Genomic DNA, 115343 nt, shown 5'->3' with positions numbered 1-115343 from the left:
TCATCAACCACATCAAGGCCGGCAAGCTGCGCGCGCTGGCGGTCACCGCCGACCAGCGCTCGGCGCTGCTGCCTAACGTACCCACGCTGGCCGAAGCCGGCGTGCCCGGCATCCAGATGAATGCCTGGTACGGCGTCTACGCCCCGGCCGGCACGCCGCCCGCCACGCTGCAGAAGCTGAGCGCGGCGCTGGCCACCATACTCAAGGATCCCGACACCGTGCGCCGTCTCAATGATGTGGGCGCGTTGCCGGGCACGCTCACCGCCACCCAGTTCGATGCCTTCTCGCGCGCCGAATATGCGCGCTACGGCAAGCTGATCGCCGAACTCGGCGTCAAGCTGGACTGAACCCCTTTCCCTCAAGACTCCCATGACCCAACGACCCCGAATCGCCATGGTGCTCGGCGACCCCGCCGGCATCGGCCCCGAGCTGATCGCCAGGCTGCTGGCCGACCCTGCCACCGCGGCGCAGGCCGACATCCTGCTGATTGCCGACCGCGACGAATGGCGCCACGGCATGCAGGTGGCCGGCGTGGATATCGCGCTGCGCGAAACCGATTCGCTCGCGTTCGCTGGCGGCGATAGCGCCAGCGCCCCGCGCCTGTTCCACTGGCAGCTCGACGGCAAACCCGCCTACCGGCGCGGCGTGGCCAGCGCGGAAGGCGGCCGCTACAGCCTCGGCACCCTGGCCGTGGCGCTGGAGCTGGCGCAGGCTGGCAAGGCCGACGCCATCCTGTTCGGCCCGCTCAACAAAAGCTCGCTGCACGCCGCCGGCATGGGGCACAACGATGAGCTGCACTGGTTCGCCGAGAAGCTCGGCTACGACGGCGCTTTCTGCGAGTTCAATGTGCTCGACGGCCTGTGGACCTCCCGCGTGACGTCCCACGTTGCGCTCAAGGACGTGCCCGCCATGATCAACCGCGACAGCGTGGGCGCCGCCATCGACCTGATCGACCAGGCCCTGCGCAGGGCCGGCATGGCTCGCCCGCGCATTGCCGTGTGCGGCCTCAACCCGCACAACGGCGACAACGGCGCCTTCGGCCGCGAGGAGATCGACTTCATCGCACCGGCGGTCGCCGATGCGCGGGCACGCGGCGTGGCGGCGGATGGCCCCTTCCCCGCCGACACCATCTTCCTCAAGGTGCAGGGCAGCCCGGAGCAAAGGCAGTTCGATGCCATCGTCACGATGTATCACGACCAGGGCCAGATCGGCATCAAGCTGATGGGCTTCTCGCGCGGCGTCACCGTGCAGGGCGGCCTGCCCGTGCCGATCACCACGCCGGCCCACGGCACCGCTTTCGACATCACGCAGCAAGGCCGCGCCGACCTCGGCGCCACGCTGCAAGCCTTCCGCATCGCCTGCCAGATGGGCAGCCAGCGCGCAGCCCCCTGAACCTGCCGCCCGCCACCGGCCACTATCCAACGGAGACTATCTTGAAAATCACCAACGTCCGCGCCCGCGTCTTTGAATGGAAGGGCAAGACCGTGCCCCCGCAAGCGCACTTCTGCACCAATGCCACCGACATCCTGTTCGAGCGTGGCGACGCCATGGGCTCGTTCCGCTTCCACGGCTGGCTGGTGGTGGAAGTGGAAACCGATACCGGCCTGGTCGGCATCGGCAACTGCGCGCTCGCACCGCGCGTGGCCAAGGAAATCGTCGACCAGTACCTGGCCCCGATCGTGATCGGCCAGGACCCGTTCGACAACGAGTACCTGTGGCAGAAGATGTACCGCCGCACCCACGCCTGGGGCCGCAAGGGCATCGGCATGGCAGCAATTTCGGCGGTAGACATCGCGCTGTGGGACCTGATGGGCAAGGCGGTGGGCAAGCCGGTGTTCAAGCTGCTGGGCGGGCGCACCAAGGAAAAGATCTGGTGCTACGCCTCCAAGCTCTACAACAACGATGACCGCGACGCCTTCCTGGCCGAGGCGCAGAGCTATCTCGACCAGGGCTTCACCGCGATGAAGATGCGCTTCGGCTACGGTCCCAAGGACGGCCCCGCCGGCATGCGGAAGAACATCGAGCAGGTGCGCCTGCTGCGCGAACTGGTGGGCGACAGCGTCGACATCATGCTGGAATGCTATATGGGCTGGACGCTCGAATACGCGCGCCGCATGCTGCCGCGCCTGGCCGAATTCAATCCGCGCTGGCTGGAAGAACCGGTGATCGCCGACGACATCGAAGGCTATGCCGAGCTGAAGAAGATGAGCCCGTTCCCCATCTCCGGCGGCGAGCACGAATTCACCTCCTACGGTTTCAAGGACCTGCTGGAACGCCGCGCGGTGGACGTGATCCAGTACGACACCAACCGCGTGGGCGGCATCACCGCCGCGCAGAAGATCAATGCCATGGCGGAAGCCTGGTCGGTGCCCGTGATCCCGCATGCGGGCCAGATGCACAACTACCACCTCACCATGGCCTCGACCGCATCGCCGATGTCCGAGTACTTCCCGGTGCACGACGTGGAGGTGGGCAACGAGCTGTTCTACTACATCTTCAAGGGCGACCCGGCGCCGGACAAGGGGTACCTGCAGCTTGACGACAATCTGCCGGGGCTGGGGCTGACGCTCAACGAGGAGTACTTCGGGGAGTTCGAGATCATCGAATAAGAAGGCCGCAACGGCCCGCAACCCGCCTGGCTGTGCCGGTTGCGCTCTTAGAAGGGCGCAGCCGGCCGCTTGCGTTTCAGGTCCGGCCTCATCCCTTCACCCCCACCGCCTGCTGCAACGCGTGCACCAGCGTCAGCAGCGGCTCGCTGTGCTCCGTACGGCGCAGCCACATTGCCCCCACCGCCGGCAGGTCCCACGTCAACGTATGCGGCAAGACCGCGGCGCTGCCGCTGGCAGCCAGTTCGGCAGCCACCGCGCGCGGCACGATGGTGATGGCGCGCGGCTGGTTGCGCATCAGTGTGGCGATGGTCTTGATCGAATACGTCTCCACCATCGGCGTCGGTGGCACTGCGCCGGCGGTAGCGAACAACGTATTGATGGTGCGCCGGATCGGCGTATGCGAGGGCGGCAAAATCCAGTCCAGCGCGGCCAGGCGCGGCCAGTCCAGCTTGCCGCGCGCCAGCCGCGCCGCGGCGGCCACTGGCACCACCAGCGCGGGTTCCTCGCGGTAAAGCGGCGTCTGCACGATGTCGTCGCCCGGCGCGTAGAAGGACCGCGCGATCACGCAATCCAGTTCGTGCGCGCGCAGCGCCGCCACCAGTTCGTCCGTGGTGCCCTCGCGCACCAGCACCGCCACGCGCGGCTGCTGTTGCAAGCCGTGCGAGCAGGCTGCATCCAGTACCACAGGCGCCACATACGGAATCACGCCGATGCGCAGCCGCCCGTGCAGGCCGGCGCCGATCACCGCCAGTTCCCGCCCGAGCGCCTCCGTATCCGCCATCGCCAGCCGCGCATGCGCCAGCACGGCCGCGCCGGTCCCGGTAGGCTCCAGCCCGCGCCGCGAGCGCGCGAACAGCGGCACCATGAAGATCTCCTCGATCTCCCGCAGCGCCTTGGTCACGGCGGGCTGGGTCAGGTCCATCTCGGCCGCGACGCGCGACACCGAGCGCTGACGGTCCAGCGCCAGCAGCAGCGCCAGATGCTTGAGGCGCAGGCGGGAGATGAGGTTGTGCTGAAGTTTGTCGACTGGGGACGGCAATTGGAGTCCTGGACCTGATCGTCTAGCAAGACGTTGATTCTACTAGCGCCGCCACGACGCGCCCTGAACTTGCTAAGGCGGCCAATGGCGCGTCTAATGATCCGAGGCAGGCGATGGCAGTCAGGAGGGGTGATGCGCTGCACAAATTGCGGGTTCGCGAACCTCGCGCAGGCCAACTTCTGCGAGCAGTGCGGGGCCAGGCTTGCGCGGATCTGCCCGCGCTGTGGCGAGGAGTCCGGCCCTGCGGCGAAGTTCTGCCGCGGATGTGGCTCGCCCCTGGATGACGCCCCGTCAGCATCGCTTCCAGGACCTGCGACGGCCGCTTCGGCCCCTGTCCACTACACGCCGCCCCATCTGGCCGAGCGCATCCGGGCGGAGCAGGCAGCCATGGAAGCCAGGGGCGGAACGGCCGGCGAGCGCAAGACCATCACGGCGCTGTTCGCCGATATGGCTGGTTCGACGGCGTTGATCCAGGACCTGGACCCGGAAGAGGCGCGTCACCTGATCGACCCCGTGGTGACGCTGATGATGGATGCCGTGCACCACTATGAGGGCTACGTAGCCAAGTTCCTGGGAGACGGCATTCTCGCTCTGTTCGGCGCTCCCATTGCCCATGAGGATCATGCCCTGCGGGCTTTGTATGCGGCGCTGCGCATGCAGGAGGCAATGCGTCGCCACAGTGACCGGGTGCGTCTGGATCAGGGCATACCGCTTCAGATCCGCGTCGGAATCCACACGGGTGAGGTGTTGGTGCGCTCGATCCGCAAGGACGATCTGCACACGGACTACGATCCCGTGGGGCACACAATCCACATCGCCTCGCGCATGGAAGGCGTTGCCACACCGGCGTCCATCCTTGTCAGCGAGTCGACCCATAGGCTCGCCGAAGGGTATTTCGAATTCAAGCCGCTGGGGACGACCCACGTAAAAGGCGTCCGGGATCCGCTTGCGGTGTATGAGGTGCTGGGCCTCGGCGCATTGCGCACTCGCCTGCAAGTGGCGGCGCATCGCGGCCTGGCGCGCTTTGTGGGACGCCAGGCCGAAATGGAGGCGTTGCACAAGGTCCTGGAACTGGCCAAGGCGGGGCATGGGCAGGTCGCCGAGGTGATGGGAGAGGCCGGGGTAGGAAAATCGCGGCTGTTCCACGAGTTCAAGGCACGATCACAGCAAGGCTGCATGGTGCTGGAGACCTTCTCGGTTTCGCACGGCAAGGCCTTCGCCTATCTCCCGCTGATCGAGCTCCTGAGGAACTATTTTCAGATCACCCCGCAGGACAACGACCGAAGCTGCCGCGAGAAGGTCACGGGCAGACTGCTTACCCTCGACAGGACGCTGGAAGACCATTTGCCCTATTTGCTCTACCTGCTCGGCTCCGTCGAGCCCGGCTCGGCACTGCCGACCATGGACGCTGCCATCCGGCGGCAGCGCACGTTTGAAGCGGTTGCACGCCTGCTGGTCCGCGAAAGCCTCAACCAGCCTCTCGAGCTCCTGTTCGAAGACCTGCAATGGCTGGACAGCGAAACCGAGGCCTTCCTCAATATCCTCCTGGACTATGTGCCGGGTGCGAGGATCGCCCTGCTCGTCAACTACCGCCCGGAGTACTCCCATGACTGGAGCTCCCGGAGTTACTGCGTCCAGCTGCATCTTGAGCCGCTGGGCCCGGCCGAAGCCCAGGGGCTGCTCACCGCGCTGCTGGGCGAGGATCGCGCTCTCGCGCCGCTGAAACGGCTGATCCTGGACAAGACGGAAGGCAACCCGTTCTTTATGGAGGAAGTGGTCCAGACCCTGGTTGAGGAGCATGCCCTGGTTGGCCAGCCTGGCTGCTACCGCATCGAGAGAGCGCCGACTTCGCTGCATATCCCCACCACCGTCCAGGGCGTGCTCGCCGCCCGCATCGACCGGCTCCCCCTCGTCCAGAAGGAACTGCTGCAAAGCCTGGCCGTGATCGGCAAGGAGTTCCCATTGAGTCTCATCCGGCATGTCACTGCGCTGGCTGACGACGAATTGCGCCCGCTTCTGGCCGCCCTGCAGGCGGGCGATTTCATTTACGAACGACCTGTATTCCCGGAGGTGGAGTACGCCTTCAAGCACGCGCTCACCCAGGAAGTTGCCGGCAACTCGCTGCTTACCGAGCAGCGCAGCGCGCTGCACGAGCGCACCGCGGAGGCCATCGAGACACTGTTCCAGAGTCGGTTAAAGGACTACTGCAGCGAGCTGGCACATCATTACAGCCACAGCGGCAACATCCCGAAGGCAGTCAAGTACCTGCACTGCGCCGGCGAGCAGGCCCTGCAGCGTTCTGCCCAGATGGAAGCAATCCGTCACCTGGGCACGGCCGTGGAACTGCTCGAGCGGCTGCCCGACACGCCCGAGCGCGCACGCGAGGAACTCACACTGCTACTAACGCTAGGACCGGCCTTGATAGCCACGCGGGGTCAGGCCGCTCCCGAGGTGGAGGCAACTTACAGGCGCGCACTGGCATTGTGCGAACAGGGTGGGCAAACGCCCAGTTTCTTCTCGGCGCAGCTAGGACTGTGGGCGTTCTACCAATTGCGGGCGCAGTACACGGTTGCGCAGCCGCTTGGGGAACGGCTGCTTGCCATGGCTCTGGACACGCAGAAGCCTGGGCAGCTCGCGGAGGCGCATCGTGTACTCGGCGCCACCACGTTCCGCCTGGGCCAGCCCGGCGTGGCCCGCACCCATATGGAAGAGGTGCTGTCACTGCAACGGCCGGACCCGTCGGCATACGATTTTCTTCTGGGTTACGGGCGAGACCCGGCCGTACATGCCACAAGCACGCTGGGTTGGATCCTGTGGTACCTGGGCCTGCCGGATCTGGCTCGCACGCGCTGCCAGGACGCATTGGTTCTGGCCAGGAAGCGCCCCGACGCCTTTAACCTCGCGCTTTGCTTCGTCTTCGCAGCCGAAGTGCACCAATGTCGGCGTGAGGTGCAATTGACCCGCGAGTACGCAGAGGCCGCGATCGCGATCTCGGGCGAGGAGGGCTTTCCCATCTATCTGGCGTGGGGAACCGTTCTGCAAGGCTGGGCGCTGACGGAACAAGGCCGTTTGGAAGAGGGGATTGCCGAAATACACCAGGGCCTCGCCGCTTACGAGGCAACTGGCGCGGCACTGGGCAGGCCGAACTTTCTGGCCCTGCTCGCTGAAGCGCTTGGGAGAGCCGGGGACTTCCAGGCCGGGCTGGACGTGCTGGCCGAGGCGCTAGCCTTGACGCAAGACACGGGAGAGCTGCTTGACGAAGCGACGCTGCATCGGCTCAAGGGAGAGTTGATACTCCAATCCCGCGCACTCACTGGCCACGACGAAGCCGAGGCCTGCTTTCACAAGGCAATCGCCGTCGCCCGCGATCAGGGTTCCAGGTCACTGGAGCTGCAGGCCGCGCTGAGCCTTGCCCAGCTATGGCGAAGGCAGGGAAAGATGAGCGCCGCGCGCCAGACCCTTGCCCCGATCCATGGAACCTTCAGTGAGGGCTTCGACACGGCTGACTGGCAGCAAGCCAAGGCACTACTGGACGATCCGACCTGAAGCGATAGCGCTTCCCGGTTGCCCGGCCGTCATCCTCAAAGGAATTCCTTTTTGATGTCAATGCTAGAGCGCTGGCCAACATTGTCGTAGTTTTCCGTGATCCATGCCTCGGCCGCAGCCCTCCCCTTGTCACGCAGGAAGCAAAGGAAGTCCCAGTCGGCGTTGTACTTGCTCGACGCGCCGAGGGCGCTCATCGTCTCATCGGAACGGATGGAGTGGATCAGCATTTCCTTCATTTCGCTCCGATCAACCTTGCCTTGCTGGATGAGCGAAGTCACGAAGGCTATCGCGCGCATTTCTCGCATGAGCGACGAGTTGAAACTTACCTCATTGACGCGATTGAGGATGTCGGCGGCAGTGGTCGGCACGCCACGGCGTACGATCGGATTGATATGGACAATCACGACATCGCTTGTATTGCAGTGATAGATCAGCGGGAAAATTGCCGGGTTACCCACATAGCCGCCATCCCAAAAGTACTCGCCATCGATGGACACGGCCTGGAACAGGGTTGGCGGACAGGCCGAAGCCAGCACGCCCTCAATGCAAATGTCCTCGCTTGAAAAGATGCGTATCCTGCTAGTCTCGACATTGGTCGCACACAGATAAATCTGTATCGGGCAATGCTTGCGCAATGCCGCAAAATCGACCTGCTTCTCCAGCACGTCCCGGAGCGGATTCGAGTTATTGGGATTGAACTGGTATGGCGACAGGATACGAAGAACGATATCCGCCATCGCGTACAAGGGCGAGTGATTCAGCCCAAAGCTATGTGTCCCTTTCAGCCACGGCACCCAGCGCGCCGGGCTGTACCGCGCTGCCGATTGCGCGATCGCTAGCCAGAAATCGTGGAGCGCCTGGCGCGCCTGCCCGTGCCCGCCTTGCAGCAAGCCATGGGCGAGCACGGCGGCATTCATCGCCCCCGCGCTCGTTGCACTGACGCCTTCGATGGTAAATCTCTGATCCTCGAGCAGCCGGTCGAGGACTCCCCACGTGAACGCGCCGTGCATGCCGCCACCCTGCAATGCAAGTGCAATGGGCTTTTGTTCACCGTTATCGGTCTGCTTACGGAGATCCCCAGCCATCCTGAAGCTCCTTGGTGGTGCGCACGGGAGCGTGCCCGCCGGGTATCAACTTCCGTAGGCATTGCGCGAAGTATCGTAACCCGCGCTTCTCCAGGCGTTTGCTCGGCGGCTACCAGCGCAGCGCTAATGGATACCCGCCAAACAAGGCTTCCGGCAGTGCGTCGAATGACAGGGGCCGCTGTCCTGAGTGTAGTAAAGATGGGCATGGTCAACTTGGCGGCGCGGCAGATCGTGCCGCAGCTGGCGGACGAGGGGACCGGCTTAGCGTCGGAATCTGCATTCCAGCAGGATCGGGGGATTTTTATGCATAACCAATTTCTCATACAACAATAAGAAATACGCGACAAACGGTTATCCAATAACCCTATACTTCAAGGCAACCACCCCCTTCGGCTTGCGCTGCCTTCGCCGCCCTGCCCGGACCCCACGGAGCCTCCATGTTCACCACCCGCCCGGAAATAGTCGGTACCTTTGGCGTGGTCTCGTCCACCCACTGGCTGGCCTCGCAAACCGCCATGAGCGTGCTCGAGCGCGGCGGCAATGCCTTCGACGCGGCGGTGGCCGGCGGCTTTGTACTGCAGGTGGTGGAGCCGCACCTGAACGGCCCGGGCGGCGAAGTGCCGATCCTGCTGTGGAGCGAGCGCGAACGCGCGGTGCGCTCCGTCTGCGGCCAAGGTCCCGCGCCGGCACTGGCCGACCCGGCCGCCATGCGCGCCAGGGGGCTGGACCTGGTGCCCGGCATCGGCCTGCTGCCCGCCACCGTGCCTGGCGCCTTCGGCGCATGGCTCACCATGCTGCGCGACTACGGCACCTGGACGCTGGCGGATGTGCTGGCGCCCGCCATTGCCTATGCGCGCGACGGCTTCCCGCTGGTGCCGCGCATCTCGCAAGCCATCCTGGCGGTGCGCGAGTTGTTCCAGAACGAGTGGCACAGTTCGGCCAACGTCTGGCTGCCGGATGGCCGCGTGCCGCGCCCCGGCAGCCTGCATGCGACGCCTGGCGTAGCCCGGACCTATACGCGCATTGTGGAAACGGCCGAGGCCGCCGGCGGCACCCGCGAGCAGCAGATCGACGCCGCGCTGGATTGCTGGTACCGCGGCTTCGTCGCCAGGGAAATCGACAGCTTCTGTCGCACGCAGGCCGTGCGCGACACCACCGGCGAGCGCCACAAGGGCCTGCTCCGCCATGAAGACATGGCTGACTGGACGCCTACCGTGGAAGCACCCGCAACGCTGGATTTCGGCCGCTATACGGTGGCCAAGTGCGGCATCTGGAGCCAGGGCCCCGCCTTCCTGCAGCAGATCGGCATGCTGCGCCACGCCGACCTTGCCGCCCACGCGCCCACCTCGCCCGAGTTCGTCCACCGCATCGCCGAGGCGGCCAAGCTGGCCATGGCCGACCGCCTGGCGTGGTACGGCGATCCCCGCTTTGGCGACGCGCCGCTGGCCGGCCTGCTCGATCCCGCCTACCTGGCCGCGCGCGCGCGCCAGATTGGCGAGCGCGCCTCGCCCGACATCCTGCCCGGCATCGTCGGGGGCCGCACGCCCCGCCTGCCCGATCTCGGCGCGGCGGAACGCACGCTGCGGCAAGCCGATGTGCGCTTCGGCGTGGGCGAGCCCACTTTCGCGGCAATGCCCCCGGTAGCGGAGTGGGCCGAGCGCGAGATCTTTGTCGGCGACACCTGCCACATCGACGTGATCGACCGCCACGGCAATATGGTCGCCGCCACGCCGTCGGGCGGCTGGCTGTCGTCCAGCCCGGTGATTCCCGAGCTTGGCTTCGCGCTCAACACCCGCCTGCAGATGACCTGGCTCGAACCGGGCCTGCCCAATACGCTGGCGCCGGGCAAGCGCCCCTGCACCACGCTCTCGCCTTCGCTGGCACTGCGCGACGGCGAGCCCTACATGGTGTTCGGCACGCCCGGCGGCGACCAGCAGGACCAATGGTCCGTCGCCTTCTTCCTGCGCCACGCCGTGCACGGCATGAACCTGCAGGAAGCCATCGACGCGCCCGCCTGGCATATCGATCATTTTCCCGGGTCCTTCTGGCCACGCTCGGTGGTCCTCAACCGGCTCAGCGTGGAATCGCGGCTGCCTGAAGACACCATCGCGGCGCTGCGCGCGCGCGGGCATGAGGTGAAGGTGGGAGAGCCATGGTCGGAGGGCCGCATGTCCGCCTGCACCAGAGAGCGCGATGCGCAGGGCCGGCTGGTGCTGCGTGCCGGCGCCAATGCACGGGGCATGCAGGGATATGCGGTGGGGCGTTGAGAGCGTTGAGGGCCGTCGGAGCAGACCAGCGGTCCGGCAAGGCAAGCAGTAATCGAATCAAACCGGATCGCATCAGGCGGTTCGCATAGCAATCGGAGAAGGAAAGAGATGAAAACCGTTTTGAAGCGCTGCCTGCTGGGCCTTGCCACGTTCTCGCTGTTCTGCGCCGCCTCCGGGGCCGGCGCGGCCGATCCCTATCCGCAAAAGCCCATCACCCTGATCGTGCCGTGGGCCGCCGGCGGCTCCACCGACATCCTGGCACGCGTACTCTCCGAACACCTGACCCGCTCCCTCGGCCAGCCGGTAATTGTCGACAACAAGCCCGGCGCATCTGGCAACATCGGCTCGGCCATGGTCGCGCGCGCCAAGCCCGACGGCTACACCCTGCTGGTCGGCTCCATGAGCACGCACGCGATGAACCCCGCGCTGATGCCCAACATGCCGTTTCGCGGCGTGGAAGACTTCACGCCACTGGGCCTGCTCGCCTACGTGACCAACACCATGGTGGTCAACCCATCGGTGCCGGCGCACAACGTCAAGGAGCTGATCGCTTACGCGCGCGCCAATCCCGGCAAGCTCGCCTACGCGAGCGCCGGCCCCGGGTCCACCAACCACCTGAGCGCAGTACTGTTCGAGAAGATGGCCGGCGTGCAGATGCTGCACGTGCCGTACAAGGGCGGTGCGCCTGCCGTGGTCGATACCGTGGCCGGGCAGACGCAATTGCTGTTCTCCGCCGGCACGCAAACCCTGCCACACGTCAAAGCCAGCAAACTGCGCCTGCTCGCCGTGACCGAGAGCAAGCGCTCGCCGCTGCTGCCCAATGTGCCGACCGTGGCGGAAACCGTGCCTGGCTATGAGCTGTCCGTCTGGTACGGTGCCTTCGGCCCCGCTGGCATGCCGCCCGCTCTGGTGACGCGTCTGAACCAGGAGATCAACAGGATCATGTCGATGCCGGAAGTGAAGGAGAAGATGAACGCCATCGGCGTGGAAACCGCCACCTCCACGCCCCAGCAGTTCGGCGCCATCCTGCGCCGCGATGCCGACCGCTACGGCAAGCTGATCCACGACCTCGGCATCAAGGGGGAGTGAAGCTGTGACCGATCATGTTCCTGACCTTGCCGCCGCCCCCGCTCACGCTACTGTGTCGCTGCCTGCGCCACTGCTCGCCTCGCTGTGCGGCGCGCTGGCCCGCGCAACCAGCCCCGCCAGTGCCTTCGATGCGATTGGCAACGCCACCGCCGCACTGCTCGGCCCCGGCCTGCTCACCATCAATGCCTACCGGCGCGCCAGTTCGGAAGTGGTGCGGCTGTGGTCCTCGGACAAGGCCGCCTATCCCGTGGGCGGCAGCAAGCGCAAGGCCGATACGCCATGGACGCGATGGGTGCTGCATCAGGGCGAGGTCTTCGTGGGCGAAGGCGACGCCGCGCTTGAGGCGGTGTTCGACGACATCGCCGTCATCCGCGGCCTTGGCCTGTCGGCGGTAGTCAATGTGCCGGTGTGCGAGGACGGCCGCTGCGTGGGCACCTTTAACTTCCTCGCGGCGCGCGGCGCATGGACGGAGGGGGAAGTTGCGACTTTGCGGCTGCTGGCACAGATGGTCGCGCCGGCGCTTATCGCCGCCAGCCGGGTAGCACAGCCCGGGGCTTGAGGCGAGCGCGCAACGCGCCTGCCCCCTTAATTCAAAAATATTGAACAATCCATCCTGAGAAACCAAGTCATAGCCACCGATGGCTCTCCTATAGTTCGTTACATGAACGGCGCGCAGCAAACAAAGCAACGTTCTGGCAGATGCAACGAATAATCAATGAAATTCAACGAATTTTAAGAAACCGGAGAACATCATGACCAAGACCATCGCCCTCAAGCTTGCTTCCACCCTCGTGCTGTCGTTCGCCGCCATCGGCGCCGCCCACGCCGCGACCGCCAAGGACCTGCTCCCCGGCGACAAGTACGGCTATGCGTTCCGCACCACGGTGCCCGCCGACAAGTATGGCTACGACTTCCGCACCCACGACGCCTTTACCGACGGTGCCCGCAGCGGCAAGCTGGATACCTTCGCCGACGGCGCCCGCATCGCCGGCCTGGATCGCACGGGTGTCTCGGCCTCTCCGGCCCGCGGCTTCGATGCCTACACCGACGGCGCCCGCACCGGCAAGCTGGATACCTTCACCGAAGGCGCCCGCATCGCTGGCCTGGACCGCACCGGTGTCTCGGCCTTCCCGGCCCGCGCCTTCGATGCCTACACCGATGGCGCCCGCACCGGCAAGCTGGATACCTTCACCGACGGCGCCAACGCCTGATGCAGTACCCGCAGTTGGTATCCCGCCGCGGCACCATGTGACCTGGTGCCGCGGCATTGGATGCCGCCGCGCAAGAACACTCCCCTCCCCCCCTCCCCGCTTCGCCCCCACCACCACAATTCCATTTTCTGGAATTAAGAAATCCCGACTCCGCCATTCCGTGAATCAACGGCCGGGATCACAATGCGCGTTGCGCAACGCTGCCGCAGCGGCATGGCGCCCGGCCGGGCGGTCCACTCTCACCACACGAACCACTCCCCCGCCCTCACACACGCGGCAGCGCAGGAATGCGCAGGCACTGGCCCGCACGCCAGCCCTCTTCCCCGTTGCACCTTCCCCGCAAAAATACACATGAGAACAATCACGATCAACGGTGTGCCGCAAAAGATCGACCTGCCCGACGATGCTCCGCTGCTGTGGGCCGTGCGCGATCACATCGGCCTGACCGGCACCAAGTTCGGCTGCGGCATGGCGCTGTGCGGCGCCTGCACCATGCACATGGATGGACAGCCGATCCGCTCGTGCGTGACGCCGATCTCGGCCGTAGCGGGCAAGAAGATCACCACCATCGAAGGCTTGTCGGCCGACAAGATCGGGCAGGCCTTGCAGGCAGCCTGGGAGGAATTCGGCGTGCCGCAGTGCGGCTACTGCCAGGCCGGCCAGTTGATGTCGGCCACTGCGCTGCTGCACGCGAACCCGCACCCGAGCGAGGAAGACATCGACGGCGCCATGAGCGGCAACATCTGCCGCTGCGGCACCTATACGCGCATCCGCGCCGCCATCCAGCACGTCGCCAGATCGAACGTGGCCGCGAAACCGGTTGCCCAGCCAGCTGGCAAGAGGAGCGCAAAATGAGCGAACGAAACGTTCTCGCCGTGGCACAGGCCCAGCCGGACCACGCCGGCAGCCCGCAATCCGCCGGGCGCCGCCGCTGGCTCAAGGGCATGGGCGCCGTTGCCGGGCTCACGCTCACCGTGGGCCTGGACGGCATCGTGCTGGCGGCCGACGAACCCAAAAAATACGGCCGCGACGGCATGCCCGGCGGCGCGGTGGACAGCCCGCTGGTCTTCCTCTCCATCGGCGAGGACGGCAAGGTGAGCATCGTGTGCCACCGTTCGGAGATGGGACAGGGCGTGCGCACCAGCCTGCCGATGGTGGTGGCTGACGAACTCGAGGCCGACTGGGCGCAGGTGCTGGTGGTGCAGGCCCCGGGCGACGAGATCCGCTACGGCAACCAGAACACCGACGGCTCGCGCAGCGTGCGGCATTTCTTCGAGCCCATGCGGCGCGTCGGCGCCAGCGCCCGGACGATGCTGGAGGCCGCCGCCGCCGCGCGCTTGGGCGTGCCAGTGAACGAAGTGCAGGCCCGCAACCATGCCGTGGTCCACATGCCCAGCGGCAAGAGCCTCGGCTATGGCGCGCTGGCGAAGGACGCCTCGCGCCTGCCGGTACCCGCCCCCGCCAGCCTCAAGCTGAAGGATCCCGCCCAGTTCCGCTATATCGGCAAGAACAGCACGCGCAATATCGATGGTCACGCCATCGCCACGGGCCGCGCGCAGTACGGCATCGACGTGCGGCTGGACGGCATGCTCTACGCCGTGATCGCGCGCCCGCCGGTGTTCGGCGGCAAGCTGGCCAGCGTCGATGCCGCGCAGGCCATGAAAGTGCCCGGTGTGATCAAGGTGGTCGAACTGACCGGCAGCCCCGCGCCTGCGATGTTCCATCCGCTGGGCGGCGTGGCGGTGATCGCCAGCAATACCTGGTCGGCCATCAAGGGCCGCGAGGCGCTGAAACTGCGCTGGGACGATGGCCCCAATGCCAGCTACGAGTCTGGCGCGTTCCGGGCGACGATGGAAAAGGCCGCGAACCAGCCCGGCAAGGTGGTGCGGAACCAGGGCGACACCATGGCCGCGCTGGCCGGTCCCGGCAAGCGGATCACGGCGCAGTATTACCTGCCGCACATCGCGCACGCCACCATGGAGCCGCCGGTTGCCACCGCGCGCGTCGCCGGCGGCAAATGCGAGGTCTGGGCATCGGTGCAGGCGCCGCAGGCCACGCGTGAAACGGTCGCAGGGCATCTGGGCCTGAAGCCCGAGGACGTCACGGTGCACGTGACGCTGCTGGGCGGCGGATTTGGCCGCAAGTCCAAGCCGGACTTCGCCGCCGAGGCCGCGCTGCTGTCAAAGGCCATGGGTGGCAAGCCGGTCAAGGTGACCTGGACGCGCGACGACGACCTGCATCACGATTACTTCCACACCGTTTCGGTTGAGCACATGGAGGCGATGCTCGGCGCCGACGGCCGCGCGCAGGCCTGGCTGCACCGCACCGCCGCATCCACCATCACCTCCACCTTCGTGGCCGGCGCAAAGAACGAAGCCGCCTTCGAGCTCGGCATGTCCGCGGTGAACATGCCGTTCGACATCCCCAACGTGCGCGTGGAGAATCCGGAGGTGGAAGCGCACACCCGCATCGGCTGGTTCCGCTCGGTGTCCAATATCCCCCACGCGTTCGCGGTCCAGTCGTTCGCGGCGGAACTGGCCACGGCTGCGGGGCGCGATCATCGCGACTACCTGCTGGCGCTGCTGGGCCCGGACCGCCGCATCGACCCGACCCAGTTGTCCGACGCCTGGAACTACGGCGAATCGCCGCAGCAGTATCCGCTCGATACCGGCCGCCTGCGCGGCGTGATCGAACTGGCCACGCGCGAAGCCGGGTGGGGCAGGAAGCTGCCGAAGGGACACGGGCTGGGACTGGCAGTCTGCTACAGCTTCGTGACCTACGTAGCGGCGGTGATCGAGGTGGTGGTCGGCGACGATGGCGGCATCAGCATCCCCCGCATCGACATGGCGGTGGACTGCGGCGCGCAGGTCAACCCGGACCGCATCCGCTCGCAGGTGGAAGGCGCCTGCATCATGGGCATCAGCCTGGCCACCACGGGCGAGATCACCTTCAAGGACGGACGCGCCCAGCAGGACAACTTCCACCAGTACGAGGTCATGCGCGCGCCGTCGGCGCCGCGCCAGATCCACGTGCACCTGGTGCCGGGCAAGTTCGACGCACCGCTCGGCGGCGTCGGCGAACCGGCCGTGCCGACCATTGCACCCGCGCTGTGCAATGCGATCTTCGCGGCTACGGGCAAGCGCATCCGCGCGTTGCCGGTCCGGGACCAGTTGAAGGCCTGAGCCTGAGCGGCGGGGCATTGCAATCGGCGCAGCAGCCTGCCTGCAATGCCCTGCACTCAATCCGATATTCTGTCCTGTTCGACGTCGGGGCGGCTGCAGTCGCCCGGTCAAGATACAACGCCAGTCGAGTTCGACTGCAAACCGGTATCCCCGACCTGCGCGAACGTCTTCTGCAAACGCGGCTCCTCTAGCCAAAACCCAACGGCCATCCTGACGAAAGCGCGCACTGATAGAATCCCGCAAGATGAATTCGACCGTGTAGCTGAAACGATCTAGGTGCCGCAGCATCTGCCGTGGTGTGCCACTGCATTGGTGACTGGTCACGCTACCCCGCCGTAGCTTGGGCGCAAATCAACGGCTGAGGAGAAGGGACGATGGATCGAATGCAATTCTTGCGGATCACTCCCCGCATATCGATGCTGGAAACGCAGCGGGTAGGCCGTTCACAATGACGCGCAAGCGAACTGCAACGCCTGCCCCTCCGCCCGGCGAGGAGGTCAACGCCGAGGCGCTTGTCGGCGACATACGTCGCCTGATTTGCGAGGCCCGCACGGGGCTTGCCGTCACGGTCAACGCCGCGTTGACGATACTATATTGGCGCGTCGGCCAGCGCATCGGCTCGGAGGTGCTTCGCGGCGAGCGCGCCGGGTACGGCGAGCAGATCGTCGTTTCCCTGTCGCGGCAGTTGGAGGCGGAGCATGGTCGTGGCTTCAGCGCCAAGAATTTGCGGCACATGCTGCGCTTCGCTGAGGTTTTTCCGAGCGAGGACATTGTCTACGCACTGAGTAGACAATTGAGTTGGACCCACCTCCGCAGCCTGATTTACATTGATGACCCGCTAAAGCGCGAGTTCTACCTGCAGATGTGCCGCGATGAGGGGTGGAGCACCCGCACCCTGCAGGACCGCCTGGACTCGCTGCTGTTCGAGCGCACCGCGTTGTCTCGCAAGGCGGATGAGCTTTTAACCGAAGAACTCACGGCGCTGCGAGAAAGGGGCGAACTGACCCCCAGCCTGGTACTCAAAGACCCCTATGTCCTCGACTTCCTGGGCCTGCAGGATCGCTATCTGGAGCGCGACCTTGAGGATGCCATCCTGCGCGAGTTGGAGCACTTTTTACTCGAACTGGGTGCAGGCTTCACCTTTGTTGCCCGTCAGAAGCGGCTGCAGATCGACAACGACGATTTCTATATCGATCTGCTGTTCTACAATCGCCGCCTCAAGCGTCTGGTGGCAATCGAGCTGAAACTGGGTGAGTTCAAGGCCGCCGATAAGGGACAGATGGAACTCTACTTGCGCTGGCTCGCCAAGCACGAGCAAGAGCCTGGGGAAGCACCACCGCTAGGCATCATCCTCTGCACTGGCAAGAAACGCGAGCACATCGAACTGCTGGAACTGGATCAAACTGGCATTCATGTCGCCGAGTACTTGACCGAGCTTCCGCCCCGGCAACTGCTGGAGCAAAAGCTCCATGAAGCGGTCGCGCTATCGAAGGCGAGGCTAGAGAATCGCGCCGGCGACACCAGTGGAAGGCTGGAGGCGGATGCACAATGACCGGAACGCCGGGTTACTGATCGGACTCGTCGCTCAAGGAGAAACAGGCGACCGATCACAGCAACCACCACCATTTGGCAACAGTCGTCACAACGATCGCAAGTGTCGGTCCTGTGTGATTCACTTCGGCTGCCGCCCCCTCCCCTGCCTGCACCGCTCGATCAACCGCAGCACCGTGGGCGAGCGTTCGTTCTTGCGATGTACCACGGCAAGCTGCGACGTCACCTCGTTGCGCGCCAGCGGCTTGAATACCACGTCGGGCGGCGCGAACGCGCGCATCGAAGCCGGGATCAGCGCCACGCCGAACCCGGCCGCCACCATGCTGATGATGGTGGCCATCTGGCTCGACAATGCCTCCACGCGCGGCTGGAAGCCGGCATTGCCGCAGATGGCAAGGGTGATGGCGTAGAAGCCGGTGCCGTGTTCGGTGTGCGTGCAGATAAACGTCTCGTCGCGCAGCATGGCCACATCGATGCGCGCACGGCTTGCCAGCGCGTGCGTGGCATGCAGCGCGACCACGACCGCTTCCGCGGCGATATCGAACAAGGCCAGCCCCTCTGGCAAGGCTTGCAACGGCGGGCGGATAAAGCCGATATCGAGCGCGCCGCGCGCAACCGCGTCGAGCTGGGCCGGCATGTCCATCTCGCGCATGGCGAGCCGCACGGCCGGATAGTCCCGGCGGAAGCGATAGACAAGCCTCGGCAGCAAACCCGAGAGCGCGGCGGATGCCACGTAGCCAATGGACGCGCTGCCGACATCGCCACGGCTCGCGCTGGCGGTGGCCAGTTCGGCGTGCCGGACCTGCCGCAGGACGCCCAGCGCTTCCTCTTGGAAGACAGCGCCAACCTCCGTCAGCGCCAGCCGGCGCTTGCTGCGCGAAAGCAACGGCGCACCCGCCTCCTGCTCGATCCACCTGAACTGCTGGCTCAGCGCCGGCTGCGAAATGCCGAGGCGCTCCGCCGCGCGGCCAAAGTGCAGTTCCTCCGCCAGCGCGGCGAAGTATCGATAGTGTCGGAGTTCCAGGTTCATCGGGATGGCCAGTGCGCGCAATATAAGCCTAGCTTATCAATAATTAAGCCTCTTGTACTTGAACCTATCGATCCGGACGCCGCATGATGCATGGCTTGGCGGCGGCGAAGCCGCGGAACGGGAGCGTGTCGGGCATGGAATTGGTCAACAAACGGGTAGCAAGCTGCGGCGAGGCCATCGCCGATCTGCGCGACGGCGCCACCGTGATGGTGGGCGGCTTCGGCAGCGCCGGCCTGCCCGGCGGCCTGATCGCCGCGGTGCTGGCGCATGGCGCCAGGGATCTGATGGTGATCTCCAACAACGCCGGCTACGACGGCGAGGGCGTGGCGAGCCTGATCGAAGCCGGGCGCGTGCGCAAGCTGGTCTGCTCGTATCCGCTGACGGCCGGGGCCACGGCCTTTCGCGACGCCTACCGGCGCGGCGAAGTCGAGCTGGAACTGGTGGCCCAAGGCACGCTGGTGGAGCGCATCCGCTGCGCCGGGGCCGGGCTGGGCGGCTTTTACTGCCCCATCACCGCCGGGACCATTCTTGCCGAGGGCAAGGACACGCGCGAGATCAACGGCGTGCAGCACGTGCTGGAACTGCCGCTGCATGCGGATTTCGCGCTGATCCGCGCGCGCACCGCGGATCGCCTCGGCAACCTGGACTATCACCTGGCCGGGCGCAACTTCAATCCCGTGATGGCGACCGCCGCGCGCGTGGTGGTGGCGGAGGTCGACACGATGGTCGAGGCCGGCGCCATGAACCCCGAACATATCGTGACGCCGGGCATCTTTGTCCATCGCCTCGTCACCACCGACGGCCAATCCGCCAGGAGCGAACAATGATGCGATGGAACAGGGAGCAGATCGCCCGGCGCGCGGCGCAGGACATCCGCACGGGATCCTATGTCAACCTGGGCATCGGCCTGCCGACGCTGGTCGGGGACATGATCCCGCCGGAGCGGGAGGTCTTCCTGCATAGCGAGAACGGCATCCTGCATCTCGGGCCGCGCCCGCCGCCAGGCGAGGAAAACCCGGAACTGATCAACGCCAGCAAGCAGCCGGTGACGCTGCGCCCCGGCGCAGCGATCTTCGATTCCGCGCTGAGCTTTGCCATGATGCGCGGCGGCCATCTGGACCTGGCAATCCTGGGCGCCTATGAAGTGGCGGAAAACGGCGACCTGGCCAACTGGACCCGGGGCGATCCCAACACCCCGCCGGCCGTGGGCGGCGCGATGGAACTCGCCTTTGGCGCCCGCGAGGTCTGGGTGCTGATGGAACACACCACGCGCGACGGCCGCCCGCGCCTGCTGCGCCGCTGCACGCTGCCGTTGACCGCACGCGGCGTGGTCTGCCGCATCTATACCGACCTGGCGGTAATGCGCGTGACGCCCGACGGCTTGCGGGTGGAGGCAATGGCGGAAGGCATCACACTGGAAGCGCTGCAGGCGGTGACCGAGGCGCGCCTCCTGCCCTGACGCCCGTCAGCGGCCGGACACCACCCGCCCGATCCACGCGGCGAGGATGGCAATCACCTCCGCACGGTTGGTCTCGTTCAACGTCTCATGGCGTGCGCCGCCGAATACGTGGGACGACACATCGGTCTGCCCCGCCGCGCGATAGCGGCTGACCAGCGGCTCGAACCAGGCGAGGTGATTATTGACCGGATCACGGTCGCCGGTGAACAGGTAGATGGGCAGCCCCGGACGGATGCGGCGCAGCGTATCCGGCTCGGCCAGGCGCGCGCATTCGGCGAACATCGAGGCACGCGACGCCGGCGTGACGGTGAAACCGCACAGCGGATCGGCGATATACGCATCCACCTGTGCCGGGTCGCGGCTGAGCCAGTCGAAGGGCGTGCGGCTGTCCGGCACCCCGGCATTCATATCCTCGAGCTTGAAACCCGCCCGCGCCGCCTCCAGCATCAGGTCCACCGCGGTGGTGCCCGACAGCGCCGCGCCGGCGAGCAACTCGCTGTGCTCGGCCAGGTAGCACTGCGTGGCGAACGACCCCATGCTGTGGCCGAACAGGATCAGCGGCAGGCCGGGATGCTGCGCCCGCGAGTGCCGGCTGAGCACGGCCATGTCGTCCGCCAGTGCTGCAAAGCCACGCGGCCCGAAGTCACCAAGCTTATCCTGGGCGGCCGCATCGGCGCCATGCCCCCGGTGCTCGCTGGCATAGACCACGTAGCCCGCGCCCACCAGCGCTTCGGCCAGCGGCCGGTAGCGCAGCGCATGCTCGCCCATGCCATGCGCGATCTGCACCACGGCGCGCGGCGCCGCGCCTCCCTGCCAGCGATGGACCTCGATCTTGTGGTCGTCGTTGGAATCGAGACGGAAGTGGAAGTACGGTTCCGATGTCTGCATGCCAAGCCCTCGGTTAGCGCCGGCTTGTGTCGGGAGTGACGGTAGCGGCGCAACCATGGTACGCAAGAGTGCGTGGCGGGACTATCCGGGTTGGTCCTGTCGGCGGCGCCCAGCATGTGCCGGTGCGTCAACCCAGCCGCTTCACCACCGCGTCGGCAAATTGCAGCGTGGACGCCGAGCCCTTCAGGTCGCCGGTCCTGACCTGGTCCTCATTGAGCGCCAGGTCGATCGCCTTGCGCAGCCGCAACGCCAGGTCCTGCCGGCCTGCATGTTCGAGCATCAGGCCGGCGGCCAGCATCAGCGAAATCGGATTGGCGATGCCCTTGCCGGCGATATCGGGAGCCGAGCCGTGCACGGCCTCGAAAATGGCGGCGGTATCGCCGATATTGGCCCCCGGCGCCATGCCCAGCCCGCCCACCAGGCCGGCAATCTGGTCGGACAGGATATCGCCGAAGAGGTTGGTACAGAGCAGCATGTCGAACTGCCAGGGGTTGAGAACGAGCTGCATGGCGCAGGCATCGACGATGCGGTCGTCCATCTCCACGCGGCCCGCATAGTCCTGCGCCACCTCGCGCGCGGCTTCCAGGAAGATCCCGGTCAGTGCCTTGAGGATATTGGCCTTGTGCACCACGGTGATTTTCTTGCGCTGGTTCCTGACCGCGTACTCGAAGGCGAAGCGGGCGATGCGCCGGCAGGCGTCGCGCGTATTGGTGCCGGTGGAGACCGCCACGGCATGCGGGTCGTCGCCCACGGGGATGTAATAGTCGTGGGCCACGTAGAAGCCGCCCACGTTCTCGCGCACCAGCACCAGGTCGATGTTCTCGAAGCGTCCCGGCACCAGCGTGCGGGCGGGCCGCACATTGGCATAGAGATTGAAGGCTTCGCGCAGGCGCACGTTGACCGAACGGAAGCCGCCGCCGACGGGCGTGGTCAGCGGGCCTTTCAGCGCCAGGCCGGTACGGCGAATGCTGTCGAGGGTAGCCTCGGGCAACGGGTCGCCGCCCTGGGCGATGCCCGCCATGCCGGCCTGCTGTACGTCCCAGGAGAATGGCGCGCCCAGCGCGTCCAGCACCTTGACGGTGGCCTCCACCACTTCCGGCCCGATGCCGTCGCCGGGGATCAGGGTGGCGGGGATCTGATTGGCTGCTCGGATTTCCATATGCTTGTCCTTTGGAGGAATTGGGCGGCGCGCCGGCGGGGGAGCCGAGGCGGGCTTTCGCTCACAAGCATAGATTACGCCCGTGACAATCGGGCCCGACCGCGCATGAGCAGGCAATGACGGACCGGAACCAAGGACACGGCGTGGCAACGAACGCTTGCCGAAAGCCGGGATGAAGACATCCCGGCTGCGGCGCTCCCCTCAGGCGGCACGCTGCAGCGGCGATCTGCGGCTGGCGCCGAACAACGGCGCGGCGCGGTCGGCGGCCAGGCGGATGCGCTCGGCCAGCGCATCGCTGCTGACCTGGTGGTTCTGGAAATCGCCGGGGCTGCCATACACGCCGATCGGTAGCGTCAGCGCCTGCAGGAATCCGAACAAGGGCCGCAGCTGATGCTCCAGCACCAGCGCGTGCCGGTCGCTGCCACCCGTGGCCGCCAGCAGCACGGGCTTGCCGGCCAGCGCCTCCTGCCCCACCAGGTCGAACAGATGCTTGAAATGGCCGGGATAGGACCCGCGATAGACAGGCGCCGCCACCACCAGCAGGTCGGCGGACTCGATCGCAAGCAGCTCGTTTTCAATCTCCGGCGGCAGTTCGGCGCGCGTCAGCGCGGCGCCCAGTGGGCGGGCGATCTCGCCCAGGTTGACGATATGGCTGTGCAGCAGCAGCTTGCCATCGAGCTCGCCAAGCAACGCCCGCACCAACGCGAGCGTGCGCGAGGGCTGTTGCGTACTGCCGTTGACGGCGACCACTTTCAGCGGTGTAGCCATTGGAAAAACCTCCTGTCGATATCGATTGGTCCTGGATTCGCGCATTGCAATGCCTGCCCGGTGCCGCGCTTGCGACAGCGCCGTTGTCCGCAGGCTTTGTCCGTCTCAAGCGGTCGCTTACAAGTCCCTCACGATAGCGCAGCACAGCAAGCCGCCGAAGGACGAAATTCGTCTTTGCATAGATGCGTGGGGTGTATATGCGAATGCGAATCCCGACCGCCATCGCGTGCGCTGCGGCCCTCCCCCGCTTCGCGCCGGCTGTGCGGATTTCGCGTTTGCATATCCGGAATCACTCGCTCGCGAGCGCGAGGCGCAGGCCATGCCGGGATTGGTCTGGCCTGCCCGCGCTGGCACATGGCAAGGCAGGGAAGAGGCCGCGTCGACGCAGGGGGAGCTGAAACTGGAAGCAGCGGGGCAATCCCTGACTGCCGCGCCCGACGACGCCTACTGGCAGGCCCGTCCGCAGGCCGCCAGGCGCAGGGAGAGCCGGAATACCGCGCAGCAGGCGCTGACGGCCGCAGCATGATCGCCGCAGCCGCCCTGGAACTGGATACCGCCGCCGGCACGCTGCTGCTCTGCCGGCCGGACGGGCAACGCCAGTCGCTCCGTCACGCCGGGCAACCAGCCACACCGTTCTCGTACTACGGCGCCACCTTGGCTGCCTGGTACGCAGCGTAGAGCTTCTTGAACACAGGGCCGGGCTCGCCGCTGCCGATGGTCTTGCCGTCGATGGTCACCACCGCGAGGATCTCCTTGCTGGCCGACGTCAGCAGTACCTCCTCGGCAGCCATTACCTCGTCCTGCGAAATCCGGCGCGCTTCCAGCGAGATATCCAGCGCCGCGCACAACTCCTCCATCCAGCCGTAGCGGATGCCTTCCAGGATCAGGTTGTCCTTCGGCGGCGCCGAGACCCGGCCCTTGCCGACCACCCAGACATTCGACGCCGAGGCTTCGGTCAGCGCGCCGTCGCGGAACTGGATGGTCTCGGTGACACCATGCTCCGCCGCGTTCTGCGCCGCCAGCACATTGCCCAGCAGGGAGGTCGACTTGACCTGGCAGTGCAGCCAGCGCTTGTCCTCGGCCGTCACGCAGGCCACGCCCTTCTCGCGCATGTCCGCCGACGGCAGCGACATGGGGTTGGTCATGATCAGCACCGTCGGCGTCACCTCCTTGGGGAAGGCATGGGTGCGCCGTGCCACGCCGCGCGTGACCTGAATGTAGACCATCTGGTCGCTCAGGCCGTTGGCGCGCACCACGCGGTCGATCAGCGCCATCCACTCCGGCTCGGCGTGCGGGTTGGGAATGCCGATGGTTGCCAGGCTGCGCGCCAGGCGGGCCAGGTGCTGCTGCAGGCGGAAGGGCTTGGCGCCGTAGATGGGGACGACTTCATACACGCCGTCGCCAAAGATAAAACCGCGGTCCAGCACGGGGATGCGGGCTTCTGACAAAGGCGTGAGTTCGCCGTTGAGGTAGACGATTTCGTCGTTCATGTTGGGTAGCGCCAGGGTGGGGAGAGCGGTAAAGGGACGGAAGCGGAATCCGTCGGTTGACGCATTGTTCCATAAGCCCCGGCGGGCGCTTATGCAAAATCGGCATGAACTGCCCGAGGACGGCCCCGGGGGCCACCGGGTGATGCCTGTATCACTACGGGCAGTTGGCCATCCTTGAGCCCGCCGCAAGAATCATTTGCCTGTTACAGGGTTTTTGCAAAAGCGGCCCGTCCCGATAATCCATACATCATCCCGGCAACACCGCCGGGCGGCCCGGGCCCCAGGTCCATCCAGGGCCGGCCCCCTGTGGCCGCTTCTTGCCTGGCCAAACCGACGAGCGAGAGAAACCATGCTGTTCACCCCCTACACCTTCGGCCATATCACCACCCGCAACCGCATCGTGATGCCGCCCATGACCCGTTCGCGTGCCGCCGCCGGCGACGTGGCAACGGACCTGATGGCCGAGTATTACAGTCAGCGCGCCACTGCTGGCCTGATCATCTCGGAAGGCACGCAGATCAGCCGGCAAGGCCAGGGCTATGCCTGGACGCCTGGCATCTACAGCCCCGGACAGGTCACAGCATGGCGCAAGGTCACCGACGCAGTGCACGCCGCCGGCGGCAAGATCTTCGCGCAGCTCTGGCACGTCGGCCGCGTGTCGCATACCACGCTGCAGCCGGGTAACACCGCGCCAGTGTCGTCGTCGGCGCTGGTCGCCGAGGGCGTCAAGGTGTTTGTCGATGCCACCGGCCAGGGCCCGCAGGGCGGTGTCGGCGAGATGATCCAGCATTCCGCCCCGCGCGCGCTGAACATTGACGAGATCCCCGGCATCGTGGCCGACTACGCGCAAGCGGCGCGCAACGCGCTGGCAGCCGGCTTCGACGGGGTCGAACTGCATGGCGCCAATGGCTACCTGATCAACCAGTTCATCGACTCGCAGGCCAATACCCGCGGCGACGAATACGGCGGCTCGCTCGCCAACCGGTTGCGCTTCCTCAAGGAAGTCGCGCAAGCGGTGACCGACGTAGTCGGCAAGGACCGCATCGGCGTGCGCCTGGCGCCGCTCACCACGCTGCAAGGCGCGGTCGACGATACGCCCGAAGCGACTTACCTTGCCGCGGCACACGCGCTCGGCCAGATCGGCGTGGGCTATATCCATATCGCCGAAGCAGACTGGGAAGACGCACCCGTGATGCCAGCCACGTTCAAGGAAGCGCTGCGCGCCATCTATCCCGGCACGCTGGTCTACTCGGGCAACTACAGCAAGGCACGCGCGGAAGAAGCGCTCACTAAAGGCTGGGCCGACCTGATCGGCTTCGGGCGCCCGTTTATCGCCAACCCTGATCTGCCCTACCGGCTGCAGCACGATCTGCCGCTCAATGCCGGCGACCGCTCGAAGTATTTCGGCGGCGGTGCCGCGGGATACACCGATTACCCGAGATTTACGCCGCAGGGCGAGAGCGAAACCAAGGCCGCGGCCTGAGCCGCTGCCGGTGCGCTGCCGTGCTTTCATGAAACGGGCGATGAAGCGGCCCGCGCCGTGCAACTGGCGTCGGCAGCGTAGAAGGCGCCCGTGGATGTCAACAAAAGCGATATCGCCACCGGGCTGCCAAGCACCTGGCGGCACGGATCGGAGGCCAGACGTACAACGAAGCCAGCAAACACACCGGATTCGTACCATTTAGGACGTGTCCGATTTCATTGCCAGCATGCCGCCAGTAAACTGGCGGCATGCCTTCCGCTGCCGCCCCCCTTCCCTCCGACATCCACGCCCTGCAGGCGCTGAGGCGCGCGCGCGCCGGGTTGCTGCCCGAACGGGACGCTACGCTGCGGCAGCGCAATGCGGAGGTATCGCAGTCGATGCGCGCGCCGGCCCGCGAACCGCACTAATGCCCGTTGGACAATTCTATGAAGATTGCACTGCTCGCGGATCTGTCGCTTAAGGCCAGGATCATGGCAGAGGCCCTCTCCCGCGCCGGGGTGTATTGCCACACCTACCACGCAAGCCGCGAGTTCTTTCGCGGCATCGACCAGTCCGGTTACGATGTCCTGCTGGTTGACCACGAACTGGCCGACCTGCCCGCGGTTGAGGCTGTGTGCGCGCTGCGCAGCGCCGGGCGCTGCAAGGTGCCGGTGCTGGTGGTTTCCAACCGCCGTGACGAGGACTCGGTCGTCAATACCCTGCAAGCCGGGGCCGACGACTATATGATCCACCCCCTGCGCTTGCGCGAACTGGTGGCCCGCCTGCACGCGCTGCAGCGCCGCGCGGCCTCGCACCAGCAAGCCCCGAGCCCGGACATCACGGTCGGCCACTATTCACTGGATTGCCAGTCGCACCAGGCCGTGTTTCAGGGGCGCCGCATGCCCCTGACCCCCAAGGAGTTCGATCTTGCTTCGCTGCTGTTTTCCAGCGTCGGCCGCGTCTTGTCCCACGCCTACATCGAATGCGCGATCTGGGGCTATGCGCTGCCGCCGCGGTCGCGCGCGCTGGCCAGCCTGGTGTCGCGCCTGCGCGCGACCCTGGAGCTGCATCCCCGGAATGGCCTGGTCATCATGGTCGTGTATGGCCACGGTTATCGCCTGGATGAAACCGGTGCCAGGCGGCAACGGCCGAGCCCGCACATGATTGGCTGAGCGACGGCTGCCGCGCCGGCTTCGGTAACATCCCATCCGTGGCGCCCTCAATCCCAAACCGGCGCCAACCCCTCCGGACTAGTCAGCCTCCCGCCCCTCTCCAACCCGGCAATCCCTGCCATCTCTGCCTCCGACAAGCGCACATCAACGGCCCCCAGATTACTCTTCAGGTTAGCCCGCTTGGTCGAAGACGGAATCACCGCATAGCCAAGCCGCATGGCCCAGGCCAGCACCACCTGCGCAGGCGTGGCGCCGTGCCGCTGCGCGATCTCCCGGATCACCGGGTCCTGCAGCGCCTTGCCGTAGGCCAGCGTCATATACGACGTAATGTGAATGCCCTGGCTGCGCGCGAAGTCCGCGACCTTGCGGTTCTGCAGGAAGGGATGCAACTCGATCTGGTTGGTGGCGATCGCTCCGGCGCCAACGGCATCGATCGCCTGCCGCATCAGGTCGACGGTGAAGTTGGATACACCGATCTGACGGGTAAGCCCTTGCTCGCGGGCCTCGGCCAGCGCCGTCATGCATTCGGCGACCGGGACCGTGTTGTCCGGCGACGGCCAATGGATCAAGGTCAGGTCGACATGGTCGGTGCGCAGCCTGGCGAGACTCTCCTTCAGACTGGGCACCAGTCTGTCGCGTGAGAGATTCTCGACCCAGATCTTGGTCGTCACGAACAGGTCGGCACGGGCGACGCCGCTCTCGGCGATGGCCTGGCCGACTTCGGCCTCGTTGCCGTAGATCTGCGCGGTGTCGATCGCGCGGTAGCCAACGTCGAGGCCGTTGCGCACGGAATCGATGACAGTCTGGCCTTGCAGGCGGAAGGTACCGAGGCCAAGGGCGGGAATGGGCATTGTTGTTTCCTGATTCGGGGTTGTATCTGGCCGATGGGGCCATGGCTTGCCGCAACGCAAGCCTTGCTTGCCTTCACAGCGAACATGCCCCGAGTATCCGCGCTGCCCGCCGCGAGAAAAACCATGTCCCGCGCAGAAGATACTTGATTCCGGAGCAAGAATGGAGCGCGCGCTGCCTCCGCTATTGCCGCGCGGGCGGGAGATAGGGCTCCACCCGCGCCCCGTCCATGGCATAGCCGGCGTAGCCCATCATGGTGTCTGCCCGCTCGACCCGCATCGCGCCGCCGATCCACACGGTGTCCATGGTGCGCAGCCCCGGCAACGGCTTGTCCGTGCGGACGTGGATGACCTGGTTGGCGGGCGGCGGTGGCACGTGGATGCACGCGCCGAAGTACGGCACCAGCAAGAACTCGCGAATCGCCTCGCCTTCTGCGTCGAGCGAAACCACAAAACCGGCAAGACGTACCGCCGCGCCAGCCAGCGCGGGTTCAACGGGCGCGTTCTTCCAGTACTGCCGTGCCTTATACAGGGCAATCTGCGCGCGGGGATCGGCGTCGTCGAGCTCGTCGAGCTTCAGGCCCTTGAACGGCGCCAGCGGGTCCCAGCCCTTTGGCAGCAGATCTCGCCACGCTATCTCGCGGAAGGCGGGGTCAGGCGTGGAAGGCGCGACGGCAGGGCGCAACGCCTCGCCTACTGCATAGGCGGATGCGTGCGTGGCGGCGCTCGCAGTGACGCCGGACTCCGGCGCGGACAGCGGCCGGAAGAAATACGCCGCGCCTCCGCCGGCCAGCGCGATGACAGTGAGCGCAAGCAACGTGCGCCGGAAGCGGGCAGGCATTAGCGTCCTCGTCTTCATGTCGTCGGCATCAGCCCGTCGGCCAGGCTCAGGCGATAGGCGCGCCATCCAGGCAGCAGGCTCACGCAGAAGCCGGCGCCCACCGTGGCGGCCAGCAGCGGCCATTCGCCGGGCGTGGGCCAGGCTGCGGGCACCGTTACGCCGAAGGCGGATTGCAGGTAAGGGCCGGACACCGCCGCCAGCACCGTCACCAGCGCGAGGCCAAGGAGCGCGCCCGCCAGCATCACCACCAGCCCTTCCAGCGCCAGCATCGCCAACAGGTCGCCCGGCCGTGCGCCGACCGAGCGCAGGATGGCGAGTTCGCGCCGCCGCTCGCCCAGCGCGGCAAGAATGGACGACGCTAGCCCCGCTAGCCCGACCACCACCACCAGCCCCGACACCACCAGCAACGCGCGCTCGGCGACACCGGTCACGCGCCATAGCTCATCCAGCGCCACGCCCGGCAGCACCGCCATCAGCGGCTCATGCGGGTCTTCGGCAATCTCCCGCTGCACGGTGAAGACTTGCGACCTGAGCTTCAGTCCGACCAGCACGCCGGTCACGCTATGGGGCGTCAGGTCGAACTTGCGTACCTGCTCCGGGAGGATGGCAAGGCCCGGCAGCGGCATGCCGCCCTCCCAGCCAAGGTGGATGGCCTGCAGCGCTTCCAGCCCGATATGCGCGGTGCGGTCCACCGGCGTGCCGGTGCGCGCCAGGATGCCGCTCACGACGAAGGGCCTGTCCTCATGCCCGGCATGGCCTGCGTGCGCCGGCCCGTCGCCATCGCCATCCCCGTGGCTCAATACGATGCGGTCGCCCACGCGATAGCCCAGCCGGTTTGCCACCTCGGCGCCGAGCACGGCATCGAACAGCGCCGCGAACGGCTTGCCCTGCGCGAGGACCAGCGGTTGCCGGTCGCCGTAGCGGTAATGCACGTAGTAGCCGGGGGTGGTCGCCAGCACCGGGAAGCCGCGGTGCGAGTCGCCCAGCGAAAGCGGAATGGTCCACGCCACGGCCGGATGGCCTGCCAGCCGCCGGGCGCTGTCCCAGCTCATATTGTTGGTCGTGCCGCCAAGGTGGAACACGGTGTACAGCATCAACTGGACCGGGCTGGTGCGCGCGCCCACCACCAGGTCGGTGCCGGACACCGATTGCGCAAAACTCGCCCGTACCTGGTGCCGGATGCGCTCCACGCCCAGCAGCATGGCGGTGGACATGGCAATCGCCAGCAGCATCAGCAGCAGGTTGAAGCGGCGGTTCCATGCGCTGCGCGCGGCCATCGCGAGCATCAGCATCACGCCGGCCCCGCCGCATGCGGCGCATGGGCCGCCGGCAACAACAACCGCCGCTGGAAGCGCGTGGCCAGGCGTTCGTCATGGCTGACAAACACCAGGCTGGCGCCGGCAATTCCGCATTCCCGCTGCAGCAAGTCCATGAAAGCCTGCTGTCGCGGCGCGTCCAGCGCAGAAGTGGGTTCATCGGCAAGCACGAGGCGCGGCCGGCCGATCAGCGCTCGGGCCGCCGCCACGCGCTGCTGCTGGCCGACGGAAAGCCGGGTCACGGCACGCTGCCACAGCGCACGCGGCAGGTCGAGCTGCGCAAGCAGCGCATGCGCGGCGGCTTGCGGCGTCGCGCCCTGCGCCGCGCTGCGCTCGCGACGGCTGCGCGAGAAGCGGCACGGCAGCAGCACGTTGTCCACGACGGAAAGATAGGGCAGCAGGTTGAACTGCTGGAAGATGAGGCCGATATGGTCGGCCCGGAAGCGGTCGCGCCGCGGCGCGCTAAGCGCATCCGGCGCCGTGCCCAGCACGCGCAGGCTGCCCCGCTGGGGCGCCAGCACCCCGGCCAGCACCGACAGCAAGGTGCTCTTGCCGCTGCCGCTCTGGCCACAGACGAATACCTGCTCGCCCGCGTCCAGCCGGAACCGGTCGAGCCGCAGGCAAGGCGCGGCCTGCCCGGGCCATGTGAACGCGATGCCCCGCAGGTCGATGACGGGATCGCCGTTGGTGCCGTTCGCCGCGTTGATCAGGTCGATCCCGCTGGTATTGCTGGCCATCCGATGCCCTCCTCGCGCCGCCAGGCATAATGCAACAAAGTTGCATTATGCTGTCAGCCGGAGAAGGAAGGCAATAGCGCACGTGACGCCGGGCGATCGGATGCCACGTTGGCGAGCCCTTGCGCGGCATCAAACGGGAGCCATCCTGTGAATCCGTTCGGTACACTTATAGTCCCGTCGAGACCGCCCGGATCAATGCGCCCGCTCAAATGATCCGCGCCTCCGGCCAACGAATGCAGATACATCACTCCATGCTCAAGGAAACAGCGGAAGCCCGCCCCACACGCCGTTATGTGGAGAAACGCGACGCGATTCTCGACGCGGCTGCCCGCCTGTTCAACCGGAAGGGCTTGCGTGGCGCCACGCTCTCGGACGTTGCGCAGGAAGTCGGGCTCAGCACCAACAGCATCACCTACTACTACCGCAAGAAGGAAGACCTTGTGGTGGCCTGCCTGATGCGCACGATTGACGAGATGGCGGGCATCGCCGACGCCACGGCCGACGAGCCCGGCCCGGAGGCACGGGTGCGCCGGTTTATCGCGCTGTTCTTCGAGCGGCTGGCCAGGACGGCAACGGGAGAGCGCCCGGAGCTGATGAGCTTTCGCGAGATCCGCTCGCTGCCGGACACCCACGCGGACGTTGCCTTCGAGGCGTATACCGACATGTTCCGGCGTATCCGCAAGCTGCTGCGTGCGGAAGCACCGCGGAGCCCCGCGCAACGCAGCGCGCTCAGCGCGGCAGCGCACTTGCTGCTGTCGCTCACCAGCGGCGCGATGACATGGGTCGAGCGCTACGAACCGCAGGACTACCCGAAAGTCGCGGAAACGGTCGTGGATCTGCTGCTCAACGGCTTTGCGTCGCCTTCCTCGAAATGGGACGACACCACTCCCGCCTCGCCGCCGCTGCCGGTGATCGACACACCCGAGACAACTCAGGAAGCCTTCCTGCGCGCCGCTACCGAGTTACTCAACGAACTGGGCTATCGCGGCGCCTCCGCGGATCGCATTTCCGCGCGGCTGAATCTCACCAAGGGATCGTTCTATCACCACAATGAGAACAAGGACGACCTGATTTCCGCCTGCTTCGACCGCATGTTCGCGGTCATCCGGGATGCGCAGTCGAAGGTGGAGGAAGGGCCGGGCACGGGCTGGGACAAGTTGTGCGCGATCTCGCGTGCGCTGGTGAGCTATCAGTTCTCTAGCAAGGGGCCGCTGCTGCGGCTGACCATCTATGGGGCGCTGCCGGAGGAGATGCGCAAGGAGAAGATGTTGACGATGAGCCGGCTGTCTGCACGGTTTACGCGGTTTCTGGTGCAGGGGATGCAGGATGGGTCGATCCGGCCGATGGATCAGTCGATTGCTTCGTTGCAGGTGAATGGGATGATTAATGCGGCGGTGGAGTTGCAGCGGTGGGTGCCGGATGCTTCGGGGGGGAATGCTGGGGATTTGTTTATTCGGCCTTTATTTATGGGGTTGTTTTCTGGGGAGTGATGGGGGTTTCTATTTTTCGGTGTGTTTTTTGGGGGATGATGGCTTTATTTTGGTGGTGTTGGTTTTTGCACCCAAAAGCGTACGACATCCCCCTGCGGGGGATGTCGTATTCCTTTGGGTGCAATAACCAACACCGCCAAATTAAAATCAAACTCAAATCAAATTTAGAGAAAATTCAGACCAAAAAACAATACCCTACCCCTCCAAATGGCAAGCCACCATCTGCCCACCCCCCCTCTCCCTCAACACCGGATCCTCCACCCTACACCGCTCAGTAGCCTGCGCGCAGCGCGGATGAAACCTGCACCCCGACGGCGGATTCAACGGACTCGGCACCTCCCCTTTCAGCACAATCCGCTCCCGCCTTTCCTCTGCTTCGACACTGGCCACCGGCACGGCGGACAGCAACGCCCTGGTATAGGGATGCCGCGGATTCGCATATAGCTCGTCACGGCTGGCGATCTCCACAATGCGCCCGAGATACATCACGGCAATCCTGTCGCTGATGTGCCGCACCACCGCGAGATCGTGGGCAATAAAGACATAGGTCAACCCAAGCCGCCGCTGCAACTCCATGAACACATTGACCACCTGCGCCTGAATCGACACGTCCAGCGCGGAGACCGGCTCGTCGCAGACAATCAGGCTGGGCTCCACGGCCAAAGCGCGGGCAATGCCGATGCGCTGGCGCTGTCCCCCGGAAAACTCGTGCGGGTAGCGGTCCGCCATGTAGGGCAACAGCCCCACCATCTGCAACAGCTCCGCGATGCGCGCGCCATAACGCGCCTTGTCGCTCGCCATGCCATGCACCTCCAACGGCTCACCGATGATATCGCGCACCTTCATGCGCGGATTCAGCGATCCGAACGGGTCCTGGTAGACCATCTGCACGCTGCGCCGGAAGTTCTTTTCCTGCGCCTTGCTGAAGGTGGAGAAGTCGTCCCCGTCGAAGGCGATCCGTCCGCCGCTGGCGGCGAGCATCTTGATGATGGCCAGCCCGGTCGTGGATTTTCCGCAGCCGCTTTCACCAACGAGGCCGAGCGTCTCGCCACGCCTGAGCGTGAACGACACGCCGTCCACGGCCTTCACAGATCCCACTTGACGCTTGATGAAGAGGCCCTTGGTCACGGGGAAATGAACCTTGAGGTTCTCGACGCGCAGGATCTCGTCGCCAATCTCGCCATACCGGGGCGCGGCAGACGCCACCTGTGTCTCAGTCTGCATCATGGAGGAAGCATGCCTTGTAGTGGTTCGGGCGAACGGCGCGCAGCGCCGGGCGCGACAGGGCGCATTGATCGGAGGCGAGCTTGCAGCGCGGCATGAAGGCACAGCCGGGCGGCAGCGCGGTCAGGTCGGGCGGCTGGCCGTCGATCGGCACCAGCGGCTGACGGGTATCGCCGTCAATGCGCGGCACCGAGGCCATCAGGCCACGCGTGTACGGGTGCGACGGATGGCCATACAGCTCCCGCGCGCTCGCGGTCTCGACCATGCGCCCGCCGTACATCACGGCCACGCGATCGGCATAGCGCGCCACCACGCCCAGGTCGTGCGTGATCAGGATCAGCGCCGTGTCCGACTTGCTGGCGAGATCCTTCAGCAAGTCGAGAATCTGGGCCTGCACCGTGACGTCGAGCGCAGTGGTCGGCTCGTCGGCGATGATCAACTGCGGCTTGCAGGCCAGCGCCATGGCAATCATGGCGCGCTGGCGCATCCCGCCCGAGAACTGGTGCGGATAGGCGCCCAGCCGGCTTTCCGCTTCCGGGATCTGCACCTTGCCGAGCAGCTCGCCGGCAATGCCGAGCGCGGTCTTCCACGGCATGCCCTGATGCAGGTTCATCGGCTCGGCGATCTGCTTGCCCACGGTCAGCGCCGGATTCATCGAGGACATCGGCTCCTGGAAGATCATGGCGATGCGGTTGCCGCGAATCGCGCGCATGCGCGCCGGACTGAGCCGCAGCAGGTCTTGTCCGTCGAACAGGATCTCGCCCGATTCGATCCGCCCGGCCGGGCTGGGAATCAGCCCGAGGATCGACAGCGCGGTCACGCTTTTTCCCGAGCCGGATTCGCCGACGATAGCCAGCGTCTCGCCCGGCGCCACGTCGAACGAGACCTGGTCGACCGCCGTCACCACGCCGCGGTCTGTACGGAACCGCGTAGTCAGCTTGTTCACCTGCAGAATGGGCTGCGTCATGCGCCTCCTCCGAGCGGCAAAGTGGCAAAGTGGCAAAGTGGCCAATTGCCTGAATGACGGTATTGCGCGGGCCGGGCGCTCCGGCCCGCGCGTTCGCGTCACGGGTTCAGAATCCCATCTTCTTCTTCATGTCCTGGTCGATCCACATCCGCGCGTAGATCGGGCCGGGACGCACCGCGCCCGCACGCAGTTCGGCGTCGTAGTTCCTCACCCAGGGCCACCATGCGGTGTACTGGTAAGGGATCGGCAGCCAGATATACGGCGCATCCGCCAGCACGTCCCGCGTCAGCGCGCGCAATGCCTCCTGGCGGCGGCCGAGGTCGCGCATCTGGAAGGCTTCGTTCACGCGCTGCTCGTACTTCGGATCGCCCCACTGCGCAGCATTCCACACCTGGCCCTTCACGAAGCTCTTGCGGATCGTGGTGGTCGGGTTGGTATGCCCGTTGCTCATCAGGTAGCCGGGCGCATTGGTCTTGGTGGTCATGGCCGACAGGAAGGCGCCGTACTCCATCGGCTGGATCTCGATGCGCACGCCGACCTGTTCGAGATAGGCTCCGATCAGCGGCAGCAGCTCCAGGTGCTCGGGCTGGCAGGCGCATACCTGCACCTTGAACGTGAAGCCTTTCGCATAGCCCGCCTCCGCCAGCAGCTTGCGTGCCTTGTCCGGGTTGTAGGTGAACAGCTCCTTCACCTGTTCCGGCATGGCGCTCAGCGGTTCGAAGTAGCCTGCGTAATCCGGATGCTGCGGATAGGCGAACAGTTCGGCATTGCCGCCGTAGAACTGCTTGACGATCTCCTGCTTGTTGACCGCCATGTTCAGCGCGCGCCGCACCCGGACGTCGTTGAACGGCTTGGTGTCGACGCGCAGCGCCACGTACTGGCCATTGGTCGACAACCAGCGCGACCACTTGAGCGCCGGCGCGCTCTTCTTGAGTTCATCGACAGCGGTCCAGCGGACATACTCCAGCACGTCGAGCTTGCCGGTGCGCAGCATGGTGTTGCGGGTGGACTCGTCCTTGACCGTGCGCAGTACCACCTTGTCGACGAAGGGCAGCTTGTAGTCCTTGCCGCCGATCTTGTCGCTGTCCCAGTATTGCGCGTTCTTGGTATAGGTGCTGGAAGTGCCCTGCACGAAGTTGCTCAGCAGGAAGGGCCCGCTGCCGTTCACATTCTTCCAGTTGCCAGCGCCGGCGGCCGCCACTTCCTTGGGCATGATGCCGGAGTAGTAGCCCCAGCCAAAGCGGTAATCCCATTCGGCGTTGTATTCCTTGAAGCGGAATACCACGGTGTACTTGTCGGTCGCCTCGACCTTGGTGAGGTGGTCGTAGTAGGTCGGGATCTTCTTGGCGCTGCTGTTCATCCGGGTATAGCTGAAGACCACGTCGTCGGCCACCAGCTCGCGCTCTTCCATCACGCCGGCCTTGGCGGGAAACTTGACGCCCTTGCGCAGCCTGACTTCCAGCGTCAGCGGATCGACCCACTTCCAGCTCTCGGCAAGCTCGCCGCGGATCGCATCCTCCGGCAGCCAGGCGTCCGCCTGGAAGGCATATTTGCCGCCGTTGCGCCTGGACTTGGAAAGATCGGCCACGAAGAGCTGCTCGTAGACCTGCCCGGTATCGTAGTTCTGCTTCCAGTTCCAGTCTGCCAGGTCCCAGGACAAGGCCGAGATGGTCGGATACATCGAGCCGATTTCGAGATTGCCGCCGTATTTCGGCGCTTCGGCCTGCGCACTGGCCACGCCGGCGGACAGCGCCAGTGCCACGCCCGTTGCCACCGAGACTATTGTTCTTTTCAAACCGCGTCCCTCCATCGTTGTCTCCTAGTTGCGCCCGTCAAGTCGCGACGCAAGCGATGCGCCCGCGCCCCTGGATCCTCCCGGGCCGGCGTCATGGCGCCGGCCTCTGGTATCGCGTTACCGCGTGCCGCGCATGCGCGGATCGAGCAGGTCGCGCAGTGCGTCGCCATAGACGTTGATGGCATAGACGACCACGGTGAGGCAGATGCCGGGGGCCAGCGCCAGCCAGGGCCCCTGGAACATGAAGGTACGGCCGTTGCCGGAGAGCATGCCGCCCCAGGTCGGCGCCGGCGGCGGCACGCCGAGCCCGAGGAAGGACAGTCCGGACTCGGCCAGGATGGCCGTGCCCACGCGCGTGGTGAACAGCACGATGATGGGCGGCAGCACGTTGGGCAGGATATGGCGCCACAGGATGCGGCCGGTGGAAGCGCCCATGGACTGCGCGGCGTGGACGTACATGTTCTCGCGTACAGAGACCACCGCGCTGCGGATGATGCGCGATCCGCCGACGCCCAGCAACAGGCCAAGCGTGCCGATGATCTGCCAGCTGCCCGGGCCGAGCACGGACACCACCACGATCAGGATCACCAGGTCCGGAAAACTCATCCACGCATCCACCATGCGCTGCACGATCAGGTCGAACTTGCCGCCAAGGTAGCCCGACAGGATGCCGATCACCACCGACACCGCTGTGGCCAGCGTGGCGGCCGACAGCCCGATGATCACGGAAAGCTGCGCCCCGTACAGGCAGCGCGACAGCATGTCGCGCCCGAGGTTGTCGGTGCCGAAGGGATACGCCCACGACGGTGGCTGCAGCCGCTTCATCATGCTGATCTCGTTGACGCCATATGGCGCCAGCCAGTCGGCGAAGACGCCGCAGAACAGGAAGATCAGGCAGATCACCGCGCCGGCGGCGCCCAGCGGCTTCTCCCGGAAAAGGCGCTTCACCAGGGCAAGGGCAGCGACAGCCCAACCCGTGCCGGACATCTCCCGCGGCGGTTGCACCGCCTGGATTGCGGGGGCGTTTGCGATTGGACGGGCCATCAGCGATGCCTCACTTTCGGATCGAACAGCCCGTAGCTCAGGTCCACGAGCAGGTTGATAAGCATGACTGCCACGCCGACCACCAGGAACACACCGGTGATGACGGGATAGTCCCGCTGGTTGACCGCGTCCAGCAACAGCAATCCCATGCCCGGCAGCGCGAAAATCTGCTCGATCACCACCGCGCCGCCGATCAGCAGCGGCGCTTGCAGGCCGATAAGCGTCACCACCGGGATCAGCGCGTTGCGCAGCGCATGGCGCAGGATCACCAGGCGTTCGTTCAGTCCCTTGGCCCATGCCGTGCGGATGTAGTCCTGCCGCAGCACCTCCAGCATCATCGTGCGCGTCATCCGCATGGTGATGGCGGACAGCGCCATGCCGAGGATGATGGCGGGCACCAGCATGTTGCTGATGTGCTGGAGCGGATCTTCAAGGAAGGGGACGTAGCGTACCTCCGGCGACCAGCCCCACCACACCGAGGGAAACACCATGACCATCGTGCCCAGCCAGAAGCTCGGCACCGCGAGCATCAGGATGGAGAAGGAGCGCGCCACGTAGTCGGCCGCGGTGTCCTGCCGGATGGCCGACAGCACGCCGACGGGCAACGCTACCGACAGCGCCACGAACAAGGCCAGCGCGCCGAGCGAAAACGTCGCAGGCATGCGCGCCACCACCATCTTCAGCACCGGCTCGCCCTGCCACAGCGACTGGCCCAGGTCGCCGTGCAGCGCGATGCTGCCGACCCAGTGCAGGTACTGGCGCCACATCGGCTGGTCCAGCCCGAGCGCGCGGATCAGGTCGTCGCGGCTTTTTGCATCGGCGCTGATGTCGTTCTGGCTCAGCATCAGGTCAACCACATCGCCCGGCACCATGCGCACGATCACGAAGACGATCAGGCTGGCGAACAGCAGCGTCGGCAGCAGCGCCAGCAAGCGGCGCAGGATGTAGGCGCTCATAGCGTGGCGCCCGCTTCGAAGAAAGATACCGTAGATACGATAATTCTTGCCGCCCCGACCATAGCATCTCCTGTTCGGTGCTTCATGTGGCTGACCCGTGCCGCATGCCGGAATCGCTTTACGCTCAAATAAAGCGAACTACAACCAGAAATAGAGAATCCGCACGACGATTTTCCACCGGACTGCTGTTTATGCAGATAGCGTACTTAGCATACCCAGAGTTCTAATTCGTGACAACCGAACTCGCCCTTGAATGTCTAGTGGATTTACCTAGGGTCCGCGTTCGCGGCGCGCACGTTGTGCAATGCAAACCCGCCAGCGCAGGAGCGAGGGCGAGCGCAGGCCCCGCGCCTGCGCGCGGAAGACCTGCGAAACGGTTTCAGGATGGTGCGCTGCGGCGCTCAGTAGCCGCGCAGCGTGGCCCAGCGATGCGCGTGGAAGTTGGTATCGCCGAGCAGTGTTTGCGCGGCGCAAGCGCGCTTCATATAGAAGCCGATCTCGAACTCGTCGGTCATGCCGATGCCACCGTGCATCTGCACGCCTTCCTGCACCGCAAGCGTCGCCGTGCTGCCGGCCCGCGCCTTGGCGGCCGATACGAGGGCAACAGGCTGGGCGGGGCTTTCGTCGAGCAACTGCTGGCTGCGCAACACCGCCGAGCGCGTGATCTCGATTTCGCTGAACAGGTGGGCGGCGCGATGCTGCAGCGCCTGGAATTCACCGATGATCTTGCCGAACTGCCTGCGCTCCTTCAGGTACCGCAAGGTACGTTCGAACGCCTCGTCGGCAATGCCGACGAGTTCCGACGCCAGCGCGGCGCGCGCGATATCGAGGACCTGGTCGAGCATGGCCGCGCCGCCGCCCACCTGGCCGAGCACGGCGCCGGCGTCGACCCGAACATCCCGGAACCGAACCCGGGCCGCATTGCGGGCATCCGCCATCACGGTACGCTCGATGTCGATGCCATCGCTGCCACGCGGAACCAGGAAGAGCGTGATGCCATCCGGGTCGGCCGTGTCGCCACTAGTGCGGCCCACTACGATCAGCGTATCCGCGATATGCCCGTCGATGACGAACACCTTGGCGCCATTGAGCACGTAGCCACCGTCCTGCTGCGCCGCACGCAGCGCCTGCCGTTCCGGCCGGTGCGCCGCGCTCTCGTCGATCGCCAGTGCCGTCAGGTGCTTGCCGGCGGCGATGGCTGGCAACAGCTTCGCCTTTTGCGCTTCGCTGCCGCACCGTGAGATCAGCGATGCGCCAAGCAAGGCGGTGGAGAAGAATGGCGTGGGCGCCAGCGTGCGGCCAAGCGCTTCCATGAGGACGCCAGCCTCCACCACACCAAGCTCGCTGCCGCCATACTGCTCGGGGATCAGCACGCCGGCAAAGCCCAGTCCGGCGAAGTCCTTCCAGAGTTGGGTCGAGAAGCCGGTCTCGTCGCGCGTATCGCGCAGCTTGCGCAACATCGCGACCGGCGCGCTTTCGCGCAGGAATGCCAGGGCGCTGTCCCGCAGCATCTCCTGGGTCTGGTTCAATACGATGGCCATGGTCGTTTTCGAAGCGTGGCGTTCAGGCGGGGTCAGGCGCCGGGCAAGCCAAGCAGGCGCTTGGCAACAATATTGAGCTGCACTTCGCTCGTGCCGCCCTCGATCGAGTTGGCTTTGCTGCGCAGCCAGCCGCGCGCGGTGGCGCCATCCTGGCTGCGCTCGCTCTCCCATTCCAGCGCTTCGCTGCCGCCGATCGACATCAGCAGTTCATAGCGCCGCTTGTTGAGTTCGGCCCCGTAGTACTTCAGCACCGAGGAGAACGCCGCGATGCCCTCGCCTTGCCTGGCGAGGTCCACCGCCCGCTCGCCCGCCAGCCCGAAGGCCAACTCGTCGATCTCGAAGGTGGCGATCTGCGCGCGCAGCATCGGCGCATCGACCTCGCCGCGTTCGTTCTGGCCCAGCGTGTCGCGGGCAAGCCTGCCCATCGGCGGGCGCTGCCCGCGGCTGCCGATGGCGCTGATCATTTCGCGCTCGTGCGTCAACAGGTACTTGGCGATGGTCCAGCCGCCGTTCGGCTCGCCGACCAGGTTGCCGCGCGGCACCACGACATCATCGAAAAAGGTCTCGCAGAATGGCGACTTGCCCGAGATCAGCACGATCGGGCGCGTCGACACGCCCGGCGTCTCCATGTCGAACAACAGGAAGCTGATGCCGGTATGCTTCTGCGCCGCAAAATCGGTACGCACCAGGCAGAAGATCCAGTCCGCCTTGTCGGCGTAGGAGGTCCAGACCTTCTGGCCGTTGACGACAAAGTGATCGCCACGCTCGTCGGCGCGCGTCTGCAGCGAGGCCAGGTCCGACCCGGCGTTCGGTTCCGAGTAGCCCTGGCACCAGCGAATTTCCCCACGCGCGATCCTGGGGAGGTGCTCCCGCTTTTGCTGCTCCGTACCGAACTTCAGCAACGCCGGGCCAAGCATCCAGATGCCGAAACTTTGCAGCGGCACCCGGCAACCAAGCGCCTGCATCTCCTGGCGCAGCACCTTGGCTTGCTCGCGGGACAGGCCGCCGCCGCCGTACTCGCGCGGCCACTCCGGCACCGTCCAGCCCTTCTCGCCCATGCGCGAGAGCCAGAGGCGCTGCGCTTCGGACTGGAAGCGGAACTTGCGTCCGCCCCAGCAGATATCGTCTTCGTTGCGTACCGGCTGCCGCATCTCGGACGGGCATTGCGCTTCCAGCCAGGCACGTACCTCCTGCCGGAAGGTTTCCAGGTCATCCACGCTTGTCTCCTTTTTTTATATTCTGGCTTGCTACATCCTGCCTGGCGTTCCATGCATACCGGCTTAGCTGGTTATATAAGTCAATCCCGGCAACGTCAATACTCCATTTCCTAAAATGGAGGGAGTGTCCGGCCTCCCCTGCCACGTGACGCAAAAAACGGCCGCACTAGTATTCACAGACAGTGTGATAGGATTCCCAAAAAACATACCGCAAACACGAAACCGCCAAAAGCAACACACTGGCCTTTTCCGTGGCGCGTAACGAGGAGACAACAATGGAGGGTGAAGCCATCGGCGCGGCGCGCTGTGCCGTCCCGGCCTTCCCTGGCACCCGCGCACCGGACCGCACGCGCGCCGTCAATGCCGACGGCATCCGCATCGCTGTCCATGAATGGGGCGAGCCCGACGCCACGCCCATCCTGCTGGTGCATGGCGCCCTGGATTTCGCGCGGACCTTCGACGCCTTCGCGCCGCTGCTGGCCGATGGCGGCTACCGCGTGGTGTCCTACGACCAGCGCGGCCACGGAGATTCCGAGCATGCCGACCTGTATAGCTGGGTTGCCGACGAGCGAGACCTGCTTGCCGTGGCCGACTCGGTCACACGCGAGCCGCTGATCGCGATCGGACACAGCAAGGGCGGCTCCTTGCTGGTGCACGCGATCCAGGCGCTGCCGCATCGCTTCACCCGCTTCGTGGCCATCGACGGCCTGCCCTTCCGCAACCCGCACGCGGACAGCGCCGTGCGCGAGAAGAAGTCGATGACCGCGCCCATCATCACCCGCTGGCTCGATACGCGCAGGCAGAGCGCAAGCCTCCTGCGTAAGCCCGGCACGTTGGAGGAACTGGCGCAACGGCGTGCCCGGATGAATCCGCGGCTGAGCCTGGCATGGCTGCGCTACCTGGCATCGCTGGGCGCGCGGCAGGATGCGGACGGCTGGCGCTGGAAGCTCGACCCCGTGATCGGCGCCTCCGGCTTCGGCCCCATGCGGGCGCGCTGGATGACCGACCGCCTGCCCGGCTTCCCCATTCCCATGCTGGCCATTTTCGGCACCGAACGCGAACCCATGGGATGGGACGCCACCGCCGCCGACCTGGCGCCGTATTTCCCGCCCACGACCCAGGTCCATGTGATGCGCGACACCGGGCACTTCATCCATATCGAGCAACCGCGCGAGACCGCGGACCTCATCCTGCGCTTTCTACGCTCATGACCGTCTACCTGCGCCACAACCGCCTGCGCCTCGCCCTGCATCCGCTCAAGTCCGGCAGCGGTCCCGCGCTGCTGCTGCTGCACGGACTGGGCGAACGCGCACCGCAGGCTCTGCCGCCGGAGTACGCGGCATGGCCCGGCCCGGTACACGCGCTGGATTTCACGGGCCACGGGCTGTCAGACATACCGCGTGGCGGCGGCTACAGTTGCGAGTTCCTGATGGCGGACGCGGATATCGCACTGGAGCACCTGGGCCCGTCGACCGTGGCCGGACGCGGTCTCGGCGGCTATATCGCCTTGCTGCTCGCCGGCGCGCGGCCGGACCAGGTGCGCGGCGCCATCCTGCGCGACGGTCCCGGGCTTGCCGGTGGCGGCACCGCCGCGCGCAATCCGTATATCCCGGTGGTCGACACCACGCGAACCGGTCCGCCAGACCCTTACGCCATTGCCGACCTGGCCACCGACGTGCGCCCGCCCAGCTATGCCGCCAACTACGCGATGCTGGCGTCGCAACACTCGGAGACGCCGCAGCCGATCTCGGTCTGTACCCGTGAGCGCCCGGACTGGCTGAAGGCGGTGACCGAGCTGCTTTCGCTGGAGCCGGTGGAACTGGACCAGGCGCTACATCGATATGCATCGCTGGCGGCCACGCGTGGAGGCTCGCCGGCATGAAAGCGGAATGCGCGTCGGAAGCCGTGCCGGTGGCCGTAGGCGCCGGAGCGGCCCTGCATGAAACGCACACCCCCGGCGCGCAGCATGAACTGGCGGAACACCATTTCCGCACCCACGTGCAACAGCACCTGCCGCGCAACGCCCAGGCCTACCTGATCCACGGCATGCTGGGCATGACCGGATTCCGGCTGGTGACCGCCCCCACCTTCGTGCCGGCGTACATCTACCTGCTGTCCGGCTCCAAGCTGGTGGTGGGATGCGTGCTGTCCGCGCAGTACGCGGGCATGGCGATGTCCTCCATCTGGGGCGCGACGCAGATCGAGCATCGCCAGCGCGTGATGCCACTGATCTACCTGGTGGGATGGCTGGTCCGCCTGCAGATCCTCGGCCTGGGCCTGTCCGCCTTCCTGCTGTCCGGTGACGGCGCGCTGACGGCCGCCGCCGTGTTCCTGCTGCTGTTCGGCCTGTTCAACGGCGTCCAGAACGTCACCTTCAATTACCTGACCTCGAAGATCATCCCGCTGGAGCGCCGGGGCATGCTGAGCGCGCTCCGCAATTTCCTCGGCGGCCTGATCGCGGCGGCGGTGGCTTATCTCGGCGGGCGCTTCCTCGTTGGCGGCAATGTGTTCGGCAATGGCTATGCCACCACCTTCCTGGCGGCGTTCGTCCTCACCAGCCTGGGCATCTCCGCGCTGACGCGGATGCGCGAGCCGGTATTGCACGATGTACGGTCGCAGTCCGGCTTTCGCCAGCGCATCCGCGAAGTTCCTGCCCTGTTGCGCGCGGACAAGCACTATGTGCGCTTCTTCGTCGCCCGGGCGCTGGTGGCGTTCAGCATGATGGCGGTGCCGTTCTACGCCATCTACGTCGGCAGCCACCTCCCGCTGTCCGGCGCCACGCTGGGCTACCTGAGCATTGCCTATCTGCTGGCGCAGACCACCAGCAACCTCGCCTGGGGCCGCATCGCCGACCGCTACGGCTATCGCCTGGTTTTCCTGGGCAGCATCGGCCTCTGGGCCGTGTCGACCGCCGCGCTGCTGCTCTGTGATGGGCTGGGCGCATTCCTGCTGGTTTTCTGCGGACTGGGCGCGGGCTTCGGTGGCTACTTCCTGTCCGCGGACAATTTCGCCCTGGAGTTCGGCAACCGGCGCGACCGCCCCATGCTGCTGGCCGTCTCCGACACCGCCACCTACACCATGATGGCATGCGGCCCGGTCCTCGGCGGGCTGCTGGCACAGGGCGTGCGCTTCTCGCTCGTATTCGTTGCCGCCATCGCCGTCATGGGCATTGCTTTCGCGCTTGCCCTGCGGGTGGAAGAGCCGCGCCGCCGGCCGCGGCCCGCGCGCGAGGGGAGTGTGTAGCGGGATATCGCCTCAGGATCACCAGGATCGCAGAGATCGCCAGGAGACAAGATGGAATTCAGAACCTATCCGGAGTTCAGCACCCACTACCCGCTTCTGCTCACGACCATCATGAAGCGGCCGGTGCGGATGTACCCCAACGAAACCGGCGTTGTCTACCGCAACCCGGCCACCGGGGAGTACTTCCGCTTTACCTGGATGCAGTGGTACCGCCGCGTGGCACAGCTTGCCAACGGACTGAGCGGCGAACTGAAGGCGCGGGCCGGCACGCCCGGCGAGCCCGGCGACCGCATCGCAACGATGGCGCTCAACACGCATCGCCACCTGGAGCTGTACTACGGCGTGACGGGCATCGGTGCCACGCTGCACCCGATCAATGTCCGGCTCTCGCCGCAGCACATCATCTACACGATCCGGCACGCGGGCGACAAGATCCTCTTTGTCGACGACACGCTGATGCCCTTGCTGGAGGGCATCTACGACCAGATCCGGGACGTAGTCGAGACGGTGGTCTATATGTCGGACAAGCCGGGGCTGCCGCAGACACGGATCCCCGGCATCATCCAGTACGAGACGCTGCTCGCCCGCCAGGCCGATACCTTCGACTGGCCCGCGCTGCACGAGGACGTCAACGCCACGCTGTGCTATACCACCGGCACCACCGGACAGCCGAAAGGCGCGACGTTTACGCACCGCCAGTTGTACCTGCTGACGATCCACATGATGGCGCAGCTCGCCATCGGCAACACGCCGGACCACGATATCGCCGATGGCCTGGGCACGCGCCTGGGCGAAGGCGCGGTGCCGCTGCTGAACACGCCGATGTTCCACATCCACGGCTGGGGCCAGCCGTTCGTCGCGGTCTACAGCGCGCAGAAGATCGTGCTGCACGGCACCTTCACCGTGCAGGGCTTCTGCGAGCTGGTGGAACGCGAGAAAGTGACTTCGGTCGGCATTGTCGCGACCATCGCGGCCATGCTGCTCGAGTATCCCGACCTCGGCAAATACGACCTCAGCAGCCTGGTGCGCGTCAGCGTTGGCGGCGGCGCGCTGCCGCTCGGACTCAAGCGCAAGCTGGAAGCCCTGATCCCCACCTTCCGCATGAGCTCCGGCTACGGCATGACGGAGACCGCGCCCACCATCGTCGGCTCGTTCATCAAGAAGACCATGCTCCACCTGGACCGCGACGAGACCGATGCCGTGCTCGTCAAGTCCGGCCTGCCGATCCTCGGCGTGGAGGTGGAGGTCGTGGACGAACAAGGCAAGCCGGTGCCGCAGGACGACCAGACCGTCGGCGAGATCGTCGTGCGCGCGCCCTGGACGACCGAGCAGTACTACCGCAATCCCGAGAAGAGCGCCGAGCTCTGGCAGAACGGCTGGCTGCACACCGGCGACATCGCCAAGGTGGATGCCGAAGGCTATATCACCATCGCCGACCGCATGAAGGACGTGATCCGCAGCGGCGCGGAGATGGTGCCCACGGTGCTGCTGGAAAACCTGATCGCGATGGCGGACTTCGTCCACGAGGCCACGGTGGTCGGCGTGCCCGATCCGCTATGGGGCGAGAAGCCCATGGCGCTGGTCAGCGTGCGCGCGGGCTACGAGGCCACCGAGGACAGCGTCATCGAGTTCCTGAAGGTGCATGGCGTTGCTACCGGAAAGATCACCAGGTGGATGTTGCCCAAGCTGGTGGCCATCACGCGGGACATCCCGAAGACCAGCGTAGGCAAGTACAACAAGAAGCAGATCCGCGACGACCTGGAGAGATTCCTCGCCATCGCCAGGGATGTGTCCCATCGTCATGAATGAGCATTGAATAGTGCATTAAATAATGCATTCCCAGACCTCAACGCACAGGAGACTTCAAATGCGTGAAGCAGTCATCGTATCCACCGCGCGTACGCCGATCGGCAAAGCCCATCGCGGCGCATTCAACAACACCCAGGCGCAGGAGCTTGGCGCCCACGCCATCTCGCATGCCGTGCGGCGCGCCGGCATCGACCCGGCCGAGGTTGCCGACGTGGTCCTGGGCTGCGCGGTCCAGCAAGGCTCGACGGGCGGCAACATCGCGCGCCAGGCACTGTTGCGCGCCGGCCTTCCCGTCACCGTGCCGGGCATGTCGATGGACCGGCAGTGCGCATCCGGGCTGATGGCAATCGCCACCGCGGCCAAGCAGATCATCGTCGACGGCATGCAGGTGACGGTGGGCGGCGGGCTGGAATCGATCTCGCTGGTGCAGAACGACAAGATCAATCGCTACCGGGCGCAGGATCCGCAACTGGTCCAGACGCTGCCGCAGATCTACATGACGATGCTGGAAACCGCCGAGATCGTGGCGCAACGCTATGGCGTAAGCCGGGAGGCCCAGGATGCCTATTCCCTGCAATCGCAGCAACGCACGGCCGCAGCCCAGGAAGCCGGCCGCTTCGACGCCGAGATCGTGCCGATGACGGCGACGATGCTGGTCACGGACAAGGCGACCGGCGCGGTCAGCGAGAAGCAGGTCACGCTCGCCAGGGATGAAGGCAATCGCCCAGGTACCACGCTGGCCGACCTGCAGGCGCTCAAGCCCGTGTTCAAGAACGGGCAGCGCGTCGCGGAAGGCGCATTTATCACCGCCGGCAACGCGTCGCAGCTGTCCGACGGCGCATCGGCCATGGTGCTGATGGAAGCGAAGGAAGCGGAACGCCGTGGCCTGCAGCCGCTGGGCGCCTATCGCGGCATGGCCGTGGCCGGCTGCGATCCGGACGAGATGGGCATTGGCCCGGTCTTCGCGATCCCCAAGCTGCTCAAACAGCACGGCCTGTCCATGGGCGACATCGGCATCTGGGAACTGAACGAAGCCTTTGCCAGCCAGGTACTGCATATCCGCGATACGCTTGGCATTCCGGACGAGCGCCTGAACGTATCGGGCGGCGCGATCTCCATCGGCCATCCCTATGGCATGTCCGGCGCGCGCATGAGCGGCCACCTGCTGCTGGAAGGCAAGCGCCGCGGCGCGAAGTTCGGCGTGGTGACGATGTGCATCGGCGGCGGCATGGGCGCCGCCGGCCTGTTCGAAATCTTCTAGGGACGGCGGTAGCCACCGGTATCAAGTCACCTACGCAGACCAATTGGAGCCAACCCACATGACAGCCGTCAACGCCGTCGCCGATCTCACCATTGAAGGCGACATCGCCGTCCTCACGCTCAACTCCCCTCCGGTCAACGCCTTGTCGGCTGCCGTGCGCACCGGCATCCTGGAGGGCGTCGAGCTTGCCATCGCCGACAGCAAGGTCAAGGGCATTGTCCTGACCTGCGCCGGCAAGACCTTTATCGCCGGCGCGGACATCACCGAGTTCGGCAAGCCGCCGTCCGGCCCGTCGCTGGCCGACGTGCAGGCCGCGATCGAGAACTCGCCCAAGCCCGTGGTCGCGGCTATCCACGGCACCGCGCTCGGCGGCGGGCTGGAAGTCGCGCTGGTCTGCCACTACCGCGTGGCCGCCAGGTCCGCCAGATGCGGCCTGCCCGAAGTCAATCTGGGGCTGCTGCCCGGCGCCGGCGGCACCCAGCGCCTGCCCCGCATCGTCGGACCCGCCAAGGCGCTGGAGATGGTGACGTCCGGCATGCACGTCGGGGCCGCCGCGGCTGCCGAGATGGGGCTGTTCGACCTGGTCACGGACGACGCCGCGCTGCGCGCCGACGCCATTGCCTTCGTCAGGCGCATCAACGCCGAGCAAAGGCCGCTGCGCAAGGTGCGCGACCTCAATGAGAAAGTGGAAGCCGCGCGCGGCAGGCCCGAGCTGTTCGCCGAGTTCCGCAAGGCCAACGCCCGCAAGTTCCGCGGGTTCGAAGCGCCCGAGTACAACATCCGCTGCATCGAGGCCGCGGTCAACCTGCCGTTCGACGAAGGCATGAAGGTGGAGCGCAAGCTCTTCCTCGAACTGATGAACGGCACGCAATCGGCCGCGCAGCGCTACTACTTCTTCGCCTCGCGCCAGGTCTGGAACCTGCCGGATATCCCCGCGGATACCCCCACCATCGACGTGAAGACGGTCGGCATCATCGGCGCCGGCACCATGGGTGGCGGCATTGCCATGAACATGCTCAACGCCGGTATTCCCGTCGTCATCGTGGAAACCGCGCAGGAAGCACTCGATCGCGGCGTGCGCACCATCCGCGCCAATTACGACAACACGGCAAAGAAGGGCCGCATCACGGCCGCCGATGTGGACAAGCGCATGGCGCTGCTGACCCCCACGCTGGATCTAGGCCAGCTGGCCGACGCCGACCTGGTGATCGAAGCCGTCTATGAAAACATGGACGTGAAGAAGGACATCTTCGGCAAGCTCGACAAGATCGCCAAACCCGGCGCGATCCTTGCCACCAACACGTCCGCGCTCGACGTCAACGAGATCGCCTGCGCCACGTCGCGCCCGGAATCCGTGATCGGCCTGCATTTCTTCTCGCCGGCCAACGTCATGAAGCTGCTGGAAGTGGTGCGCGGGGACAAGACGTCCAGGCCCGTGATCCGTACGTCCATGGAACTGGCGCGCAAGATCGGCAAGATCGCCGCGCTGGTCGGCGTCTGCCCGGGCTTCGTCGGCAACCGCATGCTCGCGCAGCGTCAGCGCGAAGCGCAGAAGCTGGTGCTGGAAGGCGCGCTGCCGTGGGATATCGACCGCGTGCTCTACAACTTCGGCTTCCCGATGGGCCCGTTCGCCATGAGCGACCTGGCCGGCCTGGACCTCGGCTGGATCCGTGAGAAGAGCAGCAGCTCGACGCTGCGTGAAATCCTGTGCGAGATGGACCGCCGCGGCCAGAAAACCGGCGCGGGCTATTACGACTACGACGAGAAGCGCAACGCGAAACCCTCGCCCGTGGTCGAGCAGATCATCCGCGACTTCGCCGCCAAACAGGGGAAGACGAGCCGCGTCGTCTCGGAGCAGGAAATCCTCGAGCGCTGTGTCTACACGATGATCAACGAAGGCGCGAAGATCCTTGAGGAAGGCAAGGCCATCCGCGCGTCGGACATCGACGTGGTGTGGGTCAACGGATATGGCTGGCCAGTGTATCGCGGCGGTCCGATGTGCTATGCCGACACCATTGGCCTGGACAAGGTACTGGCCACGCTGAGGCGCTTCGAATCCACGCTTGGCCCGGATTTCAGGCCGGCGAAACTGTTGGTGGACCTGGCCGCGCAGGGGAAGACATTCAGCGACCTGAAGTAAAAGCGGGCCGGCCGGGTGCTACCCGGTGATGTCATTGCCCGGCCAGCGCGGCGCCGCCGTGCTGGCCGGGCAAAGTCATGTGCGCAGTTAGGCTACCAGCTTGCCAAGGCTTTCAACGGTCTTGACGCAGGCCTGGGCCGCTTCCTTGCCTTTCACTACGAAATGTTCGCTGAAGAAGCGGCGATGCTCTTCGTGTTCGTGAAAATCCTTCGGCGTAAGCACCGCCGACAGGACCGGCACTTCTGTGTCCAGCTGCACGCGCATCAGTCCGCCGATGACGGCATCGGCAACGAACTCATGGCGGTAGATGCCGCCATCGACCACAAAGGCGCTCGCCACGATCGCAGCGTATCGCCCGGTAGCGGCCAGTTTGCTGGCGTGCAAGGGAATCTCGAATGCACCGGGGACTTCGAACACATCGATCACATCGCGGGAAATGCCTTGCGCGGCCATTTCCGCGAGGAAGGCGTCGCGTGCGCGATGGACGATATCGGCATGCCACTGGGCATGGATAAACGCAAAGCGGTTGGCAGCGGGAGTGTGCCGCGGGTCCGGCAGGCCGGCAGCGGATTGTTGAAACGAGGAGTAGGGCTGATTCATGGGTTGCCTTTTAGCAGGGGTTACCAGAATCAGGGCGCACGAGCCCGCGCCCCCGCCGCTTCCGGGCAGAGGCATGAACGTCGCGATTCTCTTTCATCCGGACTATGACCGTCGGCTTCGGAATCACACCGAATCTGCTGACCCCGGCCTTGGGGAAGCCGGGCGCTCGCGGGCTTATGCGAATCAATCGCCATCACCGCCGGTGGGGACTTTCACCCCGCCCTGAGAACGCTGCTGCGGGCCTTGGCCCGCAGCGCAGGCGATTATACGCCGGGAATGCGGATCGGGTTTTGGCCAGAACGGACTAGTCCGGACGCCATGGAAGGTATGGGCGCCAATCGAGCCGACGGCACCACCGGGATGAGGCGCCCGACCGTCGCGGAGAACGTGTGGCACCGCACGTGCAGCGGCCGTGAAGTTGTCGCACAATGCAAATCTCATCCAGGTTGAACCTCAGAGGCGAAGTCGCCACTTCCATGAGGAGACACGATGAACAGGATCATGAGCCGCCTGGCCATCCTCGTCGCATTGGGTCTTTGCTCCACTGAAGGCGCGCAGGCGTCTGACATCGTTTGCAAGGCAGCCCGCCGGGGAGCCTCGGCCAGCTGCGAAGACACGGTGGCAGGCGGGCAGCCATGCGCCAAGCAAAAGGGCAATCGCCGCCCGCCCGCGGATTCCCTGATCTGCGATTACGCACTCCTCTCCATAGGATACGACCGCATCTACGCCGAGCAGCAGAGGCTGCTGCGGCATGGCGCGATTCGCCAAGCGGATATTGTTGCGTGGCGCAAAAAGCGCGACGCCTGCGACTCGGTGACCTGCATGGACGATGTCTTCGCGCAATGGCACAGGTACGCCGCGCAGAGAAAGTCCACGCGAGTCGGCGCTCAACCGAAGGAGCGCGTCGCCATGCCGCTTGCGGAAAAGCCGCAGAATATCGAGGCTCGCGGCAAGCCAAGGCGTGGCGAAGTCGTTGTGTCTTTGCCGCCCAGGCAGAATTCGCAAGCGCAAGCTCCGCTGAACGTGACGCAACGCAGCACGGAACAGGCCGTACGCGCCCCCACGACCGACACTTCGCTGCGGAATTTGCCGGTGAAGCCTCCGGTGATGCCGGTCGCAAGCAAGCCATCTCCCGTCGCCAGGGGCTCGTTTGGCGCGCTGGCTTGCGCTGGCGTGATCGGTGTGGGCCTGGCCTACCGGCGGACGCGCAAACGGCACGGCGGCTTCCCGAGAGAGCACGCACCGCACGCGCCCGTACCGGCGGCCAGACTCGTCCTGTTTGCGCTGATCGCCCTCAATTTGCTGCTTCTGCTCCTGGCGCTGGTGCCGGCATAGGAAGCCATGCGTGCCGGGGCAAGTGGAAGCAGGCTCATGACGCGCGCAAACCCGCAAGCCACGCGCGCCATTGGCACATACACACGCCCTGTGCTTCGTCAGCCACCTCAGACTGGCAGCGGTTCACCATTGACGATCCACGGGGTGCCGAACTTGTCGGTCAGCATGCCCCAGCGCCTGGCCCAGAAGGCCGGCTGCATGGGCATGGTCACCTGGCCGCCGCTGGCGAGGGCAGCAAAGACCTGCTCCGCTTCCGCGGTGGTCGCATAGTCGACCGCGATGGACACCCCTTTGATGCCCTCATAGGGCAGGTGCGCCGGGCAATCTCCCCCGAAAAGCGTGCCACCGCCAGGCAGCACGAGCCGTGCATGCAGGATGCGATGGGCGAACTCCTTCGGGATCTGGTCGGCCATGGGTGAGTCAGCGCCACTCATCAGCACTTCGAGCTTGCCACGGAGGGCTTGCTCGTAAAAGCGCATGGCTTCGGCGCAATTGCCGTTGAAGGCGAGGTATGCGATGGCTTGGGTCATATGGATTCCTTTCGCTGTTAGCTTGGCGATCACAGGGCCGAACCGGTCGTCCCCGCACTGGCACGACGCGTGGACAGCCCGCGGATCGACAGGACTTGCCCTCTTGTTACAAACTTCCCGGACGTTGATCCGGTCACGCCGCGGGTGCCGCGGCGGCCCGCCGCGTCAGAACGGCATGCATCGCCACCGGCGTTCCCACATGCTCGGTGCATTCGTAGCCCAGGCCTTTCAGATCGATACCGGTCAGCAGGGGCTCTCCGGCGCCCAGCACGGCCGGCACCATGGCCAGGTGCAGCTCATCCACCAGGCCGGCGCGCAGATACTGCCGCACGCTCGCTCCGCCTCCGCCAAGCCGTACGTCTCGCCCGCGTGCCGCATCCCTCGCCTGCTTCAGCGCATCATGGATACCTTCGGTGACGAAATGAAAGGTTGTGCCGCCGTCCATCGAGACCGATTTGCGGGGATGGTGGATCAACACGAAGACCTCGGTGTGGTAAGGCGGATTGGGTCCCCACCATCCTTTCCAGAGATCGTCGGGCCATGGACCACGGACAGGACCGAACATATTGCGACCGATAATCCAGGCACCGACGTTGCTGAATCCGCGCGCCGCGAAATCGTCATCCACGCCCGTCGTACCGCCATCGCCGCCGAACATGTGCCGGAACGTGCGCGTGGCGATGGCCCATTCATGCAACGCAGTGCCTCCCACGCCAAGCGGATCCGCCAGGCTCTGGCTTGGGCCGGCGCCGTAGCCATCAATGGAAACCGAAAAGCAGTGAACTCGTAACCTGGACATACGTGCCTCTCCGTGAATGCCATGTCTTTTGGCGGACCAGCGCTCCGGCCCGGCCTGCGGATCGCAACGCGCGCCGCATCAAAGCTTAGACGATCGAGGACACGCGGTATCGACAGGCGATATGAAGAATATCGTCTCCCTCCGTGTTCCTTATCACCCCTCGCATCGCACAGCGGCATTGCCCCGTTTTCTGCCGATATATGCGGAAGCTAAAACGTATCGGCCGGGTGGCGCGCTTGCCGGCCCGATGATCCTGGTCGACGATGTTGTTTGGCTCCCGGCCTCCAATGAGAATTGGCAGCAGAAGGCATGCTACGCGGGGCTACTTGTTGAGTGGCGTGCATTCCTCCAGCCTGGAGTAGCCATGCGCTTCGATTACCGCAGGCGCCACAATGATGTACCCCAGTGATCTCAGTAGCGTCACCGCTTCGATTTCGGCGTCGGCGTGAGGCGCTCGTTTCGAAGACGCTGCGAAGGTTGCGGCCGATCTCGGCGTCGCATCGTCCGGAAGCTCGCGGGGCTGGCCGTCCTGGTTGCTGGCAACGAGTTCGCAGCGCTGCACATTGGGTCTCCAGGTGACCTCCACCGCAGTACAGAATTTGCTGGTGAAAAGCCCCAATTGCATGCTTGCTTTCAGCCATGCCACGAAGGACTCGCGAGATGCGGGCTGATATCCTTGCAGCACAGTTTCAAGATTTTTCTGCGGCAATCCCTCCGTTGTGGGGGAAGGCTCTTCCAGCAGTGAGAGCTGCAGCGCGACGCGCTCGCGGTCGGCTTCCTGGTAGATCAGGCATTCCGCGTCAACCACGCCTTCGCGCAGCAGTTCGCACAGCAATGCCCAGCCCCTGGGATTCTTCTCAATGCTGCCTTCCAGGCCAGGGTCCAGGCTCGCTAGAATGGCGGCCATCGATTCGTGCCTGCCAGACGTGACTTCCACTGCGAAGGAACCGGCATTGCGTGACGGGCTAGCCCGGCGGTAGAGAATCTGCAGGGACTCGTCCTTGTATTCCTCGATCTCGGCAAGGGTCTCGGCGGCTTGGATCCAGGCGTAGTTCTCGATATTCTCAGCAAGCTTTCGCGCGGCCCTGGCCATGTCATACGCAAGAATGCCAACATAGCTCTTGCACGCGGCGCATTGGCACTGGAGACGCCCGTAATGCAGAAATCCGGCATACACCCGTTCCTGATGCCCGCAATGATCGCATTCGAGCGCAAAGCCGCCCTGGCGCGACGGGCGCTGGATGGCAAGTAGCCCATCAACCTGGTATCGCGCCGGCTGATCGCAACATGGACAGTCCCAGATGATCTTGTGCGACCCATCGCGAGCCGCCACCCTGCCAAACTGACGCTCCAGCGCACTGCGCGGAATGCCCTGCGCCCGTCCAAGCACGTCGGCCGAGTAGCGCCAGTAGAAGTAGGAGTGAGCGGCAGCTGCCACCTCGGGGCCGTGCTCGCGCAACTCTTGTAGCACGCGCGGTGCGTGCCGAATCCGTTCGGAGAGGCTATCGACCATGAGGGATCTGCCGGGAACAAGCGCCTCCAGGGCCTGGCGGCTCTGCTCGACAAAGGCAGGCACATGGACGCGACGGATGGTGTCTTCGTCATTGAGCCAGCGCGAATGTCCCGGCAGCGCGTTAAGCGCATCGATGGCTTCCTTGAGTTCCGCTATCGGTGGACAGGCCAGGAAAGTAAACGGCTTGCTGAACAGCAATGCATCTATCATCGCATCGTCTCCGGCAGAACGGCGCCTCGCCCGGACGTGGGCGGGGTGCCACGAAAGCGCCTATGGTCAGTCAGTCAGTCAGTCAGTCGGCTCGGCACTTCTCAACCGATCCCGCCGCCTCTGCACGCACGCCCGGCCATCGCTAAAAGTGGGTGCCAGTGGGCGGGGCCCCAACAGCGCGGTATTGATCAGCCCGGCCGCAGGCACCGCACCCTTCAGGTAGTGTTGCGGGCGCGCCATGGCCCGGACGTCGGCGGAGAGAATAGTGAGCCAACGCAGCCCTCCGAACGGCTGAGTTGCCTCCTTGCGCGGGACGTCGGTGTAGAGCCGGAACGCGTATCGATCTGCTGGACGATATCGTCGGTGCCGCTCTTGAATCGCGGGCGCGCATGCTTTCCAGCAAGTCTGTGTAGAGCGAATGCACGACGATCGTGCTAAGCAGGCCAAGCGGCGGCGCGCCAGGTGCAATGGCGGTCGTACTGATGCGTCCGAACGGACGCAGCAATTGCGTCAGTAGCTTGCGCACACGATTTCCCCCCGGAACGTGACGTGTGAACTGCGGACCTGAGCGATCAAGCGGCAATGGTATCAACAGGCTACCGCAGGGCCGCCGCCGGGGCGCGCCGAGTTGCGCGGTGCTGTTTTACCTGTCTCTACAACGTTATCCCAAATTGGAGCCGGGGCAAAGCCGAATTCGGTTGCGGAGTCCCCACTTACGTGGGGGATGCTCTATATGCTTGGTCAAGCATGAGGGACGGAAAGGATGCTGCCGCGCGGCGTGGCGAACAATTCGCCGGCTCGGTGCTTTTTGCAGCAGGATGTCAGCGCCAGGCCGTCTTGATGCTGCATGGGCTATCGTCCCGATCACCGCCCTACAGCCTCGAACAACCTCGGCTCAGACGGCGCCTGCCCTCCCAAGCTACTTGAAGGCCAATGCGCACAGTTCCTTCCCGCTGCCAGTGAGGCTTGCAATACCGGTTCCGTCTTCGCGAACCAGCACATCAACAATGCCCGCAGCCGAGAGCTCGGTGAGATACCGACGAAGCGTACTCATCTGCATCCCGCTTTGTTTGCTTAGTTTCGCCAACGACCACGGCTTTTCAGGAGCACCCTGTGCGGCACACCAAAGCTGTGCCAGCAGTTCCGCAAGTATGGGATCCATGCCAACATCATCGCCCGCAATTTCCGCCCCGATAGGATTGGTATCTTCTCCGATATTTCTTTTAATCGCTGACATCTGCTCGCCTCTTCAACAATGCGCAACCTGCGCCCACTCACGATAATAGTTTCCGCACTGGCAGGGATAGACTACAGAAGCTAACGCCACGTTGGAGCACAGATGGCGCACGCCCAATGCAGGCTCGCTAGCGAGCGCGACCCATGATATGCCCCCAACCGCACTTCCGGCTAGTAGCTAGTCAGCTTCTGCATCGGCACAATCCAAGCGATCCTCAAGCAGATCAAGATATCCCCTGGCGACCTTCACGATTGCATTGACACGGATGCGACCAAACGGGGGCACGTGGCACTCCGCCCGATGCCAAAGTCCCGCCGATCGTCATGCCGCGCCCCCGCGCGTGCGCTAGCAGTCGCCCCTCCATGGGCCTTGGCCTCATTCCAGAGGACTGTGCTTCTTTTTCTTCGGGCAAGGTGTACGCGTTGACAAGCTTCCGCGCCTACTAATATTCAGTCCACGGAAAGCGCAAGAACAAACGGTGTCCCGATCAAGCAAGCCACATGGGATGCGCCTTTCCGATACGTTTCTTTTAAAAAACAGATAGAGGGCAATACCATGAGCAACAAACTGATCAAGACGCTTTTTTCCGCCACCATTCTTGGCACGGCACTCCTTTCGATGGCCCAGGCAGGCGCCGTTACCGTGAAGGACAGTACCTTTTCCGGAGATGAATCCGGCTACAACCTGCATGTAGGCACTCGTGACCCGTACACCGACGGCGCCCGGGTTGACGACGCCCGCGATCCCTATACCGACTGAGCCAGGATCGGTACTGCCCGTGACCCCTATACCGATGGCGCCCGCAGCCAGGCCGTGAACACCTCCGACAAGACCTTTAGCGTCGCCGGTCGTGACCGCACCGGTGTCTCGGCACCTCCGGCAAACGCATCCGACAATAGCGAGCAGGCTGCCTGACAGTAACGGGCTGTCACTTCATCGGAAGTCATATTGGCGAATTGCTCGCAAAGCCAATATCCTCGATTCCAGGTATACATACTGAAACCTAAGCATCAAAATGAAACCTAGCATCAAACCGCTATTCCTTGCACTCGCCGGAGCTGCTGCTCTTGCCTCGTCGCTGTCAGCAATCGCAGGTCCGGACTGGACCGTCATCGAGCGCGCGCGCGCCGCGGCGATACAGTCCAAGCAGCATCAAAATCAAAAGCCGTCCCAATTTTCAGGTAGCACAACCGCCTCCGGCACTCCACAGAAGGCCGCATGACACGCTGCCACCTCCCTACTGCAAAGACATCAGGTTAGCGACCGCAGATCGAGATGCCGACTCTGCATCTGCACCGAGCGTCAGAGACACCGGTCGCCATACCTGCTGCCTTTCTCTTCCTGATTGAATTGAGATAACCATGCAAACCGCGCTACTGAAAACGCTGCTCTCTACCGCACTCGTGTGCGCGAGCGCCATGACTGCTTTGCCAGCTCAAGCCACCGCGCCGAGGGACAGCACATTCCCCGGCGACAAGTACGGCTATGACTTGCACCGGGGCAAGCGAGATCCCTTCACCGATGGTGCGCGCATCGACCGCTCCCGCGATCCGTTCAGTGACGGCGCACGTGCCAATGGCCCGCCCGCTCCCCTGGCGGACATCAGCCATGCTGCATCCGTTCTCCCAGGTTCGATCCAACTCGCCGGAATGGATCGAACCGGCCCCTCGGCGCCGCCGGGCCACAGTTCGGCTCCCGCAGACAGCATGCCTGCCTGAAAAGCGGTGATTCTGGCGTCGGGCAAATCGGCGCCAATCAGTCCGGTATCTTTGACCTGACAAGCCCAAACTCAAGCAGCGCAGGAACAAAGCAGTGGTTCTTGACGCCGCGCGCGGACAACTTTGTCAGCACATATCGCTTGAGAAGCGATAACCCGGACCAGACGTCGGGAGTCATCGGTGCCAATTCGACCAGGGAGAATTGCGTCAGGATGGCGTCAGGAATCGCAGATACCTGATGCCATGGAGAGCCCGGATCTGGCGTGAACTTCTCCGGCGTCTTGTTCAGATATTGCTGGACCAGGCGCTGAAGCTCCGACACGAAACCGCTCTCCTTCCCATCCGTGGCCGCCGGGAAACCCGCGAGCATCTCACGCGCGTCGAGAGGAAGGGCCTGCCACTCCGCAAGAGAGAATGTGTATCCATAAAAATCCAGATTGAACCGGACGCACATGGGTACGTATTTGAGGTTTTCGCACGCTTCTATCTCAAACACAAATAATGGCAATTTCTCATAAAGAAACATGTCGATCCCCTCAAACTGAAAACGCAGTGAGATGAAAGTCCAACGCCCTGTGCCGTTATCTCACGACGCAGGCAAACACCGCGTCCAAGCCACATCCCGTTGCGCGCCTAAAGTATAGGACACCGGGGGAATTTCCATATACGGGGAGCCGCACGTCGTCGTCCTGGCCGGCCCGTGCGAGAGGTGGCCGGCAGTGCAGGACCCCCGCCGGGTCCATGAGTACCCATGGCACTAGTCCCACCATCGTGTTGTGAGCAACCCCAGCGCAATCGCCTTCTGCACTGCCTGAAGCCTGCTCGAAACTTCCAACTTTCTCATCACATTACGCATGTGGTGCGACACGCCGTGCTTTGTAATGCCAAGAAGCCTCCCCGCTTCCCAGGAAGTCTTCCCCGCGGCAACCCACCTCAGGGTCTCTATCTCACGGGCGGTCAAACCCACTACAAAATTCTTCGATGAGAACAGGATGGACTTGACGGAATTGACGGTACGCTGCGCAATGGCCGGACCGTACAGTTTAGCGTTGCGAAATTCCGGGCCTTCCGCATTGAGCGGCCGCGCGCTCAACAGAGCAAGGAATCCACCGGTCCCTCGTGGCGTATGCACGGCCAATATGATTGCCGCGCCCATTGTCGAGTCCGCCGGAAGTGAGAGATCCGGGCTCTCTCTCTGCAACTGGATACGTCCGGCCCATAGCATAGGCACCAATGAATCGAGTGCCTCGCTCGCAAGCGTTGCAAGCACCGGGCTGTAATCCTGCAAAGTCAGATTTCGCCCGTTCGAGAGGTTTGTCAGGCTTCCAACCGAAGACTCCCTCCCCGTCACATACAGGTTGTACTGCAGGTGGAAATGCGTGAATCCGAGAAGACGGGTGGAACGTTCCAGGTTTCCACAAATGTCCTGGATCTTACTGGACCGATCAATATTTGCCAGAATCTCTGTGTGAATATCCGCTAAACCATCATCAACGGAGTTCTGCTTAAGATGAATCATACGTCCGAACAAGCGTTACCGCACCTGCAAAAAATCAAACTTCCACGCATGGACCGCGATACGCATCCTTCATGGCTCCGGAGTCAGTGTATAGGGGTTGCCTTGCGCCATCAGTTACAGACGAGCCCTCTCCCAAAGAGCACAGCTGGCGCCAGCAAGGAGCCACGACAGGAAGTCGTCACGATCTCTCAGAGAAGGTGCAAGTGCGACGCCCGCACCCGCACCGAGGTTCATCTTCCGGACCTTCCCGTTCGTGCGGCTACGCGACACTTCCCAGTGCCTATGGAATCCCGGGCCAGAGCATGCATGGCGGCCTGGGCTTCCCGAATAAATAGCCTTGCCCGAAACCAACACCACATGCGGTCACGATCTCACGCTGCGCACCGGTTTCGATACCCTCCGCAACGACGTTGGCGCCAAATCGCGCAGCCAATCCGCATATCACTTCCACGATATCCTGGCTTCGCTTGTTCTCCACAATATCCACAATGAACGCTCTATCTATCTTTATGCAATCAAAATGAAAGAGCTTTAGATATAGCAAAGAAGAGAAGCCGACACCGAAGTCGTCGATACAAATCCTGAAGCCACACCGATGCAGGCGGCCCATGGCCTCCGCCGCCCCGTCAATGGCAGAGAGCAGCGTCCGTTCCGTCACCTCGATCTCGATCAGGCTTGGTTTGATATCGTTCCTCGCGGCAAATTCCAGCAACTGCTCGCGAAAGGCCGAACTGCATAGCTGCCTGGGCGTGGCATTGATACTCAATGGGAAACAACGCTCACCGACGGTGTATGGATCCAGCGCCTGTAGCGCTTGCGCCTGAATCTGATTGGCCAATGCCTCCGCCTCGAATACCTCCAGGAAATCGGCGGCACGCAGCACCGTATCTCCAGTCTTGCGGCGAAGCAATGCCTCATAGCCGAAGGTCCCGCCATCCGGTAGTCTAACTATCGGCTGGAGGTCAAAGAAGAACTTATGGCTCGCGAGCGCTTCTCGCGCCTCGATGCACTCTCGGATCACATTTTCTCCGCGGATAATGTCGCCAATCACATTCAGGTATCTGCAACAAGAGGCTTCAGGGATGCGGATCCGTTGTCCCTTCGCCTGACCAGGTGTGACGTTTAAAGTCTACCGCGATCCAGCAATCGCTCCAGCTACACCGTTGTGTAGTGGGTTAGACAGGTGGAATCGACGCAGAGCCGCGTGCGGAGCACCCTAGGCAGCCTTCTTCGCACCGAGATATCGGGCTTGCCGCTCCAAGCGGCTCCGGCTCCTCTTCGCTCATCCCTGCCGGCCATCTGCGACGGCGCAAGCGACTGACATCCCCGACCCGCACTAGCGATCCGACCGGCGGAGCCGCCCGGAACTGTACTGCTACAACGCGTAGTCCACTGTATGCGGGGCCAACAGGCCGTCACCGCTATGCTCCCAGTCAAGTAGAAGTCGCAAGTGCCCTGCCGGCCCCTTCGATGCATCCCGGCAAATCACCGGCTGACAAGACAACGCCATGCGCGGCGTAAAGGACATTAAAGTGAGTACAGACGCTAAGGCTGGAGTCCAAGATCCCTTTCTGTTTGAGAGCCCCTCTGCCTTCGATGCCATATCGACGCGCATGCCTGTCTGCCTGGATCAGCTGCAACGGCCGCTCAAGAGCCTGCGCCTATCGGTGATTGACCAGTGCAATTTCCGCTGCACCTACTGCATGCCAAAGGAGATCTACACAAAGGATTATCCTTTCCTGAAGGCGGGATCCCGGCTTTCTTTCCAGCAGATGGTCTCGATTGCCAAAGGGTTCGTCAGTCTGGGCGTCGAAAAGGTCCGGCTAACTGGCGGAGAACCGCTCTTGCGCAAGGATATTGAGAAACTCGTCGAAGCGCTTGCACGGCTTACCACCCCTGATGGAAGGCCCGTCGAGATCGTGCTGACCACAAACGGCACACTCCTTGCTGCGAAGGCGCGGGCATTAAAGGATGCTGGCCTGGCCGGAGTAACCGTCAGCCTTGACAGCCTGGATGACGCGGTCTTCCGGCACATGAACGACGTCGGCTTCCCTGTCGGCAAGGTATTGGACGGCATAGAGGCCGCCCGGAACGCAGGGATCGATACCGTCAAAGTCAATACCGTTATTGAAAAGGGCGTCAATGATAGTCAGATTCTCCCACTGGCAAAATACTTCCGGCATAGCGGTGTGACCCCGCGCTTCATTGAGTTCATGGATGTGGGTGGTGCCGAGTCATGGTCCATGCAGCGTGTCCTGAGATCGGAAAACGTAAGGGACCGCATTGCGCAGGCATATCCCCTGGTTCCTCGTCCGGGATTTCGCGGCAGCGATACGGCGCAACGCTTTTTGTACACCGATGGCGGCGGTGAAGTGGGGTTCATTTCGAGCGTTTCCAAGCCGTTTTGTGGCGACTGCACGCGGGCGCGGGTCTCCGCCGATGGTCGGATGTTCTTGTGTCTGTTTGCTGAGCGAGGCGTCGACCTGCGGCAGTGGCTCACCGAATCCACCTCGCCAGAGGCGCTGCGTGATGCGATTCGCTCACGCTGGGAGCGACGAGACGACCGTTATTCCGAGCTACGTACCGAGAGACTGGCCAGCAACGGAAAGAAGTCGTATCCGACTGTCCGCATGTCGCTGGTCGGCGGCTAGGTATTCCCATGGTCAGCTTTAACCCTTATGCATACGGTAAAAAGATGAGGCTAACAATCAAGTACTTTGCAAGTATCCGCGAGACCGTAGGGGTCTCCGAAGAGGTAGTCCATGTTGATGCGGATTCGCTCACGGTCGACAGCCTCAAACAATGGCTTGCGCAGACACGGCCAGCGCTTCAAGACGCGTTTTCGGACGATCGCCCCGTACGGGTAGCCGTCGACCATGCGGTCCGGCATAGTGCCTTCCCGCTACTCGACGGAAGCGAGATCGCTTTCTTCCCGCCTGTTACTGGTGGCTGAATTTCTCTCGCAAAAGAGGGCCGCGCAAATCTCCATGCGTTACTCTTGGCAGTGCGCTGGTCCTTGCCGGAAGGCGGGACGAGTTTTTCACTTCGTTACGTCCGGGCTATTCTGCCATCCGCCACCCAGGGCCAGGAAGAGATTGATCTGGTCGATCGCCACCTCACTATCCGACGCCGCCACGGCCGCGTCAGAACCGGCCAACGTACGGTCTGCGTCGAGGCTGGACAGATAGGGCGCGCGGCCGGCCTGGTACAGGAGCCGATTCTGCCGCGCCGCCTCGCTCGCATTGTCCCGTGCCGCCCTCAGGGCGAGGTTGCGCTCCAACTCCCTGGTATAGGCGCTGAGCGCGCTTTGGGTTTCCTGCAACGCCTTGAGCACCACGCCATCGAAGTTCGCCAGCGCCGCATCGGCCCCCGCCTCCATGCGGTGAATGCGTGGCCGCACCCCGTTGGTCGGGAGGTTCCATGTCAGCATCGGGCCAAGGGCCCAGTGAGCGGTCTGCCCCGTACCGAGGTCGCTGAGCAGCCCCGTGAGGCCCGCCGATGCCCCGATGCTGACCGACGGATAGAGATCGGCCGTGGCCACGCCGATTTTTGCCGTAGCCGATGCAAGCTCGCGCTCGGCCTGCCGTACATCGGGCCGGCGCTTGAGCAGCGCAGCACCATCCCCCACCGGAATCGCCTGGCGCAGCTTCGGTTCCTCGTGGCACTCCGCTTCTGCCACAGGAAGCGCGGCCGGCGGCTTGCCCAGCATGACGGCCAGCCGGTATGCGGCCCTCTCCTGCTCTGCCTTGAAGTGCGGAAGGCTGGCCCGCAAGGTCTCCGCCTGGGCTTGCGCGCGCAGCGCGTCGACCGGCTGCCCCCGCCCGGCGGCGACCATCTTGCGGGCGATGTCCACCCCACGCTCCTGCAACGCCAGTTGCCGCTCGGCCACTTCATACTCATGCGTGGCCGCGCAGCCTTGCACATATGCACGCACGGTCTCTGCGACAACCCCGACGCGTGCCATGTCGAGCGCGGCCTGACTCGCCTCGGCGCTTGCAAGGGCCGCTTCGTCGGCACGTTCGAGCTTGCCGAAGAAATCAACCAGGTAGGACACGGAGAAGCCAACGTCGCCAATGCTGAAGACCGGTATATTCTCCTTCATCAGGAAGCTCTCGCCAGAGATCTGGGTGCGCTCTGTTGCCGCGGAGACGCTTGCCTGCGGGAGGTTGTCCGCTTCCACCTCGTGATACATCGCGATGGCCCGCCGCAGGTTAGCCGCAGCGACCCGCAAATCGGTATTGGCAGTGAGCGATTCCCGGACCAGCTTGTCCAGCTTCGGGTCGTCGTACAGGCGCCACCAGGCGTCCGGCACCGGCGCCAGGGAAACCGCCGGATGCTTCGTACCAAGCAAGGGGCCATTGGCCTGCGGCGCATGCACGGCGGCATGCGCCGGCACATGGTAATCAGGACCGACCGTGGTACAGGCTTGCAATAGCGGCATCAGTACCGGTAGCAGGGCAAGGCTGAGTCTCTTCTTCATTTTGACTTCTCCAGTTGCGCCACGCCTGGATGCGCCTGCCCTGCCATTGGCGCTTCCCGCACGGCAACTGTCGCGGTACGGCCGGACACAAGTCGTACGCCGGACGGCACGTCATCAAGCGCGATGCGCACCGGCACGCGTTGCGCCAGCCTCACCCAGTTGAAGGTAGGATTCACATTCGGCAGCAAATTGGATCCACTGCTACGGTCGCGATCTTCGATGCCGGCCGATATGCTCTGAACGTGTCCGTGCAGATGCTCGCCCTCGCCCATGATTCGCACGTCCACCGGATTGCCAATACGTATGCGATGCAGCTTCGTCTCTTCAAAGTAGCCCTCCACGTAAATGGAGTCCACATCGATCATCGAAAGCACCGGCCGGCCGGTCGTCACATAGTCTCCCAGCCGTGGCAGCCGGTCATTGAGATTGCCGTTCACCGGGCTAACGACGTTCGTGCGGGCAAGGTTGAGCCGCGCGAGGTCGACGGCTGCTTCGGCTTGCGCCAAGGCGGCCGCGGCCTGATCGACCTTGGCGAAACCCTCTTCGACGACCTCCTTGGAGACCACCTCGGACAGGGTACGGTTGCGTTCTGCCTCCCTGCGTAGCTGCGCCAGCGAGACGCGCTGCGCAGTCGCCGTAGCCAAGGCCTGCTGCAAGGCAAGCTCATAGCGGGCCTGGTCGACCACGAAAAGGAGCTGCCCACGCGTCACCTGCTGGTTGTCCTTGACCAGGATACGCGTCACCAGCCCCGACACATCAGGCGCGATCTGCACGATATCGGCACGCACATGGCCGTCACGCGTCCACGGCGCGATGGTGTAGTAATCCCATAGATGCCTGACGACAAAAAAGGCAACCGCCGTGGCGATTAACGTCAGCGCCACAGAGCCGAGCGAACGAAGATGGATTTTCATGATTGAAGCGAACGCGCAATGGCGACTACGCCGCCTAGCACGATAAGGTAGATGGCAAGATTGAAGAGCGACCGATGCCACACCAACCGGTAGAAGCCGAAGCGGGCGAGCAGCGCGCGCATGCAGGTAGTGATAGCAAAGGTCACCAGCATCAACGCCAGCAGGGTAGGCACGAAGACGCCATAAACATCGATCTCGCCGCTCAGCATGTTCCCTCCGTGTACAGCGCGGTATCCGAAGGCCATTGCCGGATCAAGGTGATACCTCCTGCGATTCTTTCCCTATCGGATACAAGGTCAGCCGGAGCACCACCAGGGCAGCCAGAGCATGTCGAGTGCCGTCGCCCGGGAAGGCGGCAAGTTCTCCGATGGCCTTCTCGATACATGCGCGGAGCGTGGCTGGCGACGCCGAACCCGTCCCGGTTCCGAGCCGGGCGCGAAAATGGCTCGCGACGGCGTTCAACACACCGGTTACCGCCCTGCGCGCCTGGGGTCGCATGGCGGACAGACCGCGCCGCAGGGCCAGCAAGCTGAATCCGATTTGCAACTCGGCGAAACCATCCGAAGGCATGTTCCCGACGCTTGCCGTCAGCCGCGGCGCAAGTTGGTTAAGCCGGTCCACCATGCGGCCACCCAGCTTTGCCACTTTTGGTGCTTCGCTGCAGGTGGCAGCCTGCGCCAGGTCCTTCCAGCTCGCGCGAATCAGGCGGCGCGCCGCGACTCGGGCGCCAAACGGCCGTGTCGCCATGGCCCACAGAGGCGCGAACAGCATGCCGCCGATGCTCGCCAGGCTACCGTTGATGGTGGCAAGAAAGTTGGCGTCAAAGACACTCTGAAAGTTCGCGAAGGACGCCGTATTCAGCGACAAGAGCAGCGCGATGAGATTGAACCCCGGCCTTGGCAGCAGCAAGCCGATCCCAAGGTATGGCACTGCCAGCATGCCAGCCAGCGTCACGAAATCATGCGCATATGGCACTACCGCGAACAGGTAAAAGGCGGACACGGCGAAACAGACGCCGCTCCACCGCAAAAAGGAATGCGCCGCCGACCGTGGCTCCTCAATCGTGGCAAAGAAGCAGCTGGTGACTGCCGCCAGCACGACGGCCCCGGCCCCGGCCTCCCACTGCGACACGATCCACAGCAGGCCCGCGCAAAAAACAGCAAGACTGGTGGAGCAGGCATAGAAGAGCAACATGCCGTGATCATGATGACTGGCACGGTCGGCGGACAGCCCGCGCACCCTTAGCGGAGATTCGCTGGATCCGGTGGTCCGGTCGCCGATGCTGCGTTGCAGTGCCCGGCAATCTTCGCCCAACGCCGCCAGCGCGAGCAACAGCTCGTTGGCGGTAGCCACCAGGCTCGCATGCCAGCCCGGTGCCATCCCATTCGCGGCGGGGGGCGTGGCTGGCGGTATCTGGGTCGGTGCCGGACCGTAAAAGCCTCCGCGGATCCAGCGCGACATTTCGGTCATATGGCGGGCCAGGTCCTCGGGGATGCCAGCCAGTTGACTCCGCAACGCCCGCACTACACCTGCCAATGACGACAGCAACGGTAACAGCATGGCCATCCGCTCCCACAGTGCGCGGGCATTACGCAGGGACTCGGTACCCTCGGTGTCATAAGAGAGCTGCTTGATCAACTGGTCTATCGTGGAAATGTCGGATACCAGGCGATGCCGATTTTCATGCGAGAACGCATTCGAGTCCGGCGCGGCCGACAGAATTTCCGCGGCCCACTGCCCCGCGTCGCCGAGCCAGGCAGCCGCCCTGTCGCGCAAGGTCGGCGCCACTTTCGTGGGGAAGAACAAGGCACTCACCATGCCGGCGCAGACGATCCCGATGACGATTTCCTCGACGCGAGCGATGGCCAGGTCGAAGATTTCCACAGGCTGGCTGACCGCCGGCAGCGCAACGATAGGCAGTGTGTAGGCACTCAGAAGGAAGATGTAGTTGCGCGGTGCCCGATCAAGCAGGGATAGATAGAGCAGCGCGCCAGACCAGAGCGAAATCGCCCCCATCAGCAACACAGGCGCATTGACCAGGAGGGGCACCGTCACCACCGCGGCGGTTGCGCCCAGCAGCGTGCCCACTACGCGATAGGCCGCCTTGGCACGCGTCGCTCCCGTCACCGGATTGGACACGAGATAGACCGTCGCCATTGCCCAGTAGGGTCGGGGCAATGCAAGGGCGAGCGCGATGTACAGCGCCAGCATCGCTGCCGCATACACCTTTAGCGAAAAGAGCCATTGCCGTGCACTCAGCCAGCTAGCCATGTTGCACACCTGTATTCACGATTGATTCCATTTAGCATGGCCCATCACCAGACGCTCCGGGCCACGGCGACGGGTTGCAGAAGAAGCTTTAGCCAGCGTCCGGTCTCGACCCGGCGACTGCGAATCGCAGCCCGCTGATGTGTCGACCTTTCTCACCGCTGCTGCACCGGCACCGTGCAACCGGGCCGATAATCAGCGTGCCGCATCGCGTAGCCATCCATTGCGCCCTGATCCGCTGCGGGCAAGTATGGCCTGTGCACAATCAAATTCGACCATAATTCACGCTCGCTTGTATCACCCGCCTGTCGAAGCGAGGTGCGTCGCAAAGTTGCCGGGCAGGTAGGTGCAGTCCAACTGATCTCGAATGATTCCCTCCCACGCGGTCACGCAGGACTTGGTGGCTCCGGGAAGACAGAACAGCAACTTCCCGTTCGCGTACCCGGCCAGCGCACGTGACTGGATCGTTGAACTACCGACCTCCCCGTAGGAAAGCTGCCGGAAGATCTCCCCGAAGCCGGTTATCTCTTTGTCCAGCAGTGGCCTCACCGCCTCCGGGAGAGAATTCGCCAGGGAGAAGCCCGTGCCACCACTGCTGATGATCACCTGAATCCTGGAATCGGCAATCCACTCGCTAAAGATGCGACGAATCTCGTAGATGTTGTCCTTGACAATATCGCGGTCTACACATCGATGCCCCTCACGTGAGAGTACATCTACCAGATAGTCGCCGGAGCCATCATCATCCGGTGTTCGCGTGTCGCTCACCGTCATCACTGCACAGTTCAGGAACATATTGTTTGCGTGGTTCATTCGGTCTTCTCTTCCAGCCTCATTACGACGCAGCGCGCTTCCCGATCGCATCTTCGCGTCCGCGGCTTGCGGCGTGATTACGCTCAGATCTCGGTGTACTCAACGAAGCCGTCCTTCCTGCAGAAGCTCACAAGCTTCATGCCCGCCTGCTCGGCGATGCTGATTGCCAGGGAGGTGGGCGCGGAGATCGTGGCAAGCATTGGAATATTCATTCGCGCTGTCTTTCGCACCAGCTCGTAGCTGGCGCGGCTCGACAGAAAGACGAAACCCGCCTTCATGTCGATCCTTTTCATGGCCAGGGCACCGATGAGCTTGTCGAGGCCGTTGTGACGGCCCACGTCCTCGTACACGGCGAGAATTTCTCCTTCCGGATTGCACCAGGCAGCCGCGTGCACGCCGCCGGTCGCTCGCATGAGCAACTGATGGTCCTGTAGCGCCTCGGCAGCACGCGCAATGACGACATTCGTCGCGACAACGTGCATCGCCGGCGGTTCAATGCGTTCCGGGTGCAAGTCCAGAAGTTCAATACTCTCGATTCCGCATACTCCGCAGCCAGTCCGTCCGGCAAGCGCACGTCGTCGCCCCTTCAATGCGAGAAAGGATGGCTGTCCCACGGTCAGCTGCACCTCGGCGCTATCCTCGCGCATGAGCACCTCGATATCGAAGATCTCGCGGGCACTGCCGACAATTCCCTCGGTCAGCGCGAATCCAACTGCAAAGGCCTCCAGATCGCGCGGGGTCGCCATCATCACGGCATGTGAGATGCCGTTGAACACCAAGGCGATTGGAAACTCCTCGGCCACCTTATCGTTGTCCCGTGTCTGTATCACGCCACGGTGACGTACGATCTCGCGCTCCCTGAATCCGCTGCGCTCGCTCCGTTCTTCGCAGTACATTGGCTTGCCCATAGAAATAGTCAACGCGGCGACGATCGCCGCTCACTCGTAGTAGAAGTGAATTGCACTGAAGCCATTGTACGAACCGGTTGTCGGACACGAAGATACAGAATGGCCAACAAGCGAGGACTACAGATGCAGTCGTCGAAAAGCGATCGCGAGGCCGGGTTCAGCCGGGCGCTCGACATTGCGGCTTGCGTGAATCAAGACAGCCCTGTCGCGGAGACAGGACGCAGCCACCTCGGGATCGTTGTTCGATCGAGGCGAGGACAGGCCAGGAATATGAGAGAAAGGGTGCCCGGCAAATGGGGAAGCAGCACGGCCGCTACCCTCTAATGAGACGGTCAAGAGGGTGCCAAGGCCGACACTTACCCACCGCCGAAACAACACCAGCAATGTAGTCCTGGGCGTGAGGGAGTCACGGCTGATGGCAGGCGAGGGCAACCACACCCTGGGGTACTCTCTGCCCAAGTGCGCCTTACTTCTGCGCAGGCACCTCGGGCTGCCGGCACCAACACTTTGTGAATATGTTTGAAGCACCGCAGCACGTTCCACCTGACCGTCGAGATCCGGCACGTCGCGGGGACAGCGCAAGCTGTCGCTTATGATTCGAAATGATTAGATTTGGCTAGAAGCCAGGATGCTGCACATAAAAATGACAACGCCACCAAGCGCGATCAGAAACTCCACCGCCACCAGATATCTGTTCGAATCCGAATTTTCGTTCATTCCCACACCCTCTCGCATTGTGTGACTGGCGGCCCACTCAAACCACCGCAGCGGCGCAATGAGCCGTACGTGCATCAGGCTACTGATTCCGCGATTCTCGAACGGCACGCATCCAGTAATTTCACGAGTGCTATCGACGGACGAGACGCACTGCAAGAGTAGACGCCAGTGGCGTTGGGAGGGGCATACAGGGGCGCGAAGAAGCGGGGATAACAGTCTCGCGGCGTCGCGGAAGTTCGCCTCGCTCCGGCTGCCATGGAAGTGCCTTTCAATGCCCAAATCATACTCGAAATGCGCCTTTGGTCGCATTCATTCGCGTGCCGGAGGGGGCGCGCGGGCTCCAATCGAAACTCAAATGCAAGAGGTAACTATCTTGCCAAGCGTGATCAAGGCACTCTCCAACTGCGGCGTCCAGGCGTAGCTATAATTAAGGCGAATGAAATTCTTGAACCCATTGGATGGGGAGAACATATAACCCGGTCCGACCGTGATTCCCTGTTCGAGGGCGCTGCGATACAACTTCATGGAGTCTACGCTGTCCGGTAGCTCGACCCAGAGGACATAGCCGCCCACGGGGTGCGAAGTGCTTGTTCCGGCGGGGAAAAAGCGATTCACCATTGACACCATGATGCTAGCTTGCTGAGCGTAGGTACGCCTCACCTTTCGAAGATGATGATCATATCCATCATTTTTTAAATACTCGGCAATTGCCATCTGCGGGAGCGAGGGGGTCGTCAGTGTATTTAGGAATTTCAGCTTCTCCACTTTATCGCGATACCGTCCAGGCATGGCCCAGCCGATGCGATGGGCGACTGCAAGGCTCTTCGAGAAGGAAGCGCAATATAGAACCAGTCCTTTTTCGTCATAGGACTTCAGCGAACCGGGATGGCTCTCTCCATAATAAAGCTCGTTGTAGACATCGTTCTCTATGACTGGAATATCGTGTTCGGAAAGTAGCTTTACCAGCGCCCGCTTCTTCTCATCCGGCATCTGAAAGCCAAGAGGATTATGGAAATTTGGCATCACCATGCAAGCGGCAATCTTCTGTCCGCTGATTATCTTCGAAAGCGCACCCAGATCGATGCCCTCGCGAGGATCGGTCGCGACCTCGATTGCCTTCATCCCCATGCGCTCTATCGCATGCAGCATTGCGTAAAACGTCGGCGACTCGACGGCCACAGTGTCCCCATGCTGCGCCACCGCTTGCAGGCATAGGTTAATAGCCTCGGTTGCCCCGACCGTCACAATTATCTCGTTCGGGTCGACAGAAAGTCCATTTTCCAGGTGCCGCCGGGCAATTTGCCTTATCAATTGCGTGTTTCCGGGCGGCAAATCATCCATGACATCCCAGTGCGGATGCCGGCGCGCTATCGTGCTTGCATATTGATTAAGGCGCCGCCAGGGAAACAGGGACGGATCGGGATAGGGAGAACCAAAGGGAACGGCGTTGTGCCCGCGTATCGACCTAAGTGTGGATAACACAAGCCTGCTAACGTCGACCTCCGCGGAAATCGGAATCGGCTGTGATGCTCGCAGTTCCATGCCGACCGGCTCGCCTGCGCGCCGTCGTACAAAATAGCCGGACTGGGGCCGACTCTCAATAATGCCCTTGCTCTCCAGATGCACATAGGCACGTATCACCGTCGTCATGCTGACCTGGTGGTGCAGGCTGGTTTGCCTCACGGAAGGTATCTTTTCTCCCGGCAGGAGTACCCCATGCGAGACCATGGCCTCGATCTCGGCAACAAGTTTCTCATATAGTTTCAAGCTGCCATCTCCTCAAGCTCGTGAGGAAGAGCGAAGTTGATCCGCCGCCACTTCGGCATGGCTTTCATTATAGTCATCAGGATGGCCGGAACGATAGCGAACAAACGCCTGACTGGCACCGAGCGCGTCCCCACCGGATACCATCAGGCAATAGCCCAAGAGATTCTCGGGTCTATCGTATCGGCTCCTCCGGTCCCGTGTCGTCGCTACTCGGGTACTTGGATTGGCCAAAGCGCAGGATGAGCACACCCAGGGCAAGCAATACGATTCCCAGACTGGATGCGAGCAGATGCAACTCGGTCGCCTCGTTATAGCGGAGTATCAGGTCTCTGGCCAGCGAAACCATGGCGATATAGAGCGGAAAGCGGACCGGGAGTTGCCCTAGTTTCAGGTATCTTGCCACCATGGCCAGAACCTCGAGATAGAGAAACATGAGGAGCAGATCCGTCAGCGTTACCTGCCCAATTTCCACAACCTTCCACGCCTCATGCCCCATTGCGAAGCTTGTGGCCAATCCGATCAGAATCAAGCCGACCAGCTCCCCGACACCAATGAATCTTTCGAATCGATTTCGAACAATCATCAACGAATCCCTTCGCTCTTCCACCATCCTCATCCTTTAATTTGCACAAACCAGCCGATTTACGTTGAAATCAAGCGACAGGGGGTCTTCTACGGCCACCCTTTTCTGGCGGCAGAAGCCGCATGGCGCCATGCCATGCGGCTTGATGCCGGTTCCGCCGGGCTAGTGGTGGGCAACGACCTTCCCACGGAAGACGTGGTACTGGTAAAGGTTGTATCCAATCATGATGGGCAGGACGGTACCAATCCCCAACAGCATGAACACCAACGTGGGATTCTCCGACGCTGCTGCCGTGATGGTGAGCTGGCCGGGGATAAGGCTCGGGAACAGGCTGATCGCCAGGCCCGCGAACGAAACGATGAAAATCAGCACCGATGCCCGGAAAGGTCCCCGGACACTGCCTACGCGCAGAGCATAAGCGATGTAGACAAACGACAGGATCGCAAGCGTAGCCAGTGCAACAAGGACATGAAATACGCCAGGTTGCGCCCAGCGCGCTTGGACAATCGGGCTAAACAGCATGGTGCCGGCGGACAACAGGATGGCAGAGGCAGCTGTGAGGAGCATGCTGATGACGGTGTAGCGGCGGGCAATCTGCTCAAGCTGACCACTTACCTTCTTGACCAGGTACGTTGCGCCAAGGAGCGCATAACCTGCTGTTACGCCCACAGCAGCAACCACGGTGAAGCCCTCGCTACCGATCCCGGGTGCAAGGCCTGTAATCACCTTGCCGAGAATGACACCCTGGGTAACTGCCGCCAGCAAACTGCCGATGCCAAAAATGAGGTCCCAGCCGCGCTTGCGGTGCGCCGCGTGCCGAAATTCGATCGCCGCACCGCGCAGAATGAGACTCGCGATCAACACCATGATTGGCACGTACAAGCTTTGCAGCAGCATCGCGTATGCGCCTGGAAATGCCCCGAAGAGGGCACCGCCGAGTGCGACCAACCACGTTTCATTCGCATCCCAGACGTGGGCAATCGAAGCGAAAATGGAGTCGCGGTGCTCTTCCTTTTTCGTGAAAAGACTCAGTATGCCGACACCGAGATCGAATCCATCGGTAATGACATAAAATATCAGAAATAAACCAATAAGACCGAACCACGCAATGGTAAGCATGGAGGTTGGAGACGAATTCATTTTTTCCCTCTATGTAAAGATTTCAGCTTCCTGCTTTCAAAGCCATATCAATAGCCAGAATGCGCGGCGGGGACGGCACGAACCTGCTCTACCGGCGGCATGAGTGTGAGATCCGGCCCCTTCTTCAGCCACTTCTTCGCAAAGACAAAGAAGGAAATGAACAGCACTACATAGAATGCGGCGAACATGAACATGCTCCCTGACACTGCACTTGCGGGAACCGCCGAAACCGCATCCCGGGTCCTCAGTAGTCCGTAGACAATCCAGGGTTGACGACCCACTTCGCGGACGATCCACCCGCACTCCACCGCGATATAGGGCAGAGGAATGCACAACACCCAGGCAAGCAGCAGCATCCGGTTCTCAAGCAGTGCGCTCAGCCTGCCTCGGGTCTTGCGGAAAACGTATGCCGTCCAGAACGCCAGTACCACAAAGAGGAAGCCGATTCCCGCCATCACACGGAAGGCGTAGTAAAGCAGCGGCAGCATGGTGGGTTGGTCTTCGCGGGCGATATCGGCGAGGCCTGTCACCTTGCCCGTCAGGCTATGGGTGCCAAGGATACTCAGCATGCCGGGTACTTCAATGGACCAATCGTTTTCCTGCTTGGCCTGATTCGGCCATGCCAATAGTGACCATGATGCGCCCTGTCCCGACGGATTCGTGTGCCAGTGGCCTTCGATTGCCGCGCCCTTGGCAGGTTGCGTCTCGAACACGTCGACACCGCTCGAGTCGCCCAGCCAAACCTGCAGCGGGGCAACGAACACCAGGATCCATAGCGCGAGCTTGAAGGAGCGGGCAAAGAACTCAGGATTCCGGCGCTTTAGCAAGTAGTAAGCGGAGATGCCGGCGACCACAAACAGGCCGGTCTCGATTGCGGCCACCCACATGTGCGTGACGCCCCAGATCATGTCCGGGTTGAAGATCGCGCGCAGATAGTCGGCAACCACAACCTTTCCATCGACCACAGTCACACCGGCCGGCGTCTGCATCCAGGAGTTGGCAACCATGATCCAGAAAGCCGAGAGGGTGGAGCCAAATGCGACCATGCCGGTCGCAAACAGATGCGTTCCGCGAGATACACGGTCCCACCCGAACATCATCACTCCGACGAACCCAGCCTCCAGCATGAAGGCCATGGCGCCCTCAAACCCCAGGATGTTCCCCAGGAACTGCCCGGAATGCTGCGAGAACGGCGCCCAGTTTGTCCCGAACTGAAACTCCATGGGAATCCCGCTCACGACACCCACTGCGAAGTTCAGCACCAGCAGCTTGCTCCAGAACCGTGCATGCCGGTAATACGCCACGTTGCCAGTCTTGATCCAAAGCGTCTCGACGACGAGAAGAAATGCTGAAAGGCTAATGGTTAAGATCGGCCACAGTATGTGGAAGATTGCCGTCATGGCAAACTGGGCCCTTGATAAATTCAGGACATCACTAACTGGCATTTTGGTGCCTCCGCTCAAATGAAAAATAACCTTCCGACCTGATTGAGTAACCCCCGGGCGCGAGGCGAGTCGGCGGACCCCTCGAAAGGGAGTGGCCAACTCTCGATGCCGCCGGCGCCCCGCTAGGCGTCAGGAGCCGAGCGCTCGAGAAGAATCGGTATCGACTTCGAAGTAGGGGTACGCGCTACGTCGGCAAAGCTGTCAAGCGGAACCAATGGATTGGTTTCCGGGTAGTAAGCGCCCATGCAACCGCGCGGAATGTCGTATTCAACCAGGAGGAACCGGTCGGCGCGCCGCGAGATGCCGTCATCCCAGACGCCAATCAGGTCGACAAATTCGCCGGGCGCAAAGCCGAGCATGTCAATGTCCGCCCGATTCGCGAAAATCACGCGACGCTGGCCGAAGACGCCGCGGTAACGGTCGTCGAGGCCGTAGATGGTGGTGTTGTACTGGTCGTGCGAGCGCGTGGTCATCAGAACCATCAATTTCTCGCCGTACTTCGCGCGGGCCCGGTGAATCGGTGTGTCCTGTTCGATTTCATGGACTACGAATTGCGCCGTGCCGCTTGGCGTCTTCCAGACACGCTCGCGAGACGCAACCCGGAGGTGGAAGCCACCCGGTTCGGCGATACGGGCGTTGTAATCATGGAAGCCTTCAACGACTTTCTCGATAGCGTCCCGGATGCGGGCGTAATCTTCGGCATACCAGAGCCATTCAATTTTGCTGCCGCCGAGGGTGGCCTCAGCGATTCTCGCCACAATAGCGGTCTCTGACATCAGGTTGGGCGAGGCCGGCTCGTTGATGCCATACGAGATATGGACCATGCAGACCGAGTCTTCCACGGTCACACCCTGGGCGACTCCGGCTTGCATGTCGATTTCTGTGCGCCCCAGGGTCGGAAGGATCAGGGCATCCCTGCCATGAATGAGATGGCTGCGATTCAGCTTCGTGGCAATTTGCACCGTCAGGTCGCACGCGCGAAGCCCTTCCCAGGTGCGAGGCGTATCTGGCGTTGCCATCGCGAAATTGCCGCCCAGGCCGATAAAGACCTTAACCGTGCCATCAAGCATGCCGTCGACGGTCGCAACCACATCCATGCCGTGATGGCGAGGCGGTTCGAAGCCAAACACTTCCTTGAGCCGGTCCAGGAATGCTGGCTCAGGCTGCTCTTCGATGCCCATCGTCCGGTCACCCTGGACATTCGAGTGTCCGCGAACGGGCAGCAGTCCCGCCCCCTCCCGCCCGATGTTTCCCCGCATCATCATCAGATTGGACAGCATGTGAATTGTGGCGACGGAGTTCTTGTGCTGCGTCAAGCCCATGCCCCAGGTCACGATGACACGCTCACCCTTGCAATAGATTTTGGCGAGTGCATCGACTTCTTCATAGGGTACGCCGGACTCCTTGACGATAAGCGCCCAGCTTTCCGCTCTCAAATCTTCGGCGAACTGCTTGAAACCGGAGGTATGTGCCTTGATGAAGTCCACATCGAGCACTCGTGGTTTCCCGTTCGCGAGCGCTTCGTCATCCAGTTCCACCACGCGCTTCGCTACGCCCTTCAGCAGTGCGAAGTCGCCGCTAAGCGTTGGGCGAATGAATGTCGAGCAGATCTGCGTACTCGACAGCGTCAGCATCTCCAGGGGATGCTGAGGGCTGGTGAAGCGCTCGAGTCCGCGTTCTCGGAGCGGGTTTACCGATACGAGTGTCACGCCTCGCTTGGCGGCTTCGCGAAGTTCGCCGAGCATGCGCGGATGATTGGTCGCCGGGTTCTGGCCAAACACGATGATCGTGTCGCAGTGCTCAAAATCATCAAGCGTCACCGTCGCTTTGCCGATCCCGACCGTACCTGGCAGGCCCCGGCTGGTGGCCTCGTGGCACATGTTGGAGCAGTCGGGGAAGTTATTTGTCCCGTAGGCGCGCACGAAAAGCTGATACAGGAACGCGGCTTCATTGCTGGCCCGACCCGACGTATAGAAGGTTGCACGATTCGGGTCATCAAGCCGATTCAAGTGTTTGGCGATAAGCGCGAACGCATCGCCCCAGGCAATCGGCTTGTATTTGTCAGTCTTTGAATCGTAGACCACCGGGTCCGTCAACCTGCCATGCTGCTCCAGTTCAAAATCTGACTGTTTCAGCAGTTCCGCAACTGTGTGCTGGGCCAGGAAATCGGGCGTGACGCGCTTGCTTGTGGCTTCGGCAGCGACCGCCTTCACACCGTTTTCGCAGAACTCAAAGGTGGAGGCATGCTCCCGGTCCGGCCACGCGCAGCCGGGGCAGTCGAAGCCATCCGGCTGATTCTGCTTGAATAGCGTCCGATACTTTCCTCCCGCTACCCTCTCTTTTAGAAGATTGATGGCGACATACTTTAGTGCCCCCCAACCAGCGGCAGGATGGGTATATGGTTCAATTCTTCCTTGAGTTTTAGACTCGTCCATAGCGATGGTTCCTATGTGGATGGGCGCTGCACCGCAACCGGGGATCGGGGCTGTGCGAGTAGAAGCAATCTGTAGGCGAAGAGTAGATGGAGCGCGCTAACCGAGGAGCACACAAATTCTGAGCAAGATGGGGAGTACAGTTTTCACGCCCTGCAGGTAGGCCGACTGCATCGCGGACGCGACCGGGCCGACGCCTTGAAACCGGCGAGCATGGCGTGACGGATTGTCGGAAGATGGCATCCGGATGGAATGTCTGCCGCGAGGCCCTGTTCAGGATGAGTGCCGAGACTGGCAGCGCCATTCGGCGTGCCCGGGCGGGCAGCACACTGTGCTTGGCCGCAACCTGGCGAACTGTACTTATCCCGGGCGGCGCCGGCCGCTAGGCTTCATACCAGACGCGGCGCATCCGTGGAGGCGCCTCGGCGCTTCCAATCCGGAGGAATTCCGCAGCACTTCCTTGAGGTGTATAGGCACTGGCACTGGAAGCGACTCGCGGAGAGGCTCTCCCGCCACAAATGAGCTTTTATCCACCTCCCCAGCGGAGACGCGGAAAAAATGCCTTTTTATGCACTTACATTGCGAGCTGGCCAAACTGCCAGATTGGGTGGTCGTGATTCTTATACGGAAGGATTAGTGGGCTTCCGCCAAGATCCGCTCGTAATGAATCCAACTCAGTAGAAATCTGCGCCGAAAATTGAAAATTGAATCGGATAGTATCGATATTTCGTCGCCAACTCGCCAAAACTCCGTAAATCGTGTTGACCAATGGCTTAGCGAGACCTCAAGCGGAGAAACCGACCTCGGGTACGATGACTGGCTCGAGGAGCATCTCACGGAACGGGTAACCGATGGCTTGCAGTCTCCTATCGCCCGCTTTCAGCAAGGGAAGGTCGGGTTTTCGCTCCGGCACGGCGCCGAGTATCTAATCACGCATGCAACGCTGGGATTCAGGATATTTCGATGCCTGCTGGACAAGGACCTCGCTCTCATCGCATTCATTGATTCGAGAAGCGGGATGCAATTCCCTTGGATAACAATGAACCAGCTATTTTCAAGCGATGAGTTGAAGACTTTAACGGAGGTGCCCCGGGGAATATCTGATTAATGGCCATTGCGCCGAACGCTTCACGTTCCTGATGCTGACTGCTGAAGCATCAGTATCGGTCACCGAGCGCTCGATATTGCGCGAGATCGCGTCCAGCGCCAGCGCGTTGGGGGCCATACTGAACGGCTCGGAAATCTCATCGGCAATCGCCTCAAGCGCGATCAAGGTGTAGGCGACGAAGACGCAGATAATCGGGGTAAACAGCTCCGTCGAATCGACATGACCGAAAGGGAGCATCACGCAGTACGCGTATGCGGTACGGTGAAGCAAGACCCCGTACCCAAACGGAATCGGTGTGGATGCTATGCGCTCACAGCCACCAACGGTTTTCCCCAACTCATTAAGCTGGGCATCGAGCATCCAGAGCTTGGCTTCCGAGACCAGCTCACGCATCTGCAGCTCTGCGAGGTTATAGCGTATCTCGTTAAGAATTGCCGTAGGCCCGTAGCACTTCGCACGCAGCCTCTGCATAGCGTCTTCCCCGAGAAGGCGCACGAGATCCTGCGTCGGATCCGTCTCGCGCAGATCATGCTTTAGCGAATAGACAAAGGCGATAAGACGATTTACCAGCCGGATACGATCCTCGCTGCCGTCCGCGGGCAAGTAGCACAGTATTTGCGACGTAAGCGAACGCGAGGCGATGAGCACGCTTCCCCAAAGGTGACGGGCTTCCTTGAAGCGCTCATAGCTAGCATTGTTTCTGAACGCCAGAAAGATGGTCAGCGCGACGCCAAAGAGTGTAAAGGGAGCCGTATTGAGCGGAATCTTTTCACCCAATATTCGCCCATGGGTCAGGACAGCAAAGCCGCTGACAAAAGCCAGGAGGAGAAGTTGCGGAATGATGGTCTGCAATACTGACCCGCTCCACGCAAACAGCATGCTGAACCAGTTTCGCTTTGGCCGCACGATCATGATTTTCTCTTGCCCAGGAACCTATTTCCGCTCGAACCACATACGGGTTTTGCAGACCCGTCGGGTCAGGCACACACACACACCGAGTCGCCGGAAATCCAGCTACCTGGTGGCGCAGCAACTGCCGATGGTCGTAACTCCAAGTTCCGAGCCTCCCGGTTGGCTCGGCACCGGAACAGAACGTGCTTCCGTGCTCATCGCCGCAATGCTGGCAAACCTGAAGCCTGGATCGTCCGCGAAGCGAGTGGCACAAAGCGCGAAGGGGCTGAGGGACGGGGCTAGCACTACGTTTGCGTCGATTCGTTTGACGTGCTACTTCCCTACTTCTCGCCAGCCCCCCCCATCTGGATCGACGCCATGGTGCCTCGACAGGCGGACGGGTCTAAGTCGAGATGTGAAAACGCCGGTATTACCCCCGCCCAAATATCATTCGAGGCGGGTGTCCCCACCAAGCCAAGTCATGCCCGCCCCCTCCGCTATGTCACTTCCGAACGCAACACACGGACAGGAATACTCTTGTACGAGGGCGTACCGCTTTCCTTGTCAATGTAGTCCAGAGGCACTAGCACGTTCGCTTCGGGGTAATACGCCGCCACCGAGCCCCGTGCGATGTTTGCATAGGCGATGGCAGTGATCCTTTTTAGACTTAGCTGTCTGCCAGTTACGATGGTCTCGATATCCACCAGGTCCCCATGTTCCAAGCCTCGTGCGGCCATGTCGGCTTCGTGCATGAATAGCACATCGCGTCGACCGAATACGCCTCGATAGCGATCATCCAGTGCATAGATGGTGGTGTTGTACTGATCGTGACTGCGGATCGTCATGAGACGCAGAACATTCTCGCCGCCCAGGACGTCGGCGTCTTCCTTCACGCCGCCATATACGGAGAAAACCGCCTTGCCCGATGGCGTAGTCCACTTGCGTTCGGTCGGCGGAAGTGGCAGGCGGAATCCGCCGGGAACGCGGATGCGTGCATTGAAATCATCGAATCCCGGCACTGTCTTTTCAATCAGATCGCGGATCTTGTCATACTCGGCAACCAGGTCCGACCACGGCACCTTGCTGTCAGGCAAGGTCGCGGTAGCCATTCCCGCGACGATCGACGGCTCGGAACGCAAGAATTCAGAGGCCGGCGTGAGCTTGCCGGCCGAGGCATGGACCATGGACATCGAGTCCTCGACCGTCACCGATTGTGGCCCGCCAGCCTGCACGTCAAGCTCCGTGCGGCCCAGGCACGGCAGCACGTACGTTTCCTTGGCCACCAGCAGGTGCGAGCGATTCAGCTTGGTGCCGATGTGCACGCTCAGATCGAGCTTCGCCATCGCGGGGAAGGATTGCCCGGAATCGGGCAGTGCGACTGCGAAGTTCCCGCCCAGGCAGATCAGTGCCTTGGACGAACCATCAATCATCGCCTGCATCGCCTTCACGGCATCGTGTCCGTGCCCGGTGGGCGGCTTGAAGCCGACGGTGTTTTCGATGCGCTGAAGGAAGTCGGCCGACGGCTTCTCGGTGATGCCGACCGTGCGGTTCCCCTGCACGTTGGAATGGCCGCGCAATGGGCAAATGCCCGCACCGGGCTTGCCAAAATTCCCACGCAGGAACAACAAATCAGCAATCAGGCGGACGTTGGCGGTGCCTTTACTGTGCTGCGTCACACCCATGCCATAAGTGACAATCGTGGCATTCGATTTCGCATAGAGATCTGCGACTTGCTCAAGATCCGCGCGGGTCAGTCCGCTTGCCTTCTCGATATCCTCCCACGAGGTCGCAGCCAGGTCGGCGGCAAATGCGTCGAAACCTTCTGTATGCACCGCGATAAAATCGCGATCCAGGACATCCCCATTTTGAGCATCCATATCCAGGAGCACCTTCATTATGCCCTTGAGCGCGGCAGCGTCGCCGCCAGCGTCAACCTGATAATAGGTTGACGCAATCCTGGTCGACCCGTATGTCGCCATTTCCAACCAGTTCTGGGGATCCGCAAACCGCTCGAGCGCACGCTCCCTGAGTGGATTGAATACCACTATTGGGACATTTCGCCGGGCCGCTTCATGAAGCGTACCCATCATTCGAGGGTGATTGGTCCCGGGATTGTGGCCGATGGAGATAATCAGCTCACAGCTGTCAAAGTCCTCCAATGACACGGTGCCCTTGCCGATACCGATCGACTGTGGCAAGCCAACGCTGGTTGGTTCGTGGCACATGTTCGAACAATCCGGGAAATTGTTCGTCCCATACTCCCGCGCGAACAGCTGGAACAGGTAAGCAGCCTCGTTCGAGGCCCTGCCGGACGTGTAGAACTCCACCTTGTCGGGCGACAACGCCTGCAGGATTTCGCCGATCCGGGCAAACGCATCGCCCCATTCGACCGCGCGGAACGTGTCAGTGGAACGGTCATACACAAGCGGATGCGTCAGGCGACCCATATCCTCCAACTCGAAATCGGATCGCTGCAGCAGCGACGACACCGTGTTGCTCGCGAAAAAATCCGGCCGCACCCGTTTCGTCGTGGCCTCCCAAGTCACGGCCTTGGCACCGTTCTCGCAGAACTGGAACGTCGACTTATGCTCCTTGTCGGGCCACGCGCACCCGGGGCAATCGAACCCGTCGGGCTGGTTGGTCCGCATCAGTGTGAGCGGCGCCTTGACCGTTTCCATTTGCAGGCGGATCGCCTGGGTCGTCGCACGAAGCGCGCCCCAGCCGCCAGCGGGCCCGTCGTAGGGCCTGATGCCGGGCACTTCCCGTCGCGTAGCCATGATTGCTCCATGAAGCCCATTCGCCTCAGACTGCCTGGGGCAGTTGTTGCCGCAGGGTCGCCGCCAGGCGAGCTTTTCCTAACAATAGCCTCGGCTTCCTGCTCGGCAAGTGCCAGTTACAAATGGCGCCGCCGTCAAGCGCATGACTGAAACCTTACACGCGTTCTCAATTTTCAATATGAGCCATCCGAGACATGCAAATCGTAACGTCTACTCTTGCCTGGCGTATACCCGCATATCGAAGACCTTATCAGCGTACAAAGCTGTTATGGTTAGTCGCATTCTGGGCTGGCATGGGACTAGTCGTGGAGTTGATCGGGCTGTCCATAGCCGCGGCCGGGATGGAAACGCATTGAGGCCACCAGCGGAGATCCGATGAGGCGCGATGTGCCAGTGGAAGACAGCGGCGCAGGCATTGAAGATGTGCCGACGCAGCGCTCGTTCGCAGTCAGACGCTGGCGTCACGGCACCGTGACGGCCGAGGAAGACCGTTTGGCCGAGGAATTGCCGGTCGCGCTCGAGTACAACGGCATCTCTCATGCGGTCATGCTGGCTACACCAGCCGATCTCGATGACTTTGCCATCGGCTTCAGCCTCAGCGAAGGCATTGTCGACAGCGCGAGCCAGATCTATGGCATCGACGTGGAAGCCGGTGCGAACGGCGTGACTGTCAAGTTGGAGATCGCCACCGCCGCCTTCGCCAGGCTAAAGACCCGGCGCCGCGCGCTGGCGGGTCGTACCGGATGCGGCCTGTGCGGCATCGAGTCACTGGGCGAGATCATGCGCGTGCCGCAGCCGGTGCATAGCCATGCCATCTTCGATCCGACTGTCTTCGATGCGGCGTTTGCCGCCCTGGTCAAGCGCCAGGCACTGCTGCGCGATACCGGGGCGACGCACGCGGCGGCGTGGCTGCGTGCGGATGGCGCATTGGCCTTTGTGCGCGAAGACGTGGGTCGTCACAACGCGCTCGACAAGCTTGCCGGCGCGCTTGCGAGTACCAACGAGGATACCAAGCGCGGCGCGGTGATTATCACCAGCCGGGCCAGCTACGAGATGGTGCTCAAGACGGCATCGATCGGTGCGGGGATCCTTGCCGCGGTATCCGGTCCAACGGTACTCGCCGTGCGGCTGGCAGACTCCGCTGCGATAACGCTGGCCGGCTTTGTGCGGACTGGCAGCCTGGTCGTCTACACGCATCCGGAACGGCTGCGTATCCCGCAGGTACGCTGACTGTCCAGCTGTAAATCTACCCGCCCCAAACTTTGTTTCCGCCTCACACAACAACGGCACGCCGCACGCCTACCACCAATCACAGAAATTTAAACAGATTCATCCCCTGGATCTGCATAAACGATTGCTGCGCCGCCTGCAGCGAAGTCTGACGCTGGTAATACTCAGTAATAGCCGAGTAGTAATCCAGATCCTGCAGTCCGGAAAGTGTCTGGCTGTAATTGAGGCTACGGTTCGAGCCAATCGTATCGAGCGCGTCCAGCTCCTGCATCCGCGCCCCAACGCTGGTCTGGACCGTGCTGACGTTGTCCAGCGAATTGCTCATCTTGCGATTGGCGGTGGCCAGCACATTGGCCAGTGCCGCATGATCGGCATCGGTCGAGAGGGGCTTCTTCAGCGCGTTGATGACATCCTTGACGTTGCTGAAAATATCGGTGCCGGCAAGCTGCGCAGGTTGCAGGTCCATGCGATCGCCAGCGACCGGCGTACCCTTGACCGACAGCGAGAGGCCCGCCACCTGGATGCCGGCGCCATCCGTGTAGGTCACTGGCACGCCGATTGCCGCAGGCGGAACAGCGCTTTCGTCCTTCAGCTGATACTGCAAAACGCCGGTGGCCGGATCTGTGCCGAAGTTGATCGAGATACTGTGCCCATACAGTGCGTTGGTCGGGTCCGACACCGTGACTGCACTGTAGGTTGCCGTGCCCGTGTTGCCGCTGTTAGCCGAGGCAACATAGGTGGCCGTGTTCTGCACGCTCAGGAAGATGTCGCGGCCGTTGTCGCCGGTCGCCAGCTGACGTGCCACGTCGACCTGCAGCAACTGCTGACCGCTATCGCCGCTGTACTGCACGGCGCCGGCACTGTCCTTGCTGAACGGCGGCGACTGCGACTGGAAGCCAGCGAACAGGAAATTCCCGTTGCCGTCATCGCTGTTGGCCAGCCCGATCAACTGGTTGTAGTTGGCTTCAAGCTGCGAGGCGACGGAGGCGCGATCGGCATCGCTTATGGTGCCGTCACCGGCCTGTACCACCAGCGTCTGGATATTCTGGATCGCGGTAGTCACGCTCTTGAGCGTACTGTCTTCCATCGCGAGATTGCTGTTGGCTTGCTTGCGCGACGTAGCGTACTGGTCGTTAACCGCGCTGGATTGCGCTACCACCAGCGCCCGGGTTGCACCCACCGGGTCGTCCGACGGCGAGAGGATGCGGCGGCCGGTGCCGAGCTGCTGCTGCACATGCAGCAGGGAACCCTGCTGGCTGTTCATCGAGGCCAGGCCGAGTTGATAGAGCGTGGAGCTTGCGATGCGCATGTCTGTTCCTTTTCGGGGTCCGATTCGTCAGGGCGCTCAGCGGCCGATGCCGATGATGGTGTCGAACAGGGTAGTGGCAGTCTGGATAACCTTGGCGTTGGCTTGGTAGAGCTGCTGGAAGCGCAGCATGGAGACCGTTTCCTCATCCATGTTCACGCCGGACACACCTTGTTGCGCCGTCGTCACTTGAGTGGTGACGCTGTCTTGCGAGGTCGACGCGATCTGGATCGATTTGGCGCGGCTGCCAACGTCGTTGACGAGCTGCGCATAGGCGTCGTTGTAGCTCGACACGCCGCCGATGGTCTTGGCGCTCTGCAGCTTGGCCAGCACCAGCGCGTTCCCGTTGTCGGAGGCGCCGCTGGCGTTGGGTGTCAGCGTAATCTTGTCGTTGTTCGCCGGCGTGCCGCTGAAGCTTACGGTGATGCCGTTGATCACGTAGTCCTGGGCGCTGCCGTTCGGAGTCGGGCCAGTCGACGGCACCGCGGCGCCGGTCGGGTCGGTAAAGATGTATTTGGCGGTGGCTCCGTCGTAGGTGGCCGTGATCGCGGTGAGCGGCTTACTGGCGCCCGGTGCGACGTTGGTGACCTTCGCGGTACCCGTACCGGTGTTTGCGGCGCCTGCGCTGCCAGTCAGCGGGGCCTTCGCGGCCGCGATCTTGGCCGGATCCTTGATTGCCATGTCCATCGCCGAAGCAATGTTGCGGGTCGGCTGGATCTGGTAGCTGTCGTTGGCCGACATCGCCGTCGGGATCTGCACGTCCACGCCATCGAGCGAGAGTGTCAGCGGATAGGTGGCGGCGGCGCCCGGCTGGCTAACGGTCTTATTGTCCGACATGCGCACCAGGTTGTAGTTGGTGCCGTCGTAGCTCAGGGTGTAGTCGCTGGTGGTCAGCTGCGACGTATCGCTGATGGTGGCCGTTACCAGCGAGTTGCCGGCATTGGTGCTCTTTGGCAGTACCGACGGCGAGCCCAGCTTGAACAGGTTGCCGCCAACCTGGCCGGTCAGGTCCACGCCGAGCTTGTGCTGGTCGTTGAAGGTCTGGGCCAGCGTCACCGACAGCCGGCCGATGGCGTTCTGCGCGGAGTCCAGCGTCTCGCTGCGGAACTTGAGCAGGCCGCTGACGGAGCCGCCGGTGAGCGTGCTGTCGTCCATCTCGACGACGTTGCCGTTGCCTTGCGTGTAGGCGATCGCGGTACGCGAGGGGTCCGCGGACGATTGCACCGCCTTCAGGTCGTAGGAGGCGGTGCCCATCACCAGCGGCTGGCCGTTGCCGATGAAGACGTTGTAGGTATTGTCCTGCGGCACGACCTTGACGCCGACTATCTGGGTCAGTTCGGAGACCAACTGGTCGCGCTGGTCGAGCAGGTCGTTGGGCTGCTGGCCACCGCCGGCAGCGACGGCCCGCGTGATCTGGTCATTAAGCTTGGCGATCTGCTGGGAGTAGGCATTGACCTGGGTCACCGAACTTTGCAGCTGGGTGTTGACGCCATCGCGCAGTTGCTGGAAGTAGGAGTTGGCGGCACGCATCTGCCCCACCAGCGACTGCCCGGCGTTGAGCATGTTCTGGCGCGCGGCCGGATCCGCCGGCGTGTCCGATACGCCCTGGACCGCGGCGAAGAACTTCTGCATCAGCGGTGCCAGGCCGCCCTTCTGGTCGGCCAGCAGGTTGTCGATCTGGCTGATCTGGGCAGAGTAGGTCGAGAGTTGCGCGCTGGCGGTCACCGCGCCGCGCAGCTGGCCGGTCAGGAACTCGTCATAGACGCGGACCACCGAGGTGGCGTTGGAGCCCTGGCCATAGAACCCCGAACTGGTGTACTGGCCGCCCGCGGAGGCAATGATGGTGTTCTGCCGCGTATAGCCCGTGGTGGCCGCATTGCTGACGTTGTGGCCAACCGTGGTCAGCGCGTTCTGCGCCGTGTTCAGGCCGGAAAGTCCGATATTGAAGAGAGACATGCTCTAACCCCGCGTCTGGTGGCTGCCGCGCGCCTGACCGGGCGATCCGCGCACCGTGGCCGCCTGTGCTGGCCCTTCGATGCCGGGTCGCCGCTGCCGGACATCGACGGCGGTGAATGATGTGAGTAACGGCAGAAGTACAAAGAGACTTTAGTGCGCGGCGCGGGGAATTTGCGCCTGGCTCTCCGGTGGCCGCGCCAGCCGCCTGGCACGGCGTCCGGTCAGCCTGTTCCGGGCGCTCAGACGGGCACTTTTCGCATGATCCGCACCAGTTTCTCGCCATAAGCCGGATCGGTGGCGTAGCCGGCCCGCTGCAGGCCGCGCGCCGCGTCGTCCGGCGTCGCCGCGGCCAGCACCTCGGCGTAGCGTGGGTTGTTGCTCAGCAAGCGGCCGTAGTCGGCGAAGGCTTCGTCATACGAAGCGTAGGCGCGGAAGCGCGCGCGCACCTTTTGCGGCTGGCCGTCGATGTATTCGGTGGTGGTGATTTCCGCGACCTGGCCCTTCCAGTTGGCGCCCGCCTTGATGCCGAAGACATTGAAGGTGGTGCTGCCGTCCGGGTACGCGATCTCGCGCCGGCCCCAGCCGGATTCGAGCGCCGCCTGGCCGAGGATCAGCTTCGCCGGCACGCCGGTGGCACGTGCCGCCGACTGGGCGGGGCCGGCCATGCGCGAGACGAAGGCGCTGATGTGGGCGGGCGTGTCTTCCGGCAACACGGAGGCCCCGCCCTGCCAGGCGCCTGGTTCCTGCGGCTGGTACTGGCGCAGGCCCGCCGTGGGGTTCCAGCTGGTGCCGGCCACCACGCTGCCGACGCGCGGCCTGTCGGCATCCCCCGCGCCGTCGCCGTTGCGCATGTCCAGCGCGCGCGCCAGGCCGGGAGCCGCGTCGTCCATGCCGGCCTGCACGGCCGCCTGCTTCGCGGCGGCGCCGGCAAGCTCGGGCGGAAGGCCCGCGCCGCTGGCCCGCGCAAGCTGGCGCACCATCACATCGGCAAGGCCGATGCCGCGCGAGGACATCTGCTGCGACAGCTGCTGGTCCATCATCGACATGTACAGCTTGGTCTGCTCGTTGTCGAACAAGCCATCCTGCGGCGTGGCATCGCGCATGCTCTTGAGCACCATCTGCGTGAACACCGCCTCGAACTGCCGGGCGGCGGTACGCAGCGTTTCGGGGCTGGCGCCCGTGCGCGCATTCTGCTTGAGGCCTTCGAAGCCCTGCGTGTCGAGCGCGAAGCGTTGCGAGAGATCGGCCTGGGCGGCCAGGCGGCTGCTGGACATGGTCAGATGATCTCGAGGTCGGCGCGCAGCGCACCGGCAGCGCGCATCGCCTCAAGGATGGTCTGCAGGTCGGCCGGGGTCGCGCCGAGCGCGTTCAGGCCCTTGACCACGGCGGCCAGGGAAGCGCCGGCCTTGACCATCTGCAGCGCGCCGCCCTCCTGCTTCATGTTGATCTGCGACACTGGCGCCACCACGGTCTGCCCGCCGCTGAACGGGGCCGGCTGGCTGATCACCGGCTGGGTATTGATCACCACCGACAGATTGCCGTGCGCCACGGCGCAGTCGTCCACGGTGACGGCCTGGTTCATCACGATCGAGCCGGTACGGGCATTGAGGATGACCTTGGCGGCAGCCTTGGCCCGCGTGACGTCGATATTCTCGATGCGGGCCATGAAGCCCACGCGCGCGCCTGGCGCGGCGGGCGTGCGCACCTGCACCACCCGGCCGTCCAGCGCACTGGCTACGCCGCCGCCCATCGAGCGATTGATCGCCTCGACCACACGCTCGGCCGTGCCGTAATCGGTTTCACGCAGCTCCAGGTTCAGGATGCCGCCTTCCGGCTGGAACGCCGGCACCGCGCGCTCGACGATGCCGCCGTTGGCGATCCGGCCCACCGCCAGCTGGTTGACCTGTACCTTGCTGCCGTTGGCCGACGCGCCCGCGCCACCCACCAGCATATTGCCCTGCGCGATCGCGTAGACCTGGCCGTCGGCGCCCTTGAGCGGCGTCATCAGCAGTGTGCCGCCACGCAGGCTCTTGGCATTGCCCATGGAGGACACCACCACGTCGAGCTGGCTGCCCGGCTGCGCAAACGGCGGCAGCGTGGCCGTGACCATGACCGCCGCCACATTCTTGAGCTGCATGTTCTTGCCGGCGGGCAGGGTAATGCCCAGCTGCGAGAGCATATTGGTCAAGCTCTGCGTGGTGAACGGCGTCTGCATGGTCTGGTCGCCGGTGTTATCCAGTCCCACCACGAGGCCGTAGCCCACCAGCGGGTTGTCACGCACGCCCTGGAAGGTGGCGAGATTCTTCAGCCGTTCCGCGTGCGCCGCGCTCGCGAGCAGGCCCAGCGTCAGCGCAAGGAAGAGAGCGCGGACAAAGCGGCAGCGCAAGGCAGGGAGCGAAGACAGGAACATGACGCGGTCGGTGATCAATACGGGGAAACATTGAGGAAGAAACGCTGCAGCCAGCCCATGTTCTGCGTTTCGTCGATATAGCCCTTGGCGGTGTACTCGATGCGCGCGTCCGCCACTTGCGTGGAGGGCACCGCGTTGTCACCGGTAATCGTGCGCGGGTTGACCACGCCGGAGAAGCGGATGAACTCCGCACCCTGGTTGATCGCCATCTGCTTTTCGCCGGAGACGATCAGGTTGCCGTTGGCCAGCACTTCCAGCACGGTCACGGTAATGGTGCCGTTGAATGTGTTGGTGGCGCTGGCGCCACCGCTGGCCTTGAGCGCGTTGGCACCGCTCATCGTGGCATTCTGGCTGCTGCTGAACAGGCCAGCCAGCGCCTTGGGCACCGCGTCGAACGCCAGCGCGCTGTTGGAAGTGCGGCTGGCGTTGGTGCCGGAGTTCTTGCTGGCGTTGACGTTCTCGCTGATCACGATGGTGAGGATGTCGCCCACGTTGCGCGGCCGGCGATCCTCGAACAGCGGATTGCCGGCATACGACGACTGGTAGATCGATCCGCTCGACCGCGCCAGCGCGCGCGGCTCGGCCCGTGCGGTGGTGGGAAGCTGCACCAGCGGCTCGCGCGGAACCATCGCGCAACCAGTCGCGAAGCAGCACAAGGCAAGCGCGCCCAGGCGAATCAGCGAGGCCATCATGATCATCCGAGCTGGGTGAGGCGCTGCAACATCTGGTCGGACGTCTGCACGGCCTTGCTGTTGATCTCGTAAGCGCGCTGGGTCTGGATCATGCTGACCAGCTCTTCGACCACGTTGACGTTGGACGCTTCCACGTAGTTCTGCTGCAGCGTGCCGGCGCCGTTCAGGCCAGGCACGGTGGTGTTCGGTGCACCCGATGCGTCGGTCTGCACATACATGTTCTCGCCGAGGCTTTCCAGGCCGGCCGGGTTGGCGAAGGTCGCCAGTTGCAGCTGGCCGACCTGCACGTTGTTGGCCGAGCCGGGCTGCGTCACCGAGACGGTGCCGTCACGCGCCACGGTCAGCGACGTGTAGTTGGCCGGCAGGGTGATGGCAGGCTGGATCACAAAGCCGCTGGACGTCACCAGCTGGCCGTTCTGGTCGCTCTGGAACGAGCCGTCACGCGTGTAGGCGGTGGTGCCGTCGGGCAGTGCCACCTGGAAGAAGCCGTTGCCGAGGATGGCCACGTCCTTGCTGTTGCCGGTCTGCTGCGGATTGCCCTGGGTATGGATGCGCTCGGTTGCCACGGGGCGCACGCCGGTGCCCAGTTGCAGGCCGGACGGCAGGGTGGTCTGGTCCGAAGACAGCGCGCCTGGCTGGCGTACGGTCTGGTACATCAGTTCCTCGAACACGGCGCGTCCACGCTTGAAGCCGTTGGTGGAGACGTTGGCCAGGTTGTTCGAGATCACGTCCATCTGCGTCTGCTGCGCATCGAGGCCGGTCTTGGCAATCCAGAGAGAGCGGATCATGTTTGTCCTCACAAGGCCGCCGCGAGCCGCGGCGGCACATCAATTCAATTTCAGTTGGTCGAGAGCAGCTGGTTGGAGCGCTGTTCGTTGGAATCCGCGCTCTGGATCATCTTCATCTGCATCTCGAAGCGGCGGGCGTTGGCGATCATGTCGACCATCGACTCGACCGGATTGACGTTGCTGCCCTCGATCGCGCCGGCAATGACGCGGATGTTGGCATCGACCTGCAGCGGCTGCGCGCCGGGGCGCAGGCGGAACAGGCCATCGTCGCCACGGGCGATGGAATCGGGCGGCGGATTCACCAGGCGCAGCTTGCCGATCTGGGCCAGGCCGGCGGAGGTTTCCCCGGGGCCGCGCGCCGTGATCGTGCCGTCGCTGCCGATGCTGACCGCCGCACCCGGCGGCACCGCGATCGGGCCACCGTCGCCCATCACCTGCAGGCCGGTGCTGGTCTGCAGTTGCCCGTCCGCCGACACCTGCAGCGAGCCCGCGCGGGTGTAGGCTTCGCTACCGTCCGGTGCCTGCACCGTCAGCCAGCCGTTGCCCTGCAGCGCCACGTCCAGCGGACGCTCGGTGTAGGTCAGCGGACCGGCCTTGAGGTCGGCGCCGGGCGTGGAGGCCAGCGCGAAGGCGCGCGTCGGCGACGCCTGCCCCACCACCGGCACCGCGCGGAACATATTGACCTGTGCCCGGAAGCCGGGGGTCGACGTGTTGGCCAGGTTGTTGGACACCGCGGCCTGCTGGTCGAGCGTCTGCTTGGCGCCCGACAGGGCGGTATAGATCATGCGGTCCATGGCGTCCCTTTAACTCCCGCTCGTCCGGTTCGTCCGGCCTATCCTGCCGACGCTGCGCATTACAGGTTGACCAGGGTCTGCATGACCGTGTCCTGCGCCTTGATGGTCTGCGCGTTGGCCTGGTAGTTGCGCTGCGCCACGATCAGGCTGACGAGCTGGCCCGACAAGTCCACGTTGGAAGCTTCCACCGCGTTGGACTTGAGCTGGCCGAGGCTGCCGCCAGGCGCGGCGATCACCGCCTGACCCGACGCGCCCGTCTCGGACCACACATTGTTGCCTTCGGGCTTCAGGCCCTGCGTGTTGCCGAAGCCGGCCATCACGACCTGGCCCAGCGACTGCTTTTGCTGGTTCGAATAGCTGCCGAGGATCGTGCCGTCCGGCTGGATCGCGAAGCCGAGCAGGCTGCCGGCGGTATAGCCGTTCTGGACAGGCGGTTTGGTATCGCTGGCGCCGGCGAACTGCGTGGTGCCGGTCAGGTCCATCGCGATGGCCAGCGGAGCCGCGCCGTTGGAAGCCGCAATATTGATGGTGGTGGTAGCACCTGCGCCCGGTACCTGCAGCGTGCCCTTCGAGTCGAACTTCAGCGTGATCGGCGCGCCGACGACATTGCCCGCCGCATCGGTCAGGTTCATCGTCCAGTCGGTGCCACCGCCACCGGCTGCCGGGAACGTGCCCGCGCCGGGGGTACCCGTGGAGAAGTACGCCGTCAGCTGCCTGGCGTTGCCCAGCGAGTCGTACACCGTAACGCCGGAGCTGTAGTTGTACATATTGGACGTAGGCAGCGCCGCCGGCGTGCTGGCGAATGCCGCTCCCGGTACCTTGCTGCCGGAATCCAGGTTGAAGGAAACGCCCAGCGTGGTCGTAGCCTTGGCCGCCATCGTGGTGTTCGGCACGACCAGGGGTTGCGGCTGCACCGCACCGCCGCCGGTCGCGCCTGCCGGATAGCCGCTCAGTTGAAGGCCCTGCGCATTGGTGATGCGGCCGTCTTGCTGGCGCTGGAACTGGCCATTGCGCGAGTAAAAGACTGAGCCCGACGAGTCGGTCAGGCGGAAAAAGCCATTGCCGTTGGTAATCGCCACATCGAGCGCGCTGCCGCTCGATTCGATATTGCCCTGGTTGAATGACTGCACCACCGAGTTCACTGTGGTACCGAGGCCAATCTTGGTACCGGCATACACGTCGGCGAACTGGGCCGTCGATTGCTTGTAGCCGACGGTGTTGGCGTTGGCGATGTTATTGCCGATGACGTCCAGATTCGATGCGGCGGCGTTGATGCCGCTTACCCCTTGACCGAAACCCATGATATTCCCCTAGTTAGCTGATTCGCTGATGTCTTAAAGAATGCGGCGAACGTCGTCGACCGACGCGGTGCGGTCATTGCCGATATCGACGAGCACACCGGTGGAGTCACCGCTGATGCTGTTGACCTTGCCGTACACCAGCGCCACCGGCGTGACATCCTTGCCGTTGGCGGTGGCGGTCACCTTGAAGCTGTAGTCGCCGTCCGCTACCGCGACGCCCGCGTCGTTCTTGCCGTCCCAGGCGATGTCGTGCACGCCGGCAACCTGGCCCTTCATGTCGATGGTGCGCACGGTGTTGCCGTCCTTGTCGAGCACCTGCACGGTGACCGCATCCGCGGTCGCGGGCAGGTCGACACCGATCTTGCCCGGCACGCCGCCCGCCACCGACGTGGCGCTGCCCGGCACCATTACCGTCTTGCCGATCAGTGCCGCGGAGTCCATGGCGCGGCTGGCGCTGACCTGGCCCAGCAGCGTATTCAGCGTGGCGTTCATGGTCTGCATGCCGCTCACCGTGCTGATCTGCGCCAGCTGCGTGGTCAGCTGCGAGTTGTCCATCGGGTTGAGCGGGTCCTGGTTGTTCATCTGGGTGACCAGCATCTTCAGGAAGTTGTTCTGCAGGTCGGCCGCGCTCGCGCTTCCGCTTTGCAGCGTATTGGCAATCCCGGCGGCGCTGGTGTTGTTGCTTGTGGCGGAGGTCGTAGTCATTGCGTATCCCGGTTTACTGACCGATGGTCAGTGTCTTGAGCATCATGTTCTTGGCGGTGTTGAGGACTTCCACGTTGGCCTGGTAGGAACGCGAGGCCGAGATCATGTTGACCATCTCCTCCACCGGGTTGACGTTTGGCATCGTCACGTAGCCGTCGGCGTTCGCCAGTGGATGCGTGGGGTTGTGGACCATGCGCGGCGGCGACGGATCCTCCATCACGCCCTCCACCTGCACGCCCCCGATGTCGCTCTGGCCTGGTGTCGCGGCCAGGCCGAACACCACTTGCTTGGCGCGGTAAGGCTGGCCATTGGGGCCAACGGCGCTGTCGGCGTTGGCGAGGTTGGAGGCGGTCACGTTCAGGCGCTGCGACTGCGCAGCCATGGCCGAACCGGTGACTTCGAAGATGTTCATGGCTGGCATGGTGCGCTCACTGCTGGATGGCTGACAGCATGGTCTTGATCTTGGCGCTCATCACGGTGAGCCCGGATTCGAAATGCACCGCGTTGTCGGCAAAGGCGACGCGTTCGGTATCCATTTCGACCGTATTGCCATCGATACTCGACTGCATCGGGATGCGGTACTCGAGGTTCCTCTCGTCGATCCCCGACGCCGACGCCTGGCCCGGCAAATGCCGCACCGACGTGGTGGACAGCGAAACGCCTTCGGCGCGCTTGCCCCGCTCGACGCTCTGCGCCAGCGTGCTGGAGAAATCAAAGTCGCGCGCCTTGTAGCCGGGTGTATCGGCGTGCGCGATATTGGAGGCAATCACTGATTGCCTCTGGGTCCGCAAGCTCAGCGCTTCTTGCTGGAAGCGCAATGCCGCATCGAGTCTGTCAATCATGTCTGTGTCTCGCTGAAGGGGAGAGCGATGAAGGTCGACCTTTTCAGGTGTGTCATCTTAGGGGCGGCCCCGCCATGCCAATCGCACGAATAGGGCAAAGAAACCTGCGTATTTCGACCCGAGCAAGATTGCAGGGCTGCCTACAATGGGACCCGTTGTCACGCACGTGGCGCCCGCTCCCGCGGCGCGCCCCACGTCGTTTTCTTGCCGGGATACACACATGAACACTCGTTTCCGGGCCGCCGCGGCGCGCGCCCTGCTCTGCGTGCTCGCCGCCAGCGGCACGCTGCCCGGCAGCGCCGGCGCGGCACCACCCTCGCCTTTTACCGAAGACCCGGTGCGTACCGCGGTCGAGCAGTTCCTCGAACGCCAGACCGCCGGCCTGCCCGGCAAGGCCAACATCCAGGTGGTGCCGCCTTCGGGCGGGCGCGCGCCGGATTGCCCGCTTCCCGAACCCTTCCTGCCGCCAGGCGCGTCGCCCTGGGGTCGCGTCTCCGTGGGCGTGCGCTGCGCGGGCGAGCGTCCGTGGACGCGCTATGTCCAGGCGCGCGTGTCGGTGGTTGCCGACTACTATGTGGCAGCGCGCAACCTCATGCCCGGCGAACCCGTCGACGCGGCCGACATGGAAGTCCGCCAGGGCGACCTGGCCTCGCTGCCGCGCGCGGTGGTGACCGATCCCGTGCAAGTGACCGGCGCGGTGGCGGCGAACCGCATCGCCGCGGGCTCGCCGTTGCGGATGGATCTGCTGAAGAAGGCCATTGCCGTACGGCAGGGGCAGAACGTGACCGTGGTGGTGGAAGGCGAATCGTTCCAGCTCAGCAGCGAAGGCAAGGTGATGGCCGACGCGCCGGTGGGCAACAACGTGCAGGTGCGGCTAAAGAACGGTCAGGTAGTCAATGCGCTGGTGCGCAGCGGCGACACGGTGGTGCTGCAACAATAGGGGAACGCGGCAAGCGTGGCCCGTGGGGTTACGCAACCGTCTCATGAGACAATGGCGCGCAGGCTCAGGGCCGGGAAAGCGGGGCTTTCCGACGCCATTTCACCCTAAAGTTTTGCCTGAGCCATCCGATAAGCCAAAGGTACCCAGCAAGGAATTACCGTGAAGATCAATCAGACCACCTCGTCGAGGGCGGGCGACGCCATCGACGGCGCCACGCGCAGCGTGGCCGGCGCCCCCGGGCCGACCACGGCCCCGGATACGTCCAGCGTGCGCGTCAGCCCCCTGTCGGCCCAGGTGCGCGAGATCGGCGCCCGCCTGGTAGAAGATCGTGACGACGATATCGATACCGCCAAGGTCGAGAAAATCCGCCAGGCCATCGCCGAAGGCCGGATCAGGATCGACCCCAGCAAGATCGCCGACGGCCTGCTCGCGTCCCTGCGTGAGCTGAACGGCGGCGCCTGATCCCTGCTGCGCGGCCATTTGTTTAGCCAACCCATACCCACGATAGGCAAGCCATGAGCCAGTCCCTGATCCAGAACCTGCGCCGCGAAACCGAGCTGGCGCAGGAATTCGCCGCCGTGCTCGGCGAGGAAAGAACCATGATCAAGGCCGGCGACTACCAGGCCCTGGCCGGGTTGCTGGAACGCAAGGTCGAACTTGCCGGCTTGCTGAGTGCCTTGACGCGCACCCGCGAGGCACAGATGGGGGCTTTGGGCATTCGCACCGGCGCGGGCGGACAATTGTTCGGGCGGCAGATCGATGCGGGCGTTGAAGCCGCATGGCGGACGCTGGTGTTTGCCGCGCGCACCGCGCGCGATGCCAATGCGCTCAATTCCGCCGTGGTGGACGCGCATCTTGAATTCACCGAAGAAGCGATCCTGGCGCTGCGTCAGCGTGGCGATAATGCGACGCTCTACGGGAAGGATGGACGGACGCAGACTGGGCCGCAAGGGGTCAGCCTGGCCAGCGGCTGATGGTTTCCGGATCTTGATTCCGGATCCGACCTGGACTGCCACTGGTTAGTCCGCAACATCAAGAAGCGGTTCTAGGAACCACCCGGATCAAAGGCCGCTTGGCAACAGAAGGCGACAGCGCATCCCCCTCAGGCCACCCCGGGCAGTGAGGTGAAACCACCTTTGACGTTCACCGGCAGGTATCAACGCTCGGCGAGCGGCAACCGTGCTGCGCGAAGCGAGTCAATGCGCCAATCAGCGGCGTACCTTCGAGATCCCCGACATACAAGCCCGGCCCTTGCGCACCGAACACCGGATTGCTCCAGCGCAACATTGGACAACAGCGCTCCCGTCAAACCCCGAAGGCTCTAAGGCTCGAAACCGTGAAGGAATTGCAAGAAGAAGCGATGCCGCCAGAACCACGATCGGTGTAGCCGTGGGGAGCGCCCGAGGGGCGGGCCACACCCCAACGCGATGCGAAGCGAGCCGTCAAGGTGTACCAGGCCGTATGGGGCGCCTCGGGATCCGGCGAAAAGAGCGGAAAAGAGGGACCCATGTTTGAGTATCCCCTTAAGGCGATGCGAGTTTGGGTCCCGGCCGCTCTTTTCGCTGGATCCCGAGGGGGTGTCGCCCCATCCGGTGCGCTTCTTTGCCTACTTTCTTGGCAAGACAAGAAAGTAGGTCGCCCCCCGCAGGGGGGTGAAACCGCCTTTGACGTTAAGCTTTTGAATTTATGTTTTTATAACCCACCGCCGCCAGCAACAGCAACATCACCTAAAACTAACCGTAACCTGATTCGACTGCCCCAACAACACCGGCATCAGCGCCCCCCGCCCAGGCACCTGAAACGCAAACACAAACCCCTTGGCCGCATCATCCCCGCTAAACGCCTCGGTAAGCCCCTCCGCCCCCGGCAACAACACACAACGCTGCGCATTGCACAAATAAGCCTGCAGCTCATTAGGCGGCGTACTAGCAAAACTATATCGCCACCGCACGGTAGTAATAGCCCCCTCCGCCTGCGGCAAGTAACCGGTAGGCAAGATCGGCGGCGACACCGTACGCAACCCTTTGCCATGCAGCGCAGGCCCGTTCACGGAAGCCGACCAGGAATGCAGCGGCCCGGCGGGCGCGGCCCAGGCCGCGCAGCAGGCCGCGGCCAGCACCGCAGCGCCAAGACGATGGCACCAGCCCCTCATAGCAAGCCGCGCAGCTGCGAACGAAGCCGCGTAATAGCCTGGCTGCGAATCTGGCAGACCCGCGACTCCGTCACCTCCAGCACCGCCCCGATCTCACGCAAATTGAGCTCCTGGTCGTAGCACAACGACAGCACCAGCTTTTCCCGCTCCGGCAGCCGCTCGATGGCACGGATCAGCGCTTCGCGCATGCCGCTTTCCATCAGCACAGTGAGCGGGTTGCCATCGTCGCTGACGCTCAGGTGCCGGTCCAGGAAGTCCTCTTCGCCGGAGCGCTCGAAGTCCTCGTAGTGCAGCAGCTGGCAGCCATAGACTTCATTGAGCAGTGTCTGGTATTCGTCGAGCGGCAGCTCAAGCTCCTGCGCCACTTCGGAGTCGAGCGGCGCGCGGCCCAGCGTTTGCTCCAGGCCGCGCACGGTGCGTTCGATGCGCCGGGTGAACTGGCGCAGGCTGCGCGACTGCCAGTCATTGGCGCGCACCTCGTCAAGCATGGCGCCGCGGATGCGCTGGCTGGCATAGGTCTCGAAACGCGCACCGTGGGTGTCCTCGTAACGCTTGGCGGCATCGAGCAAGCCGATCATGCCAGCCTGGATCAAGTCATCGAGCTGCACGCTGGCAGGCAGCTTGGCTGCCAGTTGCAGGGCGATACGACGCACCAGCGAGGCATGCGCCGTCACGGTGTCGGTCTGTTCGAGCTTTCCCTGAATCGTGTACATGGTGGAATTCTCGTGAGTCCTGGCTGCAGGCCCAGGCGTTTAAGCCAGGGCCGGGGCTGACGGCGCCAGCGGCGCCGTCGGGGTTGAACGGGAATCGGTGGACAAGGGCCAGTTGGCAATGCCCGTGGCGATGCGGCGTAGCGCGGCGGTAGCGGGCGCCGCGGGAAAGGCCTCCACCACGCAGCGGCCTAGTGCCACGCTGCGTTCCACCAGCGGGTCGTACGGCAGGCTGCCGGCGGGGCTCGCCTCGACGCCGAGATACTGGCTGGCGGTGCGCGCCAGGTTGCCCAGCACGGCACTCGCGGCGGCATCGCTGGCGGCGGCGTTGATCACCAGGTGGAAGCGCCGGCAGGCGTACAGGTGATTGAGCCGCTTGATGCAGGCATAGGCGGCCTTGATCGAGGCCGGCTCCGCGCGCAGCACCACAACGAGGTTGTGCGCCGTGCCGGCTACCTGCGACAAGCCGCCGTCTGCGTCGCTGCGGGCATCGGTGAGCACAGTGCGAAAGCCATTCAGCGCCTGCAGTCCGCCACCGGCCTGCGGACTGCCGGGCAACACCGCGATGGTGCCGGCCGGGCGCTTGCCCAGCGCGGCTTCCAGCGTCACGGTGCCGCCCAGCACGGCAGCCAGGGTGCCTTCCGGCATGGCGCCGGCAAGGCGGGTCGCGCGGGCGCCGAAGCGGTCTTCATCGATGAGCAGGACGCGCTCGCCTTGCATGGCGAGTGCGTTGGCCAGCCCCAGGGCCACCGTGGTGGCGCCGGCACCGGCATCGCTCGCGACCACCGCGATGCGGCGCGTGGCGCGGGGCGCCAGCATGCGCCGCAAGCTTTCCGCCTGGTCGGAGGCGAGTGAAGTCACGTCTTATTCTCCCTGCGTCAGCGTTTGCAACACGCGGCTGCCGTTCATGCTCGCTTCGAGCAGGCCGGCGGCGTCGCCGGGATGAAAGGCCTCCTGCGGCGCTTCGTGGGTGGCGGACGGCGTGGCGCGGCCACCTCGGCCGGGGTAGTTCTCCAGCACGCCGAGCAAGGCCAGCAAACGGCCGAGGCCTTCCACCAGCACGGCGGCGGCCGGCATCTGGCGGGCGGGCGCGCGGCCGGTCAGCCGCGCCAGGAACGCGGCGGCGCTGTCGTCGCACGCTTGCTCCAGCCGCAGCGCGGCTACCGCCATCTGCAGGGCGAGCAGACGCGCGCAGGCTTGCGCTTCGGCCAGCGAGGATTCGTTGCCGCCTGCCTGCCCGCCCTGCCCCAGGTGATCCATTGCGTGGCGCAGCGTGCGAAGTTGCGCTTCGCCGGCTTCAGCCCAGCGGGCCCAGCGGGCCAGTTGCACGCCCTCGGCCGACAACGCCGGGTCGCACAGCAGGTAGTGAACCGCTAGCGTCTGGCCGTTCTCGCGATCGACCACGCGCGACACCAGCAGGCCGGCCTCGATGCCGCTCTCGGCGGCGCCGCGCGTGCCACGTGCCTGGCCCTCAAGCACGCGCACCGGCGTTTGCGCGATCCACTGCACGGCGTCGCGGCCGCGATAGTCCATATCTTCCACCGCGTGGAAGGTCAGCGTTTCGGCCAGCGCATCGAGCTTGACGGCCGCGCCACCGCTGACCACGCGCGTGGTCTTGCGCGCGGTGGCAAGCCAGCGCTCGCCGGCTTGCTGCCAGCGCGCCAGCGTGGCGGCGGCGGGCATGGCATCCAGCAGATTGACCACGGTACGGGCGGCGGCGATGGCGGCGCACAGGGTGGCAGCGTCGGCTTCCCATCCGCCTTGCCCGGCTTGCAGCGCCGGGCCGGTGCGGCCGGCGGGCGCGGCGGCGGCCGCCAGCGGCAGGCCGTCGCGGTCAGCCAGCCAGAGCGTGTGTTGCCAGGGGCGCGGCGCGCGGCGCCCTGCCACCGGCGCGGCGACCGTGGCGCTGAGCGAAAGCACGAAACGATCGCAATGGCGGCTCAGGTCGCGGCAGGCGGCTTCGCGCACCTGCTGCGCCATCAGGCGCGGCGAGGGCGCGTTCTCGGTGCGCTGCTGCCAGAGCGAGCGGACCAGCTCGAAGCTGTAGCTGCCAGCGTTCAGCTGCTGGACGCAATCGCCCACCGCGTTGGCGTTGTCGGTCAGCGAGCGCAGCATGCCGTCGGCGCCGCCGGCGCTGGTCGCGCGGGTGGCGTCGCCATCGTCCTGCGCGGGCATGGCACGGCGCGCGGCTTCCGCGTCGGCGAATACGGAGCCGCGGCGCGGCGTCTGGAACGCGCGCTCGACCAGCGACACGCCGTTGGCGAGTTCAAGGTGCTCGGGCACGCGCTGGCCGGTGGAGGCGTAGTAGACCGGCAGGCGGTGCCGGATCACCACGTCGAGCACGGAGCCCAGGTGCGTGGCTTCATCCAGCTTGCTGACGATACAGCCGTCGATGCCGCCGTCGGGCGTGGCATCGTGGCGGTAGGCGTGCACGACTTCGTTGAGGGTGTCGCCGTGGCTGGCGCCGTTGAGCAACAGGATGCGCTGCACCGGCGCCTGCACGCCGGCCAGCATGGCGATCTGCTCCGACAGGTTGCGGTCGCGCTGACTCATGCCGACGGTGTCGATGATCACCAGGTGCTTATCGGTCAGCGCCGCCAGCGCGAAGCGCAGGTCGGCCGCATCCTTGACCGCGTGCACAGGCACGCCCAGGATGTCGCCGTAGATGCGCAGTTGCTCGTGCGCACCAATACGGAAAGTGTCGGTGGTCAGCAAGGCCAGGCGTTCCGGGCCGTGCTTGAGCACGAAGCGCGCTGCCAGCTTAGCCGTGGTGGTGGTCTTGCCCACGCCGGTGGGGCCGACCAGCGCCAGCACGCCGCCCTGCGCGAACAGCGCATCTTCGTCGTTGAGCACCGGGACCTTGCGCGCCAGCTCCTGGCGGATCCAGGTCATGGCGGCGGGCCGGTCATGACCCAGCGGCAGGTGGCCGAGCAGCGATCGCGCAAGCTGTCCGGAGAAGCCAGCAGTCACTAACCAGGTAAACAGCGAATCGCGCAGCGGATCGCCGCCCAGCGACGGCAGGCTGTGGGTGCCTACGCCGGAGAACTGCCGCTCCATCATGGCGCGCATGGTCTGCAGTTCGCCGCGCAGGTCGCCAAGGGCGCCGTCGACGGCCACCACGGCGGCGGGCGGCGGCGTGAATACCGGTGCGGTGCTGGCGATGGCGCCGAGATCGGTGTCGCGCATGGCGACAATCTCCACGCCCCCCTCGACGGTGCGGTTGGACAGCACCACGGCGTCCGGTCCCATTGCCTCGCGCACCTGGCGCAAGGCCTCGCGGCCATTGGCCGCCACGAATTTAGCTACGCTCATCTTGCGAAACCCCTCACGCTGCGCCACCGATCATGGCGGTGATCCTGATATTTCTGTTGTCCGGCACCTCGGCATGCGAGAGCACCTTGAGCTGCGGCATGGTCCGGCGCAGGAAGCGCGCCAGCAGCGGGCGCAGCGGATGCGGCACCAGCAGCACGGGATCCAGCCCCAGGTGTTCCTGCCTGTTCACCGCATTTTGCGTTTGCTGCAGCAGGGCATCGGCCAGGCCAGGCTCGATGCCGCCGCCGTTAGTGAGCGCTTGCGACAGCACGCGTTCCAGCCCGGCGTCGAGGCCGATGACCTGGAGGTCAGCGCCGTTGGGGAACCACTGCTGGGTAATGGCACGCCCCAGCGCCACGCGCACCAGCGACGTGAGTTCGTTGGGATCGCTGATCTTCGGCGCGTGCTCGGCCACCACGTCCAGCACGGTGCGCATGTCGCGGATCGGCACGCTCTCGTCCAGCAGGTTCTGCAGGATCTTCTGCAGCGCGGTGAGGGTGATGACCTTGGGCACCAGGTCTTCAGTCAGCTTGGGCGATTCCTTGGCGATGCGGTCCAGCAGCGACTGCACTTCCTGGCGGCCAAGCAGTTCGGCCGCGTGCATATGGATCAGGTGGTTAAGGTGAGTGGCCACTACTGTGCTGGCATCCACCACGGTGTAGCCGTAGATCTGCGCCTGCTCCTTGAGCCCGCCCTCGATCCACACCGCCGGCAGGCCGAATGCCGGGTCCTGGCCGGGCGTGCCCGGCAACGGGCCGGAGACCTGGCCGGGGTTGATCGCCATCCACTGCCCGGGCGTCGCTTCGCCGCGGCCGATCTCCACGCCCTTGAGCGTGATGCGGTAGGCGTTGGGCTTGAGTTCCAGGTTGTCGCGGATATGCACCACCGGCACCAGGAAGCCGATCTCCTGCGCCACCTTCTTGCGGATGCTCTTGATGCGGCCGAGCAGTTCGCCGTTCTGCGCGCGGTCCACCAGCGGGATCAGGCGGTAGCCCACTTCCATGCCGAGCGGGTCCACCAGGCTGACGTCGTCCCAGCTGGCTTCGGTCGACTCGGGCACCATCGCGGGAGCGCGGTCCTCGCGCTTCTTCTCCTGCGCCTGCGATGCATCACGCCGTGCCACGTAGCGGCCGAACCACACCAGCGCGCCGGCAAAGGCCAGGAAAGCGAAGTGCGGCATGCCGGGGATGATGCCCATCATGCCGATGATGGCGCCGGTCAGGTACAGCACGCGCGGATTGGAAAACAGCTGGCCGGTCAGCTGCTGGCCCACGTCCTGCTCGTTGGAGACCCGCGACACGATCACACCGGCGGCGGTGGAGATCACCAGCGCCGGGATCTGCGCCACCAGGCCGTCGCCGATGGTCAGCAGGGTGTAGTTGCGCACCGCGGTGGCGAAGTCCAGGTCGTGCTGCACCATGCCCACCACCATGCCGGCGCCAACGTTGATGAACATGATCATCAGGCCCGCCACGGCATCGCCGCGCACGAACTTGCTGGCACCGTCCATGGCGCCGTAGAAGTCCGATTCCTGCGATACCTCGGCGCGGCGCTTCTTGGCGCCGTCTTCGTTGATCAGGCCGGCGTTGAGGTCGGCGTCGATCGCCATCTGCTTGCCGGGCATGGCATCGAGCATGAAGCGCGCGCCAACTTCGGCGATACGCCCCGCACCCTTGGTGATGACCATGAAGTTGATCACCACCAGGATGGCGAACACCACGATACCCACGGCGAAGTTGCCACCCACCAGGAAGTGGCCGAAGGCCTCGATCACCTTGCCCGCGGCGTCCGGCCCGGTGTGCCCTTCCATCAGCACGACCCGGGTCGAGGCCACGTTGAGCGACAGGCGCAGCAGCGTGGTGAACAGCAGCACCGCCGGGAAGGCGGCGAAATCCAGCGCCTTCTGCGTGTACATGCCCACCAGCAGCACCATGATCGACAGGGCGATGTTGAACGTAAACAACAAGTCCAGTACGAAGGGCGGCAGCGGCAGGATCATCATGCCGAGGATCATGATGATCAGCAGCGGGCCGGCCAGGGCCTTCATCTGGCCGCCTCCCCGCCCGCCGGGCAGGTTGAACAGCGAGGTCAATGCGTTCATGCTTGGCTTTCCGGTACGGCAAACTCGTCAGGCACCGGCAACTCGGAGGGTGCCTCCGGGTGCGGGCCGTTGCTGTGGTGCCAGTGCTTCAGTTGATAGACCCAGGCCAGAACTTCAGCCACGGAGGTGTACAGGCCGGCCGGAATTTCCTGGCCCAGCTCTACGTGACGGTGCAGCGCGCGCGCCAGCGGCGGCGCGGACAGCAACGGCACGCCGTTCTCGACGGCGATCTCGCGAATGCGCGCGGCAATCGCCTCGCTGCCCTTGGCCACCACGCGCGGCGCGCTCATGCGGCCTTCTTCATAGCGCAGCGCCACGGCGAAGTGCGTGGGGTTGGTCACCACCACGTCAGCCTTGGGCACCTCGGACATCATGCGGCGCTTTGCCATGGCGCGCTGCTGCTGGCGGATGCGCGCCTTGATATGCGGGTCGCCTTCGCTTTCCTTGTGCTCCTGCTTGACCTCTTCCTTGGTCATGCGCAGCTTCTTGTAAAACGTCCAGTATTGCCAGGGCACGTCGATCGCCGCCACCAGCACCAGCGAACCCGCCACCATGGCGCAGGCGCTCAGCACCATCTCCAGCATGTGCAGCAGCGCCTCGTGGATCGGTGCGCTCATCAGCGCGACAGCCTCGGGCAGCCGCCGCCACAGCACCCAGCCGGCCACGCTGCCAACCAGCAATGCCTTGGCGATGGCCTTGGCCAGTTCCACCAGCGATTGCGAGGAGAACAGCCGGCCCAGCCCCTTGAGCGGCGAGAGCCGGGAAAAGTCGGGGGCGAAAGACTTGGCGGAGAACAGCCAGCCGCCCAGCAGCATGGGGCCGGCCAGCGCCGCCACGCCAAATAGGAGCAGCAGGGGCAGGAAGGCCAGCAGGCCCTCCCAGACCGTCACGGCAAAGTGCGACATCATGCGCGACGTATCGAAGGCAACGGCCGGCTCGAAGGCCAGGCCGGCGTGCAATACAGCGTCGAGCTTGCTGGCGAGCGTGCCGCCCAGCATCGACAGGCCCGCCACACCGCTCATCAGCATGATCAGCGTGGCGAGTTCCCGCGAACGCACGACCTGCCCCTCCTCGCGCGCCTTTTCCAGGCGCCGCGATGAGGCAGGTTCGGTTTTCTCGAGATCGCTTTCTTCGGACATGGCCGCTCCGTTACGAAGCGGCATGCGGCCGTTCGTCAGGGACGATTATCGGAGCGGGAAGCGGCGGGCATTAGGGGGAATAGGGCGGGGATTCTGGCGCTGTTTGCAGGATGGCGTCGCCCCAGGCGCGGCGCGGGCGGATGCGGCGCGCTACCCTCCGCCATGGCGGCGGAGGCTTTACCGGCAATGCGCCGGCAAATCCGGCCAGGCCGCCGCGGCGCCGCGGCAAGGGCGCCACCGCTGCCTGGCCAGGACGGTCAGAACCCCAGGCTGGCCAGGAGGTCGTCCACCTGCGACTGGTCGGAGACCACATCGGCCTTGCCTTCCGGGTTGACCTGCGGCCCGTTCATCAGCGTAGCCGGCGCCTCCACCCGACGATCGGCCGGCACGTTATCAATCAGCACCTGCAGCAATTCCTGCTCCAGGGAATGGATCATGTCCATCATCTTCTTGATGACCTGGCCGGTCAGGTCCTGGAAGTCCTGCGCCATCATGATGTCGAGCAGGTGGCTGCCGGTGGCGCGGGCCTGCTGCGGCACGTCCGTCAGGAAGGCACGGGTATCGAGCACCAGCTCGCGCGCGTCGCCCAGCTCCACCGGCTTGTCGAACCAGGCTTCCCAACGCTTGTCCAGCGCCTCGGCCTGCTTCTCCATGCCGGCCTGGATCGGCTGCGCCAGCTCCACCGCGGTCAGCGTGCGCTCGGCAGCCTGCTCGGTCATGGAGGCGATATAGCTGAGCCGGTCGCGCGCATCGGGGATGGCCTGGGCGGCACGCTCGATTTCCTTGTCGAGCCCCAATTCGCGCATATTGTCGCGCAGCATCCGTGTCAGGGCGCCAATGCGCTGGAACAGCTGCTCGGCAGATTCGTTGCTGAGAGTCGGAGTCGTCGACATATCGCCCACCTTATGCCCCTTCCTTCGCCAGTTTCTCGAAAATCTTGGTGATTTTCTCGTCGAGCGTCGCTGCCGTGAACGGCTTGACCACATAGCCGTTCGCGCCGGCTTGCGCCGCGGCGATGATGTTTTCCTTCTTGGCCTCGGCCGTCACCATCAGCACCGGCAGCTTGGCCAGCGGCCCTTCGGCGCGGATCGCCTGCAGCATGCTCAGGCCATCCATGTTCGGCATGTTCCAGTCGGAAATGACGAACTGGAAGCTGCCGTCCTTGACCTTCTCCAGGCCGGCGGCGCCGTCTTCGGCTTCCTCGACGTTGGCAAAGCCCAGTTCCTTAAGCAGGTTGCGGATGATGCGACGCATGGTGGGGAAGTCATCGACCACCAGGATCTTCATGTTCTTGTCCACTCTAACGGCTCCAATACAGTTGTGGAAAGTTGCTTCAATACCTGCGCCTGCCCCACCGGTATGCGGCCGGGCAAGCGCTTGTGCCCCGTCAAACCCGCTGCGCGCGCGTCCCGAAGGTGGCCAGGCGCGCCATCACGCGCTGGCTCATCGCGTGCAGCGGTACTACCTCATGCACCCCGCCGGCGGCAATCGCCTCCTTGGGCATGCCGAATACGATGCAACTGCTTTCGTCCTGCGCCAGGTTGTAGGCGCCGGCCTCGCGCATGCGCAGCATGCCTTGCGCCCCGTCCTTGCCCATGCCGGTCAGCATCACGCCGATGGCATTCTTGCCGGCATGTTTGGCCGCGGAGTCGAACAGCACCTCCACCGACGGCCGGTGGCGGTTGACCGCCGGCTCCTGCGACAGGTGGGCCACATAGTTGGCCCCGCTGCGCGCGAGCAGCAGGTGCGAGTCTCCCGGCGCGATATAAGCGTAGCCGGGCAGCACGCGTTCGCCGTGCTCCGCTTCCTTGACCGTGATCCGGCACAGGCCGTCCAGGCGCTGCGCGAACGAGCGCGTAAAGCCGGCCGGCATGTGCTGGACGATCAGCACCGCCGGACAATCCGGCGGCATCGGCATCAGGAATTCCTTGATGGCCTCGGTGCCGCCGGTGGATGCGCCGACGATGATCAGCTTTTCCGTGGACAGCAACGGGCTGCGCAGCATCGGGGCCGCAGGCACTGCCGCCTCCGCGCTGGCCGGCGCGGCGCTGCGGATGCGCGCGCGCGAAGCCGCGCGAATCTTGTCGGCGATGGTGTCGGTGTAGTCCATCAGGCCGTCGCGGATACCGAGCTTTGGCTTGGTGACGAAATCCACCGCACCCAGCTCCAGCGCGCGCATCGTGATTTCCGAACCGCGCTCGGTCAGCGACGATACCATCAGCACCGGCATTGGCCGCAGCCGCATCAGCCGCTCCAGGAAATCCAGACCATCCATGCGCGGCATTTCCACGTCAAGCGTGAGCACATCCGGGTTCAGTCGCTTGATCAGGTCGCGAGCCACAAGCGGATCGGGGGCGGTTCCCACCACCTCCATATCGCTCTGGCTGTTGATGATCTCCGTCATCAGGCTGCGTATCAGCGCGGAATCGTCCACGCACAATACCTTGATCTTGGCCGCGGTCATGTCTTGAAAAAATCCTTGTCGGTTCAGGAGACGGCAGCCGATGGCGTGCGCCGTGGAAACAGTTCCGCGCCGCCCTTCTCGGGCGCGGTGCCGGAGCTGGCAATGGCGCGCGCCAGGGCGCGTTCGTTGCGCTCGACCACCACCTGGTCATCCTGGCGTGTGAGCCGGCGCACCAACGCCAGCCCGGTAAGCGGGAAATAGCTGACGCGGCGCGCATGCGGGCCGCGCAGGTCCTGGGCGGCCACGCGTATCTCTTCGGCCTTCAGGTACCTGAGCACGAACTCGGCGTTGCGATCGCCGATATTCAGCGTGGTCATATTGGCCAGCACCGCGCCACCGCCGAATACCTTGGCTTCGAGCCGCTCGCGGCGCGCGCCCATCTTCAGCAATTCGTTGATCAGCACTTCCAGGGCGTAGGAGCCGTAGCGCATCGATGCGGAGAGCAGCCGGTCCGCACCCGCGCCGTCGTCGTCCGGCAGCATGAAGTGGTTCATGCCCCCCACCCCGGCCTTCTCGTCGCGGATGCAGGCAGCCACGCACGAACCCAGCACGGTGGTAAGCACCACGTCCTCGCGCGTCACGTAATACTCGTTCGGCAACAGCTTGATGGCCTGCTTGCCGAACTCGCGGTCGAAATAGCTGCGGGTGGCGATCGCTTCAGGCAACTGCGGGGTGCGCATCACGAACCTCCCAGCCGGGCCGAAGGCGACGCCAGTTCATACACGGTCTGCCCGCGCAGCTGGAACGCGCGCGTCACGTAGGAGAAATTCTCCGAGTGGCCCGCGAACAGCAGCCCGTGCGGCTTGAGCAGCGGCACGAAGCGCTCCAGGATCTTGCCCTGGGTGGGCTTGTCGAAATAGATCATCACGTTGCGGCAAAAGATCGCGTCGAACTTCTCGCGAATCCCCCAGTCCGGCGCCAGCAGGTTGAGCGGCTCGAAACTGATGGTGCTTGCCAGGTCCGGCTTGACCTTGACCGCGCCGGCGCGCTGGCCGGTGCCCTTGAGGAAGAAGCGTTTGAGCCTTTCCTGCGAGAGCTTGTTCACCTGCTCGGTGGTATAGACCCCGGAACGGGCCTTGGCCAGTACCTGCGTATCGATGTCCGTGGCGAGCACGGTGGCGGCACGCTCGCCCAGCGCTTCGGCCAGCGTGATGGCGATGGAGTATGGCTCCTCGCCGGTCGACGCGGCCGAGCACCATACGGAGTACGGCCGCCCGATCTTCTTCGCATGCTCCGCCAGCAAGGGGAAATGATGCGCCTCGCGGAAGAACGATGTCAGGTTGGTGGTGAGCGCGTTGGTAAAGAACTCCCACTCGTCGGAGCCATCATCGGCATCGAGCATGGCCAGGTAGGTGCCGAAGTCGACGAGCTGCAGCGTGCGCAGGCGCCGGGCCAGCCGGCTGTACACCATCTCCCGCTTGTGGGCGCCGAGCGAGATACCCGCGCGGCGATGGATCATGGCGCGGATCTTCTCGAAGTCGCGCTCGGTCAGCAGGAAGTCACGCGGCTCGTCGCGCCGCATGGAAGCGGGCTGCGCCGATTGCGGGCCGGCGGCAAAGGCGGTTGGTCGAGGCTGCGTCATGTGTTGCGAGGGCGGTTGGCCGTGGTCTTGCTAAGGCGCGCTTTTGCGTGCTTGCGCGTACCGGAATGCGGGATCAGGCGAACTCGGCTTCCACCAGTTCCATTTCCGGGCTGGTCATCAGTTTTTCGATGTCGATCAGGATCAGCATGCGGCCGTCGACGGTACCGAGGCCGGTCAGGTGCTCGTTCGAGACCGAAACGCCGAACTCCGGTGCGGGCTTAATGGCTTCGCCGGTCAGGGTCAGCACATCCGAAACGCCATCCACCACGATGCCGACGACACGTCCGGCGATATTGAGGATGATGACCACGGTCTGGTGGTCATAGCGCACGTTGCCGAGCCGGAACTTCAGGCGCAGGTCGACGATCGGCACGATCACGCCGCGCAGATTGGTCACGCCCTTGATGAAGTCAGGCGCGTTCGCCAGGCGGGTCACCGCGTCGTAGCCGCGGATCTCCTGTACCTTGAGAATGTCGATGCCATATTCTTCGCTCCCCAGCGTGAAAACCAGGAATTCCTGCCCGGAGGCTTCGCTCCCCGGGGTATCGATGTGTCCGATGCCGGCCATGATGTCTTGTTCTCCTGAGCGTTAAGCAAGCGCCGGGTCTTGGCGGCGCACACCGGTGCGCTGCAGCGCACCGACGTCCACGATCAGTGCCACGCTGCCGTCGCCGAGGATGGTGGCGGCGGAAATGCAAGGCACCTTGCGGTAGTTGGTTTCGAGATTCTTCAGCACGACCTGGTGCTGGCCGATCAGCTGGTCCACCAGCATCGCGAAGCGCTTGCCTTCGGCCTGCAGGATCACGGCGATGCCCTGGGTGGGCTCATGCACGGCATCGGCCACGTTGAACACGCGATGCAGTTCCAGCAACGGCAGGTACTCGCCGCGCACGTGCATGACGCGGTCGTTGTTGGCAGCCGTGTGCACGTCTTCCGGCTTGGGCTGCAGCGACTCCATCACGCAGTTCAGCGGCAGGATGAAGGTTTCCGCGCCCACCTTGACGGACATGCCGTCCAGGATCGCAAGCGTCAGCGGCAGCACGATACGGGTGGTGGTGCCCTGGCCGGGGCGCGACGTGACCTCGACGTGGCCACCCATTTCCTGGATGTTCCGCTTGACCACGTCCATGCCCACGCCACGGCCGGACAGGTCGGTCACCGCTTCGGCGGTGGAGAAGCCCGGCGCGAAGATCAACTGCCAGACTTCCTCGTCGCTGATGTTCTCCGACACCGGCAGGCCGTTCTGCAGCGCCTTGGCTAGGATCTTGTCGCGGCGCAAGCCGCCGCCGTCGTCGCTCACTTCAATGACGATGTTGCCGCCATGGTGCTGCGCCGACAGGATCAGTTGCCCGGTGGGTTCCTTGCCCGCGGCAACGCGCAAGTCCGGTGTCTCGATGCCGTGGTCCAGGCTGTTGCGCACCAGGTGGGTGAGCGGATCGATGATGCGTTCGATCAGGCTCTTGTCGAGCTCGGTGGCCTTGCCGAAGGTGACCAGGTCGATCTGCTTGCCCAGCTTGCCGGCCAGGTCGCGCACCAGGCGCGGGAAGCGCGAGAACACGTAGTCCATCGGCATCATGCGGATCGACATCACGGCTTCCTGCAGGTCGCGCGCATTGCGCTCAAGCTGACCCATGCCGGAGAACAGCCGGTCGAACAGCACGGGATCGAGCGCCGAGGCCGTCTGTGCCAGCATCGATTGCGTGATGACCAGCTCGCCCACCAGGTTGATGATCTGGTCGACCTTTTCGGTCGGCACACGGATGGAGCCGGACTCCTGTGCGTGAGCCGCGGCAGCGGGCTGCGCCTTGGCCTTTTCCTTTGCGGGAGCCGGTGCCGAGGCGGCCGCCGGTGCGGCGGCTGCGGGAGCCGGAACCGGAACCGGAGCGGGAGCCGGTGCCGGTGCTGCTGCCGCTGCTACCGGGGCAGCCGGCGCGTCTGCCGCTTCCACCACGATCTGGTCGCCGTCGACGACGAAGCAGCACACGGCGATGATGTCGTCGGCGCTGCACTGGCTCTGCAGCCAGACGGTGAGATCGCCGCCCACTTCCTGCTGGCCCGTGATCTCGCCCAGGTTGGCGAGCTCTTCGCGTAACAGCGCCTGGTCGGACGGCGATACCTTGATCAGCGTCACCTTCAACCCGCCGCCCGCTGCGGGCGCGGGCGCAAGCGCCGGCGCGGCGGCTGCCGCCGGCGCGGGAGCCGCTGCCGCGGGCGCGCCGCCCGCAGCCTCTAGCGCCAGTTGCTGAAGAACGGCGCAGATACGCGCCAGCGTTTCCGGATCGGGTTCCGTACCGTTACGGTAGGCGTTGAGCTGATCTTGCAACACGTCCTTGGTTTCCAGAAAAGTGTCGATGATGGTCCGGGACAACGCCAGTTCCCGCCGCCGCGTACGGTCGAGCAGGTTTTCCAGCAGGTGCGTGGTTTCGGTCAGGGCGGCGAAGCCGAAGGTAGCTGCGCCGCCCTTGATAGAGTGGGCTGCGCGAAAAATCGCATTCAGCTCTTCCGCATCGGGGGATTCGAGATCCAGCCCGAGCAGTAGCTGCTCCATTTCCACGAGGAGCTCTTCAGCCTCTTCGAAGAAGGTCTGGTAGAACTGTGTGATATCGATATCGACAGACATAACCGTCCTGGCTCACTGAAATTCGCTGCGAAGCCCGCTGCCTGCATGGCAAGCGGTCTTCATTGAACACTGCCCGGCTTGGCCGGGGCCGCGGCGGCGTTGCCCTGCGCAGCCGCCGCCGATGCGGCCGGCGCTGCGGGGGCGGAGGCGGCCGCCAGGCCTGCCTGCACTTCCTGGCCGGCTGCGCCGGCCTTTGCCGCCACCGAAACATCGGCGGCGCTGGCATTCTCTGCCTCGATCCGGGACTGCGCGCGCTGGTTCAGCACCACGATGCTGATGCGGCGGTTGACCGGTGCCATCTCGTCCTTCTTGTCGAGCGGCATGGTCGCGGCCAGGCCGATCACGCGCAGCACCTTGCCTTCGTTCATGCCGCCGGCGATCAACTCGCGCCGCGAGGCATTGGAGCGGTCGGAGGACAGTTCCCAGTTGCTGTACGTGCGTTCGCCGTTGGAGTAGTTGGCGGCGTCCGTATGGCCCGACAGGCTGACCTTGTTTGGCATTTCGTTGAGCACCGGGCCGATCTCGCGCAGGATGGTGCGCATATACGGCTCGACCGCGGCGCTGCCGGTGCGGAACATCGGCCGGTTCTGCGTGTCCAGGATCTGGATGCGCAGACCTTCGCTGGTGATGTCGAGCAGCAGTTGCGGGCGGAACTGGCGCAGCACCGGGTTATTCTCGATGATCTGCTCGAGCCGGTTCTTGAGCGCGCGCAGACGCTCGCTTTCCTGGCGCTCCTTGGCCTTCTGCACGGCATCGTCGGGGGTCTTCCTGACTTCCGCGTCCTGGCGGGTGATATCGAGGCCACCACCCGGGATCACGCTGGAGGACAGGCTGCTCTTGTTGCCGCCCGCAAGCGCCACCTTCAGCGGCGTGCGAAAGTACTCCGCCAACTGCTGCAGATCCTTGGGGGTCTGTGCCTTCAGCAACCAAAGCACCAGGAACAGCGCCATCATCGCGGTCATGAAGTCCGCGTACGCGATCTTCCATGAACCGCCATGATGCGCGGCAGCGCTTTTCTTGACGCGTTTGACGACTATGGGATGCGAACCGTGCTCACTGCTCATCGCTGCCGCTCCTCTACGTCAGGTAATGCTCTTGACTTCGCGGACGTGGTCGTCCAGCTCGAGGAAGGATGGACGCTCAGTCGAGTACAGCACCTTGCGGCCGAATTCCACGGCCACCAGCGGCGCATACCCGTTGAGCGAGGCGAGCAGCGTGACCTTGATGCACTCGTACATCTTCACGCTCTCGTCCACCTGGTGCTCGATACGCGCGGCCAGCGGCGAAACGAAACCATAGGCCAGCAAGATGCCGAGGAAGGTGCCGACCATTGCGTGCGCAATCAGCGCACCGAGTTCAGCCGGCGGCAGGTCCGCCGAGGCAAGGGCATGCACCACGCCCATCACGGCGGCGACGATGCCGAAGGCCGGCAGGCCGTCGCCGACGCGGTGCAGCGCGTGCGCCGGCACCTCGGCCTCGTGGCGGAAGGTCTCGATCTCGTGGTCCATCAGGGCCTCGATCTCGAAGGCATTCATATTGCCGTTGACCATCATGCGCAGGTAGTCGGTCAGGAACTCCATCATTCCCGGATCGGCGAGGATGCGCGGATACTGGCTGAACACGCTGCTGGCCGCCGGATCCGCGATTTCCTTTTCCAGGAACAGAATGCCTTCGCGGCGGGCCTTGGACAGCAGGACGTAAAGCAGCGCCATCACTTCCATGTACAGCGCCTTGCTGTACTTGCTGCTGCGGAACAGCGTCGGCAGCGCATGCATGGTGGCCTTGATTGCCTTGCCGTTGTTGGAGCTGATAAACGCGCCGACTGCCGCGCCACCGATGATGACAAGCTCTGCCGGTTGATAAAGCGCGCCCATATGGCCGCCGGTCATGGCGTATCCGCCAAGCACCGCCGCCATTACGACAACAAAGCCAATTACAACTAGCACGATTGATTCCCCGTCAGAAAAACACGCGTCAGGCACGCACAAGGGTCGCCCTCCGGGAGAAGCGGATTTACCGCTCGTCCCGGCAAGACTCACCAACCACGCAAACCGCCCTCGGACCCGAGACCCAGTGACCTGAAGGCCCAGTGATCTGGAGTCCTGAAGCCTTGCAGTCTTATGACTTAACGACGCAAGACGGCAAGACTTGAAGACTTATTGACCCGGCATCGATGATCTTCCAACGCGGGGACCGGCGATCCGGCGAATAAGCCTGGGTTTCCTCCCGAGTTCCCGCGAAGGCCTTGCCTGAGCGTTGGTAAGCTTGGCAGGCTGCCACGGGAATGCGCGTGGATGCTGGGTACTTCCGGCATCCGCGGCGCACGGCGACAGGATTCCCAACGGCAGCCCGGGCATGTGCCCGGACTATCCGCTTGGTAACGTCTCGTCCAAATCGCTTCAGTCAGGCAACAACTTGCGCGGGAGCGACGTTCTTCGAGAGCTTCTTCGCCTTGCCGGCACGTGAGGGCGGTCGGCACAGGCTGCAAACGAAATTCGCATGCGGCTCGTACGCGTGTGTAACGAACTGCCCGCCGCAGCACGTGCAGCTGGAAAGCTGCAGCATGTTGCTCTCGAAAAACCGTACTAACGTCCAGGCACGGGTGAAACTTAAGACAATTTCGCTTTCGAGCAGCGATACGTGCTCAAGATAGAGCCGATAGCTCGCCACCACGGCGCGGATGCCCACCGTCTCGCCTTGCTGGACCATGAACTGATAGGCCGAGAAGAACAGCGAGGAATGGATGTTTGGCAACCAGGTGGTGAACCAGTCGGTCGAGAAGGGGAGCATGCCCTTGGGCGGCGAGGCGCCGCGCAGCTCCTTGTAGAGGCGGATCAATCGATCGCGCGAGAGCGTGGTCTCGGCTTCGAGCACCTGCAGGCGCGCCCCCAGGCCGATCAGCTCGATGGCGAGCTGGGTCTGGTTGGCGTCCTGCAAGACGCTCTTGCGATTGGGAACCGGAGTGGCCGTGGTACTCCGGACTGACGGGGCCTGAAGGAGCGCGGTCAATTGAGCGACTCCACGGGCTGCCGTGCGAGCAGGATCGCAGCATGGATCTGCTGCATATCATGGCTCTTGGCCGTATGGGTGAGTGTCGACAGCAAGGCATGGTCGTCGAACCGGAAACGGCACAGGACCATGTTTGATGCTGCCAGTTTGACCAACTGGGCCGGTGTCAACTTGGCGAGAATGTCGGCAATTTCCTTGCTGACGCCAAGCCTGAACATGGCTTCCAGATGATTTTCTCGCACCAGGCGTTGCGCGAGCAGCAGATAGGCGAGATTGACCTCCCTGATCTCCTGGAGAACTTCACTGCTTTCCAATTTTTCCCCGCTACCAAAAACCCTTCGACCGCTTGTCCGGCGCTTACCCGCAGCCGAAGGCTGAAGGCGACCAGATCGTTTGAGTGCGTGTTCGACGGGTACTGCGTACGACTAAGGAACTGCGCTTGGTCAGACTTATCCGAAACGTTACAAGTGTTACAGAGTGTAAGTGTGACTGTGAGAGTTATATCGGCAATTCAACCGGACTGCCAATCCCCTCTAACGTTGGGGTACAGCAATGTCGCACGAAACATACATGGGAGACGAAGTTTGTAACAAGTCACGCCTTTGTAATGTGATTTGCATCAAAACTGTTACGCGTATGTAACAGATTAAAGACTCTAAATCTGCCTCTTGGATCACCCCAGCCAGAAGTGCACTAATCACATTCCACTATTGACGAAAGGGACGTCACTGCACTAGCACGCGGCGCAGCCATGCGGCGACCCTTGCTAGCAGGTCATTGGGCTCCTCGCTGAACAGGTGCGGACAGGTTTGCTCCACCTGCTCCATGACGCGCGCTGCCTCTTCGGCACTCACGGTGCCATAGTCCATGGCCAGCCCCACCACCGCTCGCAACTCTCCCAGCCGCGAGCGGGCAGTGCCCGCGATGCGTTCGGTCTGCACCATGTACATGAGGTCGTAGACCCGGCGCCGCAGGCTTTCCGCCACTCGCCACGCCGGCGTCTGCATCTGCTCCTCGAGCGCACGGATGTCCACCGCCGAGGTGGCCAGCTGCGACGCCAGGAGCTCGATGAAGGCCAGGTCGGCCCCCGCGTCCTCCAGGATCTGCCGGGACCAGTCACGGGCATGCGCAAGGCGTTCCTGCGGCGTCCATTCGTAGCGCGTCGCCAGGCCGTAGCCAAAGCGCTGCGCGTCGCGCATCAGGGTCGCCATGGCATTGGGCAGCTGTTTGTTGAACACACGCTTGGCCCATGCGTACTCCCCCCCCGACAGCAGCCGCGTAACGGCGCGCTCGGTCAGCGGGCCGTCATGCTGAAGCAGGCGCGCTCGCAGGAAATCGTCAAAGCTTGGCGGGCTGAATTCGCTGTCCAGCCCGGTGGAGAGCTTGACGAAATGTTCGAACTCGGAGCGCAGCTTGGCCGCGGCTTCCTCGGGAAGCGCCAGGGTGATGTCGGTAGTCATGATGTGCGATGCTGAGTGACGCTAACGGCGAGCCACCGCCGGCCCGAGGCCGGCGGCATAACCCTTGCGCTTGACGTCAGAAGGCGCTCCAGTCACCGTTGTCGGACGTGGCAAGCGCGGCGGGGCGGGCAGTGCGGGCCAGGACGGGCGTGCTCGCTTCACGACCTCCCTCACGGCCTCCCTCACGTCCCCCCTTGTCCACCGGCGCCGGCTCGGCGGCCTCGGTGACTTCCTGGCGGACGACATGCGTGGACGGTTCGGTCCGTGCCGGCCTGGCCGCGGCGATCACCTTGGGACGCGCTGCTTCGATGCGCGAGCCGGCAAAGGCATCCGCCTGCGCCAGACGGAAGCTGGCCACCGAGGTTTGCAGGCGCGTGGCCTGGTCTTCCAGCGAACCGGCGGCGGCGGCGGCCTGCTCCACCAGCGCCGCGTTCTGCTGCGTCACCTCGTCCATCTGGGCCACGGCCTTGTTCACCTGCTCGATGCCCGAACTTTGCTCGGCCGATGCCGCGCTGATCTCGCCCATGATGTCTGTCACGCGCTTGACCGCCTGCACGATCTCGCCCATGGTCTGCCCGGCCTGGCCCACCAGTGCCGAGCCGTTGTCCACGCGCGCCACCGTATCGCCGATCAGGCCCTTGATTTCCTTGGCCGCGTTCGCGCTGCGCTGCGCCAGGCTGCGCACCTCGC

102 protein-coding genes and 1 riboswitch (1 of these 103 running past the window's edge) are annotated in these 115343 nt (G+C 64.0%); of the genes, 33 read left to right on the top strand and 69 right to left on the bottom strand.

What is annotated here, in order from left to right:
• The 3 genes in view from AC1DS6_RS05665 to AC1DS6_RS05655 are tightly spaced (at most 41 nt apart) and all read left to right on the top strand, a layout consistent with a single transcriptional unit that may run on beyond the window.
• Positions 1-347 carry the 3' portion of a Bug family tripartite tricarboxylate transporter substrate binding protein gene (locus AC1DS6_RS05665; protein WP_441625155.1) on the top strand. It extends 622 nt beyond the left edge of the window, so the window shows 347 of its 969 coding nt (coding positions 623-969); its start codon lies off the left edge, out of view; its stop codon occupies positions 345-347.
• Positions 348-369: 22 nt separating this feature from the next.
• Positions 370-1392, top strand: a complete 1023-nt coding sequence (locus AC1DS6_RS05660) for a 4-hydroxythreonine-4-phosphate dehydrogenase PdxA (protein ID WP_441625153.1) — start codon at positions 370-372, stop codon at positions 1390-1392.
• Between the two features lie 41 nt (positions 1393-1433).
• Positions 1434-2609, top strand: coding sequence for an L-rhamnonate dehydratase (locus AC1DS6_RS05655; RefSeq protein WP_441625151.1), 1176 nt, complete (start codon positions 1434-1436; stop codon positions 2607-2609).
• Positions 2610-2697: 88 nt separating this feature from the next.
• Here the strand turns inward: AC1DS6_RS05655 and AC1DS6_RS05650 are convergent, their stop codons facing one another.
• Complete coding sequence (locus AC1DS6_RS05650; RefSeq protein WP_441625149.1) at positions 2698-3648, bottom strand: LysR family transcriptional regulator; 951 nt, start codon at positions 3646-3648, stop codon at positions 2698-2700.
• Between the two features lie 132 nt (positions 3649-3780).
• On the opposite strand from AC1DS6_RS05650, the gene AC1DS6_RS05645 reads away from it, so the two are divergent.
• A complete protein-coding gene (locus tag AC1DS6_RS05645; protein ID WP_477102248.1) occupies positions 3781-7194 on the top strand; it encodes an adenylate/guanylate cyclase domain-containing protein in 3414 nt (1137 codons plus the stop codon).
• A 35-nt stretch (positions 7195-7229) separates the two neighbouring features.
• Here AC1DS6_RS05645 and AC1DS6_RS05640 read toward each other — a convergent pair whose 3' ends face one another.
• Complete coding sequence (locus AC1DS6_RS05640) at positions 7230-8279, bottom strand: patatin-like phospholipase family protein (protein WP_441625145.1); 1050 nt, start codon at positions 8277-8279, stop codon at positions 7230-7232.
• A 437-nt stretch (positions 8280-8716) separates the two neighbouring features.
• Here AC1DS6_RS05640 and AC1DS6_RS05635 point away from each other — a divergent pair, with 437 nt between their 5' ends.
• The 7 genes from AC1DS6_RS05635 to AC1DS6_RS05605 all read left to right on the top strand — a co-directional run bounded on the left by AC1DS6_RS05635 (position 8717) and on the right by AC1DS6_RS05605 (position 17580).
• Positions 8717-10546 (top strand): gamma-glutamyltransferase family protein, encoded by a 1830-nt coding sequence (locus AC1DS6_RS05635; RefSeq protein ID WP_441625143.1) that lies wholly within the window; start codon positions 8717-8719, stop codon positions 10544-10546.
• Positions 10547-10654: 108 nt separating this feature from the next.
• Positions 10655-11635, top strand: a complete 981-nt coding sequence (locus AC1DS6_RS05630; protein ID WP_447431782.1) for a Bug family tripartite tricarboxylate transporter substrate binding protein — start codon at positions 10655-10657, stop codon at positions 11633-11635.
• Between the two features lie 4 nt (positions 11636-11639).
• On the top strand, positions 11640-12194 hold the full coding sequence (locus AC1DS6_RS05625) for a GAF domain-containing protein (RefSeq protein ID WP_441625139.1): 555 nt from the start codon (positions 11640-11642) through the stop codon (positions 12192-12194).
• Between the two features lie 193 nt (positions 12195-12387).
• Positions 12388-12846, top strand: coding sequence for a hypothetical protein (locus AC1DS6_RS05620; protein ID WP_477102247.1), 459 nt, complete (start codon positions 12388-12390; stop codon positions 12844-12846).
• Between the two features lie 351 nt (positions 12847-13197).
• Positions 13198-13701, top strand: coding sequence for a (2Fe-2S)-binding protein (locus AC1DS6_RS05615; protein WP_045235768.1), 504 nt, complete (start codon positions 13198-13200; stop codon positions 13699-13701).
• Complete coding sequence (locus tag AC1DS6_RS05610) at positions 13698-16028, top strand: xanthine dehydrogenase family protein molybdopterin-binding subunit (RefSeq protein WP_441625135.1); 2331 nt, start codon at positions 13698-13700, stop codon at positions 16026-16028. The genes AC1DS6_RS05615 and AC1DS6_RS05610 overlap by 4 nt, the downstream gene beginning before the upstream one ends.
• Before the next feature lie 448 nt (positions 16029-16476).
• On the top strand, positions 16477-17580 hold the full coding sequence (locus AC1DS6_RS05605; protein ID WP_441625133.1) for a PDDEXK nuclease domain-containing protein: 1104 nt from the start codon (positions 16477-16479) through the stop codon (positions 17578-17580).
• Positions 17581-17700: 120 nt separating this feature from the next.
• Here AC1DS6_RS05605 and AC1DS6_RS05600 read toward each other — a convergent pair whose 3' ends face one another.
• A complete protein-coding gene (locus AC1DS6_RS05600) occupies positions 17701-18609 on the bottom strand; it encodes a LysR family transcriptional regulator (RefSeq protein ID WP_477102246.1) in 909 nt (302 codons plus the stop codon).
• Between the two features lie 140 nt (positions 18610-18749).
• Here AC1DS6_RS05600 and AC1DS6_RS05595 point away from each other — a divergent pair, with 140 nt between their 5' ends.
• Together AC1DS6_RS05595 and AC1DS6_RS05590 are read left to right on the top strand one after the other, a co-directional pair.
• Positions 18750-19436 carry a CoA transferase subunit A gene (locus AC1DS6_RS05595; protein ID WP_441625306.1) on the top strand — a complete coding sequence of 229 codons (687 nt, stop codon included), beginning with the start codon at positions 18750-18752 and terminating at the stop codon, positions 19434-19436.
• Positions 19433-20068 carry a 3-oxoacid CoA-transferase subunit B gene (locus tag AC1DS6_RS05590; RefSeq protein ID WP_441625129.1) on the top strand — a complete coding sequence of 212 codons (636 nt, stop codon included), beginning with the start codon at positions 19433-19435 and terminating at the stop codon, positions 20066-20068. Before AC1DS6_RS05595 ends, AC1DS6_RS05590 begins: the two co-directional genes overlap by 4 nt.
• Before the next feature lie 6 nt (positions 20069-20074).
• Here AC1DS6_RS05590 and AC1DS6_RS05585 read toward each other — a convergent pair whose 3' ends face one another.
• The 3 genes from AC1DS6_RS05585 to msuE all read right to left on the bottom strand — a co-directional run bounded on the left by AC1DS6_RS05585 (position 20075) and on the right by msuE (position 22883).
• Positions 20075-20956, bottom strand: coding sequence for an alpha/beta fold hydrolase (locus AC1DS6_RS05585; RefSeq protein ID WP_441625127.1), 882 nt, complete (start codon positions 20954-20956; stop codon positions 20075-20077).
• A gap of 127 nt (positions 20957-21083) precedes the next feature.
• Positions 21084-22115 carry an isocitrate/isopropylmalate dehydrogenase family protein gene (locus AC1DS6_RS05580; RefSeq protein ID WP_477102245.1) on the bottom strand — a complete coding sequence of 344 codons (1032 nt, stop codon included), beginning with the start codon at positions 22113-22115 and terminating at the stop codon, positions 21084-21086.
• A gap of 201 nt (positions 22116-22316) precedes the next feature.
• The gene (msuE, locus tag AC1DS6_RS05575; RefSeq protein WP_441625123.1) at positions 22317-22883 is read right to left on the bottom strand and encodes an FMN reductase; all 567 of its coding nucleotides are present in this window, start codon (positions 22881-22883) and stop codon (positions 22317-22319) included.
• Between the two features lie 319 nt (positions 22884-23202).
• On the opposite strand from msuE, the gene AC1DS6_RS05570 reads away from it, so the two are divergent.
• The gene (locus AC1DS6_RS05570) at positions 23203-23409 is read left to right on the top strand and encodes a hypothetical protein (RefSeq protein ID WP_441625121.1); all 207 of its coding nucleotides are present in this window, start codon (positions 23203-23205) and stop codon (positions 23407-23409) included.
• A 115-nt stretch (positions 23410-23524) separates the two neighbouring features.
• On the opposite strand, the gene AC1DS6_RS05565 is transcribed toward AC1DS6_RS05570, so the two are convergent.
• Positions 23525-24373, bottom strand: coding sequence for a D-amino acid aminotransferase (locus AC1DS6_RS05565; protein ID WP_477102244.1), 849 nt, complete (start codon positions 24371-24373; stop codon positions 23525-23527).
• A gap of 349 nt (positions 24374-24722) precedes the next feature.
• Here AC1DS6_RS05565 and AC1DS6_RS05560 point away from each other — a divergent pair, with 349 nt between their 5' ends.
• From AC1DS6_RS05560 to AC1DS6_RS05550, 3 genes are all read left to right on the top strand, one after another.
• Positions 24723-25856, top strand: coding sequence for an alkene reductase (locus tag AC1DS6_RS05560; RefSeq protein ID WP_477102243.1), 1134 nt, complete (start codon positions 24723-24725; stop codon positions 25854-25856).
• A 248-nt stretch (positions 25857-26104) separates the two neighbouring features.
• Positions 26105-26263 (top strand): hypothetical protein, encoded by a 159-nt coding sequence (locus AC1DS6_RS05555; protein ID WP_441625115.1) that lies wholly within the window; start codon positions 26105-26107, stop codon positions 26261-26263.
• An 18-nt stretch (positions 26264-26281) separates the two neighbouring features.
• Positions 26282-27007 carry a response regulator transcription factor gene (locus tag AC1DS6_RS05550; protein ID WP_441625114.1) on the top strand — a complete coding sequence of 242 codons (726 nt, stop codon included), beginning with the start codon at positions 26282-26284 and terminating at the stop codon, positions 27005-27007.
• Between the two features lie 47 nt (positions 27008-27054).
• Here the strand turns inward: AC1DS6_RS05550 and dkgB are convergent, their stop codons facing one another.
• The 4 genes from dkgB to AC1DS6_RS05530 form a co-directional block, all read right to left on the bottom strand.
• On the bottom strand, positions 27055-27858 hold the full coding sequence (gene dkgB / locus AC1DS6_RS05545) for a 2,5-didehydrogluconate reductase DkgB (RefSeq protein ID WP_477102242.1): 804 nt from the start codon (positions 27856-27858) through the stop codon (positions 27055-27057).
• A 181-nt stretch (positions 27859-28039) separates the two neighbouring features.
• Positions 28040-28696 (bottom strand): DUF3299 domain-containing protein, encoded by a 657-nt coding sequence (locus AC1DS6_RS05540; RefSeq protein ID WP_477102241.1) that lies wholly within the window; start codon positions 28694-28696, stop codon positions 28040-28042.
• Positions 28697-28710: 14 nt separating this feature from the next.
• Positions 28711-29991 carry an ABC transporter permease gene (locus AC1DS6_RS05535; RefSeq protein WP_477102240.1) on the bottom strand — a complete coding sequence of 427 codons (1281 nt, stop codon included), beginning with the start codon at positions 29989-29991 and terminating at the stop codon, positions 28711-28713.
• On the bottom strand, positions 29988-30749 hold the full coding sequence (locus tag AC1DS6_RS05530) for an ATP-binding cassette domain-containing protein (protein WP_477102239.1): 762 nt from the start codon (positions 30747-30749) through the stop codon (positions 29988-29990). Before AC1DS6_RS05530 ends, AC1DS6_RS05535 begins: the two co-directional genes overlap by 4 nt.
• 251 nt (positions 30750-31000) lie before the next feature.
• Here AC1DS6_RS05530 and AC1DS6_RS05525 point away from each other — a divergent pair, with 251 nt between their 5' ends.
• Positions 31001-32239 carry a TetR/AcrR family transcriptional regulator gene (locus tag AC1DS6_RS05525; RefSeq protein WP_441625104.1) on the top strand — a complete coding sequence of 413 codons (1239 nt, stop codon included), beginning with the start codon at positions 31001-31003 and terminating at the stop codon, positions 32237-32239.
• Positions 32240-32434: 195 nt separating this feature from the next.
• Here AC1DS6_RS05525 and AC1DS6_RS05520 read toward each other — a convergent pair whose 3' ends face one another.
• The 7 genes from AC1DS6_RS05520 to AC1DS6_RS05490 form a co-directional block, all read right to left on the bottom strand.
• Positions 32435-33463 (bottom strand): ABC transporter ATP-binding protein, encoded by a 1029-nt coding sequence (locus tag AC1DS6_RS05520; RefSeq protein ID WP_477102264.1) that lies wholly within the window; start codon positions 33461-33463, stop codon positions 32435-32437.
• On the bottom strand, positions 33453-34430 hold the full coding sequence (locus tag AC1DS6_RS05515; protein ID WP_477102238.1) for an ABC transporter ATP-binding protein: 978 nt from the start codon (positions 34428-34430) through the stop codon (positions 33453-33455). Before AC1DS6_RS05515 ends, AC1DS6_RS05520 begins: the two co-directional genes overlap by 11 nt.
• Positions 34431-34536: 106 nt before the next feature.
• Positions 34537-36240 (bottom strand): ABC transporter substrate-binding protein, encoded by a 1704-nt coding sequence (locus AC1DS6_RS05510; protein WP_441625100.1) that lies wholly within the window; start codon positions 36238-36240, stop codon positions 34537-34539.
• A 102-nt stretch (positions 36241-36342) separates the two neighbouring features.
• Complete coding sequence (locus AC1DS6_RS05505) at positions 36343-37212, bottom strand: ABC transporter permease (RefSeq protein ID WP_477102263.1); 870 nt, start codon at positions 37210-37212, stop codon at positions 36343-36345.
• Between the two features lie 56 nt (positions 37213-37268).
• Positions 37269-38225: an ABC transporter permease gene (locus AC1DS6_RS05500; RefSeq protein WP_477102237.1), complete on the bottom strand. Its 957-nt coding sequence runs from the start codon at positions 38223-38225 to the stop codon at positions 37269-37271.
• Positions 38226-38626: 401 nt separating this feature from the next.
• On the bottom strand, positions 38627-39766 hold the full coding sequence (locus AC1DS6_RS05495; RefSeq protein ID WP_477102236.1) for an acyl-CoA dehydrogenase family protein: 1140 nt from the start codon (positions 39764-39766) through the stop codon (positions 38627-38629).
• Positions 39767-39798: 32 nt separating this feature from the next.
• Positions 39799-40983 (bottom strand): acyl-CoA dehydrogenase family protein, encoded by a 1185-nt coding sequence (locus AC1DS6_RS05490; RefSeq protein ID WP_441625094.1) that lies wholly within the window; start codon positions 40981-40983, stop codon positions 39799-39801.
• A 275-nt stretch (positions 40984-41258) separates the two neighbouring features.
• Between AC1DS6_RS05490 and AC1DS6_RS05485 the strand changes: the two genes are divergently transcribed.
• The 6 genes from AC1DS6_RS05485 to AC1DS6_RS05460 are packed head-to-tail and all read left to right on the top strand — an operon-like array spanning position 41259 to position 49436.
• Complete coding sequence (locus AC1DS6_RS05485; RefSeq protein ID WP_441625092.1) at positions 41259-42194, top strand: alpha/beta fold hydrolase; 936 nt, start codon at positions 41259-41261, stop codon at positions 42192-42194.
• Positions 42191-42865, top strand: a complete 675-nt coding sequence (locus tag AC1DS6_RS05480) for an alpha/beta fold hydrolase (RefSeq protein WP_441625090.1) — start codon at positions 42191-42193, stop codon at positions 42863-42865. Before AC1DS6_RS05485 ends, AC1DS6_RS05480 begins: the two co-directional genes overlap by 4 nt.
• Positions 42862-44226 carry an MFS transporter gene (locus tag AC1DS6_RS05475; RefSeq protein ID WP_441625088.1) on the top strand — a complete coding sequence of 455 codons (1365 nt, stop codon included), beginning with the start codon at positions 42862-42864 and terminating at the stop codon, positions 44224-44226. The genes AC1DS6_RS05480 and AC1DS6_RS05475 overlap by 4 nt, the downstream gene beginning before the upstream one ends.
• A 51-nt stretch (positions 44227-44277) precedes the next feature.
• On the top strand, positions 44278-46035 hold the full coding sequence (locus AC1DS6_RS05470; RefSeq protein WP_441625087.1) for a long-chain-fatty-acid--CoA ligase: 1758 nt from the start codon (positions 44278-44280) through the stop codon (positions 46033-46035).
• 58 nt (positions 46036-46093) lie between these two features.
• The gene (locus AC1DS6_RS05465; RefSeq protein WP_441625085.1) at positions 46094-47296 is read left to right on the top strand and encodes an acetyl-CoA C-acyltransferase; all 1203 of its coding nucleotides are present in this window, start codon (positions 46094-46096) and stop codon (positions 47294-47296) included.
• Between the two features lie 58 nt (positions 47297-47354).
• Entirely contained in the window at positions 47355-49436 is a 2082-nt protein-coding gene (locus AC1DS6_RS05460) for a 3-hydroxyacyl-CoA dehydrogenase NAD-binding domain-containing protein (protein WP_441625083.1), read from the top strand.
• Between the two features lie 87 nt (positions 49437-49523).
• Here the strand turns inward: AC1DS6_RS05460 and AC1DS6_RS05455 are convergent, their stop codons facing one another.
• On the bottom strand, positions 49524-50036 hold the full coding sequence (locus tag AC1DS6_RS05455) for a 6,7-dimethyl-8-ribityllumazine synthase (protein ID WP_441625081.1): 513 nt from the start codon (positions 50034-50036) through the stop codon (positions 49524-49526).
• 80 nt (positions 50037-50116) lie between these two features.
• Positions 50117-50270: riboswitch (FMN riboswitch) on the bottom strand.
• 255 nt (positions 50271-50525) lie between these two features.
• On the opposite strand from AC1DS6_RS05455, the gene AC1DS6_RS05450 reads away from it, so the two are divergent.
• A complete protein-coding gene (locus AC1DS6_RS05450) occupies positions 50526-51371 on the top strand; it encodes a hypothetical protein (protein ID WP_477102235.1) in 846 nt (281 codons plus the stop codon).
• Between the two features lie 107 nt (positions 51372-51478).
• Here AC1DS6_RS05450 and AC1DS6_RS05445 read toward each other — a convergent pair whose 3' ends face one another.
• The 4 genes from AC1DS6_RS05445 to AC1DS6_RS05430 form a co-directional block, all read right to left on the bottom strand.
• A complete protein-coding gene (locus AC1DS6_RS05445; RefSeq protein ID WP_441625077.1) occupies positions 51479-51901 on the bottom strand; it encodes a VOC family protein in 423 nt (140 codons plus the stop codon).
• Between the two features lie 133 nt (positions 51902-52034).
• Positions 52035-52700: a dihydrofolate reductase family protein gene (locus tag AC1DS6_RS05440; RefSeq protein ID WP_477102234.1), complete on the bottom strand. Its 666-nt coding sequence runs from the start codon at positions 52698-52700 to the stop codon at positions 52035-52037.
• 322 nt (positions 52701-53022) lie between these two features.
• Entirely contained in the window at positions 53023-54423 is a 1401-nt protein-coding gene (locus AC1DS6_RS05435) for a hypothetical protein (protein WP_477102233.1), read from the bottom strand.
• Between the two features lie 919 nt (positions 54424-55342).
• Positions 55343-55660, bottom strand: a complete 318-nt coding sequence (locus AC1DS6_RS05430; RefSeq protein ID WP_477102232.1) for an ArsR family transcriptional regulator — start codon at positions 55658-55660, stop codon at positions 55343-55345.
• Positions 55661-56215: 555 nt separating this feature from the next.
• On the opposite strand from AC1DS6_RS05430, the gene AC1DS6_RS05425 reads away from it, so the two are divergent.
• Positions 56216-56419 carry a hypothetical protein gene (locus AC1DS6_RS05425; protein WP_477102231.1) on the top strand — a complete coding sequence of 68 codons (204 nt, stop codon included), beginning with the start codon at positions 56216-56218 and terminating at the stop codon, positions 56417-56419.
• Positions 56420-57021: 602 nt separating this feature from the next.
• On the top strand, positions 57022-57378 hold the full coding sequence (locus tag AC1DS6_RS05420; RefSeq protein WP_441625067.1) for a hypothetical protein: 357 nt from the start codon (positions 57022-57024) through the stop codon (positions 57376-57378).
• Positions 57379-57415: 37 nt separating this feature from the next.
• Here AC1DS6_RS05420 and AC1DS6_RS05415 read toward each other — a convergent pair whose 3' ends face one another.
• From AC1DS6_RS05415 to AC1DS6_RS05405, 3 genes are all read right to left on the bottom strand, one after another.
• On the bottom strand, positions 57416-57904 hold the full coding sequence (locus AC1DS6_RS05415) for a nitrate reductase associated protein (RefSeq protein ID WP_441625065.1): 489 nt from the start codon (positions 57902-57904) through the stop codon (positions 57416-57418).
• Positions 57905-58135: 231 nt separating this feature from the next.
• On the bottom strand, positions 58136-58897 hold the full coding sequence (locus tag AC1DS6_RS05410; protein WP_477102230.1) for a helix-turn-helix transcriptional regulator: 762 nt from the start codon (positions 58895-58897) through the stop codon (positions 58136-58138).
• Between the two features lie 280 nt (positions 58898-59177).
• Positions 59178-59948 carry an EAL domain-containing protein gene (locus tag AC1DS6_RS05405; RefSeq protein ID WP_477102229.1) on the bottom strand — a complete coding sequence of 257 codons (771 nt, stop codon included), beginning with the start codon at positions 59946-59948 and terminating at the stop codon, positions 59178-59180.
• Positions 59949-60510: 562 nt separating this feature from the next.
• On the opposite strand from AC1DS6_RS05405, the gene moaA reads away from it, so the two are divergent.
• On the top strand, positions 60511-61548 hold the full coding sequence (moaA, locus tag AC1DS6_RS05400) for a GTP 3',8-cyclase MoaA (protein ID WP_441625301.1): 1038 nt from the start codon (positions 60511-60513) through the stop codon (positions 61546-61548).
• A gap of 8 nt (positions 61549-61556) precedes the next feature.
• A complete protein-coding gene (gene moaD, locus AC1DS6_RS05395) occupies positions 61557-61850 on the top strand; it encodes a molybdopterin converting factor subunit 1 (protein ID WP_477102228.1) in 294 nt (97 codons plus the stop codon).
• Between the two features lie 87 nt (positions 61851-61937).
• Here moaD and AC1DS6_RS05390 read toward each other — a convergent pair whose 3' ends face one another.
• From AC1DS6_RS05390 to AC1DS6_RS05330, 13 genes are all read right to left on the bottom strand, one after another.
• On the bottom strand, positions 61938-63377 hold the full coding sequence (locus AC1DS6_RS05390) for an efflux transporter outer membrane subunit (RefSeq protein WP_477102227.1): 1440 nt from the start codon (positions 63375-63377) through the stop codon (positions 61938-61940).
• Positions 63374-64291 (bottom strand): efflux RND transporter periplasmic adaptor subunit, encoded by a 918-nt coding sequence (locus AC1DS6_RS05385; RefSeq protein WP_441625055.1) that lies wholly within the window; start codon positions 64289-64291, stop codon positions 63374-63376. Before AC1DS6_RS05385 ends, AC1DS6_RS05390 begins: the two co-directional genes overlap by 4 nt.
• A complete protein-coding gene (locus AC1DS6_RS05380) occupies positions 64288-64500 on the bottom strand; it encodes a DUF1656 domain-containing protein (protein WP_441625053.1) in 213 nt (70 codons plus the stop codon). The genes AC1DS6_RS05385 and AC1DS6_RS05380 overlap by 4 nt, the downstream gene beginning before the upstream one ends.
• A 43-nt stretch (positions 64501-64543) precedes the next feature.
• Positions 64544-66562, bottom strand: a complete 2019-nt coding sequence (locus AC1DS6_RS05375) for an FUSC family protein (protein WP_477102226.1) — start codon at positions 66560-66562, stop codon at positions 64544-64546.
• A gap of 294 nt (positions 66563-66856) precedes the next feature.
• Positions 66857-67372: a molybdenum cofactor synthesis domain-containing protein gene (locus tag AC1DS6_RS05370; RefSeq protein WP_441625049.1), complete on the bottom strand. Its 516-nt coding sequence runs from the start codon at positions 67370-67372 to the stop codon at positions 66857-66859.
• Between the two features lie 83 nt (positions 67373-67455).
• Positions 67456-68268 carry a formate dehydrogenase accessory sulfurtransferase FdhD gene (gene fdhD, locus AC1DS6_RS05365; RefSeq protein ID WP_477102225.1) on the bottom strand — a complete coding sequence of 271 codons (813 nt, stop codon included), beginning with the start codon at positions 68266-68268 and terminating at the stop codon, positions 67456-67458.
• 1080 nt (positions 68269-69348) lie between these two features.
• Entirely contained in the window at positions 69349-70764 is a 1416-nt protein-coding gene (locus AC1DS6_RS05360; protein WP_441625045.1) for an aminotransferase-like domain-containing protein, read from the bottom strand.
• A gap of 172 nt (positions 70765-70936) precedes the next feature.
• On the bottom strand, positions 70937-71347 hold the full coding sequence (locus AC1DS6_RS05355) for a phosphate-starvation-inducible protein PsiE (protein WP_235185034.1): 411 nt from the start codon (positions 71345-71347) through the stop codon (positions 70937-70939).
• 162 nt (positions 71348-71509) lie between these two features.
• Positions 71510-72487: a cytochrome d ubiquinol oxidase subunit II gene (locus tag AC1DS6_RS05350; RefSeq protein WP_477102224.1), complete on the bottom strand. Its 978-nt coding sequence runs from the start codon at positions 72485-72487 to the stop codon at positions 71510-71512.
• A gap of 47 nt (positions 72488-72534) precedes the next feature.
• Positions 72535-73932, bottom strand: a complete 1398-nt coding sequence (locus tag AC1DS6_RS05345) for a cytochrome ubiquinol oxidase subunit I (protein WP_477102223.1) — start codon at positions 73930-73932, stop codon at positions 72535-72537.
• A 122-nt stretch (positions 73933-74054) separates the two neighbouring features.
• Positions 74055-76367 (bottom strand): FdhF/YdeP family oxidoreductase, encoded by a 2313-nt coding sequence (locus AC1DS6_RS05340; protein ID WP_441625037.1) that lies wholly within the window; start codon positions 76365-76367, stop codon positions 74055-74057.
• Positions 76368-77439: 1072 nt separating this feature from the next.
• A complete protein-coding gene (locus tag AC1DS6_RS05335; RefSeq protein ID WP_477102222.1) occupies positions 77440-78384 on the bottom strand; it encodes a bestrophin family protein in 945 nt (314 codons plus the stop codon).
• 476 nt (positions 78385-78860) lie between these two features.
• On the bottom strand, positions 78861-81140 hold the full coding sequence (locus AC1DS6_RS05330; RefSeq protein ID WP_441625033.1) for an FdhF/YdeP family oxidoreductase: 2280 nt from the start codon (positions 81138-81140) through the stop codon (positions 78861-78863).
• Positions 81141-81515: 375 nt separating this feature from the next.
• Here AC1DS6_RS05330 and fdhD (AC1DS6_RS05325) point away from each other — a divergent pair, with 375 nt between their 5' ends.
• Positions 81516-82370: a formate dehydrogenase accessory sulfurtransferase FdhD gene (gene fdhD, locus AC1DS6_RS05325; RefSeq protein ID WP_441625031.1), complete on the top strand. Its 855-nt coding sequence runs from the start codon at positions 81516-81518 to the stop codon at positions 82368-82370.
• Between the two features lie 79 nt (positions 82371-82449).
• Here the strand turns inward: fdhD (AC1DS6_RS05325) and flgL are convergent, their stop codons facing one another.
• From flgL to flgB, 11 genes are all read right to left on the bottom strand, one after another.
• Positions 82450-83679, bottom strand: a complete 1230-nt coding sequence (gene flgL, locus AC1DS6_RS05320; protein ID WP_477102221.1) for a flagellar hook-associated protein FlgL — start codon at positions 83677-83679, stop codon at positions 82450-82452.
• A 36-nt stretch (positions 83680-83715) separates the two neighbouring features.
• Complete coding sequence (gene flgK, locus AC1DS6_RS05315; RefSeq protein WP_477102220.1) at positions 83716-85632, bottom strand: flagellar hook-associated protein FlgK; 1917 nt, start codon at positions 85630-85632, stop codon at positions 83716-83718.
• A 239-nt stretch (positions 85633-85871) separates the two neighbouring features.
• Positions 85872-86906 carry a flagellar assembly peptidoglycan hydrolase FlgJ gene (gene flgJ / locus AC1DS6_RS05310; RefSeq protein WP_035874971.1) on the bottom strand — a complete coding sequence of 345 codons (1035 nt, stop codon included), beginning with the start codon at positions 86904-86906 and terminating at the stop codon, positions 85872-85874.
• A 2-nt stretch (positions 86907-86908) separates the two neighbouring features.
• Positions 86909-88042 carry a flagellar basal body P-ring protein FlgI gene (locus AC1DS6_RS05305; RefSeq protein WP_441636797.1) on the bottom strand — a complete coding sequence of 378 codons (1134 nt, stop codon included), beginning with the start codon at positions 88040-88042 and terminating at the stop codon, positions 86909-86911.
• Positions 88043-88056: 14 nt separating this feature from the next.
• Positions 88057-88740, bottom strand: a complete 684-nt coding sequence (flgH, locus tag AC1DS6_RS05300) for a flagellar basal body L-ring protein FlgH (RefSeq protein ID WP_035874968.1) — start codon at positions 88738-88740, stop codon at positions 88057-88059.
• A complete protein-coding gene (gene flgG, locus AC1DS6_RS05295) occupies positions 88737-89522 on the bottom strand; it encodes a flagellar basal-body rod protein FlgG (RefSeq protein WP_035874965.1) in 786 nt (261 codons plus the stop codon). Before flgG ends, flgH begins: the two co-directional genes overlap by 4 nt.
• Positions 89523-89572: 50 nt before the next feature.
• Positions 89573-90316 (bottom strand): flagellar basal-body rod protein FlgF, encoded by a 744-nt coding sequence (flgF, locus tag AC1DS6_RS05290; RefSeq protein WP_441636793.1) that lies wholly within the window; start codon positions 90314-90316, stop codon positions 89573-89575.
• 59 nt (positions 90317-90375) lie between these two features.
• Positions 90376-91617 (bottom strand): flagellar hook protein FlgE, encoded by a 1242-nt coding sequence (gene flgE, locus AC1DS6_RS05285; RefSeq protein WP_441636791.1) that lies wholly within the window; start codon positions 91615-91617, stop codon positions 90376-90378.
• A 33-nt stretch (positions 91618-91650) separates the two neighbouring features.
• Positions 91651-92322: a flagellar hook assembly protein FlgD gene (locus tag AC1DS6_RS05280; RefSeq protein WP_045235724.1), complete on the bottom strand. Its 672-nt coding sequence runs from the start codon at positions 92320-92322 to the stop codon at positions 91651-91653.
• Between the two features lie 13 nt (positions 92323-92335).
• Positions 92336-92743, bottom strand: coding sequence for a flagellar basal body rod protein FlgC (flgC, locus tag AC1DS6_RS05275; protein ID WP_035874954.1), 408 nt, complete (start codon positions 92741-92743; stop codon positions 92336-92338).
• A 7-nt stretch (positions 92744-92750) separates the two neighbouring features.
• Positions 92751-93164 (bottom strand): flagellar basal body rod protein FlgB, encoded by a 414-nt coding sequence (flgB, locus tag AC1DS6_RS05270; RefSeq protein WP_035874951.1) that lies wholly within the window; start codon positions 93162-93164, stop codon positions 92751-92753.
• A 220-nt stretch (positions 93165-93384) separates the two neighbouring features.
• Here flgB and flgA point away from each other — a divergent pair, with 220 nt between their 5' ends.
• The 3 genes from flgA to AC1DS6_RS05255 all read left to right on the top strand — a co-directional run bounded on the left by flgA (position 93385) and on the right by AC1DS6_RS05255 (position 95078).
• Entirely contained in the window at positions 93385-94104 is a 720-nt protein-coding gene (gene flgA / locus AC1DS6_RS05265; RefSeq protein WP_477102219.1) for a flagellar basal body P-ring formation chaperone FlgA, read from the top strand.
• Positions 94105-94263: 159 nt separating this feature from the next.
• Positions 94264-94566, top strand: a complete 303-nt coding sequence (gene flgM, locus AC1DS6_RS05260; protein ID WP_441636786.1) for a flagellar biosynthesis anti-sigma factor FlgM — start codon at positions 94264-94266, stop codon at positions 94564-94566.
• A gap of 53 nt (positions 94567-94619) precedes the next feature.
• Positions 94620-95078 (top strand): flagella synthesis protein FlgN, encoded by a 459-nt coding sequence (locus tag AC1DS6_RS05255; protein ID WP_477102218.1) that lies wholly within the window; start codon positions 94620-94622, stop codon positions 95076-95078.
• A 749-nt stretch (positions 95079-95827) separates the two neighbouring features.
• Here AC1DS6_RS05255 and AC1DS6_RS05250 read toward each other — a convergent pair.
• The 19 genes from AC1DS6_RS05250 to AC1DS6_RS05160 form a co-directional block, all read right to left on the bottom strand.
• Entirely contained in the window at positions 95828-96256 is a 429-nt protein-coding gene (locus AC1DS6_RS05250) for a flagellar protein FlhE (RefSeq protein ID WP_441636782.1), read from the bottom strand.
• Positions 96253-96969 (bottom strand): RNA polymerase sigma factor FliA, encoded by a 717-nt coding sequence (locus tag AC1DS6_RS05245; RefSeq protein ID WP_006162649.1) that lies wholly within the window; start codon positions 96967-96969, stop codon positions 96253-96255. Before AC1DS6_RS05245 ends, AC1DS6_RS05250 begins: the two co-directional genes overlap by 4 nt.
• Positions 96970-97008: 39 nt before the next feature.
• Positions 97009-97827: a MinD/ParA family ATP-binding protein gene (locus tag AC1DS6_RS05240; protein ID WP_477102217.1), complete on the bottom strand. Its 819-nt coding sequence runs from the start codon at positions 97825-97827 to the stop codon at positions 97009-97011.
• 3 nt (positions 97828-97830) lie between these two features.
• The gene (gene flhF / locus AC1DS6_RS05235) at positions 97831-100278 is read right to left on the bottom strand and encodes a flagellar biosynthesis protein FlhF (RefSeq protein ID WP_477102216.1); all 2448 of its coding nucleotides are present in this window, start codon (positions 100276-100278) and stop codon (positions 97831-97833) included.
• 13 nt (positions 100279-100291) lie between these two features.
• A complete protein-coding gene (gene flhA, locus AC1DS6_RS05230) occupies positions 100292-102379 on the bottom strand; it encodes a flagellar biosynthesis protein FlhA (protein ID WP_035866989.1) in 2088 nt (695 codons plus the stop codon).
• The gene (gene flhB / locus AC1DS6_RS05225) at positions 102376-103518 is read right to left on the bottom strand and encodes a flagellar biosynthesis protein FlhB (protein WP_441637021.1); all 1143 of its coding nucleotides are present in this window, start codon (positions 103516-103518) and stop codon (positions 102376-102378) included. The genes flhA and flhB overlap by 4 nt, the downstream gene beginning before the upstream one ends.
• 257 nt (positions 103519-103775) lie before the next feature.
• On the bottom strand, positions 103776-104411 hold the full coding sequence (gene cheZ / locus AC1DS6_RS05220; RefSeq protein ID WP_035866991.1) for a protein phosphatase CheZ: 636 nt from the start codon (positions 104409-104411) through the stop codon (positions 103776-103778).
• A gap of 10 nt (positions 104412-104421) precedes the next feature.
• Positions 104422-104817 carry a chemotaxis response regulator CheY gene (cheY, locus tag AC1DS6_RS05215; RefSeq protein ID WP_043357014.1) on the bottom strand — a complete coding sequence of 132 codons (396 nt, stop codon included), beginning with the start codon at positions 104815-104817 and terminating at the stop codon, positions 104422-104424.
• A gap of 88 nt (positions 104818-104905) precedes the next feature.
• Positions 104906-105982, bottom strand: coding sequence for a protein-glutamate methylesterase/protein-glutamine glutaminase (locus tag AC1DS6_RS05210; RefSeq protein ID WP_035866982.1), 1077 nt, complete (start codon positions 105980-105982; stop codon positions 104906-104908).
• Positions 105983-106005: 23 nt separating this feature from the next.
• Positions 106006-106662, bottom strand: coding sequence for a chemoreceptor glutamine deamidase CheD (gene cheD / locus AC1DS6_RS05205; protein ID WP_045235733.1), 657 nt, complete (start codon positions 106660-106662; stop codon positions 106006-106008).
• Positions 106662-107564, bottom strand: coding sequence for a CheR family methyltransferase (locus AC1DS6_RS05200; RefSeq protein ID WP_477102215.1), 903 nt, complete (start codon positions 107562-107564; stop codon positions 106662-106664). Before AC1DS6_RS05200 ends, cheD begins: the two co-directional genes overlap by 1 nt.
• Positions 107565-107637: 73 nt before the next feature.
• Positions 107638-108132: a chemotaxis protein CheW gene (cheW, locus tag AC1DS6_RS05195; RefSeq protein ID WP_035866976.1), complete on the bottom strand. Its 495-nt coding sequence runs from the start codon at positions 108130-108132 to the stop codon at positions 107638-107640.
• A 21-nt stretch (positions 108133-108153) separates the two neighbouring features.
• Entirely contained in the window at positions 108154-110184 is a 2031-nt protein-coding gene (gene cheA / locus AC1DS6_RS05190; RefSeq protein ID WP_477102214.1) for a chemotaxis protein CheA, read from the bottom strand.
• Positions 110185-110243: 59 nt separating this feature from the next.
• The gene (gene motB / locus AC1DS6_RS05185; protein WP_477102213.1) at positions 110244-111248 is read right to left on the bottom strand and encodes a flagellar motor protein MotB; all 1005 of its coding nucleotides are present in this window, start codon (positions 111246-111248) and stop codon (positions 110244-110246) included.
• Between the two features lie 18 nt (positions 111249-111266).
• Positions 111267-112130 (bottom strand): flagellar motor stator protein MotA, encoded by an 864-nt coding sequence (gene motA, locus AC1DS6_RS05180; protein ID WP_035863296.1) that lies wholly within the window; start codon positions 112128-112130, stop codon positions 111267-111269.
• 457 nt (positions 112131-112587) lie between these two features.
• Positions 112588-113193 carry a flagellar transcriptional regulator FlhC gene (flhC, locus tag AC1DS6_RS05175; protein WP_276288384.1) on the bottom strand — a complete coding sequence of 202 codons (606 nt, stop codon included), beginning with the start codon at positions 113191-113193 and terminating at the stop codon, positions 112588-112590.
• Entirely contained in the window at positions 113190-113507 is a 318-nt protein-coding gene (gene flhD / locus AC1DS6_RS05170; RefSeq protein WP_006162633.1) for a flagellar transcriptional regulator FlhD, read from the bottom strand. Before flhD ends, flhC begins: the two co-directional genes overlap by 4 nt.
• A 411-nt stretch (positions 113508-113918) precedes the next feature.
• Positions 113919-114653, bottom strand: a complete 735-nt coding sequence (locus AC1DS6_RS05165) for a DUF4088 family protein (protein WP_276288383.1) — start codon at positions 114651-114653, stop codon at positions 113919-113921.
• Between the two features lie 76 nt (positions 114654-114729).
• Positions 114730-115343: methyl-accepting chemotaxis protein (locus tag AC1DS6_RS05160; protein ID WP_477102212.1), on the bottom strand; the 614-nt coding region annotated here is incomplete at its 5' end.

The organism is Cupriavidus sp. 05L310 (genome assembly GCF_056398185.1).
Note: the sequence above shows the minus strand (reverse complement) of the source record. Positions and strands in the feature narration are given on the sequence as shown.

What these genes read in the sequence shown, in the direction of transcription:
- AC1DS6_RS05615 (WP_045235768.1), top strand. Translation starts at nt 13,198, where the DNA reads ATGAGAACAATCACGATCAACGGTGTGCCGCAAAAGATCGACCTGCCC.
- flgH (WP_035874968.1), bottom strand. Translation starts at nt 88,740, where the DNA reads ATGATCATGATGGCCTCGCTGATTCGCCTGGGCGCGCTTGCCTTGTGC.
- AC1DS6_RS05645 (WP_477102248.1), top strand. Translation starts at nt 3,781, where the DNA reads ATGCGCTGCACAAATTGCGGGTTCGCGAACCTCGCGCAGGCCAACTTC.
- AC1DS6_RS05510 (WP_441625100.1), bottom strand. Translation starts at nt 36,240, where the DNA reads ATGGAGGGACGCGGTTTGAAAAGAACAATAGTCTCGGTGGCAACGGGC.
- AC1DS6_RS05165 (WP_276288383.1), bottom strand. Translation starts at nt 114,653, where the DNA reads ATGACTACCGACATCACCCTGGCGCTTCCCGAGGAAGCCGCGGCCAAG.
- AC1DS6_RS05585 (WP_441625127.1), bottom strand. Translation starts at nt 20,956, where the DNA reads ATGCAGACATCGGAACCGTACTTCCACTTCCGTCTCGATTCCAACGAC.
- AC1DS6_RS05505 (WP_477102263.1), bottom strand. Translation starts at nt 37,212, where the DNA reads ATGTCCGGCACGGGTTGGGCTGTCGCTGCCCTTGCCCTGGTGAAGCGC.
- AC1DS6_RS05570 (WP_441625121.1), top strand. Translation starts at nt 23,203, where the DNA reads ATGCCGGGATTGGTCTGGCCTGCCCGCGCTGGCACATGGCAAGGCAGG.
- flgF (WP_441636793.1), bottom strand. Translation starts at nt 90,316, where the DNA reads ATGGACCGCATGATCTATACCGCCCTGTCGGGCGCCAAGCAGACGCTC.
- flhA (WP_035866989.1), bottom strand. Translation starts at nt 102,379, where the DNA reads ATGAACGCATTGACCTCGCTGTTCAACCTGCCCGGCGGGCGGGGAGGC.
- AC1DS6_RS05255 (WP_477102218.1), top strand. Translation starts at nt 94,620, where the DNA reads ATGAGCCAGTCCCTGATCCAGAACCTGCGCCGCGAAACCGAGCTGGCG.
- AC1DS6_RS05250 (WP_441636782.1), bottom strand. Translation starts at nt 96,256, where the DNA reads ATGAGGGGCTGGTGCCATCGTCTTGGCGCTGCGGTGCTGGCCGCGGCC.
- AC1DS6_RS05610 (WP_441625135.1), top strand. Translation starts at nt 13,698, where the DNA reads ATGAGCGAACGAAACGTTCTCGCCGTGGCACAGGCCCAGCCGGACCAC.
- AC1DS6_RS05635 (WP_441625143.1), top strand. Translation starts at nt 8,717, where the DNA reads ATGTTCACCACCCGCCCGGAAATAGTCGGTACCTTTGGCGTGGTCTCG.
- AC1DS6_RS05530 (WP_477102239.1), bottom strand. Translation starts at nt 30,749, where the DNA reads ATGGCCAGCAATACCAGCGGGATCGACCTGATCAACGCGGCGAACGGC.
- AC1DS6_RS05475 (WP_441625088.1), top strand. Translation starts at nt 42,862, where the DNA reads ATGAAAGCGGAATGCGCGTCGGAAGCCGTGCCGGTGGCCGTAGGCGCC.
- AC1DS6_RS05550 (WP_441625114.1), top strand. Translation starts at nt 26,282, where the DNA reads ATGAAGATTGCACTGCTCGCGGATCTGTCGCTTAAGGCCAGGATCATG.
- AC1DS6_RS05640 (WP_441625145.1), bottom strand. Translation starts at nt 8,279, where the DNA reads ATGGCTGGGGATCTCCGTAAGCAGACCGATAACGGTGAACAAAAGCCC.
- moaA (WP_441625301.1), top strand. Translation starts at nt 60,511, where the DNA reads ATGCCTGTCTGCCTGGATCAGCTGCAACGGCCGCTCAAGAGCCTGCGC.
- AC1DS6_RS05600 (WP_477102246.1), bottom strand. Translation starts at nt 18,609, where the DNA reads ATGAACCTGGAACTCCGACACTATCGATACTTCGCCGCGCTGGCGGAG.
- AC1DS6_RS05350 (WP_477102224.1), bottom strand. Translation starts at nt 72,487, where the DNA reads ATGAATTCGTCTCCAACCTCCATGCTTACCATTGCGTGGTTCGGTCTT.
- flgJ (WP_035874971.1), bottom strand. Translation starts at nt 86,906, where the DNA reads ATGTCCAGCAGCCGCCTGGCCGCCCAGGCCGATCTCTCGCAACGCTTC.
- fdhD (WP_441625031.1), top strand. Translation starts at nt 81,516, where the DNA reads ATGAGGCGCGATGTGCCAGTGGAAGACAGCGGCGCAGGCATTGAAGAT.
- AC1DS6_RS05305 (WP_441636797.1), bottom strand. Translation starts at nt 88,042, where the DNA reads ATGTTCCTGTCTTCGCTCCCTGCCTTGCGCTGCCGCTTTGTCCGCGCT.
- motB (WP_477102213.1), bottom strand. Translation starts at nt 111,248, where the DNA reads ATGAGCAGTGAGCACGGTTCGCATCCCATAGTCGTCAAACGCGTCAAG.
- AC1DS6_RS05245 (WP_006162649.1), bottom strand. Translation starts at nt 96,969, where the DNA reads ATGTACACGATTCAGGGAAAGCTCGAACAGACCGACACCGTGACGGCG.
- fdhD (WP_477102225.1), bottom strand. Translation starts at nt 68,268, where the DNA reads ATGTACTGCGAAGAACGGAGCGAGCGCAGCGGATTCAGGGAGCGCGAG.
- AC1DS6_RS05470 (WP_441625087.1), top strand. Translation starts at nt 44,278, where the DNA reads ATGGAATTCAGAACCTATCCGGAGTTCAGCACCCACTACCCGCTTCTG.
- AC1DS6_RS05605 (WP_441625133.1), top strand. Translation starts at nt 16,477, where the DNA reads ATGACGCGCAAGCGAACTGCAACGCCTGCCCCTCCGCCCGGCGAGGAG.
- flgA (WP_477102219.1), top strand. Translation starts at nt 93,385, where the DNA reads ATGAACACTCGTTTCCGGGCCGCCGCGGCGCGCGCCCTGCTCTGCGTG.
- AC1DS6_RS05435 (WP_477102233.1), bottom strand. Translation starts at nt 54,423, where the DNA reads ATGATAGATGCATTGCTGTTCAGCAAGCCGTTTACTTTCCTGGCCTGT.
- AC1DS6_RS05355 (WP_235185034.1), bottom strand. Translation starts at nt 71,347, where the DNA reads ATGATTGTTCGAAATCGATTCGAAAGATTCATTGGTGTCGGGGAGCTG.
- cheA (WP_477102214.1), bottom strand. Translation starts at nt 110,184, where the DNA reads ATGTCTGTCGATATCGATATCACACAGTTCTACCAGACCTTCTTCGAA.
- AC1DS6_RS05485 (WP_441625092.1), top strand. Translation starts at nt 41,259, where the DNA reads ATGGAGGGTGAAGCCATCGGCGCGGCGCGCTGTGCCGTCCCGGCCTTC.
- AC1DS6_RS05480 (WP_441625090.1), top strand. Translation starts at nt 42,191, where the DNA reads ATGACCGTCTACCTGCGCCACAACCGCCTGCGCCTCGCCCTGCATCCG.
- AC1DS6_RS05560 (WP_477102243.1), top strand. Translation starts at nt 24,723, where the DNA reads ATGCTGTTCACCCCCTACACCTTCGGCCATATCACCACCCGCAACCGC.
- AC1DS6_RS05430 (WP_477102232.1), bottom strand. Translation starts at nt 55,660, where the DNA reads ATGTCAGCGATTAAAAGAAATATCGGAGAAGATACCAATCCTATCGGG.
- AC1DS6_RS05660 (WP_441625153.1), top strand. Translation starts at nt 370, where the DNA reads ATGACCCAACGACCCCGAATCGCCATGGTGCTCGGCGACCCCGCCGGC.
- AC1DS6_RS05455 (WP_441625081.1), bottom strand. Translation starts at nt 50,036, where the DNA reads ATGAATCAGCCCTACTCCTCGTTTCAACAATCCGCTGCCGGCCTGCCG.
- AC1DS6_RS05425 (WP_477102231.1), top strand. Translation starts at nt 56,216, where the DNA reads ATGAGCAACAAACTGATCAAGACGCTTTTTTCCGCCACCATTCTTGGC.
- AC1DS6_RS05375 (WP_477102226.1), bottom strand. Translation starts at nt 66,562, where the DNA reads ATGGCTAGCTGGCTGAGTGCACGGCAATGGCTCTTTTCGCTAAAGGTG.
- AC1DS6_RS05515 (WP_477102238.1), bottom strand. Translation starts at nt 34,430, where the DNA reads ATGACGCAGCCCATTCTGCAGGTGAACAAGCTGACTACGCGGTTCCGT.
- flhF (WP_477102216.1), bottom strand. Translation starts at nt 100,278, where the DNA reads ATGAGCGTAGCTAAATTCGTGGCGGCCAATGGCCGCGAGGCCTTGCGC.
- AC1DS6_RS05555 (WP_441625115.1), top strand. Translation starts at nt 26,105, where the DNA reads ATGCCTTCCGCTGCCGCCCCCCTTCCCTCCGACATCCACGCCCTGCAG.
- AC1DS6_RS05200 (WP_477102215.1), bottom strand. Translation starts at nt 107,564, where the DNA reads ATGACGCAGCCTCGACCAACCGCCTTTGCCGCCGGCCCGCAATCGGCG.
- AC1DS6_RS05590 (WP_441625129.1), top strand. Translation starts at nt 19,433, where the DNA reads ATGATGCGATGGAACAGGGAGCAGATCGCCCGGCGCGCGGCGCAGGAC.
- flgG (WP_035874965.1), bottom strand. Translation starts at nt 89,522, where the DNA reads ATGATCCGCTCTCTCTGGATTGCCAAGACCGGCCTCGATGCGCAGCAG.
- AC1DS6_RS05330 (WP_441625033.1), bottom strand. Translation starts at nt 81,140, where the DNA reads ATGGCTACGCGACGGGAAGTGCCCGGCATCAGGCCCTACGACGGGCCC.
- AC1DS6_RS05345 (WP_477102223.1), bottom strand. Translation starts at nt 73,932, where the DNA reads ATGCCAGTTAGTGATGTCCTGAATTTATCAAGGGCCCAGTTTGCCATG.
- AC1DS6_RS05440 (WP_477102234.1), bottom strand. Translation starts at nt 52,700, where the DNA reads ATGTCCAGGTTACGAGTTCACTGCTTTTCGGTTTCCATTGATGGCTAC.
- cheD (WP_045235733.1), bottom strand. Translation starts at nt 106,662, where the DNA reads ATGCGCACCCCGCAGTTGCCTGAAGCGATCGCCACCCGCAGCTATTTC.
- AC1DS6_RS05540 (WP_477102241.1), bottom strand. Translation starts at nt 28,696, where the DNA reads ATGCCTGCCCGCTTCCGGCGCACGTTGCTTGCGCTCACTGTCATCGCG.
- AC1DS6_RS05500 (WP_477102237.1), bottom strand. Translation starts at nt 38,225, where the DNA reads ATGAGCGCCTACATCCTGCGCCGCTTGCTGGCGCTGCTGCCGACGCTG.
- AC1DS6_RS05390 (WP_477102227.1), bottom strand. Translation starts at nt 63,377, where the DNA reads ATGAAGAAGAGACTCAGCCTTGCCCTGCTACCGGTACTGATGCCGCTA.
- AC1DS6_RS05370 (WP_441625049.1), bottom strand. Translation starts at nt 67,372, where the DNA reads ATGAACCACGCAAACAATATGTTCCTGAACTGTGCAGTGATGACGGTG.
- moaD (WP_477102228.1), top strand. Translation starts at nt 61,557, where the DNA reads ATGGTCAGCTTTAACCCTTATGCATACGGTAAAAAGATGAGGCTAACA.
- cheW (WP_035866976.1), bottom strand. Translation starts at nt 108,132, where the DNA reads ATGGCCGGCATCGGACACATCGATACCCCGGGGAGCGAAGCCTCCGGG.
- AC1DS6_RS05420 (WP_441625067.1), top strand. Translation starts at nt 57,022, where the DNA reads ATGCAAACCGCGCTACTGAAAACGCTGCTCTCTACCGCACTCGTGTGC.
- AC1DS6_RS05415 (WP_441625065.1), bottom strand. Translation starts at nt 57,904, where the DNA reads ATGTTTCTTTATGAGAAATTGCCATTATTTGTGTTTGAGATAGAAGCG.
- AC1DS6_RS05450 (WP_477102235.1), top strand. Translation starts at nt 50,526, where the DNA reads ATGAACAGGATCATGAGCCGCCTGGCCATCCTCGTCGCATTGGGTCTT.
- AC1DS6_RS05495 (WP_477102236.1), bottom strand. Translation starts at nt 39,766, where the DNA reads ATGGCCATCGTATTGAACCAGACCCAGGAGATGCTGCGGGACAGCGCC.
- msuE (WP_441625123.1), bottom strand. Translation starts at nt 22,883, where the DNA reads ATGGCTACACCGCTGAAAGTGGTCGCCGTCAACGGCAGTACGCAACAG.
- AC1DS6_RS05465 (WP_441625085.1), top strand. Translation starts at nt 46,094, where the DNA reads ATGCGTGAAGCAGTCATCGTATCCACCGCGCGTACGCCGATCGGCAAA.
- flgB (WP_035874951.1), bottom strand. Translation starts at nt 93,164, where the DNA reads ATGATTGACAGACTCGATGCGGCATTGCGCTTCCAGCAAGAAGCGCTG.
- AC1DS6_RS05335 (WP_477102222.1), bottom strand. Translation starts at nt 78,384, where the DNA reads ATGATCGTGCGGCCAAAGCGAAACTGGTTCAGCATGCTGTTTGCGTGG.
- AC1DS6_RS05565 (WP_477102244.1), bottom strand. Translation starts at nt 24,373, where the DNA reads ATGAACGACGAAATCGTCTACCTCAACGGCGAACTCACGCCTTTGTCA.
- AC1DS6_RS05410 (WP_477102230.1), bottom strand. Translation starts at nt 58,897, where the DNA reads ATGATTCATCTTAAGCAGAACTCCGTTGATGATGGTTTAGCGGATATT.
- flgC (WP_035874954.1), bottom strand. Translation starts at nt 92,743, where the DNA reads ATGCCAGCCATGAACATCTTCGAAGTCACCGGTTCGGCCATGGCTGCG.
- AC1DS6_RS05380 (WP_441625053.1), bottom strand. Translation starts at nt 64,500, where the DNA reads ATGCTGAGCGGCGAGATCGATGTTTATGGCGTCTTCGTGCCTACCCTG.
- flhB (WP_441637021.1), bottom strand. Translation starts at nt 103,518, where the DNA reads ATGTCCGAAGAAAGCGATCTCGAGAAAACCGAACCTGCCTCATCGCGG.
- flgL (WP_477102221.1), bottom strand. Translation starts at nt 83,679, where the DNA reads ATGCGCATCGCAAGCTCCACGCTCTATCAACTCGGCCTGGCCTCGATG.
- flgE (WP_441636791.1), bottom strand. Translation starts at nt 91,617, where the DNA reads ATGGGTTTCGGTCAAGGGGTAAGCGGCATCAACGCCGCCGCATCGAAT.
- AC1DS6_RS05520 (WP_477102264.1), bottom strand. Translation starts at nt 33,463, where the DNA reads ATGCAGACTGAGACACAGGTGGCGTCTGCCGCGCCCCGGTATGGCGAG.
- AC1DS6_RS05210 (WP_035866982.1), bottom strand. Translation starts at nt 105,982, where the DNA reads ATGACCGCGGCCAAGATCAAGGTATTGTGCGTGGACGATTCCGCGCTG.
- AC1DS6_RS05525 (WP_441625104.1), top strand. Translation starts at nt 31,001, where the DNA reads ATGCTCAAGGAAACAGCGGAAGCCCGCCCCACACGCCGTTATGTGGAG.
- dkgB (WP_477102242.1), bottom strand. Translation starts at nt 27,858, where the DNA reads ATGCCCATTCCCGCCCTTGGCCTCGGTACCTTCCGCCTGCAAGGCCAG.
- AC1DS6_RS05620 (WP_477102247.1), top strand. Translation starts at nt 12,388, where the DNA reads ATGACCAAGACCATCGCCCTCAAGCTTGCTTCCACCCTCGTGCTGTCG.
- AC1DS6_RS05630 (WP_447431782.1), top strand. Translation starts at nt 10,655, where the DNA reads ATGAAAACCGTTTTGAAGCGCTGCCTGCTGGGCCTTGCCACGTTCTCG.
- AC1DS6_RS05385 (WP_441625055.1), bottom strand. Translation starts at nt 64,291, where the DNA reads ATGAAAATCCATCTTCGTTCGCTCGGCTCTGTGGCGCTGACGTTAATC.
- cheZ (WP_035866991.1), bottom strand. Translation starts at nt 104,411, where the DNA reads ATGTCGACGACTCCGACTCTCAGCAACGAATCTGCCGAGCAGCTGTTC.
- AC1DS6_RS05445 (WP_441625077.1), bottom strand. Translation starts at nt 51,901, where the DNA reads ATGACCCAAGCCATCGCATACCTCGCCTTCAACGGCAATTGCGCCGAA.
- AC1DS6_RS05280 (WP_045235724.1), bottom strand. Translation starts at nt 92,322, where the DNA reads ATGACTACGACCTCCGCCACAAGCAACAACACCAGCGCCGCCGGGATT.
- AC1DS6_RS05580 (WP_477102245.1), bottom strand. Translation starts at nt 22,115, where the DNA reads ATGGAAATCCGAGCAGCCAATCAGATCCCCGCCACCCTGATCCCCGGC.
- AC1DS6_RS05340 (WP_441625037.1), bottom strand. Translation starts at nt 76,367, where the DNA reads ATGGACGAGTCTAAAACTCAAGGAAGAATTGAACCATATACCCATCCT.
- flgK (WP_477102220.1), bottom strand. Translation starts at nt 85,632, where the DNA reads ATGTCTCTCTTCAATATCGGACTTTCCGGCCTGAACACGGCGCAGAAC.
- AC1DS6_RS05460 (WP_441625083.1), top strand. Translation starts at nt 47,355, where the DNA reads ATGACAGCCGTCAACGCCGTCGCCGATCTCACCATTGAAGGCGACATC.